Below are 115,343 nucleotides of genomic sequence, written 5' to 3' on the forward strand. Positions count from 1 at the left end.
ATACGCGCTAATCGATGCGTATCCCAGGCACGCATCTGAAAACCCGGCGCGATCAACTGCAAGGCTTCGCGATCCGCGTCCAATAATTCAACCGCCTTTTTCGGTAATATTCTACTCAGCGATGAAAAGGTACCATAAATATGATCGGAACTCATCTTCACCTTACCAAGCTGTTCCTCCAGCCACTTCCAATCATTGATTTCAAAGTTTAATTGCCCAATGCGATAAGCTAACCCATTAAGCTGGCTTTTAGTTTCTTCGTTCATATCTTGCTAGATCAGGCACTTACATAATAATTCAATCCCAATGCGGTACTGATAATCAGTAGCCCAAAAAATTCCCGCGTTTTTTCAATGTAGGGTTTCGTGGCCTGCATACTTTCCACGATGCTCTGCCGCTTATATTTGGTAAACCAATCCAGCACCCCATCCTTCACAAAAAAGAGAATAGAGGCGTAGGCGAGGTAAAATCCGATGGCCCCTAAATAGACTATATGGAAGTACCTATTCAATACGGCAAGTCCGCAGAGCACCGCTGCTAACACATAAATGGGAACCCATAACCAAGAGTCTTTGTCGTTTAAATTGAAATAAGCAAAGAGTAAGAACGACAAAAAGAAAATAATATTCAGTATCTGTAACCACCACATAATCAATAGTTTTAGTGCAGTATTTTCAATTTCATATCCCTAAATTCCACCCTCATTGGCGGACCAACGTGAATCTGAACACCGATGAAGCCTGCATCGCGGCGATTTTTACCGTCATTGTCAAGCACTTCACTCATCAAAACACCATTGATATAATGTTGCAAGCTATTTCCTTTTGCGACGATCCGACAGGTATTCCAATCGTTTGCTTTAATCGCTGCCCGAAGCTTCGCGTCTTCACCAAGGGTGCCTTTTACCATCAATCCTGTCCAGGCATTGTTCTTTACTTCACCACCATTAGCATCCGGGACTTCAACGACCTGTCCACGATAAGCGAGTGTGGTCCGTTTACGCTCTTCATAAAGTTGCCCGGTATAGTTATTTTTCCCATCTATATCGGCTTGATATCCCTTTAAGGCAAATGGCGTATCCTCAAGCTGTTCGCTCCGATAATTTATTCCACTATTACCGGCGTCCGAAATTTTATACTGCAAAGTCAAGTCGAAATCCGCGGGTTGCCCTCCCTTCCATATCAAGAAGGTATTCCGCTTCAAGGGTTCGTCAGTGGCCTTACGTTCACCTATTATTTTTCCGTCTTCTACCCGCCAATAGCTCGTATCACCTTCCCATCCCCTAAGTGTCTGACCATCAAACATAAGCACGTATTCGCCGTCTGCCGACGCCTGATGGCTATTGTTGCTTTCGCTGGTGGATTGACTGCAAGCGCCGAACGGCAGTATAAGCAGTAAACAAGCGATTAAGTCTCGCTCGAAGCGCTTCTTTATTATTTTTTCCATAATCTATTTAGATTTTCAGATCAATTATTGTGTTTCCGCTGCCCATACCACATCCGTCTGCTGCCATTGGCCGGACGAGGCAGAATGAAGGACGGCTTCGCAGACCTTTTGCGTTTCTAAGGCATCCCGAAAGCTTGGTGCACAAGCTTGTCCGCTCTCCAGACTATGCAGAAAGTCTGCTACCTGATGTACAAAAGAATGCTCATAGCCTATTGAAAGGCCGGGAACCCACCATTTATCCATATAAGGTTGATCGCCATCGGTAACGAGAATCGATCGCCATCCCCTTAGCTCCGACTCATCCCGGTGGTTAAAGTAATCCAATCGGTTCAAGTCATGCAGATCCCATTTTAATGAGCCGTGCTCCCCATTAATCTCAAAGGTGTACAATGCTTTATGACCACGGGCGTAGCGTGTCGACTCAAAAAGTCCAAGAGAGCCATTTTCAAAATGGCAATGAAAAATACAGGCATCATCAATTTTTACATCCTGCAGCCGTCCCGTCTCCTCATGCATTCGTTGTTTAACAAAAGTTTCCGTTACAGCCGATACATCCTTGATAGCACCATTTAACCACATCGCCGTATCGATGCAATGTGCCAATAAATCGCCTGTGACTCCTGAGCCGGCGGCGTTTGCATCCATACGCCAGAAAGCTTTTCCTCCCTGTGGAAGATGCTCATTAATCGTCCAATCTTGCAGAAAATTAGCGCGATAATGAAAAATACGACCTAATTTGCCGCTATCAACGATCTTTTTTGCCAGCGTAACAGCCGGTATTCTGCGGTAATTATACCACACGGTGTTTTTTACCCTTGCCTGTTCAATGGCCTTAACCATGGATGCTGCCTCTGGCAACGTTCGGGCCAATGGCTTTTCACATAAAATCATTTTCCCTGCTTTAGCCGCGGCAATTGCTATTTCGGCGTGCATATTATTGGGCGTACAGATATCAATCGCGTCAATATCATCGCGGGCTATTAACCTATTCCAATCCGTTTCGTAAGACTCATACCCCCATTGTTGGGCAAAAGCGGCTACTTTTTCTTTATTTCTTGCACAAACAGCTTTTAAAATTGGCCGGTAACTAAGTTCGGGGAAAAAATCGCCCACTCTCTTGTAGCCATTTGTATGCGTTCTTCCCATAAAACCGCATCCAACCAAACCTATTCTAATTTCTTTCGTCATGATCTTTCTATGTTTAGTAAACACCTTATTCAGCTGCGTACCAGCCATGTCGCTCCCTTACCTGAACCATAGCCCTTAAGATATCATCCCAAGTATCTTGTTTTTCCATAACCGTATTGGGAAACATGCAGCCATCCCAACAGATGTGGTTAAAAGCTTTTGTTAATTCACCATGACTATCTCTTAACCAAAACCCGGCATCCGTAGCGATATCAAGCTTTCCATTAGGATCACTCGCTAGGCAATGGCGTCCGGTCTTATCGTGCGAGCCGGATCCGAAAACGGTGCCATCGTTCTGCGCCACATGAAAATCAATTGTCCAGGGTCTTAACTGTTCAGTCAGTTCGCGTAAGCCCGCCTGAAAGGTTCCTCGATCGCTCCATTCAAAATCTGTCGGCAAGATGCGATCTTCCGGACTGTTATACCCTAGCAAGTATAAAAGTGTATGCGCCATATCTGCCTGAAAACCGATATTAGGCCTATTTACCTGTTCCAAGGTATCTAACATCACCCGCCAGCTATGCATCCCTCCCCAACATATTTCGCCCTCTGCCGCAAGCCTTTCTCCGAAACCTTCGGCAACATCACAAGCCTCGCGAAAGGTTTGTGCTATCAGTTTGCTATTTGCCACTGGATTTTTTAGCCACTCATTTACACTGGAAGCCGAATCAATGCGGATTACATTATTCGTCCTGATTCCTAATTTTCGCAGTTTTTCACCGAAACGGCAGGCCCTGCGTACCACATCCACGAAGCGCCTTCTCTCCTCCGCATATCCCATTGCTGCTCCGCCCGAAGGGTGCCAAACCGGCGCTACCAAGGTGCCGATTACCAGGTCGAGTGTCCCTACTTTATCCACCAATTGTTTGATTTCGTCATCAGAAGCGTCCATCCGAATATGCTCGTCGAAAAGCCCCAAATCTATACCGTCGAACTTAACACCATCCACCACCGCTGTTGCCGTCCGTTCCAGCAGCGTATCCAGCGAAATGATTGGTTCAGCTCCTTCACCTTTTCCAACAACACCGGGCCAGGTAGCATTATGTAGTTTGGGAAAATTGTTCTTCTTCATAATTTGATTGTTTTACAATGAATTTGGATTTTGCCTAAAAGTTGGTTTTATCTAAATCAGGATTAGCAGGACCGAAGTGTTTCAATAAGACCATCGGATCAACACGTGAATAATTGCTGATGGTAACACCATTTACTGCAGCCTTTTCCGATACGAAAAACTCATCATTAGTAAGCTGGTTGTACCGAATGAGCGCCGGAGTTTCAACCTCCCAAATACCTAGCTTTCCACGGCCTTGCATCATAATCAATCCGTAGGCGGCGCCATCATATATCGTCACCGTTTGGCCTGGCAGAATGGTCAGTTCCTTCGCGCTAAAGGCGTCAGACTTATAACATATCCATTTTTCCTCATAACCCATTTCTCTCATCTCCGCCATTGATTTTACCGGCACAGGACGCATGAAGCGATTTTTCATCATATGGGGATCTACGTTCAACTCCCAATCGATCACATCCAGCAATTCGTCAAAATCGCCGATACGCTCTTTGGGCGTACCATTCCATAATAGCTCTTCGGGTATAACGGCCTCGTTGACGAGCGATTGGTACATCGCAAAGACATCCGAAGCTTTCTGCGGCTCATAAGTACATAAACTGCCCGGTGCGTGAAGCAAACCGGGTGGGACGTCCCACCCCGTACCAGGCTCCAAGCGGAATGCTTGTGAAAAATTGGTAATCTTATTATCGCCTTTTGAAAAATTCATCAAACAAGTTTTTATTTGATCCTTCGTTGTACCGGGCGCGATTCCCATAAACGTATAAGGGAAGTCGCCCCCATGATTATTCAGCTGTGGCGGAAAATAATAGGCTTCCGGTTTGCCCTGTTGACCGATGAGTGCTGCTTTCTCATCATTATGATGGATATGATGTGGAAGTGGGCCCATATTGTCAAAAAATTTGGAATACATCGGCCAGCTTTTGTAAGCATCCCATAGACGTTGACCGATTAATTCGCCTTTGAGTAGTTCAACAGCATCACGGAGCAGGGCCTTTTGCACGGTAGAACCCTCTTCATACACAATAAAGCTTAAGCCCTCGTGCTCGCCTGTTAATGGGCCATTTTTAGCGGGTGTCGTGGATGAGAGCCAGCGTTCGTCAATACCCCCTCGTTCGCCACCCAATATGTAGTAATCGTCCGGATGTAATTTAATACGCCTACCGGGTACACAGAAAGATCGGGGCACCCAATTGGGTGCTAATCTTAATATCCCCCCTCCCTGTTCCATTGCTTTTTGAATAATATTCATCCTATCTTTATTTAAAAGTTTACAATTCGTCTGTATACGTTGAAAGCAGCTTTTCAATAGCCGCCTGTTGGCTGATCACGTCAAGCGTTAGCGTGTAACCACGCGATTCGCCCGGTTTCAATAAAATCAATTGCTGCTGCGCTCTCGCTTTATGTTGACCAATCGGCGGATGCGTACCCGGCTCCAAGCCGGTAACGTATTCGCCCCGCCCCCAATGCTGCCAGTTTGTTAGCCAAGGAAGCTGGCTTTTTTGAAAGGATAAGGAAACAGCCAAGCCGAGGTGCTCGTTATACACACCACATTGGCATTTCCCGTTCGGATCACTCTTGACGTCGATAAAGGCAGCCTCTTCCCCTTGTCCGTTATGGATCGACAAAGGCGCGCTACATTTTTTGAAAGCTTTACCTTCCTTAAAGAGTTTATTTTTTGCTCCCGTCTCTCGTGCTTCCCAGCTCCCATGCCATAACAGTCGGCTTCCTTCGTCCACTAAAGGCCAACCGAAATTGAAGTGATAGAGTAGCATATGAGGTACGGCCGTATTCCCGTAATTGGTAATACGATCATCGATATAGATTGCGGGCTTTCCCAACACAGCCCGGATCGTCCTTTTTAGCTCAAGATTAGGCCCTAGCGGGTGCCCTTGTCTGATGATTCCCGTCATAGACATCGTAGGTTCAGCATCACGCAGATCCGGTTGGATAACAGCGATTATTTCAGCAGGTGAATTACTGATTTGATCGTGTAAACCGCGTGCACCAAAATCATCCTGCTCGGGCCCACCTGTATGAGTAAGCCCACAGGTTACTAATAAACCACCTCCAAAAGTTCGCAGCCAATCGGTACCGCGATCTGCAAATGGTTGTGCCTTCATGACGCCTAACCGACTTAACCAGGATAGGCTATGCTGATTAAAGAAGGCCTCCGCGATGTCCATTGCCCGATCGATGACGACCTTAAACCGCAAGCCTGCGCCGGTATTAATCCAAGCAATACGGGTTCCCGCCCCAAGGCCATTATCCAACACCGAGGTTTCTATCCCACCCAGTTGACCGGGATTAGTGACTTTTTCTAACCAGTTACCTCTTTGCTTGTCATCCATCATTTAGCTTTCTTGGGTTTGAACAATTCACTTTCGGCATTTCCCCCCGACTTCAGGTAGGCCATCAGGTCTTTAAGTTCCGCTGGATTTAATACATTGATCGTACCCGGAGGCATCATGGAAACTTCTGCTATCTTGCTAGCCATCACACTTTTCTTAGGGATTTGCTTTAAGACCTGTGGTGCATAAGGGTTTTGCGAAACATAATAATTCTCTTCGTCCTCATTTTTAAGTCGGCCTAAAATAGAACTGCCATCTTTCAGCGTAAAGACCGTGGAGGCATACTGATCTGAAATAACCTTATTGGGTTCGATAACTGATTCCAAAATGTCCTTCATGGTAAAACGTGTACCCAGCTGCGTTAAGTCGGGCCCGATAGAACCACCCTCACCCCGTACCGTATGGCATGATTTACAACGAATCGCGGCAAATAGCGCTGCCCCTCTTTTAAAATCACGATCGCCTGAGTCTTTTTCGACAATCGGCAGGGCATCCTCCATCTTCCAATTTTTACCCGGACCCTTTGGTCCTTCCCCCTCAAAAGCCAAGGAAGTGCCGGTAGCACTCAAAAGCGAATCGCCGGATAATTTATTATAATGGACGTATTCACTTTTCCCAACCTTTTGTAAGGCCCGTTTTCGCGCTCTGTCCAAAAAGCCGATATAGCTATTGCCTCCTTTATATCCAAAGGCATCGTAAAACCATTTAAAGTATACCTCGCGCAGTTGCGTTGTCCACCCGCTTTCTGCCACACTCAATACGGTAGCAAAATAGATTTGCTGTGCAGGTGGCATTTTGGCCAACATATTGGCAATATCCAAGCCATATTGTGGGTTCCGCAAAATCAGGTCGGAAGACTGTGTAACGGTTTCTCGACCGGCCGTGTCATCTTTAGCCGTATATAACAAAGGAACGGTTTTCTCTACTACATCTTTGGCATCAAGGGCGACCAAGATCTTGCTTAATTGTTGATTTAACGCATTATTCCCCGAAGGATACAAACTTCCGATCTGCTGTATAATCACCTCCTTGTCCTGCCTTTTAGGAATACCTAAGCGCGCGATCGTCAGTTCATAAGCTCTAAGCAAATTTTGCTGCATGACCAATGGCAAACTGGCAATCTCAACCGTTGCCATTTTTTTCAGCATGCTGCTTTGTAATGCCGGCTCACCCGTTCGCGCCAAAGCGATCATCGCCTCTGTTAAGGTCGTTACATTTCTTTCACGCAGGGCTAAGTCTATCCAGCTTGCCACCGGTTGATGCTCAATGGCTATCCGGGCTGCATAACGTATAAAACGGTCTTTATATTTAAGATAGGGCCAAAGCTTAGCAGCCGTACCGGGAGCAGCGGCATGGTGATACTGCTCTAATTCTTTCCGAAGCTTGTGCAGATAGCTTGTCTGAGCCTGGTTTTCTTTTGTTTTATCGAGGTTTATTTTTTTGAAGTCCTTATAGTAGACCCGATAAAGATCTGATTCCAGTTTTCTTCCACCTGTTAAAAAATACAAGGCACCATCCGGGCCGATTTCACCGTCGGTCAAGGCGAGCGGTGAGCCGGAAATGAACTCCTCTGCTTTGGCTTGATAGCTTGCCCCTTTTGCCCCAAGCTGTATGCTATAAATCATACCAAAACTCCAATCAAAAGCCAGCAGGCTATTTCGGTACTTTTCAGGGAATCGGGCATTATAAGCGAACATCAGATTCGTTGGTGATCCTTGTCCGATATTTAACAGCGCCGGTAAGTTATCGGGATAGTACGCCGGCCACTTATCATTGCCCTTTCGCCAACCAAATTCAGCGCCACTGGTTACATGGCAAATTCGCGTCGGACGATACCAAGGCATTCCAAAGTCCCATTCCATATCCGAATCATAAGTAAAGAGCTCTCCCTCCCGATTAAAAGCAATATCAAAAGGATTTCGGAAACCGGAACTAATCAGTTCCCACTGCGAACCCACGGAATCTGTTTTGGCAATCCATCCACCCTTATCATAGCTATCCGCATCGTGCCCTTGAGGGTCTAAAATCATACGGAAGAGATTATCCCTTTGCCAAGTGGGTGGTAATTTGTAGTGATCCATTTGCGGGAGATCGGTAAAATTGCCAGCCACTACATAGATGGATGTACTATCAGGGCCTAAGACAACGCTGTGCGGTCCATGTTCACCCGCCCCTTCCAATGCGACCAATTGAGTAATTTTGTCAAACTGGTCGTTATTGTCTGTGTCCTGGAGGCGATATAAACCGCTACCCTTTGAAAACTCGTCATTTGCTTTATGATTCACCATAACATACAGGCTGTTATGTGCCCATAAAAGTCCCTGAGCGAAACCCATTCCGATCGTTTTATCAGTAGTATCCTTCCCGGATCCCTCCACTTTAGGAAAGTCAAGTTTTTGGATTACCGGTTTCACCGTTGAATCCGAACCGATAGGCGGTAATTCGATACGATAGAGAGAACCAAACTGATCGGATGTGATCATTCGTCCCTTCTGGTCGAATGTCATAGCCACCCAAGAGCCCAATTCATTGTCTGAAGGGCTATAAATATGTTCTGCCACAAAATCAGGTGGCAAAACGATTTTTTTTTACTTTAGGGTCTACTTCTATTATTTTTTCCGGTTCTTCGCGACAGCCAACAAAGATCAACGATATGATCAGTGCCAGCCATAACACGTTACGCTTATATGATTGCATATACGATTTCTTGAATTGTTTTAGAATAATACATTAAAGGCAGGGCTACTGCATTTAGCATCTAAAGGATGTTTATGTTTATTAATCGTTTTTATTGATTGTTCTTATTGATTGTTCTTTATGCTTGATCATAAAGAACCAAACAATCAAGGCTGTCCAGTTCTCGCTAAAAATTCCGTTCCCCGTACACCGTTCTGCGGAGCCGCTCCCGCTCTCAATTCCATCCCTTCGCTTTTTCGCAGAACGTTTTTTCCGATCCTTCTAACTGAATTTTCTTTACGCTCATCCTGGAAGGCCATCATTCCCTATTCGCCATCCCGGCATAATCGTTCAGAAATGCTTGAATGACCTTGAAGAATATCGTAGCAACGAGCAACAAAACATTAGTCCATCACTCATTTTAGCAAAAAGAAAAAAATCCATTTTGCGGTGCCTGATTAAACGATTACCATCCCGGATTCTGTTCAAATCCATTTAACCGAATTTCACGCTCGGGAATTGGGTATAAAAGCATATATTCCTGTATGTTATAGGAGGCCTTGCTTAAACGAGATAGTCGCTGCTTTTCTTCGATTCCGTGTTGCGTTATCACTTCGATCGCTTTAGCCGTTCGAAGTAATTGAAACCATCGATGATTTTCAAAAGCAACCTCTACCCTTTGTTCGTGCGCAATCGCGTCACGAAGTTCCGTCTGGCTTAAACCCGACAGTGGTTGTAAGCCGGCTCTTGTACGTACCTGATTTAGATAAGGGGAAGGATCTCCTCCCTGTTCGTTTATCGCTTCTGCCAGCATGAGTAACACGTAAGCGTAGCGGTATATAGGCCAATTTTCATTAGCGCGACCGTCTTCCAAGAAAGGTGGATGATAGTATTTTTTAATAAAGGGGATTTTGCCACCAAAAGCTACCGCTTCTTGAAATGACGCATTGGACGGATCGTCAAATAATTGAATAGAGGCATCTCTACGAATGTCGCCGTTTTCATAAGCGTTCCATATACTTGGCGTGGGGATGTTTGTTCCTCCCAGTTTCCCGGGAAAGCCGGTGAGCTGCATCTTCCCGTTGTTGGGGCCAAATATGAAAATAAAATTGCCTGCCTCAGTTTGTAATGCAGCATCGTATTGAATAGAGAAGACATCTTCCGCATTATTCTTTGTTGCAGGATTAAAATTATCCGCATAATTAGGTAACAAAGAATAGTTTAAGGTTGTTACTTGGGTTAAAGTGGACGCGGCCAGCTCATATTCTTTCCTCGTTAGGTAGATCTCCCCCAATAGGGTTAGCGCAGCGCCTTTTGTTGCGCGACCAATTTCTGCACCGCTATACGACTCGGGTAAACTTGCCACGGCTCCTTGCACATCGCTTATAATCTGCTCATAAACCTGTTCAATCGCTGCGCGTCCTTCTGAAAAGGCCTTTTCGGGTTCGGCAACTTCATGAATCAATAAAGGCACCTTGCCAAAAAGACGAACTAAGTAAAAATATTGTAGGGCCCTTAGAAACTTCGTTTCTCCAATATATCTATTTTTTAACGTTTCATCCGCAAAAGGCACGGCATCTACCCGATCCAATATAACGTTGGTTTGTTGAATATTATCGTATAAAATTCGCCAACACGTGTTGACATAATTATTGGTTGAAGTAATCATGAATTCATCAATCTCCTCGCGTTGCTGTGCCCCCCGATCTGTTTCGTCGAACTGATAGTTGGTATTATCTGCGCGCATTTCGGTCAGCGCCCAGAAATCACTTGTATATAAAGTCTGTAAGGATGCATATGCTCCATTTACAGCTCTTAAAATCTGTCCCTCCGTTTGATAATAATTCTGATCACTTGAAAATGAGTAAGGTTCTACGTCCAGTAGATTCTTACAGGATGCACTAAGCAATAGCAAACATCCTACTATATAGATTCTGATCTTCATGAGAATAATTTTCTTTTAATGTCTGTGTTTAAGCTTAAAAGGATAAATTCGCACCCAAGGTAAATATGCGTGGGACGGGATAATTGGAATAATCTATACCCGGTACCAAGGCCCCTGTATCATCCCGATTGTAATTCGTCCCTTCCGGATTACCGCTGTATCCGGTAAATAAGAAAGCGTTTTGAACCGTACCATAGAGGCGCACCTGCTGAATAAATTTATTTTCCCGATCCCATTGGGCAAAGTGTAGCCCAACGTAATGTTTCTTATCCAAGCATAATCGGTTTTTTCCACTGAATACGAATGCGTATCACGAAACATAACACGACCACGACCAGTTCCATTAGTGGTAGGCACCCGTCCGCTACCTGGCTGCTCCGGCGATCGCCATCGATCGGCAATTTCTTTTCTAACATTAAAGACACCATCGATATTGCCGGTGTAAAAGTTCGTTGCTCGCAGCATTTCAGCACCTACAGATCCTACTACTAATACCCGAAAATCAAACTGTTTGTATTTTAACGTGTTGGTAACACCCCATGTAAAGTCGGGATAGGGATTTCCAATGACGTCAAAATCTTCTACCGGCGTGATCTGCCCATCGCCATTCACATCCTTAAAGCGCATATTACCCGGTATGGCCCCCGGGAAAGACGGATATCGCTCCAAATCTGCTTCATTTTGATAGATTCCTTCTACCACATAACCAAATAGCATACCTACCGGACTGCCAATTTTTGTGATATTGGTCGGGTTGCCCTCGCTGCTGGTACCGGAATAAATCGGATCGCTGCTTCGGCCTAATGCAAGCACCTTATTACGATTGAAAGACACATTAATATTCGTGCTCCAACTGAAATGGTCTTTTGCAATGTTCACGGAATTAATGCCCAGCTCAAGACCTTGGTTCAGCACATCGCCTCTATTTTCCGTAACGGTACTGAAACCTGACGATTCAGGAATCTCAACATTTAACAATAGGTCTTGTGTATTGCGATGGTAATAATCTACACTGAAAGTCAAGCGATTATCGAATCCTACGAAATCGATACCCGTATTCAATTCCCGCATTTTTTCCCAGCCTAAATTTGGATTCCCTAAAGTATTCATCACACGTCCGCTCGCCAAAGTGCCATTAAATACATAATCATTCGTTCCGATATTACTCATATAGGAGTAATTTCCAATATTAAAGTTTCCTGTAAAACCGTATGATGCACGTACTTTAAGCTCATTCAACCAAGGCACATCTTTTAAGAAATTTTCATTCGAAATTCGCCATCCTAAGGCCAAAGAAGGGAAGATACCCCAGCGATTATTCGAACCAAAGCGTGATGAACCATCGCTCCGTACCGTTGCGGTTACCAAATACTTATCCAAATACGCATAATTTGCCCTGGCGAGATATGATATCAAAGACCAATCACTTTTATCCGTCCCACCGGTTATACGAGCAGCAGCGTTTAGGGTTTCGATATCATCATCGGGGAACTGATTTCCTGTAAAATCGGCCGATTGATTTTTCTGAGACTGAACGCTAAAACCAACAAGCGCAGTCAATGAATGTCCATTGTCGGTACTGAGGTCGTAATTCAAGGTATTTTCATTCAACCAGTTTAAGTATTTCGATTGTATATAGCGTCCGCTCGGTACCGAAGGAGGGGCGGCATTTTGGTTTCCTAAGATCGACGGGCGGAAATATTCGCTGTTTCCGTCCTCATAATCGACATTAAAGGTTGTTTTGAACCGCAAATTTTTTAATATGCTATACTCAGCATAGGTATTCATTAACACCTTAATTCGACTCGCTTTATTGGTGGTCTCATTCAGCACCATTACCGGATTGGGTACGCCGAAGGTTCCCGGGGATTGGATATAAGCATTATAACTGCCGTCCGGATTGTATACGGATGGAATGGGGCTTGCAATATCAAAACCTTCGTCGCGGCCCTGACCTCTCACGCCTCCCCGTGTATAGGTCAAAGAAGGCGACACATTCAATCCAACTTTAAACCGATCCGATAAATTAGCATCGACATTGGTACGAAGTGAAAACCGGTCGAACCCCGTATTCAGCATCACCCCTTCCTGATTAAAGTAGCCTGCCGAAATATAGGTTTTGATCTTCTCTGTACCGCCCGAAACGCTTAAGTTAAGGTCAGTCATGGGGGCCACACGCGTGACCTCATCAAACCAGTTTGTTCCCTTCCCAATTAATTCAGGATTTCGATAGATTTCGGGTACATCCTCTAATGTTGGTTCACGACCTTCTTCAAAGCGAATTTTATCCATAATCGCCTCCTTGCGCCATTGAGCGAACTCCTGTCCATTCATTAAATCCGGGCGTCCGGTTTGCGGTACTTCCTGAAGACCTGTACTTGCCGATAACTGGATATTCGGCTTTCCACTCGAACCCCGTTTTGTTGTAATAATGATGACACCATTCGCGCCTCGAGAACCATAAATGGCAGTTGCCGAAGCATCTTTTAGGACCGTCATCGATGCAATGTCTTGTGGATTCAGTGCACTCATTGGGTTAGACTGCTGTCCGGAAGACGAAGGGATTGGAAAACCGTCAATAACATATAAAGGCTCGCTACCGGCACCAATGGCACCAATTCCCCTTACTTGTATTCGGGGTCCTCCACCAGGTGTACCATTTGAGGTGCTTACATTAACACCGGAAACCTGCCCCGTAAGTGCTTGGTCCGGACTTGATATGGCTTGCCCACGCACATTTTCCATCGATATAGGAGCCACTGACCCGGTAACATCTCGACGTTGCTGGCTACCATAGCCAACAACAACCACTTCTTCCAGTCCTTCAAATGAGGCGTCCAGCACGACGTCGATTCGAGCCTCTTCTCCTACTTGCATCTCTTTCTCCTGAAAGCCAATAGCACGGAATACCAATGCTTGTCCGGGGTTGACTTTGATCTGATAAACGCCATCCGTGTTGGTTGATGTACCTTTTGTGGAACCTTTAATAAGCACCGATACACTTGGAATCGGCATCCCCGAGGAGTCTGTGACGGTACCCGAAACAGTATGCTCTTGCTGTTGCAATAACTGCTCCGGTTCGTTGTTAACAAGTCGCTTCTGAAGGACGATTAATTTATCTTTGATTTGAAAGCTACAGGGTTGGTCTTTGAAAATATAGTTCAAGGCCGTTTCAACACTGACATTCTGCAATGAGACATTAAGCGGCTTCATTAACTCGATATCATTTTTTCTGTAAAAGAACGTATAGCCTGTTTGCTGTTCAATATTGACCAGCAATTGCGCTACCGTAGCGTTTTTTTGATTTAGACTAACCTTTTGTGCCAAAATCGTTTCAGCAACTGTCGTTTGCAAACAGGCGGTGGTTAATACCGCTAGCCACATATTCATGAAAAAAAGATTTTTTAGGTATTCTAACCAGCGCCTATCTTTTAATAAAGTATCCTTCGCGCTGATGCACAGACTGCACAGATACAGTCTTTTGTCAAATTGATTAATTTGCATAATTTTGCAAGGTTTGTGGTTTATCTTGGTTAAAGAATATAGCTCATCACGCTATGCCTAATTGACTCAGATTTACCCTCATTGAGACCGATAGTGCTCGCAACACTATCGGTTTATTTATGTAAATCCGCTTTGTGATTTTATACACTAAAGCTCATACATGACCCCTCCTTTTTTTGAATTGAATAATTATATAATAATTAATTTTTTACCCTCCATTTTACATTTCACACCAACGGTTTCCAATACGCTGATCGCCTCGGTCAGACTTAATGATCGTGGAATTTTACCCACATAGGTTTCCGCAAACTCGGTTCGCCGGTAGATTACCTCGACACCGTACCAACGAGCGAACTGCTTTAATACGCTTTGAATGTCCGAATCATGAAAACTGAAGTAGCCGTTTTTCCATGAAACGATCTCGGAGGCATCGACACTTCTTATTTTTATTTTCGACATATGATGGCTAACCTTGGCTTGTTGATTAGGTTTTAATATAGCTACTGCATCTGTATGCATTTGCTTCACCTTAACAGAACCTTTAACAAGCGTGGTGCGCGCCCATTTTTCGTCGCGGTAAGCATCAACATTAAATTCAGTACCCAATACGTATACTTCTTGCTGCCTCGTTTCGACAATAAAAGGAACGGCCTTTCCTTCGGCAGGATCCACTGCAAAATAAGCTTCACCGTCTAGTTTAACACGCCGCTGACCCCATGAATGGAGTGAAAAACGAATTTCAGATGCCGCGTTTAACCACACCACACTACCGTCTGCCAATACCAATTTATAGTCTTTACCCACCGGTGTTTTAATAATGGTACTATATGCTTGCCCATCTCGTGCAGAAACTTTGCGATCACTAACACAGCGGATAACATTTTCCTCTGACTTATGTATAGTTACCCCTTCCACATTTAGCGACGTGCCGACAGGCACATCGTCTAGGTTAACAACATCTCCATTGGATAAACGCAGCATCGTTTTATCATCGCTCCAAGCTCTTTCTTTTTTGGGGATCGAACCTTCCTTTTTAACCAATTCCTTCCTTTGTGTATCAGGCCTATCAAGGTAAATTAAAGCTCCAATTACCGTAAGGCTAATGATAGACGCAGCGACATACATCCACCGCTTATTTAAGCTTCTCGGACCAACCTTGTTATCACTTAGGGAAGTTAAGTGCTTAATTTTGTCGAACAACTGTTTCCGATAGGCTTCTTCATTACCGGCAAATTTTGATTGAATAATAAGCTCCTCATCCTGCCCCTCATTATACCAGGCGGCGAACTCTTTTTTTTCTTCCTCACTGATCGTGTTACTTAACCACTTCGCAGCTAGTTCCTGATATCGTGCGCTATATTTCATTGTAAATAATTGGTCTTTATAAGGATGTCCTTTGTGGAAAGCAAATCCCTTACTTCGATTTAAAAAAAAATTAAAAATATTTTCGTACTGCTGAAATGAGCAGTATTGGTTATAGAAGGGTAAATATAAAATGGCTTAGTTTTGCCCGCAGAACGCGTATTGCTTTGCCCATATGAGCTTCCACAGTCTTCTCACTAATCTTTAATTCTTCCGCAATTTGTTTTTGAGAATAACCATGATCTCGACTTAATTTGAAGACAAGCCTACATTTCTCGGGTAAATCGCGCACATAAAGGTTTAATTGGCTAAACAATTCATTAAATTGCAGCCACTCTTGCGTTGAGTTATCAACAAAACTACTGGATACCAAGCTATTGATGTAATGCTGTTTGTTAAAGTATTTATCCAACATTTTGATGACGCGATATTTAACCGATACTGCTAAATAATTGCTCAGTGAAGTATGAATTTCCAATTCCTGTCGCCGATTCCAAAGATTCACAAAAATATCCTGTACGATTTCTTCCGCGTCTTCAAATCTTTCTACTTTGTTACTGGCGACCGTTAAAAGTTTTTTCCAATAACGATTATACACTTCAGTAAAAGCTTCTTGGTCATTGTTCGTTAAACGCGTTACCAAATCTATATCTGAAAGGTTCTTATAAATCGGCTTCATTATTGGTTAACTCGGTAGATAGCAAAACTAATAAAAACAGTAAGACCGCTATCCTGTACCGTCCTGATTTAAGCGTCTGCAAAACATTTATTTAAGTGATCAGCTTTCGGATATCAGCTTATTTCCCTAGCTCAAGGCCTTAGCGGCTATAAGCTATAGGCTTTAGGCTATAAGCGGTAAGCTTTAGACAGCATCTGCCTACTGACAAGTCGGTGAGTTTATGATCTATCGGTTTATTCATCGTTCATCACTTATAACTCATCACTACCTAACTAGTTCCCTACTTAAGTCATTCCAGTGATAGCCGTACTAGATACGTACTAAAGAAAAGCAATGGAACAGGGATGGAAATAAAAGGGATAACGGAGGACAGGTGGATGTAACGTGGATATAACGTGGACTTGAGGTGGACCTGAGGTGGATTTCTAGATTGTAATTTTAAAGGGAAAAGACGGTTTTTGATTGGTTGATTCGGTGTTGGAGATTCTTTACAAAGATACGGAAATTTTTGCTATTGCATAGAGAAGAAAAGCTCGAGTGTTGTATATAAAGGAAGGTTTTCTTTAGTCACTTTTTTCCGCAAAAAGTAACCAAAAACTCCTCGCTTGGAACTTTGCCACAAGCGGTAGTGCATCAACGTGCAAACCGCAAATTTCCTAGGCGATATTTCAGTAGAACGGAGGGCTTTTGCGGGCAGCTGGTAAGCCCTGTGCGTGGGAAGAATGGCCTTGGAGGATACCGAGGCAACGAGCAGCAAAGCATTTGCACGTCTGTTCATATTGCAATACCCAAGCGGATTGAGGAAGTGAAACGGCTCCAATACGCGCCGGTAATGCTTTGCAATCAGGTGCAAGGTAGCCTACACCGCCTTGATTTTGCTCAACTTTTATCAAGAAAAGTTGAATAAAAAAACCTTCCTTTTCCTTATATATCAAATTCATGACTACCGGCAGCCAACGTTCTTTTCTCTCCAGACGGTAGCGTCAATGTTCCATCGCTATTAGGGGGAATCGTCAGCCAAAGCTTTATATGTTTTCCTTTCCTTTCCCAGCGCGTTGTGATTTTACCATGAGGTCCTATATGCGAAGCTTCAAAACTTTCCAGTCCCTCGACAAAATGGGGTTCGATAAGAACATGTTTAAAGCCCGGCTTTTCAGGGTCTGGTTTAATGCCACCTAATCCTTTATATAACCATGCCCCAATTTCACCGAACATAATATGGTTAAGCGAGATATCGTGCGCCGATTGGATATTCCAGTTTTCATAAAGCGTAGTCGCACCATTTTTAATCCACCATCCCCACGAGGGATAATCTTCCTGAGCCGCAATTTTGTAAGCTATATCAGCATAACCATTTTCGCTTAAAGCATTTAGGATGGCTTTGGTTCCTAAAAGCCCGACATCCAAATGATAGTTATCTGCTGTAACACGCTCTGCAAGATTCTTTGCCACCTTTGCACGTAAATCATCAGGCACTATACCCCAAAAGAGCGGCATACTTAGTTCAGTTTGAACGCCCTGTCCGTAAATTCCCGTTTCCTTATTTAAATATTTTGCGTTAATAGCGTCCTTTATCTTTCCCGCCAATTGCTCATAATGTATCGCATCTTGTTCTTTTCCGAACAACTTGGCCGCTTTGGCTAAAATCATTGCATCCACATAGTAGTAGATTGAAGATGATAGTTCCACAGGGGATTTTGATTTTACCGGCACCCAGTCGCCCAGACCCCAAGTGGTGAGTCCACTAGGATATAGAGCATCGATATGATCGACATAACGTTTAATGGCAAAATAGGAATCTTTCAACAGTTTATTATCACCATAAAACAAGTAAACATTCCAGGGAATTAAGGCAATCGTGCTCGTCCAATCCGGACCATTGCCCCATTCATAGCCCCAGCCGCCTGTTGGAATAATGGAAGGCAAAACGCCGTTAGCTTGCTGTTCATCCCGGTGATCGGCCAACCATTTTTCATAAATTGTAATGGCATCAAAGCTATACAAGCCCGTCTCAATTGCGATGTGCGCATCACCCGTCCATCCATTTTTTTCTCGTTGTGGACAGTCGGTTGGATAGCCAAATAAATTTGATAGGTACGAACGATTGGTAGCCTCCCAGATTTTATTGATAACGGGATTAGAGGCATGAATAGTACCAACCTGAGGCACATCACTATGCATAAAATAAGCCGTTAAACTTTCTTCTTTCAGGATTATCGGACGGCTGGCCGTTACTTCCACGTATTGAAACCCTTTATAATTAAAGGCAGGCATGAAATGATCATGCTTTCCACTAAGGATGACTATGTCGGTCTGAAAAGGGTCTCTATGATCCGTAGGTCGGTAATGTTGATCAATATTGGAAATATCCACATGTCCGTTTTCATAAAGTCGCTCCCCATGCTTTAGGCGAACGACGGTCCCTTTCTCCCCTTGAATATGTAGTTCCGTAACGCCTGAAATATTTTTACCAAAATCAAAGACATACGTCGTATCATTCAATTTTTTAAAATCCTTAACCTTCAACTGCTTCACATTTCGAATAGGATGCATCGTCTGCGATACCACTTGCTGTGAGGGTGCAGCACGGTAAAAAACTTCTTTCCAAGTACTATCATTGAAATCAGCCTTGCTCCACCCCTCTTGCTTTAGGCGTGCATCATAATGCTCTGCTGTATAAATACTGTTGAACACCAAAGGACCGGTACTGGTTTTCCAAGTTTTATCACTGACAATTGTTTCAACTGAACCATCCTCATAAGTAATTCGCAAGTCCAAGCAAAAGGTCGGTCGTGCCCTCCATGGCGCTTTATCAAAAAACCAAACAGCCGTTGATTGATGGTTATACCAGCCATTTCCCAGCAAGACGCCTATCGCATTCCTATCCTGCTGGATTTGCTCCGTTACATCGTAGCTAACGTACAAATTCCGTCGATCGAAGCGTGTGTACGCCGGATCCAATCGATGGTTCCCAATTCGTTTGCCATTTAAATACAATTCATACAACCCGGCAGCTGCAACATAAGCACGCGCAGATTTTATCGGCTTTGATGGAGTAAACGTTTTTCGAAAGTAAGGTGCGGGTTTTACATGTATGTCCTGACCATCGGAAATCCAGCTCCCTTTCCAATTAGCCGTCTGCATGATGCCTGTTTCGAATGAGCTAACAGGACTTTCTAATACATTACCTTGGCGATCCCAGGCTCTCACTTTCCAAAAATATTTCGTAAAGGCTTTCAGTGCCGCCCCATCATAATGTGCGAGTGTTTGATCGCTGACAATCTTCCCCTTATGATATAGGTTCCCCTCACCTCGCTGCGTTGCAAGGGAATCGCTATTTACATATATTTCATAAGCCGATTGTTTGAAACCTTGCTTTGCAGTTTCAAATCTCCACGTAAATCGGGGATGCTCCTGATCGATACCAAGAGGCGACGGAAGATGTTCAACCTGCAAGTGAACGAGTCTAACCTCTTGTGCAGCTAAATTTCCATAAGCGAATAAAACGAGTAGAATGGCAAAAAAACGAACACCTATAACGGTAAAGGATTTACGGGAATGCATGATTTTATTATAAATTTGTTGTTTTTGATTTTTAAAGATTAGGTTTTGGGACGTCCGCATTTGGCGGGAGTTCTATAATTTTGAAATTGCGAAAGTGAGTTGCAGCACCTTCCGATTCGAGACAGAGATAGCCTTTTTTAGACGATGCATTGCGCACGCCATTTACAAAACGACCGTTAACAGAAAGTTTTACCGTTCCGTCTACACATATCACATCATAGGTGTTCCATTCTCCCTTTCCTTTACATCGGTTTTCTATGGATTTACTTCGCTCACCTCGCGGGTTATCCGGTATTGTTGTCGTTCCACCAGCACCGAAAAGCTCACCATGCACATAGGCTATCGGTGGTTTTCGTCCGTCCTGCAGGTGTTGATTGACCCAATCAAGCTCCAGCATTTGGACTTCAACCCCGGCTGGAAGACGAGTTTTTGCATCCGGCTTGGCATCACTCCATATAAAGACACCCGAGTTTCCTCCCGCCTCCATATGGCGCCACTCGACGTGCAGTATAAAATTTTCGTATATTTTTTCAGAACGCATGACGCCGATCGGCTTTCCTGTACATTTCAAAAGCTCACCATCCACCCGCCAAGTACCGGGGCCCGTGTTGACATTAAGCCATCTTAGGGTATGTTCCCCTCCTGCTTCCTTATTTATTATATTTTCCAAAGCAACAGCGTGGCCAAAGCTTATACTTTCCGATTGCGCATAAACTCGCAAATGATTCGAGCTGAGCACCAAAAGCAGCGGAAGCACAAATTTATATATCTTCATCGTTAAAATCATTTCAGCGAGCCCCCGATTAGACAAACTTCGTTTTTCCCGGTACGGCTATTCCCGGTCCTTCCCATTTTAGATCCCACGCGTATTCCTCGATGGCGGGCCCTAAACGGTGCTCCGATTGAATGGCTTGCTCCCAGGTGATCGTTTGTCCGCTATAAGCCACCATCCGGCCCCAAATAGCCAGCATGGTACTATTAGCCATCCACTCTCCATCGTTGATGACTATGCCTTTGCGTATGGCCGCGAACAATTCATCGTGCTGGGTTTGGTACATGTTATTCTTTTTATCGCGGTACTTCCAATTGTTTTTCCCTATAATTTCAACCGGACCGCCTATATTAACGACAGCCCGGCCGTCGCTTCCCAAGACCTCAACGCTATTTCTGTTGGACGTACCGGCCTGTTGTCTGGTAAAGTGAAAACCACGTGCACCATTTTCATACTCAAATTCAATGGCAAAATGGTCATAAATATTTCCGTAGATCTCGTCGGTCCGTACCTGTCGACCACCCGTACCGGTTGCTTTTACAGGCATCTTGTCACCCATTGCCCACGACATCATATCCAAACTATGAACGGCCTGTTCTACAATAAAATCACCGGAAAGCCAGTTATAATAATACCAGTTTCGCAATTGATAAGTCATTTCGGACCAATCCGGTTGTCGGGGAATCGACCATAACTCGCCTCCATTCCTAAAAGTTGACACCGTGTTTATCGAACCGATCTCGCCATCAAGCACTTTACCGAATACCGCTCTATTCGCCCAATCGTAACGAAAGCAAAAGCCAGAGACGAGGCATAAACGCTGCTCTTTTGCCTGCCTCACGGCATCAAGCACTTTACGCACACCAGGCGCATCAACAGCCACGGGCTTTTCGCAGAAAATATGCTTTCCTGCTTTTACTGCTGCGGCTAAATGATCAGGCCTAAATCCGGGAGGTGTAGCCAACAACACGACGTCCACATCGGCCTCCAATACCCTTTGATAAGCGTCGAACCCGATGAAACGGTGCTTCTTGTCCACCTTCACTCGTTTCTCATCTATTTGCGACAACGCGTTGAGCGCCTGTTCCAAACGATCTTCGAAGATATCGCCCATGGCAGTAATATACACATTCGGATCGGCCTGTAAAGCTTGAGCTGCAGCGCCTGTCCCCCTACCGCCACAACCGATCAATCCTACCTTCAACACAGATTCCTTCACCTGCCAAGCAGCGAATGAAGGTTGACGGTAAGCCAAAGTACCCGCTGCCACCAGCAAGCTTGATTTTCTCAAAAATGTTCTTCTATCCGTTTTTTGCGGTTTAAACTGGTTATACTTCATCATAATACGGTTTGTTTAGTTCACTAAAGTATAAAAAATAACCGCGTAAAAAAATCAGTATTGTTGAACACAACGATTCCATGGAAGCGTATACGTTTTAGCAAATAAAGGTTAAAACAAGAAGCGCAGCAACCTGTACCGTCCTGTAAAAAGACTAAGGGTCTCCACGAAAGAAACCCTTAATATATCTGAAAATAATAAATTAACGCTTAATAAGATGATTAATCTTACAAAATGATATGTTCAAGTTTCACATGAAACAGTTTAGTAACATTCGATATACACCGGACCCGCTAAGCCGGCAGGGATTGTTTTCCAGTTTGACGCGTCGAAAGGTTCATAGTCGATGTTGACGAATTGACTTCCATTATACTCCCGCCATTTCATTTTCCGTCGATCCATATAGCGGATTCGATTGGCCATTAAATTCGCTACTTCGATTTCAATGGTGTTTTTCCCTGGACGAACAAGATTTCCAAGTCTTAATTTATAAGGAAGGCTCCAAATCAATCCAGCATCTTTTCCATTAATTTTTATACGGGCACTTTCAAATAAGCTGTCCAACTTTAAAACATATTCCTTTGCAAAGCCTGCGGGTAATTCAAAAGTAGACATGTAAACGGCTTTTCCGGCAAAATTATTTGCTGCGCTATCTTGTAGATCTGTCCACCGCATCAGGCGATCCAGATTTCGTGCTTTTGGAATCGTTGGCCCCCCATCCTTAAAGGTTAATCGCCATTTTCCTTCTATAGCGATAGACGCAGTGGGCTTTTCCAGGTATTGCCAATCTACCAGTTCTTGGTGCTCTTTATGTAAACCTGCCAAAATCCAGGACTCACCGGGCTCCAACTGTACCCTCACTTTCAGTCGGTTATTTTTAGACATGATTGCTGCTCTTCCGGTTTTTTCCGAAAGGGGATCCAAAATATACCAAGAAGCACCTGCTCCATTAAATGTTACATATTCGTCCACCCGTTTTCCGGTTAAATTGACCAGGTAATAATAGTGATCTGTTCCAACTTTCCGCCGAACAAATCGCAGTCCTGTCTTCACCAAGGCTTCCCCGGGCAAACTTACTTCCCGGAGACCGTCACGCAAGATTTCTTTCACTAAAATTTTACCTTTACCAACCTTCGGTTGCCTCGACATCTTCTTTATATTTTCCAAGACCTGAGCAAGTTTCATTCTACGCCTTTCCAGATCGTGAGCACCGGGAACATCCTTCGGCAAGGATTGAAAAATAAGCGTAGCGCCATTTTCCGCCAAGTGAATAAGTCTTTCTAAGGTTTCTACGGGCATTTTGTCGGTTTTCGGTATCAATAAAGCACGATAAGGTAAGGACTCCTTACCTGTCACCCAATTTCCATCTTGAACCTGCAGCTTTTCAAGCAAATGATCGGATACAAAATCGAAAGAATAGCCTTCTTCCTGTAATTGCAAAGCCTGCTTATAGAATTCAGTAGGATGTAACCATTCATCGATATCGTGAACCTTCAAGGCCCTTAAAGCTCCCTTTGGCTGATGCCATATATCATAGATCGGCCAATAAATCAGTAATTCATTATCCGCTTTTCCTGATTGCAAGATCGATTGTACTCGGGTGATATACCGGTTCATCCCGTCTAAATGGCTCCATAAGCTATTAGCCGGCACAAAATTCACGGACGCATAAAAGAGCCATCCCGGCCAAGGCACCTCTCGCGGAGAATAAGTCGTACCGTGGTAAAACACATGATTAATCCCGGCCAAAAACACTTGGTCCACTTCCGGTTTACATTGCGCCCAGGACGTTTTAAAGTGTTCCGTCAGCCAGGTGAAGGTTTCACTCGATACCAGATTCTTACCGGTTACATGCGCAGCGGAAGAAGCGAATTTTAACATCATTGGATCGGGATCCACATTACGTATATCGGCGCTATCACGACGCAGCCCCGGTATCGGAAAATAACTCGAACCAAAGGTTTCTGCCTCCGGTATATCCACCGCCGCATATAAATCCAAGAGATTACCCGGCGAACCGTGCGCTTGGTTTTTTGTAATACCATGCTGTTCATGCGCCCAATGAGTCCAATGCTTGGTAAAATTATCTAAAAGCATCTCTGCCACCGTTTCGCGGTAATCAGATTTGATACGCGCGACCTGCTCAGTTGAATCCCGACTTAGCAAATCGCGTACATAATACCGTAGATCGTAACCTCGGTTAGCTCGGAAGGTTTTAAACAGTGCTTCCGTCCAGTCTGCTCCATACACCTCATAGCTATCGTTATAGAAAGCCCTTATTCCAATACGCTCTTTACCTAATGCCTGTGTGTACGGTTGAAGATAGCGATCCAGTGCCCCTTTCGAAAAGTGATCGAGCGTTAAACCTTCACCACCTGGCGCTGCACGTTTTACCTGCTGCTTGGTTTTTCCCAGAAACAAAGCATATAATTCCCACGTACCCTTATCGGCCATCCAATGGAGTGTACCGGAGCTATCCACTTTATCCGTCAATAAAAGCGTTTTATTATCGGGACCATATGCGGTTAAAGAGATTAAGGGAGCGTTGGGTTGTTTCGGATCTGAAGACCTAATCTTTTCTTGCAACGGTTGTTCCCCTTGTAATTTATACGTGCCTACTATTAGCTTGGTAGCCGCATCGGCTGTATCAACTTGCGGTCCGCCAAAAGGCCAACCGGTACCATTAGTTAAATCGACTCCCATCCCCAGGCTATCGGCCGTTTGCAAGGTAAACCGTAAGCGCTTCATCCACTCGTCCGAAAGGTGTTCTATGTATTGATCTTCATAACCTTTTGCTCCATATATGGGTGCAATTTCTACCCCGCCAAAACCGCGTTGTTGATATTCCTGAAGGAGGCTACGTAGGTTTGCACTATCTACCGCATTTCCCATCCACCACCAGCGCGTCCAAGGTTTCATCTCTTTAGTAACTTCCGGCCAAAGGGTATCGGGTTCGCGCTGGCATCCTGCTGTTAGCGCGAGACTTATAATGAATAGGTATTGAAGTTTTTTTAACATCTTTATTAGTGAACAAGGGAACCTGTTAGTTGGGAACCGGTCATACTCCATGCTCCCTATTAACTACTCCCTATTAACTACTGTCTACTCCAAATGAAACATCATTTTCAAAGGTTTACTCACGGGCGAATTATCTGCATTTGTTTCCATAATATCCGCCATATAGGCCCACCATTTTTTCACCAATGGATGATCTCCCAGATCCTGCGAAGAACTGCCATTTTGCCTTTGTACCGCAAACAAGGTATTCGTTTCTTCGTCCAAAAAAATAGAATAGTCGGCTACGCCTGTTTCTTTTAGCAGTGCGCTTATTTCCGGCCATATTTCATCATGCCTTTTTTTGTATTCCTCTTGGAATCCCGGCATTAATTTCATTTTAAAAGCGATTTTCATTTTGAGGTATTAGCTTATAGCTATTAGCAGTTAACACATCGCTAATGCCTTATGTCTAAAGGCTATTAGCTAATTTATACACTTCCGTTCCGGCCAGCAGAAAACAACCCAAGCCGTAATCCTCGAAGTCAGGTTTGCTGGTATAGGTAACCGGTTGGCCGTCCTTCGGCTCTTTTCCAGTGCCTTGTACATAACCCAAGAAACCGTTCTTATGTAAGGATTCCTTTGACAACGCTTTCCAAGCCTTGGTTACGATCGGCAAGTATACCTTTTTATCCACCAAGCCTTTGTTGATCGCCCAAGCCATCCCGTAGGTAAATAGCGCTGTTCCCGTCGCTTCCTTCCCTCCAAAGTGCGTAGGATCGTGTAAACTTACATTCCAAAAACCGTCTTTCCGTTGCAAAGGAGCCAATGCCGCTAGCATATTGGTCAAATCCGTTAAATATTCCTGATAATGCGCGTCGCTTTTTGGCAATTCGTCTAAGACCCGCACCAAAGCCGCTACTACCCAGCCATTACCACGTGCCCAGTAGCAATCCTCACCATTTGGTTCTTTGTAAGGCGGAACAAAATCCTTGTCGCGCCACCACAGTTTATCTTCGGGATTGTATAAACCATTTCCTCCCTCCTTATATTTGGTATGCGCGTACAGTGCGTACATTTTATCAAAATATTTCGGATCATTATAGGTTACACCCAACTTTACGAATATAGGCATAGCCATTTGTATGGCATCAATCCAATCCCAATCATCTACCTGATCGCTATTGACCATCGCATCGATGTTATCTTTAATCGCTTTGATCTGAATAGCTTGCTTATCTAAGCGATACAAGTCGATATACGTTTGACCGCAGCATTGGTTATCCGCATTGCGCGTAAACAAATCACGTGCAGGTGCCCATTGGTGTTTTTCTCCCCATTGCGTAGCGTAGTTGTGGTAACGCTTATCAGCATCAATTGTATACAATGCCATCAAGCCTTCGTAATACACCGCCCTGGTCCAGATATTCGCCGGGCGCTCTTTATTCGTAATGATTGTTTTTCCCGCGTCGGGCCATTTCTCCATAAAATAGTTATTAGCCAGCCGAAGCTGCTGTAATATTTCGTCTTTCTTTGGCAATTTTTGCCCATAACCAGGTAAGCCAACCACTAACAAGAAGCATAGTGTTGTTAGCGTTTTCCGTAAGTTTCTATTGCGTATTTTATTCATCGTTATTAGTTATTAGCAATTAGGTATTAGCTGACAGCTTTCAGCGATCAGCTATCCCAAATCAGCCTATTTTCGTTTAATAAATTTTTTCAAGCCCATTTTAGGTACTTTCTTTATCGCTTCTACAAGCAGCGCTGCATTCTTCTTTGCACCTTCCAAATCAGTGTGCGTATGGTCGTCGGGGAAATAGGCTCTCACCTGTTCCCGTCCTATTTGATCATAATAATCAGCAACCAAATCGTGCAGTGGAATAAATGTCGCCCCTTCGCGAGCGGCTACTTCTTTTGCCCATTTCGGATATCCATCCGTGTCACGCGCTATCTTATTTTCTTCCCATCTATCACGAGGAATAGGCGAACATACGATCACCCGAGCCCCCTTTGCTTTCGCTTCGCGAATAAATTTAGACAAATACCAACCGTATGTATAAACAACTTCTTGCTGCTTTGTAATGGGATTATATATCTCCTTTTGTTCCTCACCTATGCCTTTCAATGTTCCACGTGCTCTGGCCGTATCGTCCAAGGGGCTACCGTCATTATGCCCAAACTGCATCATAAGATAGTCGCCGGTTTGGATTCGGTTTAACACGTTATCCCATAAGCCTTTGGTTATATAAGTACGTGTACTCGTTCCTCCCAAAGCATGATTTTCGATGGAAAGACGCGTGGTGTCAAAATAAGAAGACAGTAGGCTCCCCCAGCCCCACTGACCATTGCTGCCATCACCTTTACCATTTTTGACGGTAGAATCGCCAATAATATATAAGGTTGGCTTTCTGTCAACCGGCTTCATTGCCAACAGTAGGAGCAACAGTATACTGACGAATGGTTTAATTTTTGATGAATGCATCGATTTATTTGGCTTAATATAATATCTTTTAAATATGGTGCAAAGGTTTGCTCTCGCCTGCCCAATGGCAGAAAAAATTTATTGATTATGCTATTGTTACTTTCTTCCGCAGAAAGTAACCAAAGACTCATCGCTTGGAACTTTGCTTCATCGGTAGTGCCTCCACGTGCTAACCGCAAATTTCCTAGGCGATACTTTAGTAGAATGGAGGGCCTTTACTTTTAACCAAATTTATTAAATATTAATCTATTGTTTAATATATGAATCGTATGGCTATATCACTTTTTATGCTACTATAATACATCAAATCAAGCAGGCCGGCAACCTGTAGCGTCCTGTTATGTTACTTTCTTCCGAAGACCACGACATAGCTTGAACCGAGTGAAACGAGCTCATGAACTTAGCGCAGCGTTCTCACGAACGCCTATTAGATAATTTAAATGGTGAGTAATACCATTGAAAATAAATACTTATAAATAATGCCGTTAAAAACGAACTAATGATGGAAAAAAGTAACCAAAACCGAAGAGCGAGCTAAGGCATTTTTTTAAATCCTTCCGCTTTCGCCTGCCACGAACCGTCTTTTGGAAATCCCGGAAGCTCGCCCTCGCTTCCATCCCATCCACCGGCCATCATGGCTATCGCTGCTAATACGCCTCCATTTCCAGGCAGATAAATACGTAATCTCCCATCTTGGTAGTTATGACCATTCCTAAGATATGTATTTGTTTGTATATCCATAAAGAGTGCATCAAGTGCTTTTTCGGGCAGGCCCAGGCGTGCTGCATTCATGGCAGTCATCGGGAAATCCCAGCCCCAAGTATCGGCCCACGACCAGGTCTTCCAAACCGTATCCAAGGTACTTTTCATCACGTTCTTATCTAGTTTGGGTGATTCAGGAACCATGCCTAAAGCGCCCAGCACGGCAGGATGATCCGTCCGCCATTTTGGGTTGGTATAAGAATCCGTTGCGCTCTCAGTTGCTAAGTAAACACCTCCTTGAACCGGCAGTGCTGCCAACTTCTGAATCACCTCATTCCATTTTTCATTGGGTTCCATGCCTGCCCGTTTGCGCCATTGTTGTGCAATGCGCAAGGCCCAATCCCAATAGGCAACCTCATAGGTTGGATTGAAAGTTTCAGCCGCTTTAAAAACCTCTTGTGCCGGAATTACGCCTTTACCTAAATTATAACGGGCTTTTACTTTATCGTAAGTCGGAAATGACGCCATAAAGTCGGCCGTTTCAAAAACCAGGTCTTTATATTTATCAATGACTTTGGGGTCTTCCTTATCCCGATAGGCCAGTTCCGCCAAATAAATAAAATGCGGCTGTTGCCAAATAAGAAACGCGGCCACGGAAGAAGGACTTTCATTGCCTTCGTTGTCTGACATTTTTTGCCATCTGGCACCCTCATATCCCTGACGTTTGGCAATTGCTCTTGCCTTCTCCACCGTATTAGCATAATAGCCGAGGCTTTTTTCCATCAGGTCTACACGACCCAAAGTGCAAAATGCACAGCATGCCACCAGTGCATCTCCGTATGTGGTTTACCGAACCAACTGTTGAATGTCAGACCCGTCTCTTGCGGTGGATAATGTCCCGCACACTGTACCTTCGTTAAGTACTGCGACAACACCACGCGTCGCTCAAGTTCTTTCGCCCGTGGATCTTTACTCCCGGCAAAATCAATAGCTGCCCCCCGGTTCCAGAAGTCGGCCCAAGCTTTTGTGCTGCTAGCCAAAGTCTCATCGTATAAAGACAGCTTTCCCTCCATCTTTTTTTGCGAAAAGGCAGCACTGAACTCCAACAGATCCGTGTTTCTTCCCGGTTGAAAAACAAAATAATGATCTTCTTTACCTTTGTTGAGCTTACCTTCGGTAAAAGTAAGGCTAGTTTCATAACGCGTTCCCTGGAGCTGATGACTAATATTGGCAAAATGTGTATCGCTTACTTCGATTTTAGTTTGGTGCAGCTCGGGGTGCTCCCAAAAGGTTCCCTCATCCAAAAACTCCGCTGTTGGGTAAGGATAGCGTATATAGATTGCCAAGCGCCCTTCCTTAATTAAAGGCGATTGCACTTTAACTGCCAGCTGATCCTGCTCTTGATGGCCGGCGGTATACACCTCAACCGGCTCGCCTTCCACTTGGAATGAACTATGAATTTCACCTGTCCATAAATTCAGTTCCTGGTGAATATGCGTTAAATCTTTTGCTTCTGCGCGTTGACCATTTTTTTGTACAATTCAAAACCAATATTTCCCAATTGAAGTCGATGCGCATTCTCACGAAACCAATCAGTGGCTTCTTTATTTCGTTGAGGTTCCTTCCATTGTACACTATATTTGGCATCTCTTCCTTCGTTGTTAAAGTCGTAGCTCTTCAATGTTTCTTCAAAGCGGAAGTTTTTTTCGTTTTTAAAGCTATCCCACGCCCATTCCGATTGCGTTCCCAAGGCCACTCCCTTTTCGTACAATAAAGGAAAAGTCTGCAAGCCTGTCACATCAACTGTAAATGCAAATTCTCCATTACCCACGGTTAAAGAGCTCAATGAATCAATAGACTCATTAACAACATTATGCCGGGTTACTACGGCTTTTCGATCAATAGAATCGTTCTTCTTCGTTTGCTTTTGATTACAGGAGAGTATTCCAATCAAACAGCAAGTTAATATCGATAAATAATGTCTTTTCTTGTATATCATATTTGTTATTGGTTATTTGTTACTAGTTATTCGTACTGACTACTTAACCATTAGGCTATTTAACTACTTACAAGGCAGTAAGCTTTAAGCGCACCTGCCTACGTTACTACATTGGCTAATTGACTAACCGAGCGTAGCGAGCTCATAAATACCTTTAAAGTGAACACGAATGAATAATTCCCTACTCAACAACTTCTAGTGTCATTCCCATCAAGCCTATTACTACATCATTGGCTATCGCTCGCAATTCAAGTGTCTTCAGTTCCTTCGTCGGATCGAGCGAGAAGTCCAATAGCGTGGCGGCGCCACCGTCGATTGCCCGCTTCGTAAATCCCTTGATTTCATCATAACTTCCTTCCCCTCCGCGTACGAACCGGCCGGTTTTCAAATGCAACCGATAGGGTTTTTCCTTCAGTAGGGAAAAAGCATAACCATCATCCTCATAATCCTGCTCGATCGGCCACCAATTATCGGGATTTCGGAGTTCCAGCTTTTCTTTGGTCCCGTCCGCGTAAACAATAGTCACTAGGCCATTGATGAACTGGCTCTGCATGGGGTTGGTGGTGCCGGCCATTAGCAAATAAACATGCGAGGCTTTGCCTGTTAGGGCAAGGGTCTTCTTTGTTGGGTAGTTGTCCCACTGCGAGGTAAACAGGATATCGTTTCCATCAACCGATAATTTTATTGGTACACCATTTGGCAAGCGTATATGACCCTGTGCCTTCGCTAACCGTTTGGTCCCTTGATCATCTAAAACAGGTTCAATCAAGGGATAGCACCAATTACCGATACCTTGCCAAGGTAGTTGTAAGGTCGGCGCACCCGGTCGTGGACTTAAGTAACGTTGCTTAAACAATTCTGTTATTTTTCCGTTGAACTCCTTACTTAAGTCCAGCATTTCATATTTTCCTGTCCGTATAGCTGCTTTCTCCAGAGACGCGCTGCGACGATAAGCATCTTCAACGCGTACATCCACAGGCATCCACCATTGCGCATTCCCTTGTCTAAGCTTTACAAAGAACAATGATTTCCCCACTCGCTTGAAGGAAAACTTCCGTTTCTCATTTGAGGAATCCACCAATACTCGTTGTGGATCGTACACCTCTTCAAGCCGTGCTTCACGGATATCCAAGTTCAGATCCTGCCCCAAAACGACACTATTTTGATAGCCCAGTTCGGCTATTTCTTTATCAGCCCACTCGATCTCAATGTTGTAGCTTGCAGTCTTGGGTATCGACACCTGAAGTGTCGGCTGCCCCAGTGCTTCCTCTATCCATGTGCAGTTAACGTCTTTTCCATTCACCCTTACCTGCTTTACTGCCGCTTTTTTAGTGCGCAACAGCAATTTCAAGTTCATACTCCTTTGGTATCTTGGCGTGATTTCATAGTGATCAAGCAATCCCGAGCGCTTAAAAGAAAAACTTATATTGGGAACATCTAAATCCGCTTCATTCCACGATTGTGGTAAACCGGGACGTATAGTAAGCGTATCAACTAATGCATCCGGTAAAATGCCGAATAGCCCCTCCGTTAATGTGCGCGCTGCGACGCCGATCGGATCGGCAAAATCACGGTATAACTCGCCTCTTTGCGCATCATAGAAAGACAATTGCTGAAAATTACCCGGACTGGCACCTAAGTACATGCTTTCTATAAGGTTGCTTTTCCACAATCGAAAGGCATCTTCCGCTTTGCCTCCCTGCCAGTACGCAAGAGCCGTTTGTAGGTTTTCAGCAAGTGCCACATTGTTGATCGACCAAGTGTACGGTTGCCAATTTGTTGTAGACAACGTGTAAAGTTGCTGCTCCGATAGGCCGGCCGCCCGTATGGGGATATGGGGAATATGCTCGTCAACATAAGTTAACGACTGATAGCGCTGAAAGGGTGTAGCCATGCGGGTATCCAGCGCATGATAGATTGTCCACAATCCTGGTTGCTCGTGCCTTAAGCCCTCACCTAAGAGATCCTTATATTCGGCATACCAGCCTTTATCTTTTAACCACAAATACTTGTTTACTGCGTCCTTAATTTTAGCAGCCTCCTGTTTATAAGGGCTTGGATCTTCACCAACGATTGCGGCGAGTCGCGCCGCCATCTCAAAACCCCGATAATTATAGGCCGAGGTGTGCGTTACGCCACCACCACTATACTGCAGGGCATCGCTTGCCCAAATGGCGCAATACGCGTCGTATAGCCCATCACCGTCCTGATCAAAATTCCGTTTCTCCCATGCCAGGTGCCTTTTGATGACAGGCCAGCTAGCTTTTATAAAGGCGGTATCACCTGTATATTGAAAATGGTTATATAATTGGTCAAAAAACACCAAGTTCATATCATAGTGATGCGGTTTGGTATTATCATTGGGATTTCTAGAGATATATCCACTGGAGAACACGGTTGTGCCCATCTCTTCAAGCTGTCTTGCCAAATGCCGCGAGGTATCCGGTACCACTGGCCCCTTCTCAGGCTCCAGTACCTGAGAACGAAGGTAAGCTGAAAAATGCAATTTAGCGCGATCATGCCAGCCCAGCGGATCAGCCACATAAGCCCCTCGCCAGGCATTTAAGCGCATGCGCCAAGCCACGGCGCCGTGTAAGTAGGTTGGAAACTCCCATATGGCGTCCGCCGCAATCGCCAATGCACCACCCAGCGTGTTGATATAAGGATCGGGGGTTTTAAGCTTTACGCGCTCCGTTAAGCCCTTCCGTTTTTCTTCAGCCTGTTGAAAAACTACTTCCAATGGCGCCTGACTTTTTTCCCGTTGGATTGCTATATAAACCGGGTGTTCGTCTTTTAGCAGATATTGAGCACCCAACACCGGACGATCAATGGATGAACTTTCCCATAATTCAGGCAACTCCGTCAGCTTATCTGCATTTAGCAGCTTCAGGGACGGTTGTCCGGAAAAAGCACCGAACAATTCCTGCGTTTGCTTTTTCTTATTTAAAAAGTTCAAATGGAATCCGCGATTGTTTAGGGTAAACGTATTCGCTTCGCAATTCTGGGGCAATAAATAAAAGCTCGATTCCGGGTCGGCACCTATGTCGCCGGCACGACTGAAATTTTGCCCACTAGCTCCTCCATAGATGGCCCAAAGTTTAATTGAATGTGCGATATTTCTTCCCTCTACGCGAAGAATCAAACCTTCATTCTCCGCTTGTGCCAAAACTTGCACCGTCAATCGTCCATCACCTAACAGTGTATCTTTAATCCAGTAAATCATTGTCCCCGGACGATACCGAGTTTCAATATGATCCGCATCAATCAGTCTTTTATAGTTCTTACCATCGGTCAGCACAAATTGTAAGTTACCGCCCATGCCCGGCAAGTATAAAGCAAATTCAGGCAAATCGCCCGCTTCCACGCGAAAAGCCGTATTCGTGCCATACAAGGCGCGATTAAATCGCCGCCTCCCTTGCACCAACACAAAGTCTTCGCCCTCGGGTTTGTAATGTACCACTCGTTCTATACCGTGCCATAAAGGCTTATGGTCATTTTCCTGCGCGTAGGATGGATCGCTCGATAATATCATACTTATCGATATGATCATGCTCAGAAAAAATGTTCTTTTTTTTATCATAACCAATTATTTACTTTCTTTCTCCGCGAAAGAAAGTAACAAAGAAAGCTCTCGGCTGAAAATGTTCTTTGAGCCTCTATGCCGTTACATAGCTTGTGCTACCCGAACCTTTTGAGGCCGATCTTTATTTATATGAAAGTTAATTCCTTCGACGATTCCCTATATTTTAACCAACAACAAAGTATCAAATAAAATTCAAACACTCATTCCATATGGCCATTCGGGCCTACACGCTAAACCTTTGAGCGGCTGAATGAAGATCGCTTTACGCTAAACGAATAACCAATAACGAATAACCAATAACTAATTAACTCCTTTTGGCGCCTCCATCACCCTTCCATTGATCTTCACATCCTCAAAGACAAGGTTCTTAACATGGTCGACCTTAAAGGGTTCTTTAATTCCTTTTAAATTGCAATTAATCATTCGCAGATTCGTTACCGGCGACTGCTGATAGGCTGCAACCATCAGCGCGTATTGCCCACCTTTTTCGACGTTCAGATTTTCTACCCAAATATTACGGATCGTAGGAATGTGATTCCCCGGTTTTTCATAAAACATATTGCACTTGACAGCGGCTTCTTTGAACGTGCCGACCTGTACATTTTTCATAAATACATTTTCAATGATCCCTCCACGGCTCGAGCTCGTCTTTATCCGCAAGACACGATCCAAGTTAGGACTATCCATTTCACAATTGATAGCATAAATGTTCTTAGCGCCTCCAGCAATCTCACTACCGATGACGACGCCACCATGCCCATCTTTCATCACACAATTCTCGATAATATGATTTTCTGCCGGGCGACCGATATTGCGGCCGTCTTCATCTCTTCCCGATTTAATGGCAATACAATCGTCGCCTGTATCGAAATAACAATCGCGTATCCATACATTTTTACAAGCTTCCGGATCGCAGCCATCGTTATTGGGCCCATGACTAATCACTTTTACCTTTTCAATCAGTACATTTTCGCACAATACGGGATTAAGGTTCCACATGGGTGAGTTAATCAACTTCACATCCGCAATCCATACATTTTTACACTGATAGGGCTGTATAAAATTAGGTCGTAAATAATGCCCATCACCAAAAATCCGCTTTTTGGGATCTACTTCCTCATGCATCATCTCATGCAAAGCATTCCGCGCAGGAGTTTGCTTACCGAGCTCTTCTCGCCAACCGTATTTTTTAGCACCACACCACCACCACCAATAATCGTTATTGGCATTCCCATCCAGTATACCATTTCCGGTAATGGCAATATTCTCCTCCCCATAAGCATAGATAAACGAGGCATAGTTCATACATTCCATCCCCTCCCAACGCGTGAAAACAATCGGATAATCCGAGCTATCCCGACTGAATATAATCGTGGCACTGTCCGCTAAGTGTAGATTTACATTACTTTTTAGGTATATTCCACCGGTGAGAAACTTTCCATAAGGAACAACGACCCTTCCTCCACCGCTTTTATGACAGGCTTCAATCGCTTTTTTGAAGGCTTCGGTATTTTTGGTTTGTCCGTCACCAACCGCACCAAAGTCCGTTATCAAAAAATCCCGTTCTAGGAAAACAGGCGCTTTAATCTGTCGCTTAAGCATTTCTATTTCCTGCTCCGGTTGCTTAGCGGAAGTCCATGCCTTCTCTTGCGCGTAACTATTAATTGACCAAGCTAACATAAAAATGAAAGATAAAAACCTGAATTGGAAAGATCGTTTTGATAAAAAAGAATACGTTTTGTTTAACTTGTTATACATGAATGAATCGTTTTTTGGCACTATCTCGATGTTGGTGTTAAAGCGTTAATATAAACTTCTATATTTAGGTATTGAGGGAAAGACGTATTAGTTTGTAGCGCATCGGTAGCGTCATTTGCATTGAGCCCTAAACGCTGCTCCCACACGTCAGGAATCCCGTCCTGATCGGTATCTTTCAATGCAGTGGCTTCGGGAAAAGATCCCAGCCCATCATTAGGTAAGGCTACATCAGATTCCGTATAAATATAGTTGCCCTGCTTTCCTTTTGAGCGCAACTCATTGATCATCGATAAATCGACTTCATCTCTGCTTGGCAAGGTAGCACCGGCATTATTCAATACATAATGATAAGCTTGTTCCGCGTTCATGCTCGGCGTTTTTGCCGGATAGGCGAAAGGCTGTTGTACAAAATTTGAATCCGCTAATCCTGGATATCCGATGGTGTCGAAGGGTACCAAGCTACCATCTAAAACGCCGTTCTTATTAGGATCGAAGTAATTTCCCGCGGCATGCAGATAAAAAGTTCCTGTACCACGTGAGAAAGGTGTGTTTTTTGGTGGCGTAAGTGGACCGGAAATAAAGTAATTATTGAGAATATTAACCTCAGAAATACCGGCCGATCCACCCATAATATAAGCATCCCCTGAAACGGTATGTCCCATTGGATTATCTAAATTTCCATAATTGTATACTACATTATTAACGAATTCATTATACCCTTTTACTTTAGGGTTGCGGGTTTTATTGCTGTGATAAAGGGTCTTTAGCATACTAATTTTTCCATTCACCGTTTGAATCAGACCGCCTGCCGAGTGATTATGCCGATGCAGGCCTTGTCCGATGATGGAATTCTGTATAGTTATGCTATCGGGTTCATTTCCTTTATTATCCCAGTTAATGGAGAAGACCTCATCCTGCCCCCAAGAAAACGATACATGATCAAAAATCATATTTTTACCATTAGCTACGCCTGAAGCATCATCATTGCGCGATGCACCTCCATTCACTCCCAGCCTAATTCTCATATAGCGGGTAATGGAATTGTTTGCTCCGGTAAAGGTGACTTTACGACCATAGAGTACAACGCCCTTACCGGGAGCCGTTTGTCCGGCAATAGTTGTATTCGCTGCGACACTTAAATTAGATTGCAAACGAATGATGCCACTTACCGCAAAAACGACAAATCGACCCGGCTGACTCACTGCATCACGAAATGACCCGGGGCCATTATCATTCAGATTAGTGACTATATAGACCGAAGGATTAGCGGCTCCACGAGCACCCTGTGCAAAGCGGCCAAAGCCCTCTGCTCCCGGGAAAGCAATAACTCGCCCATTTTCCATATAAGGATGGTTGTTGTCTGATTGTGGTAATTTAGAACAGGCCCCTAGCAATGCGGCCATTCCTAAAAAGCCGGCAAGCCAGCGATTTTTTTGTAAAAGAATAGTTTTCATCATAATTCAGGATTTTATTGGTTATACCTCACATTTAAAAATAAAAGCACTGGATGTTTGATACTTTCCGCCTTGCGAGGCGCCAAAAAGCCACGCCGGTTGATCATCCTCCAATAAAAGCATGGGTCGCTCTAAGCGGCCGTATCGCTTCAAGTGTGCGGGGGCTGGTGGTTCTTGTACATAATGACTCAATGGCTGAAAAGCTATTTGTGGTTCTGACCAATGCAATCCATCATCAGACTCCATAATCAGTCCTACTTCATGGTTAAAGACACCCATGTCGCGCGCAATCATTTTGAACTTGTCCCCTTCACGCCAAACAAAGGCATCCTCAAACTGGCGATTAGCTCCCTTTGCTGAAAAATCAATAACCGGATTATGGACATACTTCTCATACGGACCTTCCGGCTTATCGGCGAAGGCTACGCCATATTTTCTGTTTCCCCGGATCGGTCCCTTTGTTGTTTCATAGTCGTGGGTATTCCATGACTTGTAGTAGAGCCAATTTCTGCCATCTTTTCCTCTTACCCAAGCTGGGTTTGTGGTGCAATGATCATCCCATGCGCCCGCTGCACCCGGCAAGAGAATAGGCGCATCGGTGCGTGTCCATGGACCGTCGAGGGAAGAGGATGTGGCTAAACCAATGCGCTTTGTATTGGTTTTACCATTAGAGTTTCCCATATAAAAAAGATAATAAGTGTTACCTATTTTCTTTATCAGTGGGTTATGACAAGTCGTGGCGTCCCAAAACCCGGTGCCACGCGGGGCTAATACCGTTTCGAGTACCTCAAATGGCTTGTCAGGAGCGTCTGCTACCGCATGAGCGACTTCAGAGCCTTTGATCCATCCGCTCATTCCCAGATCTGCCTTCCATCGTGAGAAAAACACATGCGTTTTACCATCCGGAGCTTCAATTGGGCTATTGCACCATACATAGTAACCGGGCAATTCCAAAGCCCTACCAACTGGCTTCAACTTTTTGCAAAATCTGATATTGGGGCATCATCTTTGGTTCGCGCATGGAGCATTCTTCCCCCTTGCACCCACAGTGCCGCCAAAGAAAAGGATAAGGTGTGGATGAATTTCTTTCTATTGACTGTCATTAGTTCTTCGCTTTTCTATCTCAACTGCATATATACCTTCAAAGCCCTCAAAATTTGCCCGAAATATAATCCATTTCCCATCTGGTGAATAATGCACATTCGGTTCCAACTTATAATTATGATGTTTCATATTGACCAAGCGCTCCGCCTCAAAATGATCACCTTGAGGTTTAAAAAGATAAATATATTGTCCGTCCGGTGCTTTAGCTACCGACCCTGGATCGCCGCCATCGCCAGCAAAGGTTTTATCATCAACTGCGGAGGTGTAGTGAACAGACCATTCGTTTCGTTGCAATTGGTATTTTATCTCCTTTCCGGTTTTAAGATCCGTACCACTTACAAAAAATGTTTGACCGCGAGGCAATTGCAGATCGTACCATATGTAGTTGCCGTTCTTACTGAACCATTCATGGCCCGCAATTTCCATATCCATGCTACGTTTATGAATGAGTTTGGGCGTAGCTTTTGTTTTTACGTTAATGGTCCAGATCCGATCGACCTTATGCCAAGGGCCTTCGTGACAGAACATTAATAAGTTGGGATCTGTAGGAGAAAATTGTACATGATTTAACCAGGCGCTATCCGTAAATATCTTTTGCAGTTGTCTTGTTTTGATATCGATGGTAAATAATGTTCTCGGTAATCTTGCTTCATAAATGCGATTGAAATACTGGCTCTTTTCCGGATAGCGTTTTGAAATTTCTTTCTCTTCCTCCGTGGCATAGGCTCCGCCTAGTAGGGAAGCATCAGCATTGATCGTTGTAATCGAGGCCTTGAAATCTGCCGGAAATACAAAGATCAGTTCCTTTTTACCTGTTTTTACCGCTACGCTGAATACGCTATCCTGACATTGATAATATACTTTCCCGCTTTTTGCATGCACGATTTCCCCTTGGATTTTTCCGGATTCTTGCGTTAACCGGCGAACTTTCAAGTTTTCTAAATTAACTACATAAAGCTGCTTGTCTTTCACATTAAGGTTATAAATTTCTTGTGCCTTATTCTTTAGCTCTCCGGTATAACTTTCTTTCTGTCGCTCATTACTTCCGTAAAAAACCATCTCATTTCCTACAAAAGGATTGTTATGAAAATAGAAGCTCAAATTGATTCCCTGCCTCCGCACCAAACGCATCACCCGATGATGTGTTACGTTGTCGACCCATTCATCCGGCATTTCCTTTCCGCCGGTTTCCAATAATGGTTGCGCAGGTAGGATCGCTACCTGCAGCAGAGCAAAGAAAAACAATAAATGCTTTTTCATACCTTTTGAGTTCTAAGTAATAAGTTATACGTTATAAGTATCCCTTATGTTAACACATGTATGTAAGTCACAAGTGGCTCACATTAGCTAATTAATATACCCTGTCGAAGGACGATTTGTCACCTATAATCCACACACACAGGCCGTTGGTTAAACCAAACTTAAAGTTATACGCTATAAGTATCCCTTATGTTAACACATGTATGTAAGTCACAAGTGGCTCACATTAGCTAATTAATATACCTTGTCGAGTGACGATTTGTCACCTATAATTCGCCTACACCGGTCGTTGGATAAGCTGAGCTTAAAACCTACCACTTATGACTTACAACTCCCATTAATACCCTCCATTCTGCGTATACACCCCTGGCTTCGCATCCAATTCGGCTTGCGGAATGGGATAAAGTGTATAATTTAATTGAAAGGGATCAATACGTGACTGAACGTCCTCTTTTTCAATCCAGCTACTCATGACCGATTCCGCTAGACCACTTCGAATCAAGTCGTGCCACCTTGATCCTTCGGCAGCAAATTCTTTTCGTCTTTCCTCCATCAAACCGGCAAGGTCTACCTGACTCCTAGGCGCTAAACCCGCTCTTGCACGAACCCGATTGACCACCTGATCTACCTCCGCTTGTGATCCGGAAGCACCATGCAGTGTACATTCAGCCCTTAACATTAAGATGTCGGTAAAACGCCAAACAATGAAATTAATGGGCCAGTCTTCGCGATTATTCGGCACACGGGATAAATCAATATATTTTTTAAAGAATGATCTGGTTTCCGCCACCCCATTATAAACGTATCCTGTTTGAATAGAAAAGGCCTTTCGAACATCGCCTGACTCATACGAATTCAACAAATCATTCGATACCGGACGAATGGTCAAACCGCCCTGATTGGGATGTCCATTGGCATTAAACCATGTGTCAGGAGCTAACAGCCACGCAAAAGTGGCTCCTGCTACCGGATTTTGCCCTGTGATATACTGAACATCAAATACCACTTCGGCATTGTTTTCATTATCGTAAGAAAAAATGGAAGCATAGGCATTGTTACCCTCCAAAAATTGGTATTCACCCGAACCGATCACCTCATCCAATAAAGCAGCTGCCTCTTGCCAATTGTTAGTAGCTAAGCCAGACCCATTTACACCTAAATTAGGGCCCGAGCGGGTCATATATACCAAAGCTAAGAGCGTTTGCGCCGCCGCATTGGTGACGCGACCGCGATCAACTCCTGCATACTCACTTTTCGAGGGCAAAAGAGGAATTGCCGTTTGCAGATCCGCAATAATAAAGTCGTAAATTGCAGCAATATCACTTTGTGGAATGGTAGCTGCTTCACTTGCTGTAATAACGCGATCGACGATCGGGACCCGCCCAAACCAACGCAAGAGATCAAAATAGAAGAAGGCGCGCAAGAAGCGGGCTTCACCTTGTAAGCGACCTCTCAAATTTTCGTCGGTTACTATGTGCCCATTTTTATCTAGTTGTTCAAGTAAGACGTTCGCACGGTTAACACCATTGTAGTTGGTTAACCAAGCTTCCGCGATATACGGATTCGCTGCCAGATTGCGGTGAAATCCGTTGATGCCTTCCCAATCACGCACACCTCCATCTGATACAGCATATAAATTATCAGAACGTGTTTCCGATAAATTTAATTGTCGGTCCGGATAGCCGCGCAAAGCAGCATATATGGCATTTGCTCCCTGAATAAAATCATTGGGAATTGCATAGAAAGTTTCTGTCGTAGGATCAGAAATAGGTTGTTGATCGAGCTCCTTCTCACAACCTGTAAGAACCGCAAGGACCAATAGCACTAAAAAAATCTTGTTCATCACTTTATATCTTTAATAATGATCATCACTATGTATGTTGTCTGACGAGGACTTATCGTTAAAACGTTACGTTCAATCCGAAGATCAACGATTTCGGAATCGGTAGACCGCCATAATCACCCGCTTCCGGAAACTGCGTGCTACCACTTAAGTTCGTGTTCGTTGCTTCTGGGTTAAAACCACCTTTGTATTTATCATGACCAAAGAAATTCTCAGCCGTAACAAATATGCGCGCACCTTGGAAAGTTGTCTTCGGAATGATCCGTCCCAAATCGTAACCCAATGTGATATTCCGTACCCGAATGTAGTCGGAAGGATAGTACCAATCCGTATTTTTGATTCGGCCGAAAGTTCCGGTTGTCTTTCCTACTTCACCGGCCCCCGGGTCCTCCGGTGAGCGCCAGCGATCGCGCCAGCTGCCCAGCACATTATCCACAATACCGGTTCCGGTCCGGTTAACAGCCCGACCAAATAAAGAGTAGATACCACCGCCCCACTGGCCTTGTACGAGTACACTCAAATCGAAGCCCTTATATCGGAAGGTATTGGTAATACCCCATGTATATTTTGGATTAGGCTGACCTACAATAACACGGTCGTTCTCATTAATGATGCCATCACCGTTGGCATCAAAATATTTCGGATCACCCGCTGTTTGATTTCCATACAAAGCCGCTCCGTTGTCAATGTCGGCCTGCGATAGAATACCCTCTTGCCGAACCACATAAATGCTGTACATCGGGTCGCCCACGCGTAAAATACTATGTGAGATATCAAAAGAAGATGGGATCAGGATTTGCGACTGCCCGTTAGGTAATGAAGTCAGCTTATTGCTGTTATGACTCAAGTTAAAAGAAGTACTCCATTGAAATGCATCCGCCGTCCCTGTAATATTTTGGCTGTTGATTTCCAATTCCCATCCTCTGTTACGTACGCTTCCTGCATTATCCAGGGAAGACGCAAAGCCCGTGATTTGCGACACCGGCACGTTCAAGAGCAGTCCGGTACTCTTACGATCATAGTAATCGATTGTAGCGGTAATACGGTTATTAATGAACCCTAAATCAAGTCCGACATCAAATGTATTCGACTTTTCCCAAGTTAAATCGGGGTTCACGATACCATTAGGAGCTAATCCTGTAACCAGCTGCCCACCTAAAGAGTAGGCATAGTTTCCGAGGACCGACAGGCTACTATAGTCGCCAATGTTGTAGTTCCCCGACTTACCCCAGCTGGCACGCAATTTAAGATCACTCAATGTTCCCTTAATACTTTGCATAAAATCTTCCTGCGACACACGCCAGCCTATAGACGCAGAAGGGAACCAGCCCCATTTGGTATTTGCACCAAAGCGAGATGAACCATCTCGTCTAGCCGACACGCTCAGTAAGTACTTATCTTGATACGCGTATTGCAAACGTCCGAAATAGGAGAGTAAGACATTCTTGGTTTCCGTTGTATTACCCGTCACGCCCAATGCATAATTCAAGGTCGTAATGGTACTACTTCCATAGCCGTTTTGGGATGACATGGTTGCATTATCCAGTTTATCGGAGTTATAAGAAAAACCCAAAAGCGCAGAGATGCTGTGGTCATTGGCAATCGTCTTATTATAATTCAACGTATTTTCATTAACCAGTGTTTGTCTTCTGAAAGTACTATACGTTCCGGAAGTACGTTTGGTTAAATCCGATTGCCTATTCGGTAAACTACCGGTAATCGTAAAAGGAATATAACGCTTAAAGGTATTATCCACATGGTCTAAATTGAGGGTTGTTTTGAAGTTCAGTCCATCAACAATCTCGTATTGACCAAATAAAGACCCGACTGTACGGAAGCGTTTGGTCACGGCCAAGGTTTGCTCTAATTTACCTACCGGACTGTTGGCCGAAGTACTCCAGCGGTATTGAGGGTTGTCACCAACATTAGGATATAGGCCGGCACTTGCTTCCTGTACCGGTGTAAATGAAACTAACTGATGCAGGATATTATCTTTTCCTTCCACACCCGGATCGTTATTAATCGAATAGGTGGGGGTTAAATTAATACCAAAAGTCAGTTTTTCATTAGCTTTCACCTCTACATTGGCACGCGCCGCATAGGAGGTAAAGTCCTGCTCTTTCACCATCCCTTGTTGTCCGTTGTAATTACCCGAAACATAATATTTAACCGCGTCGGTACCGCCACTAGCAGAAAGTTGGTAATTTTGCACTAAACCTTTACGGAAAGTTTCATCTTGCCAATCAATAATATTTAGTCCTGGATAACCCGGCTGTACCCAACGATCATCAATCATGTACCGTGTATCGACCTGATCAGCTGCTATGCCCAGAATAGCACGTCTTTCTTCCGTTGTTTGATCGGCCGTTCTACCCGAGCCGGAGGTGACCCATTGGTAATTGATCATTTCAATAGCACGATCTATCCACTCCGGACCACTTAACATATCAAGCTTTTTACTGCGCTCATTATAGCCTACGTAGGTATTTAAATTAATGGACGGCTTTCCAGACTTTCCTTTTTTAGTCGTGATAATAACCACTCCATTGGCTGCGCGGGAACCGTATATAGCTGCCGATGACGCATCCTTTAGCACTTGGATGGATTCGATATCATTCGGGTTGATATTATCCAATGGATTGCCGGTAGAATAGCCACCATTTTGATTAGGCGTTGCTCCCGATAGCGGGAAGCCGTCCAGAACGTACAGCGGTTCATTTCCGGCGGAGATTGAACCAACACCACGTACCTGGACACTCAAACCTTGCCCGGGATTCCCGGTAGTTTGTTTGACACGGACACCGGCCATTTGTCCAACCAAGGCCTGATCAACTCGTGGAAGTGGTCTTTCCGTTAATTTTTCAGTATTCATGGTTGCTACTGACCCAGTGATATTACCCCGTTTTTGTTGGCCATATCCTACCACGACAACTTCATCCAAACCTTGGCTATCTTGATCCAAGGTAACATTTACAACAGGCCCCGCAACGGTTACCTCTTTTGGTTTGTGTCCCACAAAGGAGAAAATCAAGATTTCATTTTTTGCGGCTTGAATAGCAAAATTTCCATTTGCATCTGTGCTAGTTCCTGCCTTCTTCCCCTTTACAAGCACCGATACGCCCGGTAAGGCTTGACCGTCCTGCGCACTTATTACTTTTCCCTTTACAGTTTCCTGTGCCCATAAGTGCACGGGAAAACTAAACAATAGCAGACACATGAAAAACCAGCTGATCCCTCGCTGTATTACAAGTGAGTGTACTTGCTGTCTCCGTGTCTGGTTCCGTTCTGATTCTTGGTTCATTTTAAACATGGTTAAATTGTTGGTTTTACTTCGGAGACGATAAAAAACTCCTTCAGTAAGCCTGTTGGTTGTGTATCTGCGTTTGTTTTCGAGTGAATTATTTACTCATTGGTTAGCATAGAGACCTATACCGGCGATTCTAGCTAATACAATATTAAAGAGCTCAATAAATGGATGCATCCTGTAGTGTCCTGTTTGCCGATAGGCCGAAGATCAAAAACAGCGTTAGAAGCCTATAAACGCATTTTTTAACTATGAGTTAAACTACGCAATCGTTTCCGGAATTGATGGGTTGATAAATAGTTAAGTAGTTGAGACGTTAAGTAGTTGAGACGTTGAGTAGTTGAGTAGGGAAGTAGTTAATTAGCCGATTGGTAAATTAGCCAATGAAGCATGGGCGTGGAGCAGAGAAATTGTTGAGTGGTTGAGTAGTTAATTAGCCAATTGATGAATTAGCTAATGTGATGATGGGGCCTGCGGGGGAGTAAAGAAATCAGTGAATTGTTGAATAATTGAGTAGGGAAGTAGTTTAGTAGTGATGACTGCCGGTAGGCAGGAATTATGAAGTGATAAATTTGGACCAGGGGATAGAGAGTAGGAAATTCCATTTAACTAGTTCCCTACTCCCTATTAACTACTCTCTAATAAAGCGGATGTTGCTGTCCTTGTAATCCCGGGTTGTCATCAATCGTTGTGGCATTTAATGGTAAAATTTCCACTTTATTTTTCTCGAGGCCTCGGAACAATCCTGTTATCCAAGCCGAGGTGGCATCGGTTCTATTCGCGTTAAAGAGCGAAACATTACCATGCATTTCAAGCAAGGTATAGCCTTGAGTGTTTAATTCCTGCTGCTCAGACGCTGTTGGAGCTTGCGAATAACCGATAAAAGGAACTGCGACGACTGGATCGAGGAAAGATTTAGCTTGCTCTTTTTTATAAGCTCGATATTTGTCAACATCGGCATATGGCCCTTCACCTTTTGCCAATTGGATGAGTTTCTGCTTCGTTTCACTAAGTGTTTCGTATAAAATACCCCACCTAGCCAAGTCGGTCCTGCGCCAGCCTTCAAAGCCGAGTTCTAATTTCCGCTCCGAAATAACGGCTTTTTTGAAGTCCTCATAACCACTCGGTGTTGCCCCCATTTTAGCTCGATCATTGTTAAAAGCTCTTGACCGTACCTTTTCGTACATTTCAACGGCAAGGGCTGTTGGACCATGGTTCAGTTCGTTTTCAGCTTCGGCATACATCAACAAGACATCCGAGTAACGCAGTACCGGCCAATTGATATCCCGTTTATTAATAGCTGTTCCAATTTCCGCTTTCCATGTCACCCGAAATTTACCGATGGTCATACCGGCATAGTTGTTCATCTGCCGGGTATTATCGCTCGCGATGCTATAATTACAAATCGCTACGTCCCTTCTGACATCACCCTCACTAAAATCGAAATAGTAAGTTGGCAAAGCTCCCATGGCCGGTTGAGCCTTACCGAACATGCAGTTCGTATGGGCAAACATTCCGTTTGTATAACCAATAGAACCATCATTACTATTCGCGCCATACTGACCATATTCAAGCATTGTCTCAACATTATATTGTCCATTTACCAAATCGCGGAATACCGTCTCATAAGCAATTAAATTATTTTCGCCACGATCTACAATGGCCTTGCAGGCGTCTCGAGCAATCTCGTACAGCTGTGTAATGCGATTGACATCGTCGCGTTGTGCTATCTTAACAGAACCTGGAGAATACGAATTCAGGTCCCAGCGCAATGAATAACCGGCAGCATACAACGCTACCCGGGCAAGCACTCCATAAGCAGCATTTTTAGTAAAACGCTCCGGCGTGGCCACCATCCCCTCCCCTTTCCAAGGTAACAGTTCGATCGCTTTTTGAAGATCCTCAATACACCCATCCAAGATGGTGTCGCGACTTACTCTTGACGAATTGAAGGTTCCTGCATCCACAACCGGAATTTTGGGATACGGAACATCTCCGAAGAAACGGACCACATTAAGTAGATTCATCGCCCGGATGGCATACGATTCACCTAAGAGCATATCCAGTTTGCGCTTTTCCTGCTCATTGGCGGCCTCCATTTGTGGCAGATTTTTAATACATACATTTGCGTACTCGACACCGGCATACATCGCTGTATAAGTAGAAGTAGGAATGTTGGAAGTATTATATACATAATTCGCTACCTGATTTTTTGAATTGGTTTCTCCTTCGGTAGAGAAACATTCGTCGGTTCCCATACCGAATTGATAATATAATTCACGATTGAAGGTGCTGCTATAGGCACCCAATACCGCCATTTCGGCCCGGGAGACGTTATCAAAAATAGTTTCACTATCGAATTCTTTTTCGGACGGCATCTCCAGCCATTTCTTACAGGAGCTGCAAAGAACAATTCCCAACAAAAAAATAAGTTTTATATTCATTTTCATGATTGACAAGCTTTACGGTTAAAAGGTTAAGTTAGCGCCTACGACAATACTTTTTGTTCTTGGATAAGCCGAATTGTCTACGCCTCTGGTGAGAATAGACCCGGTAGCTGAAACTTCCGGATCATAGCCCGAATAACCGGTGAATGTATGGATATTATTCAAGGTGCAATAAATTCTTGCATTATTTATGAAGGCTTTCTGTAACCATGATTTAGGTAAAGTATATCCCAGTGTGATGTTATTGATGCGTAAGAAAGAACCATCTTCGAGGTAGTAATCCAAGGCATCAGTAATAGCAATATTATTCGGTGAATGCAGACTCCACATCGCTTTTTTATCATGCTGATTAGGATTTAGCTCCGCCAACCGACCCAAATCGCTTGTTTGCATACCAGTTGCCGGATCAATTAAAGTGAAGCGGTTATTCATGACAGACAGCGAGTTTTGATTGGGCAGATAAGGTCCTATGTAACGCTGGGAGTTCATATTAAAAACTTGGTTACCGTAACTGAAATTGAGGAATACACTTAAATCAAAACCCTTATAGGCAAAAGTATTATTGATACCGCCGAAATACTTGGGTTCAGGGGTTCCAATGACGGTGCGATCATTAGTGGACCAAACCGGGTTACCGTCGGCATCGGTCTCACCACTGAGCGCTACATACTTAACATCCCCTGGCTTTATGGATGAACGCGCCTTCCCTTTCAAAGAGGCCACACCGTCTTTTAAGGTATAACTGCCATCGCCATTTTGGATAAAATCATCGGTTGTATAAATACCATCGTATTGATAGCCATAAAACAGTCCGACCGTATTATTGAGCTCCGTCCAGAAATCGACACGAGAGCTCAAATTGGTGCGCATATAATCACGGTCGCCACCGAAGAGTGATAATACTTTCGATCGGTTAAAGGAGATATTTAAACTTGTTGTCCACTGAAAGTCGTTTGAACGAACATTCACTGTATTTAGCAGGAACTCAAAGCCTCTATTTCTGATGGAAGCCACATTTTGATTTTGGCTGGTATAACCCGTAGAAGTGGGTATAGCCACACTAATAAGCAAGTTCTTGGAGATGTTATTATAATAGTCGGCCGTTAGTGACACCCGATTCTTAAGAATAGAAAAGTCTAAGCCAATATTGGTGGTCTGTGTCTTCTCCCACTGCAAGAGTGGATTACCCAATTTATCTGTCGGTTTTAATCCATTAACCTCTACATTGTTAATGGCATAAGTGGTGGATTGATACAAAGTGGTATAAGTATTATTCCCGATATCACAATTTCCGGTTGTCCCATAACCTACCCTGAACTTCAGCTGGTCGAAGAAATCGATGTTCTCCATGAACTGCTCTCGATCAATGTTCCAAGCAGCGGACGCAGAAGGTAAAGTGCCCCACTGCCGACCGGGCATAAACTTCGATACACCGTCGCGTCGAATCGTGGCCGTTAATAGATAACGATCATCGTAGTTATACATCAAACGGGCAAAGCCGGAAACCAAGCCATAGCGTGATTTATCAGAAGAAGGACGGTCGATCCTTCCTGCCATACCGACGTCATTCAAGCCGAAATTATTTTCAGGAAATTCATAATACGTATTGTTTAACGACATCGACTCCTCATAAGTTGTCTCCTGTCCTAATACCGCATTGAAATTATGTTTATCATACGTTTTTTTCCAAGAAAGGGTATTGACGATCTGCCATATAAATTTCTCACTGTTGTTACGACTACCGTAGGGCCCTTTATTATTTTGTGCCGTTCGCGTACGACCATCATCCCAGTAATCACTGCGTGTTTGTGTCCATTGGTAGCTTCCAGCGGTACGAAACGTGAAATCCTTAAGAAAATCCACATTCAAGCCCATATTGACTCCCGCTAAACGGGCATATTTCGTTTGGGTAACCGCATCATTTGTAATAATCGGATTATAGATATCGTATTGGGAATCCTCTGCCTGCAGCTCTTCTGCTATATCACTTTGGATCAATTGTTCGTCCGTAAATCGGATACCACCCGTTGGAGGCTGCAAAACAGACATTTTGAGCATGCCGCCTAAAGAACCACCTCCCTCTGTTTTGGTGGCTTGCAAGTTTGTGTTGAAATCAAGACTAATCCCTTCGGCCAATCGCTGGTTGAATTTAGCACGGACACTATTTCTTTCATAACCCGTTTTTGCAAGAATTCCATCCTGCCCGGTGAAGTTATAACTGACCATAAACTTCGTTTTCTCAGAACCACCGTTAATATTAACGTTATGGTTCTGCAAAATAGCTTGATCCCCAAACACTAAATCCTGCCAATCGATGCCAGCCCGTGACCCATAGTCGCGTGCAATCCGATCGTAAGCTCCGGTATAGAAGTCGCTGCTCGACACATCACCACCAAACATGTTCGCCCACTGGCTTTCCTTTCCCGCAAGTGTCTGAAATTCATACTGATATTTCACATACTGTTCTGTGCTCAGTAGATCAAGCTTACTGCTCAGCTTTTCAAAACTGAAATATGTGTTATAATTTACCTCGGTTTTACCGGATTTACCTGACTTGGTAGTGATTAGAATTACACCATTAGCACCGCGTGCACCATAGATGGCGGTGGCTGACGCGTCCTTCAAGACTTCGATCGATTCGATGTCGTTGATATCAACATTACGTAATGCGTTTTCCATTTGAAAGCCATCCACAATATACAAGGGGTTGGTTCCTTGCGTTATGGAAGTCCCGCCGCGGACAGTGATATTAATATCAGCACCAGGTGCCCCACTTTGCGTCACTACATTAACCCCAGCAACCCTACCGGTAATCGCTTGTGCTGCGTTGGTTACCGGTATATTCCTGATTTCGCTCCCTTTGACCGTACCAACGGCGCCCGTTAAATCCCGTCTTCTCGCCGTTCCGTAACCAATGACGACCACTTCATCCAAACCTTGACTATCTTCTTCCAATGACACGGTTGATACTCCTTTTGCAGGGACTTCCTTACTGAGGTATCCCATAAAGGAAAAAACCAGCACGGCATCTTCACCGGCTTGTAAGACAAAATTTCCGTCCGCATCGGTAGTAGTTCCTTGCTTTGTGCCTTTGACAAAGACAGATACACCGGGCAGCGATGCGCCATCCTGACTACTAATTACTTTTCCACGAACAGGTTGTTGCGAAAAAGCGGAGGGCAACAGTGCATAAAACAAAAGAACAGTAAGTAAACAGTAAGTCCGCAAGGCATTGATGCGCCAAGGTAACTTTAATTGCCCTACATACATTTTAGTAATTTTTCGGTTCATAAGTTTAGTTTATTAGATTACATTAGTTGAATCGGGATATATCCGTTCAATAATTAATTCGCCTAACAAGTAATGCTAAAATCGAATGATATTGGTTAGTTTATGTCGATTAGGTATTTGTTAGCTGAGCGCAATATTAAAGAGTGAAGAAAGCCTCCGCGTCCTGTAGTGTCCTGCTTAAGGAAACCAAGAGCATCAAAAAAAGCTGCTGACATAACAATAAAGCCACTTTTTAACTGTAGGTTAAACTACGCAATCGTTTCCGGAATTGTTGAATAGTTAAGTTGTTAAATAGTTGAGTAGTTAAGTAGTATTGCCTTTAGGGGTGCCTCTGCTCACAACTGGCAATTCGCAACCCACAACTAAAAACCGGCAACTAATAACCAATAACTAATCCGTTAGTACATTTACCTTCGGCATCTCAAATTGTTTGTTTTCCCCATTCACTTTTGGAGTTCCGAAGTAAAAATAAACCTTTCTTTCGATGAGCTTTCCGGAGAGGTGATTCAGTTCGCTTTGCGGTCCCAGTCCTTTGGTATCAGTGGTCATATTCAACGCAAGTTTAGTACCAATAGGCGGTATCGCATCCAAAAAAGAGATATCCCCGACAGGTAGATCCGGATGTGGCTTTGCGCCGGTTAGTCCGTAAAAATCAAACAGGCGTACATATTGGTCTTCCGTTGGAAAAGACATATAGAACTTACCTTCTACGGTGTTCATTTCCATCCAAGTAACATCCGCGTAATAACCCTTAAATTCGGGATAGCGCCAAGGATAACTACCCGTTTGCGTATTATTATTCCGATTCTTCCAAACACCATACGTAGTGCCTTGCAGCCTGTTTTTCCATACACGGTAGGGACCTTTACCAAGCCACTTTACACCCAAAACAAAATTTTCGGGGTAAGAAAAGCTGATGCCGGCGAAAGGTTGATCACCACTTAACGCGTAAGCGTAGTCCATTTCGAGCCATCCCGATTTATCCATCTTCCATTTGATATACTTTAAATCACCGTTGCATGACGCTTCCACAACAGCAATATGACCTTCCCGGTAATGCTTTACTGATACGGCCTTTGCTTGTCCGCTCACTAAAACAGGCCCGTCTTTAAAAGAAAGTGCTTTACTATAAGCATTCGCTAAATGCGCCAATAGACCTGTATTTTTATGAATTGAGACCGTTATACCATTGGCCGTTAACTGTATCAGGCTATCCTTTTCCTGCATGTTAACTGTTCCGTCGATGGGCTCATCAAATTGATGAACCGCGAGTTGCTCATTAGGTTTGATTTTCCATACCCAACGACAGATCTCATTCCCTTGGGAGTCGAATGCCGTTAAAGCCAGGGCATCTTCGTTAGACCAATTTGCTGGTAAATCAATAGACAAATGACCGGTTGCTAAAGGTGCAATAGCGGGAAACCTGCCCTTTCCGCTTGATACAGAGGTAGAGCCTTCACCATTTTGTAAGAGTTTGTCAAAATTTAAGAGTTCCCATTTAAAAGTACACTGATTCAGGTTCGTAAAATGATAGCGATTTTCTACTGAAATACGCCCATCAAAATCAGGAGGAAGTTCCTTCCCGTCGATTTTAATAGGTGCATAAATTTCCCGGATCGCATTCACACTTCCCTCGTGCTCACGATGGGGACCTACTAAACCATCGGGCGCGTTGACGCCATTGACGTCAATCATATTTTGCTCATCTGTACGAACTAATCCCTCATCCACCAAAGCCCAAAGGAAACCGCCCGCGCCTCTTTTAGCCTTCCAATGCAGCTCCCATATGTCGGCGAGCCCGGCGGCTCCACCACCGTCATCTTGTGCATGTAGAAATTCAGTGGGCATATAGATATTCGTATCCGCTAAAATCTTCTGCGTACTGTAATAATCTTCATAATGATTACAATCGATCCCATTAAAATCATTGCCAGGACGATGATGCGCGTGAATTACCGGTCTTTTCGACAGGTCGTAATGCCCATATATGGTGTCTAGATCAAAATTATGTCCGCCTTCATTCCCATTGCTCCAAAAGATAATGGATGGATGATTTAGGTCGCGCAGAACCATTTCCTTTACCAATTTTGTTCCCACCGGTGTTGCATAAGCCTTTTGCCAGCCCGCTAATTCATCGATAACATAGAGTCCTAAAGAATCGCAGATATCCAAGAAAGACTGATCGGGCGGATAATGTGAGCAACGAACGGCGTTCATGTTCATATATTTCATCAGCTTCACATCCTCCAAGTCAATACGAGCATTTACTGATCGTCCCGTTTCGGGCCACCATACATGTCGGTTTACTCCTTTCATTTTGATCTTCGTCCCATTCAGGTAAATGCCGTTCTGCTTGCGTATTTCAATGGTACGAAAGCCAAATTGCTGCTGCGTTAAGTATACCAACTTCCCATTTTTATAGAGCTCAGTTCTCGCACGGTAACGGTTAGGGCTTTCGGCGGTCCACAAAGCAGGATTACTCACTTTGGTATTAAAAGACACGACGGAATCCCCTTCCCTGGCCAAAGCTTCCAGCATATCCACCGTTTTGCCTCGTTGATCAATAATACTCGCCTTCACTTTCATTTGTGCGGATATTCCTTCAAGGTGAGCTTGCATACGAAAAGAACCATCAGCCTTTGCGTCAATGGCTACATAGTCAATAAATGATGGCGGTACTATTTCCAGATACACCGGGCGAAAAATTCCGCCGAGAATCCAGTAATCGGCTAGTCGTTCGGCATTATTAACGGACGGATCCCCGGACATCTTACTAACTGTAACTTCCAATTGGTTTTCCTTTCCGTAGCGGAGCTTGTCACTTATATCATAACGAAAGCGATAAAAAGCGCCCTGATGGATCGGGCCGGCGGATTGGCCATTTATTTTTACCTCAGCATCGGTCATTACCCCTTCAAAGACAATAAATATTTTTTCCCCCTTCCATTGTTCATTAACCGGAAAAGTATGTCGATATACTCCTTTCTCGTCATGAAAGCGAAAGTTTTTGCCATAGGTAACATAATCCCTTCCATAATTATAATGCCCATACCCCTGTTGTTCCCAATGAGCCGGAACAGCAATTTTTCCCCATTTACCACTCTTCCGTCCGCCCGAGCACCAAAAGTCCCACTTCACCGTATGTTCATTATCTGTACCGGATAGATACTGAACCCGCTTTTCGACTTCTTGGGAAAAAGCGGTGTACAGACCAAAGGTCATGAAAATAAAGAGTAAGAAGGTTTTATGTGCGATAAGCATGCTCCGGCATTTATTTATAAGCATTGTTTATATACGTTAAAAATAAAAGAATGAGGTTAAAAGACTATCCTGACGCGTCCTGCCACCATCTATTTAATTACCTTAATACCTTTCGGCGCCTTTACGGTAGACTCAATCGTCCCGTTAGCTCGCTTACTATGCCGAATTTCAATCAGCCCGTACGGAGTAGGAAAAGTACCTTCTACCCATTGCAAGTCACCCAGATGAGGTTCGACTTTGATGACCTTACAGCCAGCTTCCAAAATCTTCACACCAAGTATATGTTCACTCATCCAAGCGGTAGGCCCGGATGCCCAACCATGGCAAAGGCTATGTCGAAACCCGGGATAGCAATAGGCACCGAAATCTCCGTGTATATCCTTTTTACCTGGTACCGGTACCTCGTCAATGCGCGTAGCATTTTTTGTCCAATCCAAATTAAAGTCTTCCCAAAAGGTAGTAGCGCCCATGTCCAACATGCCCCCCCAATATTGGCGAATGATATCCATGGCTTGCTGATATTGTCCGGCTTTTGCTTGTGCCTGTAACATATAATAGCCATAAAAGGTAGAGAAATCTTTAGCGCCGCCAACCGAAACTACTTCATTACAAGCTTTCTCCGGATCAATAAGCCCGGCTATAGCCATTAAGGAAGCAGCCTGCTTTAATTGATGATGATCTTTTACATATTTATTCATACGTGCAACACAGGCTTCTGCTTTCTTTGCAGCAATCGGTTGTTTTAAAATTTCACATAATTTGACAGCATCTTGCATCGCCCAGACGATGAGCGCTCTATACCCCGCCTCTACTCCTTCCTTATTGGGAGTAGACGGCCAATCTAAAAAGCGTTCCGCAGCTAGATTCTCTCTGCCTTCAGCATCAACTTTACTGTCAATTAAATCGATCAAGCCCAAAATATAGTTTTGATGTTTCCTTAGAAAATCAATATTCCCATTGTATTTATACCAATCGTGCTGAATAATCAGGTACCATAAAGAGTATGCACTCATGCCGTTCATCCATTGCGGCAAGGGATATTGTTGGCAAGCCAAATCCAGGGTTTTTGGCACCACGTCATTGTCACCGAACACTCGTGCAATGGTAGATACTTCCGGATGCATATCACCTAGCCATATCAAACGATCCCGTTTAATACCATCCCACAAATACTCTTGCATATTCAGATGCACAGTATAGGCTCCCGTTAGCCAAATTTTATTGAGCCGTTCATCGTTACTTTTAAATGATCCCAAATAAGGTATATCACGGTATCGCAAAATTGCCCTCGCTTCTTTAATATGGATGGTGGTATTCTTCTGCAATAGGTCAATACGAACAAAGCGGAACCCCGTATTGCCGAGTTCTATTAACCCATCCCGAGGTATTTCCATGATAATATCTCGCTTGGCATGGTCGTCAGTCGAATACCCAACTCCCCATTCATAATTTCGGGTTTGGCTATTGCACTCCCCTACCGATTCGCCAAAACGAATACGGACCAAAGATGGTTCGCGACGTGTAGAGCCTCCCAATACAAGCTGTATCCCCCCGTGTATTTCCTTTCCATAATCCAATAAGATGGAGGCGGTCTCATTTTGGTTACTCACCATTTCGCACATATTTTTTTTACCGAGTTCGGTCTGGCTATTCCCTATCTTTAAGAGTTCATTTTCATTTGTTACCAAACTGCCATCTCCAGCATATTTCCAAACAATCCGTTGGGGTGATATAAAAATCCGTGTCAATTCATCTTTTTGTATTTTTCCATCATATATTGATTCAAATACCGGGGGTAACTGTGCATATAATATGGAAGAGGCACAAGTCCATAGACATAGCTGGATTGTGAGAAGGAATGATTTCATACTTATTATGTTGGCTTTAATCGGTTTTTACTGTGTATATAATGACTTAAAGCAAACATACACATAAACGCTATGCAATCGCAACCTGCGCCGTCCTGACTTAGGGGGTTCCTTTTTAAAAAAGGAAAAATTAATTTGTCGCTTAATGGCAGCGACACCGCCAACTACTTTCTTTTCCGCAAAGAAAGTAGTCAAAGAGCCGACCGTAGCGAGTCCATGAACACCTTTGAAAATAATTAAGTAGTGAATAAACTCGCCGCTGCAAAATTTACAGGAATGTTAGTGCCTCCCACTGCATGACGTAAATTTTGGAGGCGGCATTGTCGAAAGCGAAAAGTATTTGCTTCTAACCAAACCTGCCATAGTTTACAGATCTTAAATCGTTTACAAAGTATTACACTGCTTGGCAGAATCTCTTCATTCTACTGAAATATCGCCTAGGAAATTTGCGGTTTGTAAGTTGATGCACTACCATTGTAGCAAACAATAACGAATAAAAGTGATTAAAAAAAACGTTCTTTTAATATAAACACCTTCTGCTGTATGTTAAAAGCGAATTTATTAAAGCGTGTGTACTCTATGTCTTGATACTTATGTCTCGATACTTATATCTTGATACTTATCGGCTTGAAAAAAATCGAAGATAACAATTGAACAATATCGAATTCTCATTACTTTAGCAAAAGTAAACGACAACCTTGCTATAATGGCATTATTAAACTTAAATTATGACTATGCGATTTATTTATTTATGGGCGTTTCTACTATTTGTAATTGTTTTTCGAGTAACTGCCCAGCCCAGCGAGCAATTTATTAAGGTGATAGTAGCACCCGATCATGAGAACTGGGAATACAAGCTAAATGAACCGGTGAAATTCACGGTTACCATTCTTCAAAATGGCAATCCATTAAAGAATATTCCTTTACGTTATGAGCTCGGCCCGGAAAAAATGCCAGCACTTAAGAAAGATTCGCTGTTGTTGACGTCCGCGTCCTATACCGTTAAAAGTGAAGGCATGAAGCAGCCAGGCTTTCTTCGCTTAACTGCCTATGCCTATGTAAATGGCAAAGCATATAAAGGCCTTGCCACCGCTGGATTTACACCGGAACAAATTGAACCAACAGCCCAACTGCCGAATGATTTTGTCGCATTCTGGAATCAAGCCAAGAAAGAACTGGCCGGAATTCCGCTAGATGCAAAGATGACGCTATTGCCCGAACGATGTACGGAAAAAGTGAACGTCTATCATGTCAACATGCAGAACTATGGTAATTCCAGGCTTTACGGTATTCTGTGCATCCCTAAAGCAACGGGCAAATACCCCGCTATTTTAAGAGTTCCGGGCGCCGGCGTTAGACCTTACAATGGCGACATTGCAACCGCCGAGAAGGGATTTATAACCCTAGAAATAGGCATTCATGGCATACCGGTAAACATGGACCCTGAACTTTATGCCAGTCTCCGTTTGGGTGGGTTGGGGAACTACTTTAATTATAACTTAGATAATCGGGACCGCTTTTACTATAAACGCGTATACTTAGGTTGCGTGCGAGCGAATGATTTCATTACTTCATTACCTCAGTTTGATGGTGAGCAACTGGCAGTGATTGGCGGCAGTCAGGGCGGAGCACTTGCGATTGTAACCGCTTCGTTAGATGCTCGTGTCAAATTTTTAGCTTCCTATTACCCCGCACTAAGTGATTTAACAGGATACCTAAAAGGCCGAGCCGGTGGCTGGCCACATTATCTCGATTCAGCGAGCCGGGAAGTTAATAATACGAAAGAAAAGCTACAAACAATGGGTTATTATGATGTTGTCAATTTTGCAAGACAACTTAAAGTGCCTGGTATTTATTCATGGGGGTTTAACGATGAAACCTGTCCGCCAACTTCTTTATATGCCGTGTATAACGTAATCCAGTCTCCAAAAGAACTCTATCTTGCTTTAGAAACCGGACATTGGACTTATAAAGAACAGAATGAGGCAGTAGGTGAATGGCTGGAAGAAAGGCTTATTAAATAGCGGAAATTTAGTAAATGAAGCCAACATAACGGTACAGGATGAAAATCAATTGAAATATATTTTTTTTTGTGTAACCGGAGTTTTATTTTTATAAACCGATAATCCTTGCCTTACAAGTCAAAAACGCAAAAATTGGAAAGAGATACACAGATATTGAAGTGTTGGAAGCAAGTGCTTTTTGAAAGCAATGTCAATGCCTTTGAAGCATTATTCCGCTTGACCAATGCCAATTTTATTAAATTCTGCCAACAGTATATTAGCGATCGGGAGACATCAGAGGAGATTGTTTCAGACGTTTTTGTAGATTTATGGCTTAATCGTAGTAAATTGGAGCATGTTAAAAAGCCCGAGGTCTATCTCCTAATTTGTGTAAAGAATAAAGCACTCAATCATTGGAAAAAAAAATCTTCCATGCAGTTAGTGTCACTAGACGAAGAAACAAACGAAATAATTGATGCCTATCGCCCCGACGAAGAACTGGAAAGGAAAGAACTTTTTATGCAGTTAGATCGGGCGATAGGCTCTTTACCCCATCAATGCCGCGTCATCTTTAAGCTCGTTAAGGAAGATGGAATGAAATGCGCTGAAGTGGCCGAAATTTTGAATATTTCGGTACGCACGGTACATGCACAAATCTACCGAGCCATGACCAAATTAAACACCGTCATGACCAAACACCAAGCGTCTGATGCTGCAATAATTATTAAGAACATTGCTTCAGCCATCGCGCTGTTTCTTTTTCTACAGAGCAGCTGTTTTTGAAAAAAAGGATTTATTTAGTCAACCTTTATTTAACGTATGTTCTTTTCCTTAGATGAAAAGAACCAAAATCAAGGCGGTGTAGGCTACCTTGCACCTGATTGCAAAGCATCCATTCCGCGTATTGGAGCCGTTTCACTTCCTCAATCCGCTTGGATACTGCGATATAAACAGACGTGCAAATGCTTTGCTGCTCGTTGCGTTGGTATCCTCCAAGGCCGTTTTTTCCATACACGGGGCCTTGTTGGCTGCCTGCAAAAGCCCTCCGTTCTGCTAAAATATCGCCTAGGAAATTTGCGGTTTGCAGGTTGAAGCACTACCATCGTAGCAAAGTTCCAAGCGATGAGTTTATTCACATATTGTTTATTTCATTAGGGGTTCATGAGCTCGCCTTGCTCGGTTTTGCGTCACTTTTTGCGGAAACCACGAAGTAGCATGAGTGCCTTTTAAAACAAACAATAACGAATAAAAGTGACTAAAGAAAAGGTTCCTTTTATTTCACCGCTTTCTTATCATTTACAATGATATTCTTCAATTGTAAACCTCTGATGAAGTCAAACACGACACCACTTTCATTCGGCGTTGAAACAGTTAAATTTTCAAACGTAAAATTGGAAAGCGTGTACTGTTTCGAAGATTTGATATGGAGGAAGCGATCACAAGCTACCTTACAGTTACGCATAGTCAAATGGCTCACGGAAGATTTGGGCTCCGGTTGCCCTTTCAAATCAAAAAACTGCGTCCATGCATCTATGGAAAGAAAGTTACGTGCAGTCCCGGTAATATCTTCTACCCATATATTTTTATGTTTTTGCGGTGTGTCGGGCCGCATCTTCAATCGAAGCACATAAGAGGTATTTTTCACAGTACAACGCCTCATAATGACGTTATCACTAAAAACCGATTCGCTACCCAATGTAAGAGACGGACAGTTTTCAATCGTATTGTCTTCTATGATGATATTGCGATTAGCCCCATTATTTGGGTCCTTATCGGCTGTCGGCCCTTTACCACCCTTTAAGCAAATACCATCATCATTTACTGATATATAGCAGTTTTTTATTAACACATTTTGGCATACATCCAAGTCAATGCCATCCGAGCTTGGTGCGCGAACCTCACTTCCATTATTTGAACCTGCAAGAATGCGCACACCCAAAATCTTTAGGTTTTCGCATTTGTAATAATGCGAGGTCCAGAAGGGCGAGTTAAGCAACTGAACGCCTGATACCTGTACATTTTTACTATTCGATATGTATAATAGCCGCGGGCGCTGTTCGTCCATATTAGTACATTTCGGATTCCACTCGCGGCGAAGCCAGAACGCCTGCCAATAACGTAATCCATTGCCGTTGATTATCCCTTTTCCTGAAATCGTAAATCCATCCAAACCATCGGCATTGATCAAGGCCGCAAAATATTTCAGCGACTGTCCTTCAATACGGGTAGTAAGCACTTTAAAATCAGCAATATTGTCACTGCATTTGAGCGTCGCATCTTCGTCTAGGTATAGATGTGTTTTAGGTTTGAAGAAGAGTGATCCCGTAAGGAAAACGCCTTTTGGAATAACAATAACACCACCACCATTTTCAGACGCCTTGTCAATAATTTTTTGGATACTTTCTGTTTGTACGAGGGTGCTATCGTTTTTTACACCATGGTCAGTAATGATATATTTTTCCCCGAGCGCATTCGCTTCGATCCTATTTGTATCTGAAAACCAAGCCGGAATAGGCGTTCCATCCGGAAAATTTTGCGCGAATAAATTCCCGGTATTTTTGAAACCAAGGAAATAGAAGAATAACATGAAAGCTAAAATGATCAGGTTTTTATCTTGCATTTTTTCTAATGATTATAATAAGGTTAGTGCCTAGCTGCCATTTGCATTTATTCCAAAAAAGGGTGTTCTTTTGTTAACTGCAACCTGTGCTGTCCTGATATATTTTAAAGAAATAACATTTTTTTATTTTCTTGTAGGTAATTTCTTCAAAAAATTTGTCCTCTCCATATACAGGTATAAACCGCATATGTCACAGGATCGATTCATAACATTGATAACAAAAGAATTCACCAATGAATTAACAGCATCAGAGGTGAGCGAATTAGCAGGCTTGCTCCAAGATCCTTTGCTTAAGGCGCGGTACGATTTGTTCAAAGCTTATCTATCTAATAATCAATCCGACCACTCATCGGACGAGCGTGTCTTTAACAAGATCCGGACAAAAATCGCACAGCAGGAAGCGTTCCCTATTTCTTCGCAAAAAAGTAAGAACAAACGGTATCTATGGAAAGTTGCTGCCGCCGTTTTTGTGCTTATTATAGCTTCTATTGCAATTATGACCTATCTCGTCGGAATTTCTACGCGGCAAATTGCCTACACTGAACGAGCAGCTAAGAAAAGTTTTACTTTACCCGACGGAAGTAAAGTAGTCTTAAATGCGGAAAGCAAGCTCATCTACCCCAAAACATTTAAGGATAAGCAACGACAGGTTACCTTGGTGGGAGAGGGATTTTTTGACATTGCTAAAGACCCCAAACATCCCTTTATTATCCATACCGAACAAATGGATATTAAGGTGCTGGGAACATCGTTTAACCTTAAATCTTATCCTGATGACCCGTTTAGCGAAACAACCTTATTGACAGGGGCTATAGAGGTAACGTTAAAGGATCGACCCGCTGACCGACTTACATTAATGCCTTCTGAAAAACTGATTGTCAGGAATCCGACTGCCAAAGATGAACTTCCGGAAAGCAAGTCGAGTGCCATAACCCAAATTACGCATTTACAAAAGATGGACAATACAGTAATAGAAACCTCATGGATATTCAATAAGCTTATTTTCGCAGAACAATCTTTTGTGGATGTATCCAAAATGCTCGAAAGAGCTTATGACGTAAAAATTGACTTCAAAAACCAACACCTGAAGCAACTAAAGTTCACTGGCCATTTTGAGCGGGAGTCGGTAACGGACATTTTAAATGCCCTACGTTTAGTTGAACCATTTTCTTACACCATGCAAGACAAAAAAATACTTATTTATTAAAACTACGAACAGCTAACCATTAACAAAACATTATGAAAACTGAATTAGGACCCGATTAAAAAGCAACGGGGACTCGCCATCCCCGCTACATTAAAGACGATTGTAATTAATGCAGACTGCTTTGACCGGGAGTCTGCTTTTGACCATCCTTAAGATTTTTAAAGTTATGAAATTTTTCAGACACCATCGAGGTGTTTCGGGGATTTATTGCCTCAAAAAGCCAATTCTTATTATGAAATTAACATTTGCATTGATTGTGTATTTCAACTTTCAAATGTTAGCAGCGGGATATTCCCAAACCAAGGTTACCTTAAATATCGGAAAGGCCGGTTTTAAGGAAATCATCTCGGAGATTGAGAAGAAAAGCAGCTATCGATTTGTATTCAGCGAAAGGAATATTCCTCTTAAACAATATGAGAATTATTCCGTGCAAGATAAAGATGTATTAACGGTTGTTAATGATCTCCTTAACAACACCCCGTTTACACTACAAATTTTACCCGATCAACTGCTAGCCATTGTTCCGAAAAATCCGATACGAGCCGATATTAAGATTACAGGTAAGGTTGTGGATGAAACCGGACAAGTACTAGCTGGTGCGACGGTAAAGGTAAAGGGTATCAACAGAGAGGTGTCAACGGATAACAATGGTGCCTTTGTAATTGAAGCGGCCAGCGATGCTGTTTTGGTAATTTCCTACTTAGGCTATAATACGATAGAGATGCCTGTTTGGGGAAAAACATCACTCACTATACAGCTTTCGTCAGCCGGACAGGATCTGAATGAGGTGGTGGTTGTAGGTTATGGCACGCAGCGAAAAGCCGACGTTACCGGATCAATAGCCTCCGTAAGCTCAACCGCCATTGCACGAGCTGCTACCCCCGACGCTGCCGGTGCCTTACAGGGCCAGGCGCCCGGTGCGGTAGTGGTAAAAAATGTAGGGAAACCAGGTTCGGGTTACAACATCACTATCCGGGGGATCAGTTCTTTTAGTGGCCCAAGTTCACCTTTGTTTGTGATCGACGGAATTCCTACTACTTCGGGATTAAATGATTTGAACCCGGCAGATATTGAAAAAATAGACATTTTAAAAGACGCATCGGCTACCGCTATTTATGGCTCCCGCGGTGCTAAAGGGGTCGTTATTGTAACCACCAAACGAGGGAAGGAAGGAAAAACCACTATCTCTTATGATGGTTATATGGGAATAAGAAAGCCGGTTAATTTGCCCCGCATGTTCAACGGTCCGGAATATGTAGAGCTCCGTACCCAACAGTTTCTAGCGACGGGGAGAGATACCTCACGCACGAATGCAGCGTTTTTCACACCTGAACAATGGGAAAATATAGACGCAGGAAGGTTTACAGATTGGCCTTCTCTCTTGCTAAAAAATGGTTTGCAAATGAATCATAATATATCTGCAAGCGGAGGAGATGAGAAAACCCAGTTTGCTTTTGGCGCCGGTATACTAAGCGAAGAAGGCAATGTGAGCCCCGAAGATTTTAAACGCTATTCCTTCCGCGGAAGTGTTGACAGACAGATCAATGAGAAGTGGAAAGCAGGCATGAGCTTCTATGCTGCACAGAACCTACAAAACCTAGGCAGTTATGAATCACTTCGTTCAGCGTATCGAATGCCACCTACTGTATCTCCTTACGACAACAATGGCAATAGGGTATTCCGTGTACTAGGAGGAGATGGGGTTATCAACCCTTTATTTGATCAAGAAAACGATATTCGTCAAAACCGATCCATTCGGGCATTTGGTCAACTTTATATTCAAGTAAAGCCTGTTGCCCACCTCACCTTAAAAACGACTTTTTCACCAAGCTTGGACATAGGCCGAGGAGGTTGGTATTTTGGTGCGCTATCCAAGGAGGGCGCAGGCAATGGAGGTTACGCGCAGGCAAGGGACTACGACACGAATGAACAAATAAACTGGCTTTGGGATAACCAAGCAACTTATGAGCGAGAGCTTAATGGAGGGCATAAATTGACCGTTACAGCCATACAGAGTATGCAGAAGGACCGCCTGGAAACCAGTGGAATCGATGTCTACAATTTACCTTATAATTCTTTGTGGTACAATGTAGGTTCGGCAACAAATACCGACTTCAACGGAACCTTCCGTGGACCTACCGTAAGTTCCGGCTATACAAAATATACTTTAGCTTCTGCACGGGCCCGTATTAATTATAGTTATAAAGATAAATATCTCTTAACCGCATCGGGTACATGGGATGGTTCTTCAAGATTTGCAGAAGGCAATCAATGGGGCTTTTTTCCTTCCACATCTTTTGCCTGGCGATTGTCGGAAGAGAGCTTTGTCAAAAAAATAAATGCCATTAATGACTTGAAATTACGATTAAGTTACGGTGCTTCCGGAAACGACCGAATAGACTCCTACACTACACAAGCAACACTTGGAGCATCCACTTATTTTTTCGGAAATTCCCTTATACAGGGCTATTCTCCTAATCGTTTAGCGAACAAAGCATTAACTTGGGAAACGACGAAAGAAATCAATTTAGGATTAGATTTTGCTTTGCTACAAAACCGCATTTATGGAACGATCGACCTATATAACCGAAAAATCGACAATATTCTATTAAACCGCAATCTGCCGGCACCTTCGGGATGGAACTTTGTTACAGACAACTTGGGCAAACTGAGAAACAAAGGAATTGAAATCGGATTGAGTACCGTTAATATTCAAACAGACAAATTTTCGTGGAAAACCGATTTCGTTTTCGATGCTAACAAAAATGAAATACTGGAAACAGCCAATGGTAAAAACGATGACATTGGAAACCGTTTGTTTATTGGGCAACCCGTTCAGGTAAATTTTGACTACGTTTTTGACGGTATTTGGCAAGAAAGTGAACGAAGCCTTGCCGCACAATATAATCAACTCCCCGGCCAGGTCCGCGTAAAAGACATAGACAATAATGGTGTCATCAATGCCAGCGATCGGCAGATTATTGGTAAGCGAGTCCCCAACTGGACAGGTTCGATTGCCAATACATTCCGCTACGGTAACGTGGACCTTTATGTGCTGGCTTATACCCGACAAGGCGAGCAGTTTAGTAGCTCGTTTGATGGTTCTTTTATGAATTACAATCAGATTTATAACCAGGTAAAAGTAGATTATTGGACACCAAGCAGTCCCTCTCAGGCCCATTTTCAACCTGGTAACCCAGGTCCTTTTGTAAATGCAGCCTATTATCAAAAGACAAATTTCGTCCGAATCAGCAACATTACTTTAGGTTATACTTTTCCAAGCGGCCTTATCGAAAAGCTTAAACTAAACCGCTTACGGGTTTACGCAACGGCTACGAATCCATTTTTGTTTACTAATTACAAAGGATATGATCCCGAGTGGGCCATTCAAAACACTTATGGGACCGCTGTAAGTACTGCTACCTATCTTTTTGGGGTAAATCTTTCCTTTTAAAATTGAATCAAATGAAGAAGAAACTTATCATTATAGTTGTCATAATCTTTGCGGGATTCACTTCCTGTAAAAAATTTCTGACCGAAGAAAATTTAAGCGGCATTACTGCAGAAAATTACTATACTAATGCGGCCGGCTACGAATCATTAATTAACTCCTGCTATGCTTCGCTTAGGGGTATCTATAGCCCTAACCCTAATTTATTTGAATGGGGAACCGACATCACCACAAGAGGCGAAATAGAACTGGTAAGTGGGCAGGCGAATGAGGTCCCCGCCATTCAGCTTAACGAATACCGCTCATTAACCGCTGACAATGTTCCCATCGACACTTTTTTCACAGTAGCCTACAGAGGAATACAACGTTGCAATACAGCGGTTAATCGAGCGGAGGGTATTCCTGATTTAGCAGAAAACATCAAAAATAGAAGACTTGCGGAAGTACGTTTTTTACGCGCTTATTTTTATTATTTACTGGTCGAAAATTTTGGAAATGTACCTATTGTGCAGGAAGAGATCAGTTCACCGGTTACGCATTTCGCTCCCAATTCTGAACAAGAGGTATATGATTTTATGATTGCCGAATTAAATGTCGCCTTACCTAATTTAGAGGCAAACCCCGCAAGCACAGAACCGGGAAGGGCAACGCAAGGGGCCGCCCGGCATTTGCTTGCATTGTTATATTTAACACGTGGATATAAATCCTTCGGTGAGGCGGCCGATTTTGAGCGTGCCGCCCAACTGGCAGAAGAATTGATTGGCAGTTCTTATTACGCACTACTTCCAACTTTTGCCGAAGTATTTCAACCTGGTAATGAACTGAATAGAGAAATCATTTTCGCTGTTCAGTATGGAGCACAGCCGGGATACAATGGTAACGGCCAAAACATCCTATTCGGCTGGCGATATTGGCGCGAGAAAGGTTTTGACGAGGTAACCGGATTAAGAGATTACAACAGGCGGATTTCGAATTTTATGCCTACCCAATTTTTGTACACCTTATACAATACCACCAAGGATTCTCGCTACGATGCCACCTTTTTAAGTCGGTTTTATGCAACCAAAACAGACGGGGCGATACAGGCCGGTGACCTTCGTTATTATTTCCCCTACCCCGACCAACCTTTTACAATAGCCGATTCCATTGCGCTCAAGGCGTCCAATCCGAATGTTGAAATCATTCGCCTTGATAAATGGAAGCAAGCTTTTAACAATGTAGGAGGATTAGAGAAGTTTCCTATGATCAATAAGTTTTATGATCCAAATGCCGGTCTTCCTTATAACAATGAATTTGCCTACGCAAGTACAAAAGACGTATTCTTATTTCGATTGGCTGAAACCTATTTACTAGCTGCCGAAGCCTATTTTAAGCTCGGCCAGCTCGACAAAGCAGCAGAGAAGCTGAATGCGATCCGTCAACGTGCAGCAAAGCCTGGGCAGAACATGAACATCAATGCTGCAGATGTAAGCATCGATTTTATTTTGGATGAAAAAGCACGTGAACAGGCCGGGGAGTACAAAAGGTGGTTGGATCTTAAACGAACACAACGCTTAGCTCGTGCATTCGAATATAATATTTTAACAAAAATGGCAAACCCGGGAGGCCTAGTAGATAAATACTATCTACGTCCTATTCCGCAATCCGTTATAGATCGCGATACGGAAGGTTACCCGCAGAACCCCGGTTACTAACGAAATGAATCCAAGGGAGATATGGCATGCTTGCTTGGATTCATTATATAACACCTAAAAACAAGATGTTAATCATAATTAGACGCTTGGCTCAATCCATATTAATAATAACATTTGTACTGAGCACATCCATCACCTCGGCACAAAGCAGAAAAGCCTATAATGCCATTCACTCCGGTATTCCTTGGATGGACAATCAAGGCAAAACCCTGAGTGCCCATGGGGCAAACATCGTAAGGGAAAACGGTAAATATTATCTTTTTGGAGAATACAAAACTGATTCTGCTAATGTATTTAATGGCTTTTCTTGTTATTCGTCTACCGACTTATGTAACTGGAAATTTGAAAGCATGGCTCTTCCCGTGCAGCCAGCAGGCAAGTTAGGACCAAACAGGGTGGGTGAACGACCTAAAGTCATGAAATGCCCAACAGGCGAATACATTATGTATATGCATGTGGATACATTGGGGTATAAGGATCAATTTGTGGGTTACGCCACTTCTCCAAAAATTACCGGCCCTTACACTTTTCAAGGAGCTTTGCTTTTCGAAGGTAATCCTATTAGGCAATGGGATATGGGTGCGTTTCAGGATCGGGATGGATCCGGCTACGTGCTGATACACGGTGGCGAAATTTATAAGCTAGCAAACGATTATAAAAGTGTAAAAGAAAAGGTAAACGAAACCATGACGTCCGGATTCGAATCACCAGTTATCTTCCGCAAAGATAGTCTGTACTATTTTTTAGGTTCTAACTTAACGAGCTGGGAAAGAAATGACAACTATTACTTCACCGCTAAATCGCTACAAGGACCTTGGATAAAAAGAGGTCTATTAGCACCGGTAGGTTCCCTCACATGGAACTCGCAATGCACCTTTGTATTACCAATTGAAGGAACAAAAGACACTACTTATATGTATATGGGTGATCGTTGGTCTTTCCCCAAACAAAATTCTGCTGCTACCTATGTCTGGCAGCCGCTGATTGTTAATGGCACCTCCCTATCTATTCCGGTATACTTGGAAGCTTGGAATGTCGATGTTTCAACCGGAATGGCATCGCCAACGTTGTTGGAAGGTACAACTATCGAAAGTGCTAATATGCACAGAATAAAGTATTCGGGCAATTGGCAACAAGACACCCTGTCTTCACGAAGTTCTGATGTAAAAGGAGCTTCTTTCTCCATACAGTTCCAAGGTACGCAGGTTGGTTTTTATGGGATGGCACGCTCCAATGGAGGCTATGCGCTTGTAGAACTTCAAAACAGCAATGGACAAACCGTGTTTTCTTCTATCGTTGATATGTACTGCAAGTACCCCATTTCAACGCTCAAATTTCTGAGTCCTCGTCTTTCAAAGGATGATTATACCTTGACAGTTACCGTAATGGGCGAACGCGGCAACTGGTCAGACAAGCGAAAACGTCTTTACGGAAGTACAGGATACATGGTTTCACTGAATAAAATTGTAATTGATCAAAATGACCACTAATTGTAGCAAAGGCTTCGCTTTTTAACATACAGATGAAGGTGTTTATATTAAAAGAACCTTTTTGTTTTTCTTTTTTCCGACAAAAAAGAAACTAAAACCGACCGTAGGGAGCTCATGAGCGCCAAAAATGAACGGAACGCGAATAAACTCGCCACTTGGATCTCCTGCTGCAATGGTAGTGCATCAACCTGCAAAACCGCAGGATATCCGATGTGGCATTTCAAGTAGAACGGGGGGTTCCTGCGAATAACCAAAAAGGTATCGAGTGTCGGAAAAACGGCCTTGGGTTTATTCGCCCTTGTTTATTTTAAAAGGTGCTCATGAACTCATCACTACGTTCTTCGGTTTGTTCAACTTTTTGCCAAGAAACCTTCCGTAGGGAAGCTTGAATGCCTTTAAAAGTTAACAAATGATTAAAAAGGTTCCTTTTTTAGATTTTAAAAGCGAGATTTCTGTCAGTTGGAGCAATTTTATTGAAAATTAATCAATGTTTAATGTAACATTACTAAATAATGAATTTGAAAAAAAGTTTTTGTTTACTCATTCTCGTATTAACGATTTCCACCTGTGCCATAGCGCAAGACGATCTGTTTCCGTTCGTTACCAAAACAGACAAAGTATCGATTCTATACGATAAACAGGCTCCTAAACTAGATTCAATTATCGCGAATCTGCTTGCCGAAGATATCGAAAGAGTCACATCTTGCAAACCGCAGGTGTTTACCGAACTTTCCCAAGTAAGTGGAAACGTTATTGCTATAGGCAGTATACAATCTGCGATGATAAGAACAGTACTGCATAAAGACAATGACTTTACAGAAAAACTCAAGGGCAAATGGGAAAGCTTTGGATTAAATATCATAAATAAACCGACCAAAAACATATCGAAAGCACTGGTAATTGCGGGAAGCGATCCGCGCGGTACGGCATTTGGTGTATTTACGATCTCCGAGAAAATTGGCGTCTCCCCTTGGTACTGGTGGGCAGATGCGCCTGTAAAAAAGAGCAAAGAATTGATATTAAAACAGGAAAGTTACATTTCGAAATCACCAGCTGTTAAATACCGAGGAATCTTTATTAATGACGAGGACTGGGGATTACAACCTTGGGCGGCAAAAACTTTTGAGCCTGAAACCGGTGATATTGGCCCTAAAACCTATGCTAAGGTATTCGAATTATTATTACGGTTAAAAGCAAACCTTATATGGCCTGCTATGCACCCGAGTACGAAAGCCTTCTTTCATTACCCAGGTAATCGAAAAACGGCCGAAGACTATCAAATCGTTATCGGTTCCTCTCATGCTGAACCGATGCTCCGCAATAATGTAGATGAGTGGGACACAAAGGCGATGGGACACTTTAACTACCTTACTAACAAGAAGAGAATCCTTCAATATTGGGAAGGACGAATACAAGAAAGTAAAGGGATTGATGCTATTTATACACTAGGTATGCGTGGTATTCACGACGGCCAAATGGAGGGTGTGAATGATTTGAAAGAGGCTGTCCCCTTGGTACAAAGTATCATCCATGAGGAAAGAACCTTGCTTTCCAAGTATATTAATAAGGATGTAACAGCCGTACCGCAAGTTCTTACTCCCTATAAAGAAGTACTGGAGATATATGACCATGGCTTAAAGGTGCCCAATGATGTAACTTTAGTATGGCCCGACGACAATTATGGCTATATTCATCGACTGAACAACGAACAGGAACGGAATCGTACAGGAGGTGCCGGCGTTTATTATCACGCCTCCTACTGGGGCCGTCCCCACGACTATCTATGGCTGCCATCAATGCATCCAGCCTTAATGGCTGAAGAAATGATCAAGGCATATGAAACGGGTGCCCGTACCTTATGGGTACTTAATGTAGGAGATATTAAACCGCAAGAATATAACATACAGCAATTTTTGGACATGGCATTAAACCCCGCTCCCTTTCAAGATGGCAAGTATACGCAACAACACTTATTGCACTGGACGCAAGGTATTTTCGGAGCGGAAAAAGCACCGTTAATTCAATCGATTCTTTGGAAGTACTATCAGCTAGCATTTGAGCGTCGTCCTGAGTTTATGGGATGGAGCCAGACGGAACCCAATACCGAGACTACATATACCGATTTTAATCATTTTTACTATGGAGATGAAGCGCAAAAGCGGATCGATCAGTACCAAGCATTGGAGTTAGCAGTTAGTGATTTGCGTAAACAGATATCCCCCCACGACGCCGATGCTTTTTTTCAACTGGTATATTATCCGGTGATTGGCGCCTCACAGATTAATAAAAAGTTCTTGTACCGCGACAAAAGTTATTTCTACTCCAAGCAAAATAGAATTAGCGCTCATGAATATGCCCGATTGGCAAAGAAGGCTTACGAACGAATCATAGCGGAAACAACAAATTACAACACAAAACTAGCCAAGGGGAAATGGAAACATATCATGTCTATGAAACCACGAGATTTGGCCGTATATCAAGAACCGGTTATAGCCCCTATTCATATCGATAGCGTCGACGTTTGGGATATAGCTCCTGAAGGTTTGGTGACAAAAGATTCTTCTTTATTAACGAATCAGCCTCGGTTATCTTTACCTCCCTTTGATGTGTTCAATAAGCAGCGGTATTTTGTTGATGTTTTCTTAAAAAAGAGCCAGCCTATGCAATGGAAAGCCTCCGTTTCGCACCCGTGGATTCGGTTATCAAAAATGAACGGACAGCTTTTTCCTGATTCGGGAAAAAGCCAAGTGCGTCTGTGGGTAGATATTGATTGGAAAAACATAAATAAAAAAGAAAGCGTACCCGGTAGCATTACGATCACGGGGGGCGGCAAGCAAATAGTGCTTTCATTATCAGCCAGTAATCCTGCCATACTACAGCTAGCTAACTATAAGGGCTTTGTTGAAAACAATGGTTTTGTTAGTATACACGCCAATCATTTTAATCGACAAAATAGTCAACAAGCAAAACAGTGGAAAGTGATCCCAGGCTTAGGGTATACGGAAAATGCCATCCAGGCCTTTCCCTTAACGGTGGAAGGAAATGTCACAACCGATCTCGATGCGATGAAGAAAAATGGTACGTTTGTCGCGTATGACTTTTACAATTTTACGGAGACCAATCCTTCCGTTACCATTTTTGCTTTACCTACACATCCCATCAACAATAACTATCAGGTCCGTTATGCCGTATCCATTGACGACGGCCCTTTAAAAATGGTCAATATCCGAACGGTCGGAAGAAGCGAGGAGTGGAAACAAAATGTCTTGCGAAACCGGGCCGAGCGAAAAATTGAGATGCCTTTTTTGAAAACCGGCAAACATCAGCTGAAAATTTTCTGTGTGGACCCAGGCGTTATTGTAGATGAAATCCGTATAGATTTAGGTGGCTTAAAGAAGGCTTACCGTACTCTTCCCGAAACATACATCAAAAAGTTATGAGCTTCCTGCCTAACAGAACATGACAGTGATAAGCTTTAAATCGCTTTTCTTTGAAGTGAGACCTATTGTTTCTTGTTGAATTGTTAACTAGTTGAGTTATTAATAGCAGCCCTGGCAGATGCAGTAATATAACATATATGGATTTGCTGTCGTGAAGGCACATAACGCAACGATTTGTTTGGAATGAAATAAATGAGTTATATTAAATAGTATGGAAAAATTCTTTGTCTATCTTCTATGTTTACTGCCTATTTTCGTTTGCGCCGGCAATGACACGGAAACCGAAGTTACCTTAGATAAGCGAAAAATAAAGACTCCTTTTGGCGTTGTTTCTGTTGAAAGTCCGAATTTTAATAGCTGTGAGCGACTGCCAATCACCGATTACGGCGCGCTACAGGACAATCAGACAGCTACTTCAAAAGCCATTACAACTGCTATTGAAAAAGCCCATAAGCTTGGAGGCGGTATTGTAGTTATACCTGCCGGCGAATGGCTAACCGGGAAAATTCACCTGAAAAGCAATGTAAATCTTCACTTGGATAAAGGTGCTCTTCTTTTATTCTCGGAAAATCCTGCTGATTATTTACCCGCTGTTCATAGCTCTTGGGAAGGTATGGAATGTTATAATTATTCACCACTCATTTATGCCTATGAATGTAAAAATATAGCCATTACCGGCCAAGGTGAGATCAAAGCTAAAATGGATGTATGGGAGACGTGGTTTACACGACCCAAACCACATATGGAGAGCATTAAACGACTATATAATTTAGCCTCCGCTTATACTCCTGTGGAGCAAAGACAAATGGTGAATGACACCGCACACCTACGCCCACAGTTCATCCAGTTTAATCGAAGTGAAAACGTTCTATTGGAAGGGATTTCCATCACCAATAGTCCTTTTTGGACCATCCACACCTATCTATCGAAAAATATAATAATTCGTAACCTAAATGTATATGCACATGGTCATAATAATGACGGTGTAGATCCAGAGATGAGTCAAAATGTATTGATAGAAAATTGCGTATTTGACCAGGGCGACGATGCGATTGCTATAAAATCCGGCAGGAATCCCGAAGGTTGGCGACTGAAGACCCCGTCAAAGAATATTATAATCCGCAATTGCACGGTAAAAAACGGGCATCAACTGATCGCCATTGGCAGTGAGCTTTCCGGAGGTATTGAAAATGTATTCGTGGACAGTTGCGTAGTGATGGACGGGGCAAAATTAAACCATCTGCTCTTTATAAAAACCAATGAACGCATGGGTGGCTATGTCCGTAACATCTATGCCTCCAATCTTCAGGCGGGACGAATAGAGCTCGGCATATTAGGAATTGAGACGGATGTTTTGTATCAATGGAGAAATTTAGTACCCACTGTTGAACGTCGACTAACACCAATAAAAGACGTTTATTTAAACAACGTAACAGCTAAAAATGTGCAATTTGTTTCCAGGATATTGGGTCAAAAGGAACTTCCCATAGAAAACATTGTTTTAAAAAACGTCGAGGGGAAAACAGTAGAAGAAAAAAAACATATTCATGAAAATGTGTTAAACTTTCAACAGCAATAGTAAACCTTTATCAGGCATCCATTGAGGTGAACTGAACGTTAATGGATGCCTTTTATGTTTACGATTTTATTTAACCATCTGCACCGCACTGTCGTTAATTTCAAAGGGGTGCTGTTGTAACAAGCGATAGATCTCTGCACCCGCCAAGAGTACGGGACCATAGCCATGGGCAGCAAAATTGCTGATCGGACGATAATAGTAAAAGGCCGGATCGAAGCCCATCCCCGTTCCGACACATGTACCCTCTATCTGTCCTTGTTCCGTTACTTTTGTATTCACTGCATTCCAAGCAAGCAAAACCATGGGGCCATAAGCTTTCGCATCCAACCAACCTTTATTAATTGCTCTCGCAATACAGTAAGCATAGATGGCTGTTGCGGATGTTTCAAGGTACGAGTCATTACGATCCAGCAACTGATGCCAAAAGCCGGTTTTATCCTGCCTTTCGGCAAGCCCTACAGCATGGCGGCGAAGCTTTTCGAGCACTTCTGCTCTACTGGAATAATCAGCTGGCAATACGTCCAACAGTTCTACCTTTGTCATCAAAGCCCAACCATTTGCTCGGGCCCAATGAAACTGCGGATGCGGATCCATATCCTGCACCCAGCCGTGCATATATAGCCCTTTTTCCGCATTAAACATACGCTCGGCAAATTGCTTATACTGTTTCAGTGCCTCGTCGAAATAACTTTTGTTTCCTGTTAATTTACCCATTTGTGCCAGCGCAGGTAGACTCATATACAAATCATCCAACCACAGTGTGTTCGGTAACGGTCGATTACGTGCCAAAGTCCCATCTTTCAATCGAAATTCCTTGTGTAAGATATAATTCAGGTAATGGTCTACCAAGGGACGTAGAAGAGCTGGCTTAGCTCCTGCGTCCAAAGCTTTTATCATAGCGGCAGCCATGGACCCCACATCATCTAAGGCATGCGGCTCCAGTACACTCCGAACAGGGGTCGTAGCATTTTTATGCTGACGAAGATATTTTTTATATTGCTCGGCAACAGCACCAATGAAATCAAGCCGCTTTATCGTATAATCTTTATACTTTTGATCGCCCGTTGCCAAAGCCACTTCCAACATACCGGTATAAGTCACCCCCCACTCATAACTGATTAGTCTGAAATCGCCAGGTTGAAAGATACTGTTGTCATTTGCCTGCCCTAGGTCGATTACCTTATTGGTAGACTTATCAACTAAAGCTGCGGGGGTTGTGGTATTTAAATATCGGTATATCCGATCCAAAGTGTTTTTCACCCCTTCCGGTTTTGTTTCACCATAAGGTATATCATAGCCGGGCTTAAGAAGATGCAAAGGCGCCGAGGCATCATTTCCGCCCTTACTGATATATTGTGCACTTAAGGATAAGGAAGACATACAGTAAAACAGGCTTAGTGCACCCGATAATATGCCTGTTCGAAAAGGTTTCAATTTGAAGTTCATTACTAATTGGTTATATCAAATTTAAGTTTCATTTAAATAAAGGCACAAGATAATCATTCCGACAAAGCTAACTGTCAGGGACTGTCCTGACGACGAAAACGTCCTACTTTAAAACGACGAAGCTGCCCTTAAGCAGCCTCGCCGAACCAACATGAACTAGAACAATATGTATGTAAAAAAGGGTTTCTTACCAGCCAGGGTTCTGCATCGCTTGTTTTTCTTCTGAAGTCAAAGAGGCGCCGTTACGTTGCACCGCATCCAGAAAGCTCTGCGGGATAGGGCGCAGCAAATGTTTCTCACGCACATTTGGAGCCGCCTCCGGATTGAATTGTTGATCACGTTCCACTAACGTTTTGGTACGTGATAGATCTTCCCACCGATGGAATTCGCCAAGCAACTCCCTTGAGCGTTCATTCAATATAAAATGGATGAAACATTGCGCCATGGAATTAGCTGAAGGAGGATACATTTCAGCAGCGGCTTGTGTTGTCCCTGGTGTAAAAGCAGCCTCCGTTACGATCATTTCGTTTTTTGTTGAACTTACCGTACCGGCGGGTACATTTTCAGCGCGATAGTAAACCGGCGTACGATTTTCACCTTCATTAAATCCTGCTCGCTGTCTCAATATATTGATATAGCGTAAAGCGGAACCGTAATCACCCTTCCTGCCATATGCTTCTGCTACTATTAAATAGGTTTCGCCAATACGGGCGATCATACCATCCCGTGTTCCAAACTGACTGGCGACAGTTGTTCTGAAAGGATCAATATATTTAGATAAAGAAAGATACTGGCTAATCGTCCAGTTAGATTTAACTTCTCCGTTATCAAGGTAGTAACGAACAAAAAGAGTAGGTGCAGATTTATTGATGGTTTCGGCAGTAAAACGGTTATCATTGCTGCTATTAGCGATGTAAACTACCGCGGTATCACCAAGATTAAATTTAGCCTGTCCTATCAGGTTAGAACTCGGCGCATTAGCTTCAGTCCATTTAGGTAGCGTATTTGCATTATTGGCAAGGTACGCGAATTTAAAACTCTTATAAAATCGAGAATCAATCTTTCTATTAAAAACGTCAAGCGCGTAATCAGTGGGTCTTAATCGTTGAAATTCCCGACCATTCGCAATATCCCTTACCATACCTGGTAGTGTTTGATAAATCGAAAGAAAGTAAAGGTGCGTTTGATTACCGTAGCGTCCGGCCAAGGCATCTTGGTTATCAAACTGCGCTGCCAAAATAATTTCCGAATTCGTTTCATTTACGTCATTCACTTTGGTATAGCGAAATAAATCAGCATAATCGGAGGCTAATTGATAGGGAGAGTTATTTATAACCTGCTCTCCGTAATAGATGGCACTATCTAAGTCGGTCTGTTTACTAAAAGATGCGTTCAATTCGCTGGCTCGATAGAGGTATGCCTTAGCCACGCAGTGTTGTGCGGCAGCCTTTGTAATACGACCAACTTGTGCGGCCGTGCTAGGCAATAAATCCACAGCTCGTCTAAAATCACTTATTATCTGCGCATAAACTTGCTCTGCGGGTGCCCGGACAAAATCGGTTTGCAAACTTTCGGATGGTTCCAGTTTTAACGGAACACCGCCAAACTGTTTTACCAGCTTAAAATAGTCGAATGCCCGCATAAAATAACATTCGCCCAAGCGCGTATTCTTCTGCTCTCCGTCCGGATAAACACCGGGTATGTTTTTAATGCCGGTGTTGGCGGTATTAATATTAGCGTACATATTATCCCACACGTTAGCGAATTCCCCGACAGTCGGATCCAATACACTTGAATAAGTATTGAAATGTACTTTGTCCAAGCCGCCGCCATTCGTAAATTCGTCAACACCATAGTTAGTGGTCGTATAAGCCCATTCATAATTAAAATGAAAGCGCAATCCATCATACATACCAACCACCAAGCTTTCTAAACCCTCCACGGTTTGATAATGTTGATTAGTCAGTGTGGCTACGACCTCTTCTTCTAAAAATTTGGAGCAAGAACTGGGTAAGATCGTGCTTGCCAACAGCAAGCCTATATATATTTTGTTATTAAGAGTCTTCATAATTAGGTCTACTTAGAAGGTAACATTAAGTCCAAGAACAAAACTTCTTGATGAAATTGATGAATTGATATCAGGATCTATAAAACCGTTCCTTGCATAGATATACGGATTAATCATTTGCGCGTATAACTTTAAGTTGCTCATATGAAGCGTTTTTAACACGTTGGGCGCAAAATTATAACCTAAAGAAACATTCCTTAGTTTAATGAAAGATCCATTCTGGTAGTTCATAGACGAATAATGAATCGGCTGCCCACCATTACCATAATCTGCTCGCGGATAAGCGTTTGTAGGATTTTCCGGTGTCCAGTAATCTACTTTTCGTGACGCGTAGCGCCCTTGCATATCCACCGCTCCTCCTTCGATCAAGAAGCCCCATCTCGCATAAAAGAAAAAGGACAATTCCCAATTTTTATAATTTAAGGTATTGGTTATACCGGCAGTCCAGCGCGGAAATCTGCTACCCAACACCTTCCGGTCATTATTGTTATCAATAATATAATCGCCATTTAAATCCGCCACGCGGATATCGCCGGCCTTATAAGTTGCACCGTTTTCATTAAATTTTGCCATTTCCGCGGCGTCGGCAGTTTGCCAAATGCCTATTTTCTCATAATCATAGTAAACAAATAAAGGTTGTCCGATAAAGAAACTAGATGCCGGAAGATCGGATTCGCCATCGAGCAATTCGACAATTTCATCCTTGTTAGTAGCTATATTAAAATCAGTTAACCATTTGAAATTAGGTCGATCAATATTCATGGAAGACAGCGTTAACTCAACACCACGATTTTTAGTTTTACCCACGTTGTAATACATGGTGGTAAATCCATTTACAGTTGGAATAGGACGATTCATTAATAGATCACTCGTTTTAGACATATAGAAATCCAATGAACCATTCAGCCGATTTTTGAATAAACCAAAGTCGACCGCCGCATTCCATTGCGTGGTGCGCTCCCATTTTAAATCGCGATTGGCCATGGTTCCGGGGTTAGCAGCTTTTGGGTCCGATGGAATGTATCCCATCTCTACCTGATTGCCAAATACAATGGGCATTTCAATTAACCCGCCCATCGTGGTATAGGGATCAATCGCGGAGTTTCCGGTAGTACCTACTCCTACGCGAAGCTTCAATTGATTGAGCCATGAGCTGTTTTCAATAAAGCTTTCCTGTTCCATTCTCCAGGCCAATGCCGCTGCGGGGAAAGATTGCCACTTATTACCAGGTGCTAAAACAGAAGCTCCGTCCCATCGGTTAGAGGCTGTTAAAATATACTTATCGGCAAAGGTATAATTAACCCGAGCCATATAGGACATTAAGGTGTTTTTGGAATAACCCGAGCCCCAACCTTGCAATTCACCTCGAGCGGTTGAAGATAAATTATACCACAATTGGCTGTTATAAGGCAAATCGATAGCAGTCATGTCTGAACTTTCGGATCGATTCGATGTCATACTATGCAACAACGTAATGTCCAGATTATGCTTTTCAGCAAAGGTTTTGTTGTAATACAAGAGATTATCCCATGTCCAGGCGATATTTTGCGTCTTATTAAGACGCGCATAATTAGTCGACGTAGAAGCACCACCTCCTCTAAGTATAGAGCGGGCATCTTGGAACTGGCCATTACGGAAATTTCTAAAATCAGGCCCATAGTTCATACGATATTTCAAACCATCGAATAATTTGAGTTCTGCATAAAAACTTCCCAGGGCACGCAAAGCCGTTCGTTCATTAATTACATATTCATGTTCCAAAATAGGATTTACAATATTGATGTCGCCGCCCGGCAGGTAAATGTAGTTGCCCTGGTTATCATAAGGCACCGCATAGGGTAGCATACCTTGTGCCGCACCATAGATGGCATTAGCAGCCCGACTCCCGGATCCGGTATAGCCGTAGTTTTGAACAGACCATGTGCCATTAATCGACGCTCCCAGTGTAAACCAATTTGTTGGACGGAGCTCCAAACCCACTCTTCCGCTATAGCGTTTATAATCTTGCCCCTTATTAGTCCCTTTCTGATTAAGATATCCACCCGTAAAATTAGCAGTCATCTTATCAGATCCCATGGACACTCCCAGGGTGTGATCAGTTGTAAATCCTGTCTGCGTGACATAATCGGTCCAATCTGTGGTAGGAACCTGGCTTGCATCATACATGGGTACTTCATCAACGCCCCACTTCGCCTTCTCCTCAGCGGTAGTAGGCCGCATTTGAGCAATCAGATTATCCTTATCTACCCACGTATACCCCTTTGCAATGCTTTCCCAGGCATAGGGGTCAACGCCCAATATTCTTTTGTCCTGTACAGGATTTGGATACGGGGTAGTATAACCCGTTGTAGCATTTGTGGTAGAAACCGAACGAAAAGCATTACGTCGATATTCTGCATACTCACCCGCATTGAACACGGTGTTCAGATCGTTAATGCGTTCAAATGTATTGATAACGTTATAATTAATTTGTGCGGTCCCTTGCTTTCCTCTTTTTGTTGTGATCATAATGACACCATTTGCCGCTCGGGAACCGTAAACGGCTGTTGCGGAAGCGTCCTTTAGCACATCGATCGTTTCAATATCATGCGGGTTAATGGCATCAATCCCACCGGCTGATAACGGGATGCCATCTACCACATATAAAGGATTGTTAGTAGCCAGCAAAGACCGATTACCACGTACCCGGATACTTCCCATTTCACCAGGGCGCGCATTGGCAGTTACATCGACGCCCGCAATTCGTCCTTGCATGGCCTGCAAGGGATTTTGGACAGGTAGCTGCTCAATCTGTTTACTGCCTATACTAGCAACAGCACCGGTCAAATTTTCACGCTTGACGACGTTGTAGCCTACCACGGCAACTTCCTCCAGTTGTTGTAAGTTGCTCGCCATCACGACTTGCATGGTCGAATTAACAATAGCTTGTTGAACTTCGTCGTAGCCTACATACCTAAATATAAGGGTTTGACCACGTTCGGCTGAAATAACAAAATTTCCTTTGTCATCTGTCTTTGATTGGGTGGTACCTCCCTTTAAAAAGACACTTACTCCCAGCAGGGGCTCTCCACTTGAAGCATCCTTTACCTGCCCGGATATCGGGGTGCTTTGCCGGGCAAAACTTCGAGCAGTAATAAGCATTAAGAAAATGCCAAGCAACAGGGTTAACAAAGCATTCGGTTGCAATAGGTTTTTCTTCATAAAATAATTGGTTTTGGTGTGTCTCAATAAATGTTAGCGAGACATTTACTAACGAAAGAACAATATTTGTTGAGTTGGCGCAACCTGCCCCATCCTGTGTTTTTTTAACGATTATACGTGTAAATGGATCAAGAAAAAAAAGGAAACGTTTTAGCAGAGGAGCGCTTAAACACATAAAAAATCTACGCAAACGATTCCGGAGTTCACGATATAAGAATGCATAACAGTACAGGATGGATTTAAGCTTGGAAAATCTTTCTTTTGAAAGATAACCAATGGCTTTATAATCCTAAGATCGTAGCGTTGACCTGATCATGAATAAAAACACCTTGTTATTAATACGTCACTTAATTTTATTGACCATTTTAGTATTCAGCAGTACCGACATCGCATTATCGCAAACGGTGAAAGCTACTAGAAAGGACGAGTTATCTAAGATTCGCTTAAAACGTATCGGAGAGTTTGAGCAACCGGTCATTGGTCCAAACCACCCTGATGTTTTATCCAGTAAAAATCGGGCAGGCTTTGAAACAGGACAAGTGGTAAAAATCGATGGTACTTATCATATGTTTATTAATGAGATGTTTGAACGGCCACATCGGGATATGCGAATTGCTTATTGGACAAGTGGGGACGCTATTCATTGGAAACGCCAATCTACACTCGTCGAAAGTATTCCCGGACGGAGCCCATCCAATCCGCGATCAGAAGTATGGGTCACCGCGGTTGAATTTAACGAAGATGAAAATGCCTGGAACATTTTTTATGTAGCTTATCGCGCAGGCGATAAAACCAAAGACGAGATCGAGGGAAATGACTATGCGGGCCGGATTTGGCGAGCCAAATCAGTTATACCCGGCCGCAAAGGTATTGCCGGCCCTTATGCCGATATGGGTATCGTGCTACAACCGGATGAAAACTCGCAACCGTGGGAAGGTCAGCAGGCCGTAGCGACCTTTAATCCCTATAAAGTGGGTGATCGATGGTATGCTTTTTACGACGGGCACAATCATGTACCCCAAGGACCGTGGCCTACCGGTATGGCAACGGCAACCAAGCTGAGTGGGCCTTGGACAAGAATGCCGGAAGGACATAATCCGATCCCTTTAACGGAGATTTTTAACGAAAATGCTCAGGTTACTGAGTTGAAAGACGGACGTTATTTAACCGTTTTTGACTCATTTGGTGATCAAGAAATCGGCTACAGCCTTTCAAAGGATGGGATACATTGGAATCATGAGACACGCATCAAAGTACAATCTCAAAAGAATCTTTGGGGAGACCCGGGGGATCATGCCATGCGTACACCACTTTGCGCCATTGAAGAAGAAGACGGTACTTTTACGGTTATTTATACAGCGCTGACGTCCAAGAATGGTAAAAAGTTCTACGCTGTGGGCAAGTGCACACTTGGATGGGAATAAGACAAAAATTATTGTGTCATTTTTAGTATAAACCAGGAAAGCTCGTGATGTTCAAACCATTTTTAAGTATATCCCGAAAAGTAATTCTGTTGCTCGTAATGGCAGCTGCTTTTTTCAGTTTTCGTATAGAAAAACCGATAAAGGAAAAAGAAAATGGAAGAATTCACTGGCCCGAACTTAAACAAGAAGTAAAGCCATGGACGCGATGGTGGTGGTTCGGCAATGCCGTTACGGAAAAGGACTTAACGGCTGCCCTTGAAGCCTATAAACAAGCAGGATTGGGTGGCGTGGAAATAACACCGATTTATGGTGTGCATGGAGCGGAAGACCAATTTATCAATTTTCTCTCACCCGCTTGGATGGACAAATTAAGCTACACTTTACAGGAAGCAAAAAGGCTGGGCTTAGGAGTCGATTTAGCCAACGCTTCCGGCTGGCCTTTCGGCGGTCCGTGGGTCGATGAAACAATCGCCTGTAAAAATATGGTTTCAAAAACATTTACTATTGAAGGCGGGCAAAAGGTAACGGAATCTATAAAATATGTACAGAAACCACTTGTACGTACTGCCGGTGATAAGAAGGTTGACATAAGGGAGCTAAAAGACCCCATCACCGCCAACAACAATCTACAAGCCTATGCTTTTGATCAGGTACGTTTTGAAAAAGAACTCCCACTCATTTCGGTAACTGCCAATAAAATAACTAGCCAAGGCTTTGATGAGGTTATTGATTTAACCGACAACGTGATAAATGGCAGGTTGGAGTGGACTGCTCCGAATGGCAAATGGCTAGTATGTGCTCTTTTTCAAGGCGACCATGGAAAAATGGTGGAACGTGCAGGACCAGGCGGCGAAGGCAACGTGATCGATCACTTTTCGGCAGAAGCACTTGAAAAATATCTGCTCCAATTTGACAAAGCCTTTAAAGGATATGATTTGAGTTACCTCCGTTATTTCTTTAATGATTCATATGAAGTAGACGATGCACAAGGACAGGCAAATTGGACACCCGACTTTTTTACAGCATTTAAAAAAATGCGAGGGTATGACCTCCGCCAACATATCCCGGCTTTGCTGGGAATTGACACCGAAGAGAAAAATAAAAGAATATTGTACGACTACCGACTTACTGTTAGTGATCTATTATTGGAAGTATACACCAAAAATTGGCAACGTTGGGCCGCTAAACAAGGAAAGGGGATCCGCAATCAAGCGCATGGCTCACCGGCTAATGTACTTGACTTATATGCAGCCAGTGACATTCCGGAAATTGAAGGTACAGATATCGTCAATCTCAAAAGTGCTCCGTCCGCAGGGCATGTGACAGGAAAGAACTTAATTTCTTCCGAATCGGCTACCTGGTTAAACGAGCATTTTGAATCGAACTTAGGAGATGTCAAAACAGCCATTGATAAATTGTGGCTTGCCGGTGTTAATCATGTATTTTATCATGGCACTGCCTATTCTCCTCAAGACGCTACATGGCCCGGATGGCTTTTTTACGCGGCCGTACATTTTACACCTAATAATAGCCTTTGGGATCATTTCGGTGCTTTTAATCAATATGTAGCAAGAGGACAGGCCTTCCTACAAGCCGGCAAACCCTCGAACGATATCTTACTTTATTTTGGTGTATCCGATCTTTGGTCTGAAACGGGCAAAAGTATGCTCCATCATTTTCATTCCAACCGCTTCTTTGATGAACTATCACTAAAAGCTTGCGGAACTTATTTAAGTGAGCACGGTTATAGTTGGGACGCCATTAGTGATAAGCAGTTATTGGATGTTGAGTACCAAAATACCGCTTTGCTTATTGGTGGCAATAGTTATAAAACCATTGTAGTGCCTGAAACACACCATATGCCTGTCGCGACTTTTAAAAAGCTAATGATGCTTGCGCAAAAGGGAGCAAGCATTGTGTTTCACAAAAACTTGCCAACTGACATACCAGGTTTCGCCAATTTGACTGAAGCTAGGCAACGAATGCAGTTACTAAAAGAAAAGCTCGCTTTCACAGGATATCAAGGCAGCCAAATAGCGAAATATGGAAAAGGCCAAATCGTCCTGAGCGAAGGGTTGGTTGACTTAAGCGGGCATACCGACGTTGTCCCGGAAAGGATATATGCCGTTGGACTTCAAAGCATCCGGAGGGTGAAAGAAGATGGTAACTATTATTATTTTATTCACAATCCATTGCAGTCGCTTTTTGAAGGTTGGATTACCTTAAATGCGGACTATCAGTCGGCTGCCTTATATAATTTGATGACAGGTATCGATGGTTACGCCAAGACACGTCGGCATGGGAATCAGGTAGAAATCTACCTTCAATTGAAACCAGCTGAATCGATCGTATTAGAAACTTTTAAAGGCAGCTACAAAGGCAACCATTACCCTTACTATGAAGTGAGTGGCGATGCGATTACACTCGCAAAAGACTGGCAAATAAACTTTATAAAAGGTGGTCCCACGCTTCCAAATAGCCTATACACAAAAGAATTGCAATCGTGGACAGATTATGGAGAAGCTTATACAAGCTTTTCAGGAACCGCAACCTATAAAACAAAAATCCCGGCACTTCCTACTAAAGCTGATGCCTGGCGCTTGGATCTTGGCGAGGTACACGAAAGTGCTGCCGTATACTTAAATGGTAGATATCTAACAACGTTGTTCAGCACACCCTACAGTTTAGAAATTCCAAGTGATCAACTGAAAGGCAATGATGAATTGGAGATAAAGGTATCGAATCTTATGGCTAACCGAATTGCTGATCTCGATAAAAGGAACGTTCAGTGGCGAATTTTCTACAATACAAATTTTAACGCACGGAAGAAAAAAAATATGGGCGAAGATGGAAAATTTACAGCGAAAAATTGGACACCAAAACCATCCGGCCTTATAGGCGAGATTACTTTAACTCCATTAACTCTTTCCGGTAATTGACATTTGTTATCAGTACTCAGTACGACCGGAACAGGCATGCTTTTCTATATTCTTTTAAATTTTTTTCTGCTAAAACGTATTAACAATTCACTATATAAGGGTTAGCATAAAGAAAATGCACACGTATAGCACAAAATATCTCAAAAACAAACAAAAACCTATCACAAAAAACAGAAAAACACCCAAATTAAGTACCACAGACACTATAGAAGCACCAATCCAAACCACAATCGCACCTTCTCTCAATAACCCCACATTAAAATAAGGTTAAAATTAGATAAATTTAGGTTAAAATCCGATTAAAAACAGCTAACTCAGAACGATAAATTTGAGCTGTACTTTTTAAAAAAAATAAAAAGATCAACCCAATTCAACAAAAACTAAACACCATGAGAAAAAAGATCTTTACCTTTTTGGTTTTTTGCTTTTTCTTGTCTACTACTCTTTATGCGCAGACGCTTCTGCGAGGAAGGGTGGTAGACAGCGAACAAAAGCCAATCCCGGGAGTTTCCATTACATTAGCAAATGGAACAGGAACATCAACAGGACCTAATGGGGAATTTTCCGTTACTTATGACGGTCCAACTGTTTTAAACGTAACCGCCATCGGGTACGAAAAAAAGAAAATAACCATTGAAAAACAAACCACATTAGAAATCGTATTAAATGCTGACGAGCAAACATTAAATGAGGTGGTGGTCACTGCACTTGGTATTACCAGAGAGCGGAAGTCTCTAGGATACGCAGTTCAGGAAGTAAAGTCAGAAGATTTGACGAAATCCGGACAGCTAAGCGTTACAGGTGCACTTTCGGGCAAAGTAGCAGGTGTGCAAGTGAATCAATTCGGCGGAACGGTTGGTGCTTCTTCACGCATTTCAGTCCGTGGAAATTCGTCATTAAACAGTGATCAGCAGCCACTTATAGTAGTGGATGGGGTACCAATTAATGGTGATAGCCAGCGCTCGGGCGATAACACCTATAAAGGGGTTGACTACGGTTCGGGGTTGAATGATATCAATCCAGAGGATATTGAATCGATTAATGTTTTAAAAGGTGGATCAGCGGCCCTTTATGGTATGCGCGCAGGAAATGGTGTTATTTTAATCACCACCAAATCAGGCAAAAATGCCAACCATGGCGTGAGCATATCCTATGATGGTAATTTTACCCTTGATCGCGCGTACACCTACCCTAAGCTCCAGAATTTATATGGACAAGGGCATGACGGTGACGAGTACCATTACGGTCTAGACGAAGACGGTTTGAGCTATCAAGATTATGCTGCTCAAAAAAGCTTTAGATATGTAGATGGCACCGGAAATGATGAAAACAGTGTCAATGATGGCTTCGACGAATCTTGGGGCCCTCGTTTGGATATAGGCTTAAAGTTACCCCAATTTGACAGCCCGGTAATTGATGGGGTGCGCCAAGCAACCGATTGGATTTCACACCCAAATAATGTGAGGGAATTTTTACGCACCGGCTATTCAATGAATCATAACGTATCATTACTTTCTCGTACGGATAAATCAAGTACGCGCGTATCAATGTCGTACAGAAATCAACAAGGTACTGTTCCAAATACAGACCAACGGAGGTACAGTTTACAATTGAATAATAACATGAATATTAGTGACAAGGTTTCCTACGACGTGATGGGTAATTATTCAAGAACCGAAAGTGATAATTTGCTAAACCAAGGTTACGAAGGAAATAACCCAATCAACGGGTTCATTTGGTCTGGCCGCCAGGTTAATATGGCGAGCTTAAAAGCTAACTGGGATCAGCGGGATGAGAAAGGCGATTATACCTATTATAACTGGAACCAAAGCTACCATATCAATCCCTTTTTTAATGTATATGAAAACACCAATAGCTTTCAACGGGATCGGTTCTTCGGAAAAACCTCCATGTATTATCAACCTTTTGAATTTTTAAAATTTGAAGGTAGAATGGGATTTGACTACTATGGGTCAAAAGCGTTGGAAAAGAATTACTACAACACCTCTTATCGGGAGGGCATGTTCAGAGACATCAAACAGGATAACACGGAGTTAAACCTGGATTTTATTGCATCTTTCAATAAACAACTAAACGATTTCAGCCTATTTGCCATGGCGGGAGTCAACTATCGAGATGCGAAATGGTCAAGAACAATGCAAGGCGCCGATGCGTTAACCGTATTGGGAGTCTATACTATTGCCAATAAAAAAGGAGACGCGATTACCGAAATGGATCATACACATATCCGATCGAATTCCGTGTATGGGTCTGCATCACTAGGCTGGAGAGAGCAATTGTACCTCGATGCTAGTTTGCGTAATGATTGGAGCTCAACCGTAAAAGACGACTTCTTTTATCCTTCACTTAGTTTAACTTGGCTGCCTACTACAAGCTTTCCTAGTCTAAGCGGAACAGTCCTGTCATTCTGGAAATTACGTGGCAGTTGGGCCGAAATTGGTGCAGGGACCTCAGCTTATCAGAATCAGCTGTATTACTATGCGCAAAACAATTCTTTTGACGGTGTAGCGCAAATGTATAAGAGTATGACTTATCCAAATAAGAACTTAAGACCTGAAAACACTATTACCTGGGAGGTAGGAACGGAATTAGGCTTTTTAAATAACCGCTTACACGCCGATTTCACTTACTACTACAAAAAAACCGTGGATCAGATTCTAAATGTGAATACGTCCAATGTAGTAGGCTTTAACCGCATGGTTTTAAATGCCGGTGAGATACAAAACAAAGGTGTTGAAATTATGGTGTATGGCGATATTATTAAAAAAGAGACCGGTTTAAATTGGCGAAGCACGGTTAATTTTGCTAAAAACCAAAGTAAGGTAATTGAGCTATATCCACAACTAGGCGTTAACGATTATCAGATTGGCTGGACTTGGGGGATTGCCACAATGGCTAGAGCCGGAGAGCCTTGGGGTATGTTGGTGGGTCCCGGATATGATCGTGTGGAGGATGGCCCCATGGCAGGTGCGATAAAAGTAACCTCTGATGGTTTGGTCAGAAGTAAAGCTAGTCAGAATTTGGGAAATATCAATCCTGATTTCCTGTTAAGCTGGCGTAATGATTTTACCATTAAAGACTTTTCTTTCGGGTTCATGTTAGATATGCGTAAGGGAGGGGATATTTGGTCGCAAACCATGGCGCATAGCTATGTAGCGGGAACTGCAGAAATTACCGCTGAAAATGGTGTGCGTGAAAGAGCCATTGTAGCTGGTGTAGATGTCATGCCTAACGAACGTTTTGCTATGCAAGCAGCGGACGGATCTTGGGTACAGAACACCATCGCTACGGATGCTCAAACATGGTATGAATCAGGGGGTATCGATCAAATGTATGTGTTCGACGGGTCTTTCTTGAAACTTCGTGAAGCTTCCATCACTTATACCGTTCCGCAAAAATACCTTCAGCGTTTTAAAGGCATTAAACGGGCGAATATTTCGCTTATCGGCTCTAATCTTGCCTTACTCTGGGTACATAAATCGAATACCATGCGTCTTGACCCTGAAACCGGAGGTGTGTCGAGCGATAGCCGCGGTGTAGGCTTTGAACAAGCGTCCGTACCTACATCCCGTAGTTTTGGATTGAAGTTAGGCGTTACATTTTAACAAAGAAAAATCATGAAAATTAGAAATAGATTGATGACAGTAGCTATCGTTGCAATAATGACGGCGATAAGTGGATGTTCCAGAACTTTTGACGAAGTCAACACCGATCCGGATGCACTACCGGATGTACCACCAACGAATATGCTCGCAAACGTTTTACGAAATTCCGGGGAACAGTTTGGCGGGGATATTGATGGCTATGGCACTTTTGCTGGCTATATTGTCAAAATACAGTATTTGGACTATTTCGGAGGGCTTGTCCCTACCAATAATGGTTATGGCAACCGATGGTATGCTTGCTATTATAACAATACACAATTAAAGGATCTGTTGGCTAAAACGGAAGAAGCTGCCGATGCGTACAAAAATATTCGCTTAGTTGCCCGTTTGTGGCAATGTTATATGTGGCAATATTTAACGGATGGTTGGCGGGACGTTCCTTATTCGGAAGCGCTTCAGGGGGCTGAAGAAGAAGGTAGTATATTAAAAGCGAAATATGACAAACAGGAGGATATTTATCCCGCAGTGATGGCTAGTTTAAAAGCCATTGCAGATGAAATGGCCACAGGTTTCGGTACTGATGAAGTTGGAGAAGGTGATTTTATCTACCAAGGTGACATGGAAAAATGGCAACGCTTTTGCAATTCTTTAAGACTTCGTATGGCTATCCATATTTCGGGTGTTGCCCCAGATTTAGCGAAGAGCACTATTGAAGAAATTTGCACGCAACCCGAGAAATATCCTGTAATCAATTCTAATGCGGCTAATTGCTATTTATACTGGCCTGGTGCAGCACCATATTATGAACCATGGTATGAAACTGGGTATACCGGGGATTCGCGTGTAAATAACTTTGGCATGGCCGATATTTTTATTGATCACCTAAAAGAAATGGAAGATCCACGGATTGCCAGCGTGGCCAATGTTGCTTCGGATGGGGAATATCGTGGCTATCAGAATGGTGCAAAGACTCCTCCTCCTGTATTAACCCGGATTTCATACATAGGCGACCGTTATATGAAGAATGCCGCGGGCTTTACACCTTTTTTCAAATCTTGTGAAAGTTATTATATTATGGCAGAGGCCGCTATGCTGGGTTATAATGTAGGCATTAGCGCACAAGAGGCATACGAAAACGCCGTACGGTTATCAATGGAAGATAACGGCATTAGCCAAGCAGCTACCGAAGCCTACCTTGCGGGGAAGGGCAAATGGGATAATACTAAAGAGCGCATCTGGTGGGATGAATGGGTTGCACTTTTCAAAGATAATTTCGAGGCTTGGGCGCTATATCGTAGAACAGGAATACCTTCGACGAACTATCCATCGCTAAACTCAATATACGGCGACGCGCACAATGACCAGCCCTTCCGCATTCCGTATCCAAACAATGAGTATCTCTTTAATCGAGAAAATCTAGACGTAGTATTAAGCAATGTCTCTGATTACGCTTGGGGCCAACAAATGTGGTGGGATACCCGAACAGGTGTTAAGTAATTACTAACTTCTTTGAGAAGTTACAAATATTCGGCCCTTTCTCTACAAGAGAAAGGGCCTTTTTTTCATCTAATGCTGAGTCCCTGCACTTGTTCTTTTTCAGTACTTCCCCATTGCGTGGGCTTTTTTGCCAATTGAAATTTCAAATTGCCGCCTTGCATGATCTCTTCGTATTTAATATAGTTCCTTCGGAGATCTCGTCCATTTAAACTAACCGAACGGATATAGGGATGGTCTTCGGGATCTTTATCACAAGTTACTATCCATTTTTTACCGTCAGGCAGCAACATTTCATACTTCTTATAAAAAGGGCTTGTCAACAGATAACTACCTGAGATCGGATCCACCGGGTAAAAGCCAAGCGAGGCAAAAACATACCAGGCCGACATCTGCCCGGCATCATCGTTCCCACTGAGTCCGCCCGGCCCGTCCGTATATTCTTCCTTTAAAAGCTGCCTTACACGTTCCTGTGTCTTCCACGGCGAACTTGTAAAATTATAGAGAAAGGGAATCTGGTGCCCCGGTTCATTGCCGTGCCAATAGCCTCCGCTTGAGAATAAACTATCTAAACTATTTTTCAATACGTCTCGTCCTCCCATCAATTTAGCGAGACCCGGGATATCCTGAGGCACATAAAATGTATATTGGTGCGGTGTTCCTTCCGTAATATAGGGTTCCCTCTTATTTGCATTGAATGGTTTGTACCATGTTCCATTAATATAGCGTCCGCGGACCATCCCCGTCTCTTTATCGAACACGTTTTCATAATTCTTTGCCCGTGCGAGCAGCCGCTTATAATCTGCAGTTTGTCCGATAGATTTTGCGAACATAGCCAATGCATAATCATCATAAGCATATTCCAGTGTTCGGCTCACCTGCTCTTTTTTATGGAAGGCAATTGGCACACTATCCTCCATTGGAATATAATTATATTGCAGGTAAGTTGCCAAAGCGCGTCTACCTTTACCCTCATGATAACTGACCGTATCAGGCACAATAAATGCATTTTTACGAAGGAGCGCATAAGCTTCATAAGGGTCGGTCCGTCCGATTCCTTTAAGAAAAGCTGAACTAATGACCGACGTGGCATGATCGCCGATCATGGCGGCAGTATAACTATTCCAGCAAGGAAAAATCGGCATCCATCCGCCCTGTGCGCCCTTGTTGATGAGGGAGCTCACAAAATTATTCACCAATTCCGGCTCTATAATTTCCAGTAAGGGTATCTGTGCACGATAGATATCCCACATTGAAAAGTCGTCATAATAATCAGCTGGTCCGGCCAGTGCATACCCGCTGCTTCCTGCAAACCGGGGATACTTGCCATCAACATCATTAAACAAGCGTGGATGTTGCATCGCGTGATACATGGCTGTATAAAAGATTCGCTTGCCTTGTAGGTCATTATCCTCTACCACAATTTTTCCCAAAGCTTGTTCCCACAAATCTGTTGTTTTTTGCCTAACCTCATCGAATGCCCAAAAGGGAATTTCCTCTTTTAGATTTTGTTCGGCGCCGGCTATATCAGTAAAGGAAGTACCTATTTTAAAGCAAATACTCTCTCCTTTTTTTAGAAAAAACCCCAGGTAAATACCACTCGTCTCGTCACTTCTACCCAGAACACTTTTTTGTATCTTACCCTGATGAAAACTCCCGCTAATTGATGGTACGCTCTCTGTTATTAGACACATATGACCATCGAATCCCGCATATTCACCCCATCCCTGATAAATACGATGAACCGGGTTCTTTCCAAGAACTTTTCCCTTTCCTCCAAAATGCAACTGCCCTTGATGTTGATCGCTATTTGCATTTATTAGCAAATAAACACTATCACTTTTCTGGGCAGTGACCCGTATTATACCACATCTTGCAGTAGCGGTTAATTCTACAAGCAATTGATAACGATCGAGTGTTACCTGATAATAAGCCGGGGTGCTTTGTTCATTGTTGTGTGAAAAGGAGCTCGATGCCTGTCGCAACGCCTTCTGTAAAGAGCCGCTAACAGGCATTACACTGAAACTACCATAGTCTTGCGTACAAGAACCGCTTAGCCAATGACTCGCTCGGAAACCATTGATTAACGAATCGCTATAATAGTAAGGAGCTACACATTTCTGTTCCGTCTTTCTTGTTTGAGCCGTCCATTGAGTCATAGCAAACGGTGTACTTACTGCCGGGATTGTATTGGCATATTGTTCGGAGCTAGCCTCACTATGCTTTTTTGCTGCGTCAGTGCCGCTAACCGCGGTTCCTGCCAAAGGTTGTACAAAATGAATCAATTGGGACTGTTGGGCAAAAACAGGACTATGGAAAAACAAAGCGACGAAAGTGCTATATACAATTAAAAATTCTTTCATATGAATGTTAAAGAAACTAGCTGCTAGCTGATAAGGCAAGATACCATTTATCAAGTAAATCACTAAACAAAATGATTGGCTTTTTTGATTAGGCGAGGTATGCCTATCATTTGGTGAAGGGCTACGATCAATGGACATTTTTTAGCCAAAAAATACAATTCTGCGCAAACTGTGGTAAAAAAAGGTCACCCAATAACTCAGATTTTCTTGAAAGCTAGGAAAGCTCTTAACAGCTATACACACACTTTCGCGTTAATTGACCAACTTTTTATTTATCAGCTATTTACAAAACAAAACCAATAATTTAGAGGCTATAATTAAAATTAAATGATCGCTGGCTTATGGAAACTTCCTTTACCAATTTGGACGGATTTGAATATCCAGCCTATAAAATAAAAAGATATATAAGTAATTTAGAACTTTTCACTTTGCTTTTAACGGATGGCAGCATTGTACATTACATTGCCCCGGATGAAAACCTATTCAAGAGTTGGTTGATCAGCAATAACATCCCGGATGTTAGAGAGCAGGAATATATAAGCGCGGGGATTTTGAGTTAACTTATTTTTGGCACTATATTCGATAGAAGTGCTAAAAATAACGCCATGAAAAAGATTTACTTCTTACTCACATTGTCTAGCATACTTTTATTTAGTTCCTGTTATACCACAAGAACCGCAGGCAGAAGTGGAAAAGTGCCTCCGGGCCAGGTCAAAAAAGCAACGGGGTCCAAGTCAGCAAAACCATATGCACCCGGCCAAAATTAGGCCAGGTGCAATGGCACAAAGCTAGAATAGGGACTTTTATTTACTATGTCCGTGACCGCCATGTCCCTTGTGCTGGCCGCCACCTTTTTTAATAAGATTGTTCCCTTTCCCCTTGCCCCCATTTCCGGCTTTCATGTATTTTGGGTGTCCTTTTACAACATAGTATTTAGGATTATTACTCCGTGCAATCACTCCTTGCGAATGATTCGATTTATATTTAACATATTTAACCTTATGGTTATTAAAATACATATAAGGTCGGGGCTGGTTCATCACTACCTTATATCCCGTGTATAGATCATATCCTCTATATCGTGGAGGTAGATTTAAACTGAAAACCCAGGATCCATTGCTTAGATAAATAAACTGTCTGGATGGCACGTAATAATAGCTCTCAATTTCCGGCAAGTAATAATAATCGACATAATCATATCCTACGGGGCCCCAGAGAGGCTGTGATCCTATATTGATGCTTACTTGCACCTGTGCTGCGGACTTTATTGGTATAAACCCTATTGTCACTAAAATGACAAGTAATAATAGCTTTTTCATTTTTATTTTTTTTAGTTGTCGGCTGCCTGCTCCGCGTTTATCAATTTTCTAAGTTGATAACACCCATGTTGGTATTTTGACCAAGTGAAACAGATACATTAGCAATCGTGCTATCAGGAAAGGCAAGAGTATCCTGCGGAACAATTTTCAGCGAATAAGTTCCCGCAGCTAAACCTCCGATTGTAAATGCGCCTGTTGATGGATCGGCAACGGTTCCCACGGTATCGGTACCTTGAATAGCAAGTACTTCGGGGTAACTTTCTATCGGTGATACGGAACCGGATATAAGTCCAGAGGTAGCCGCCGTCACTCCCCTAACAACAGGCTTTAGTAGATATTTTCCATTTCCGGTTTGCACAATGGACTTAGCCGCGTCGAAGTCTAATAAAAGTGTATAAGTCACTCCCGGCACCAAGACAGGGTTTTCTGTCAATTTTACTTTCCAACCGGAAGATTGGCCGCTTGGTGTTGTTAATGCATATTCCGTTCCATCTACAACTATCGTATTTCCGTCATCAAGCACCAACCTGATTTCAGTAATGTCGCCACTGGGCATTTCACCTGAAGCCACCAAAATATCAGGATTGGCGGTTCCGATTCTGTAATCGAGAATATTAAACAAACCCGTTTCAGCGGCAAAAGTATAGGATCGTTCGTCCGACTTTAATACAATTTCTTTGACATGTAAATTGATTGCATCAAAGTTACCTGGAGCATCTGTCATACGTACCTCTACCCTAGTTGTTCCGCCCCCGGCACTATCATCGTTTTTATCGCAGCCGGCAAAGGCTAAAAGTCCTATAATTGCTATTCCTAATGCTAAATAAACGTTTTTCGTTTTCATACGATCTGTTTTTTATGTTTCCTTCGGTGTGTGCGCTTGTTTCATCCGTTTAACATGCACACCCTATTGCTTAAACATGTTTCCCATAAATAGATGTTGATTCAAAATTGAGGAGACAAGATGAAAACAACATGAAATTTTAAATCTTTTTTATTTCGACATTTCATTTATTTTTCATACAAAGAACAGATCTTTGTTAATAGGACTCAGAAATGGGTTCTGAATTATCAAAATCATAAGCTCATGTTGAGGCACTATCACTTGCATACCGTATTTTTGTTCTTTTTAAACGCCTCTATTTGCCATGCATTTACAGTACCCACATTACCTGAAGTTACAAATTCGGTAAATGATGAGTACTCCATTGCATCTAATAGACAACAGGACGATAAAGGAAAGAATAAGAAACCGGAAAAAACTAAACAGCAAGTGGAGGTAAAGCAAGTACCAAAAGCGAAGAAACAAAACGCACCTGTTAAAGTAAAACCGAATATAAAAGTTAAACCAAAAGTGATTCGACCAAAAATTAAGAAGCATTAAATGATTAGCATCAGATGAAATTAGCTATTTCGATTGTATTCACTTGTTTAATTTTTTCGCACTTGCAAGCTAGGCAAATCAACGATAGTTTAGCAAGCGCAAGCTATACTTTTGCAGCACTTTATAACAGCAATATTAATTATTATGGGCAAGTTACGGATGAGAAGCTGCCTTATGTCTTACTAAATGCAACAGTTCGTTTACCCTTTGGATTATATTTTTCTGCCAGTTCATACAAATTTTTAAATTACGGATCCGGAATTTCCGGAACCGATCTAGGCATAGGTTACGATTACAATTTCAACGAAAAGATATCGAGCGGTTTAGCTTATACACGATCGTTTTATCCCACCAATTCCCCTTTGCTTCAAGCATCGCTCACGAATAACCTCAATGGCTCGTTAAGTTATCACTGGCCTTGGTTTAAGAGTGCCTTGGATGTCGATTATGCTTTTGGAGATGAACAAGACATTTTTTTAACGCTTTCCAACTCCAAGGACGCGAGTCTGGGCAACCTATTTGATGATAAAGATCTGATTAGCATAGAACCTTCTATAGAATTGGTAGCAGGAACGAGAAATTACTATGAGACCTATGTACGAGCTAAGAACCAACGTGGGCAGGATAAAGGAAATGGGAAGCCGCCAACAAACCCGGGAAATTCAGGAGGGGTGACCGAATATATTCCATCTAAATCCTTTTCCATGCTTACATACAACGCTAAACTGCCTTTAAGTTATAGTCGTAGTAGTTATTTAATAGAATTAAGCTATCAATTATCGCTTTTGGTCCCTTCAGATGAAGCAATAAAACGTGCACAATCTTTTTTTGGATTGGCCTTTTATTATCAATTTTAAAGCCGCACTATGAAAGTACTCATTGTAGAAGATGAAAAAACCTTAGCCTATGAGATGGCTGATTTCTTAAAGAAGGCCTTTTATATTTGCGATTTAGCTCATACCTATCAGGAAGGGGCTGAAAAGATCGCCTTGAATCAATATGATTTCATATTGATTGATTTAGGTTTACCGGACGGGGATGGACTGGATATTTTACGGAAAGCAAAAAAACATAATGAGGAGGCCGCTTATATAATATTGACAGCAAGAGGTAATTTGGACGATCGGATCATAGGATTGGATCTAGGTGCGGATGACTACCTTTCAAAACCTTTTTATCTTTTGGAATTACAATCGCGTATGCAGGCTATTGCACGAAGGAAATTCAAATTGCAGGACGAACTCATACGCTTAGGTGATTTCAGTATTGATTTACCGAAACGCTTGGTTCTATTTGATAGTAACCCGATTGACCTTTCCCGGAAAGAGTTTGATTTGCTAAGCTATTTGCTGTTGAATAAGAATAGGGTTTTAACGAGAATGCAATTAAGTGAGCACATTTGGGGTTCTTATGCTATAGATGATAATGACTCAAACTACATTGATGCTCATATCAAGAATATTAGAAAAAAACTCGGTCTATGGGCAAGTACCGAATGGCTTGAAACGGTACGCGGTGTCGGTTATCGAATCAGGGGATAATAAGTTTTATCACGATTTCTATCATGAAACTATCCACCAAGCTTTTATTGTTTATCAGTAGTTCAAAGTTGATTATCGTCATCATTTTTATTCTGCTGTTGCCTATGCTTGTGGAGCAAATTGCGTCTGAATATACAAACTACATCCTAGGTCAGCAAAAGACAAAAGTCTTAGCCGATCTGGAGCAGAATGGATTGCAGTACTATTTACAAGGCGATAAGGAATACGGAAGCTATACGATGTTAAAAGAAGAGTACATTGCCATCGAACCTGCGCCTGCCGACCTGCACATCGACAATATAAAAGAGTCTCAACGCATTGTAGAACATGACACGTTAAATTACCGTATCTTGAGCTATACTTTCCAAGATAAAGGACAAACCTACTTGTTAGAAATAGGGAAGACAGTAAACAGCATAACACAATACAACAAACCACTTCAGCGCTTCACGTTGTATACCTTGATTGTATTAATTGCTTTTACTTTAGTAATTGATTTAAGCTTCTTGCGTTTATTGATTCAGCCACTAAATAAAATTATAAAGACCCGGTTACTCAATCGTAAATTTCCATTTAAAGGCCAACAAATCTCAATAAAAACAAGTACTTATGACTTCAGATACTTAGATGAATCGTTGTTACTCTTAATGAAACAAGTAAACGAAGCCTTTGAAAAAGAAAAAGAATTTACAGCAAATGCTTCTCACGAACTGATGACTCCCATCAGCGTTCTCCAGAGCAAAATGGAAAATTTACTAACAGAAGAAGGGCTTGAAGAACCGTTCGCACAACACATCGTTGAAATGATGAAAACCTTAACTCGATTAAAAAAAATATCGAGTTCTTTATTGTTAATCTCAAGAATCGACAATGCGCAATTTGCGAGAAAAGACTTAGTCTATCCTTTGGAATTGGTTCGAGAAATCTTAGAGGAATTGGCAATAAAACTGGAAGAAAAGCAAATTGAAACCAAAGTAAACCTAACCATCAATCAAAATTTAGCAAACGTGAACAGAGATCTACTCTTCCATCTGTTTTATAATCTAATCAATAATGCCATCAAATTTAACCGAGCGCACGGCCGTATATATATCAGCGATCGTATTTTAATCCCCGGTTATGAAATCAGCATTCGAGATACAGGTGTTGGCATTCCGGAAGCACAAATTCCGTTTATTTTCGATCGATTCAAAAAGTCGACCGATGGCGAAAACAGCGGCTACGGGCTGGGGCTTACCATTGTAAAAAGTATTTGCAATTATCACCATATAGCCCTTAGTGTTGAATCCGATACTGATCAAGGAACTGTCTTTAAACTGCTGTTTCCTATTTAACACCCAAGACAACATGTTAATCTTTGTGCTAAGAGGCTACTTTTTTCACCGGGGCATAATATTTCAACTCAATGATGTCGTTCGGAAAAGGGAGGCTATTCCATGATTGATGGATAGCTAAAGCTGTACCGACCGCTGTTGCCTGTGCCATAGAAGCTGCGAATACCTCCACTTGCGGGAATGCTTCAGCAAGCAGATTCATGTAAATAACATTCTTTCCAAAACCGCCATCAACAAAGAGTCTTTTCACGGTAGATGCACCTATAGCCAATGTAGTTGATATCTTTTGAGCGTTCACCAAATCGATCATCAGCTGATGGTAAGCCTCTGTTTCGGTTCTAAACTTTCCTAAATCTCGTTTACCGAAAATAGCCAAGCTTTCTTGAGGACTCATCCCTGCCGATTGATCCGTCTGTTCTTGCAATTTATTGGCTAAATGCGTATCAAAAGCAATGTTTTTAAATTTGGCGGTAGACACGTTGAAATGGGCAGCAATTCGCTTGGTTTGCTGTTCATGTTCATATCCGGCAAATAAACGGGAAGCTTTAACCGGTTTTCCCTGGTAGTGGATATAGGATAAGCAATCAGCTTTTAAATCCTCACTTGTTAGCGGCTCTTCGTTAAAAGGGTTTAAACTGATACACCAAGTACCCGTAGAAAGGAGCACAAAAGGTTTAGTGAAACTTACTAAATAAGGAATTAGCGCGGCTGAGCTGTCGTGAAAGCCCGCACCAACAGCATAGTTATTACCCGGAAAGGAGGCCTGAAAGACTGAATCAGCAGGTACAATGGGCGCCAATTTGTCTAAAATTCCTTCCTGTTCTACCCATTCGTGGTATCCGCTCTTCTGAAAATCCCATAAATTGGTGTGACAACCAATACTTGTCATATCGCTGTAAACCTTACCCGATATTAGGAAACTCATATATTGGGGCAAATGCAGGGCTTTATATACTTGCTTAAAGATGCTCGGTTTTTCATGCTTTAATCGATACAATTGCATACCGGAGTTTAAGCTTCCCAATACCGGCGAAGCGGTCCGTAAGGCGAAATTCTCCTCGCCACCATATTGCTTGTAAAACTGATCTTTTAAGGTTTGGGGATAATCCTTTAAATAGTTATATAGCGGCGTTAAGGGTTTACCACTCTCATCAATATATACGAAGCTTGCCCCATAGGTTGAGAAATTGATAGCCTTAATCTCGAATTCATCCTTTCTGAATACTTCATGTAAGGAGTCAAAAACGGATAAGCGAAGACTGGCAAGATTTTCACAGGGATCGCCATCTTCGTCTACCGTTTCAGTAAAACGAGCGGAACGTTCGAATACAATCCTGTAATGTTCATCAAACAAAAATAATTTCTTATTAGTCTTTCCTACATCAAATATGGCAATAACCGGTATCTTCATCGTTGTTGGCTATACGTTTTAAGTTATACGCTTTAAGTTGTACGTTATAGGTTCTAAGTTTTACGCTTTAAGTCATAAGCTCGGAACGCCTCGAAACCTATCACTTAAAACTTATTACTTAGAACCTATAACTTATAACCCAGTGGCCACTGTCTTAGAGCCCCTTTCTCTGATCAGCTCTCCACGAACATTTAATGATCGATACAATTCTATGGGATTTAAAGCACCTCCTGCACGTAACCTCGCTTCTGCTACCAATGGTCTAACATCGGTGCGAAAAGCCGCTTGTAGTATCTCCTGGGCTTTGGCAACATCATTATCTTCTTGTGCAGCGGATAAAGCTTTTCTGTCCACCAAAAGCGCCTGTGCATAAGCCAACATGATTGCCTCAACAGATTGTAGTAAATCTTCCAGTGGATCCTTTACATTATGCGAGGCATCGATCATCCAGCCTAAGTCAGTTGCATGATTCATTTTTCGAGCATCCATACCTTCAATCAGCTCATTAAATATTAAAAACAATTGATAGGGTTTGATACTGCCGGCCGTTAAATCGTCATCACCATATTTAGAATCGTTGAAATGGAAGCCCCCAAGTTTACCCTCCATGAGTAACAAAGAAACAATCTGTTCAATGTTGGCATTCGGCAGATGATGTCCAAGATCAACTAAGGTATATGCTTTAGGCCCTAATTTACTGGCATATAATAACGACTGGCCCCAATCACCCACCGTTGTTGAATAAAAATTGGGTTCAAAAGCTTTATATTCAACAAAAATTTTCCAATCTGCCGGTAACGCCGCATACACTTCCTGAAGGCTCTCCAGGGTTCGTTGAAAAGCCTTTCTAAAATTCAGTTGACCAGGAAAGCAGGATCCATCAGACAACCAAACTGTGAGCGACTTTGACCCAAGTTCGATCCCATGCTGTATGACCTCGATATTGTGCTGGACTGCCTGCTTACGAACGGCAGCGTCTACATGCTGCATAGATCCAAACTTATAGCTAAAGGTTTGATCAGGCTGATCTTGAAAGGTATTTGAGTTCATCGCGTCGAAGCCAAGCCCATACTGTGCCGCTAAGGCCTTTATAGACTGATAATCTTTTGGCACATCCCAAGGGATATGCAAAGAAATGGCACCGCTCGATTGATTCAAGGCATGTAGTAATCCGACATCCTCGATTTTCTCCTCTAAACTTCTGGGTTCACCACCACCGGGAAAACGCCCAAAGCGTGTTCCCCCTGATCCAAGCGCCCAACTTGGAATGGCAATCTGAAAATCAATCAGTTTCTCTAAAACCTCATGGTAGTTATTTATATCTTCAACCAAACTTTCCAATTTGCGAACGTGTTTCGCTTTTGCTTGTTGGTTATATTCCTCGATTTTATACTTTTCTATATTCATAATCCTAATCAGTTAGCCACTACTAGCAGGTGAATTTACTAAATCCATTCAAGTTTTTCCATTAGCTAATTAACCGATTGGCTAATTAGCTAATATTCCAAATTTATCGCACAAATGCCATAGCCACACCGCCATCCACATTTAAAACATTGCCCGTTGATTTATTAAGTAATCCTCCTACAAACACAAAACAAGCGTTGGCAATATCCTCTGGCAGGATAATCTCATTAAGCAAGGTCCGTTTTGCATAATACGCAGGAAGTTCTTCCACTTTTATTCCATATGCTTTAGCACGCCCCTCTGCCCACGCACCTTCCCATATTTTACTATCTGAAATTACGGCATCCGGATTTACCACATTCACTCTAATTTTATCGCCACCAAGTTCAGCAGCGTTTAGTCTACTCAAATGTAGTTGTGCAGCTTTTGCAGAACCATATCCCGCATTATTCGGTCCGGACACCAATGCATTTTTACTAACGATGTTAATAACGTCTCCTCCGATTTCCTGTTTTCTTAAAATCGCTACACCTTGCTGCGTTACTTTAAACTGTCCTTTTACAAGCACGTCATAAAGTAAGTCCCAATCTTTGTCTGTATGATCTTGTAGCGGTTTAGATATAGATAGTCCGGCACAGTTAACCACAATATCTACCCCTCCAAAGGCTAAATTTGCTGCATCGTAAGCCGCTGCGATGTCGGCATCGTTGGTTACGTCTAGCTTCGCCGTGATATAAGCATCTTTTCCATAACGACCTTTAAAATCGTCGTCAGCTTTTTTTAGCCGCTCTCCATCATTATCATTGATAACGACCACCGCTCCCTCTTCCACAAATTTAACGGCAATCGCCTTTCCGATACCGCCTGCACTTCCCGTTATAAGGGCAATTTTACCAGAGAGAGCTTTCGGTTTTGGCATGCGCTGCAACTTCGCTTCCTCTAAGAGCCAGTACTCGATATTAAAAGCCTCTTGTCGAGGTAACGAGGTATACTCCGATATGGCCTCTGCACCCTTCATGACATAATGGCATTGATATAAAATTCCGCTGCCACTCTGGCTGTTTGTTTATCTTTTGAAAAAGAGAATAAACCGACTCCGGGGAACAGTATAATAACAGGGTTCTTATCACGTATGGCCGGGCTATTGGGATGCTTACAAGTCTCATAATAATCGGCATACATCGCGCGATAAGCTTCAAATGCAGGTTTAAGCTTCACTTTTAATTGCTCCACATCCGTTAAGTCTGCGTCAGCCGGCAGTTCTAAAACCAATGGACTTATCTTGGTGCGAAGAAAGTGATCAGGACAACTTGTACCCAGGGGTGCTAGTCGGTCTAAATCATTGGAGTTTATAAATTCAAGTACACGATCGTCGTCGGTAAAATGGCCCACCATAGGTCTTTCAGAAGAACAGAACCCCCTTAGTATGGGCGCAATAGCAGCGGCTTGTTTTTTACGAAGTTCTGCAGGAAGACTGCTTATTTTTTGGCCTCCAAAGATAGGCCCTTTTTTACCATAATGCTGCTCTAGATATTCGGCGCAGCTTTCAATAACCTCCAACGTATTGATATAGCTTTCGTACGCAGTATCTCCCCAAGTAAATAGACCGTGCGAACCTAACATAATCCCCCTGATTCCAGGGTTCTCATCCAGGCATTGTTTTAATTTCAAGCCAAGATCAAAACCGGGCCGCTGCCATTCAACCCAGCCAATCGTACCTTTAAATAACTCCTGAGTAATGCGTTTACCGTCTTTTGCTGCCGCAATGGCAATGGCTGCATCGGGGTGTAAATGGTCGATATGTTTGAATGGTAGAAAGCCATGTAATGGTGTATCGATAGAGGGCGCTTTAGACGCTAAATCGTAAATACTATGGTTGAAGAGTTCCACCATTTCATCCTCATGGTCAATCCCTCTGTAAACTTTTTTCAAATTGCGTAACCGCTCCACATAAAGCGCCGCCAATCCACTTCTTTTAAGTGTTCCCAAATCACCTCCTGAGCCTTTTACCCACATCACCTCCACTTCCTCTCCTGTTAACGGATCGTTTGCCATGGCTTTACATGAGGTGTTCCCTCCACCGTAATTTGTAAGGCGCAAATCGGCGCCTAAAAGATTAGAGCGATAAATTAACAAGCCTACCTCATCTCCCGCTAGTTTGGCGGCTTCTTGATCATCCCATAAATAGCTAACGTGCTTAATGATTTTCTTTTTTCTATTTCAGCCATGTTCTTATGTTTTTACTGCATTTTAAGGCCTAGCGGCCATTGTCACTTTATTACCAATATTAATTTGCCAATTTTAAACCCCATTTATTAACCCATCTCTTTAGCGAACCCCACAATCAATACCGACAGGATGATAACAAGTATTCCTGCCAAAATTGTTGCGTAGGTTTTCTTACTTACACCTTTCCACTCTTTTAATACTACGCCCCAAACATTTGCCAATAAGATAATAAAGGCCATATGCAAAATCCATGAGCTGGCGCCGTTACCCAGTTTACTTTCTCCCATCCCATAGAAGAAAAATTGAAGATACCAGGTGGTACCGGCCAATGCACATAGTACATAATTTCTTAACAGCGGTGTTTTTGCGTCTACATAATTCCCGAAACTTTTGTTGCGCACATTCAAGATAAGACACCAGATAAAGTTGGTGGTAAGCCCTCCCCAAAGCACGACAACATAGGTAACGTTATTTTGAAACAGGAATTCCCCTTCGCCTGGATGGGCTGCCTTCCATAGATCGTTGGCTACGATCGCCATGGGTTTTCCAGCTTCTAAACCGAAATTAAAGCAAGCGCTTAATACTCCTGAGATAATTGCAACAATCAAACCCAAGCTTAAATTGAATTCCTTATTTCCACTGGCATCACTATGCCCTCCTAGATCCCGTTCCTTTCTTACTCCTGCTAAACCGCATAGGTAAATACCGATAATACAAATCAGCAGGCCGCCCAATGTATATAAACCCCAAGCGTTTGCAAAGAACATACTGATCGTGTCTTTCCCTTCTTGAGGAACGAATTCATAGTAAATGGATGGCAACATGGATCCAATAACCATACTGAGCCCTAACATAATGCTACTACCCAAAGAAACGCCCAGGTACCGTACGCCTAAACCATAGGTTAGCCCCCCAATTCCCCACAGAAGACCAAAAAGATACGTGTAACCTAAAGTTGCTGTACTTGTCTGACTAATAATATGACCAAAATTTGGAATAGTAAGCCAGGCGGCCAAAGGTGGTACTATTAGCCAGGAAAACAAGCCTCCGACAATCCAAAAACTTTCCCAAGCCCAGCCATGTACCTTTTTATAAGGTATATAAAAACTGCTTGAAGCAAAACCACCGATAAAATGAAAAAATACACCTAATAATGCCTGCATATATACTAAGGTTCTTGTTGGTTATCATGTGGTGCAAGATAAAGCATCTATAGCAGGGAACTGTCATGCCCTGTTATGCCAAAAACACATTAAAATTCCATTAATTGTCGATTATATGACGGAAATGGCAAATTTTTATAGTAGGTTTGTAGTAGAAATTATGAGATTGCATTACCATACAAATTTTTAATGGCTCCATTAGAAAAAAGAACGATGGTGAATAATTCATTTATATTGTGACGCCCTTTTGAACAATACGGTTGCTACAAGCGGGGCTTCATTACTAAAAAGAACAAAATGAAAATCAGACAAGCCAATTTGCAAGATTTGGAACCACTTGCCGCTGTTTTTGCCGAATACCGAACAACTGCGGGCCAAGACTACAATCTAGCGGGTGGGAAGGAGTTTTTAAGAGATCGTTTAACGAAGAAAGATTGCATTATTTTCATCGCCATTATAGACGACAGCATTACGGGATTTACACTGCTGTTTCCATTCTTTACACCAGCAGGAATTAAGGAGATATGGTTGTTAAACGATATTTATATTGCTGATGAATATAGGCATCAGGGCGTTGCTCAGTCGCTGCTCAGCGAAGCTGTTTTCTTTAGCAAGAAAACCAATAAAAGCAAAGTATACCTAGCAACTAAGGTCGATAATGTAAACTCTCAGACCTTATTTGAAAAATTCGGATTTAGAAAGACGGATTATATCAACTACGAATTTATTACCGAGAATAGTCATTCTTAACTAGCAGGAAAGGTTATCGACAATAACAAGGAGGCTATACTATAATGTATTACCTCCTTGTATATTACTATTGAAAATCAGCCGGTGTAAGTGCCGGGTTTATAACTTGTTCAATTGCTACCATTTTTAGTGGTACCGGTATGTTGGGGCTTTTAATCGTACTAACGGCCGGCAATTTAATACCGCTGTAGTCTTTGTATTCATTTATTTCCGCCTCCCCTTCGCTGGCACTCTCTGACTTTAACTTCAAACCACTAACAACGCTATAATAGTTTACAGACTTTGATCCATCGGCCGTTGTAACTAACACTTTATAGGTCTCTTCGTCATTTACCTTTACCATACCATCCAAAGCAAGCTTCGTTCCATTTTTCATATAATTTAGTTCCGGAAAAATCTCCAACGCGTTCTTTAAGGATTTGAACATATCATCAGGCACAGCCTGTTGTTGCCCCTGATTAATCATCGTAGCCTTATCTTGCCGAATAATAAACTTCGACATGACCTGAGGACCCATTTTCATTGACTGTATCGCAATGGGTTTCGTTTGGTCAACCAATAACTCCGCCGTTATTTTCATACCTTGTATCTCTGCTTCTTGCACGCTTTTCAATGTTTTAACTTTCATAAGTCTATCTTTCCCTCCAATCGCTTCAAGATACTTATCAATCACTTTCTCTGCCGTTAAGCTAGCGTCTTGAATAGCGGCTTTCACCTCCGGTTCACCCGCATTTGTATAATATTTTACTTCACCAAATTGCTTTATTCGATCTTTAAAAGCATCCGTATTTCCAACAATGACAATATATGCGTGTTCAGGCTTTATGTATTTAGGGGCTAAGGTATTGAGCTGTTCAACGGTAACGGCATTTAGGTTTTTAAGATAATTCTTATAATAATCTTTAGGAAGATTTTGCAGCTCCGTATTGATGGCAAAGCGGGCAATGGTAGCGGGCTGTTCCAACGAACGGCCAAAACTACCACTTAATATAGCTTTGGAATCGGTTAATTCTTGTTCAGTAATGGTCTTTTTATCGATCCGTTTCAGTTCTTCCAAAAACTGGTATACAGCGCTGTCTGTCACTTCCGTCCGAACACTCGCCCCGGCGCTGAAATTTCCGACGATTTTGTCAGGCGATAAAGAAGAGTAGGCACCATACGTATAGCCTTTACGTTCTCTAAGGTTTAGAAACAAACGCCCCGCAGAACCTCCGCCTAAGATATTGTTCAACAATTGAGCAGGAATTGCATCAGCGTCGTTAGGTTTGAGCGCAAGCGGATAAGTTACGTTAACAACGGATTGTACACTCGAAGGGCGGTTGACTAAAATCACTTCATTTTTTTGCGGCGCAGCAGGTACGGGCCATTCCCGCTTCTTGACCTCTCCTTTTTGCCAGGCGCCAAAATATTGCTTAGTTAAACGCTCTGCTTCTTTTATTGTAATATCACCAACAATTGCCAAGTATCCAATATTCGGCTTAAAGTATGCATTGTAGTACTCTCTGATATCAGATAGCTGCACATTGGAAACTGTCTTTTCGGTTGCAAACTCTCCGTAGGGGTGGTCTTTACCATATAATACAACGTTGGAGACCTTTTCCGAAATTTCATCCGGGCTATCTTTTGAGCTGGCAATGCCGGAAATTGCCTGTTTCTTCAGCTTATCAAGTTCCGGCTGCGGAAATGACGGGTTCAATAGAATGTCTGCAAATAACGTTAACAGTTTATCTTGGTACTTGGTTAATGAGCTTGCATTAGCGGAGGTAGATCCGAAAGAAATTTTTCCGCCAATCATATCGATCTCCTCGTCGATCTGGTCTTTCGTCCGATTTTTTGTACCTCCCATCAGCATATCTCCTACCAAGCTGGTTAAACCAGCCTTCTCGCCTTCAAGCAAAGGTGAACGATCCAACACTAGCGAATAGGTAACACGGGGCAGTTTATGGTTTTCAACAACAAATACTTTTAATCCGTTAGGCAGTGTAAAAGTTTCAGCATCGCCAATATTAATTTGAGGAGCGGGACCAGGCTCAGGATATTTCGTACGATCAACTTGCGCTTGAGAAAGGCCGGTTGATAGAAAACATAGCAGTGTATATATATAAATTCTTTTCATCTGTAAATAATTATTCGTCAATTCTATTTTACTATTTCGCACTCATGAACCGCGAACCGGTTTTTATTCCATCGGTCAGATGGAGCTTACCATGCTTTAAATTTGATATTCCTGTGAGATGAAAATGAAATTTTAAACATGGACGATTCATAACTATTTTTTTGGAAGCTCGTGGCTATCGAGTCTTAATTTTTATTAGAAACAACCCATCTATTTGCTTTCTCCTTTTTTAGGTAGGTAATGTAACACGACTCTACCGTCTTTGTTCAGGTATTCTCTGGCTACGCGTTGTATATCCTCCTTGGTGACTTTATTATAATTGGCCAGCTCTTTATTGATTTCTTCTGCATCACCATAATACACCTTCGCTTCGGCCAGGCTTTCGGCGATACCGGCAACGGAAGCGTGACGGCTTACCACAGCGTTTTCTGTTTGCGCCCTTAATTTCGCAAAATCTTTATCGGTTATTCCGGTAGTTCTGAGTTTTTCAATCTGTGCATCAATCGCAACTTCTAATGAATCAGCGCTGACACCCATATTAGCAATCCCTAAAAATAGGAATAGGCCGCCATCTTCCAAATCTAAAGGCATAGCCATTATTTGTACCGCTTTCTGCTGCTTATCCACTACTTCTTTTGTAAGCAGCGAACTTTTTCCACCCGCTAAATAGGTAGACAACATGTTGAGTGCGTAACTATCAGGGCTATCCTTACGCGGAAGGTTGTATGCTTCCACCACTGCCGGCAATTGGATATTATCGTAGACGACATCACGGATTTCCTGATTTCGCTTGGGCTCTACGATTGATGGCCGCACAATTTCTTTTTCTCCCTTGGGTATTTCTGCAAAATATTTACGAACCCACTTTTCCGTTTGTTCGTAATCGATATCTCCGGCGATGGACAAAACGGCGTTGTTAGGTACATAGTAGGTTTTATAAAAGTCCATAAACTCCTGCAAGGAAGCAGCGTTCAAGTGATCCATGGAGCCGATGGGTGCCCATTGATACGGATGTTTGTGATAGGCTCGTTTTAAGACTTCAATCAGTATGGAACCATAAGGCTGATTATCCATTCGTTGGCGTTTTTCTTCTTTAACAACTTCTCTCTGCGTTTCCACTCCAACTGAGTCGATCTTTGCGTGTAACATTCGTTCACTTTCCATATACAAGGCAGTTTCCAAATAATTAGACGGAACGACTTCATGGTAATAGGTTTGGTCATTTGAGGTATAGGCATTTAGCGTCCCTCCTATGCCCTGTATCTTTTTCATAAATTCGCCTCTGCCAATATTTTCGCTTCCTTCAAATAGCAAATGCTCAAAGAAATGTGCAAATCCCGTACGATCGGGTTTTTCATTTTTTGAACCCACGTGATAAAGCACAGAAACGGCTGCAATAGGGGTGGTTTTATCCTGGTGCATAATAACATCTAATCCGTTGTCGAGCTTAAATTCTTTGAATTGGATTTTTTCTTGGGCATTCAGTAAACTGCTCGAGCCAAGTAGACCAATCAGCATACTGCCTATTACTAGCTTTTTTTTATTCATATGTGTTGATTGTTGTAATGCGTTGGAAGCATTTGGTTTGGTATTTTTGCATTTGATCTGTTTAAGCCTATATTGTTACACGAAATAACCTATTTTTACTTTCTCATACAAAAAAAATTGCGCCATAATCATTCTATCTCTGACCTACCAGCTTAACAAATGCCTTTATTCACGACCTCACTTCAACAGAAGAGGCAATCAGTTTATTTTGAACAAAAAAGCCGGGCTAAATAAATAGCCCAGCTCCTTAAGTCGGTATGATATTATGCTTTATTGTATTTGTTGCCCTTGTCCACTTTCACCCGCTTTTTGATCGTCGTTCTGTATACCTCGTTCTTTTCGCGGTTTAGCATTGTAATTCATTTTACCAAATTTCCAGCTGAATGTTATACCGAAGGAACGGAATGGTACGGCGAAATTCGATTCTTGCTTATAGCTAGCGGTTTGAATTTTTGATCTGAAATTCTTTTTCTCATTAAATGGATCGATAATATTCAACCCGATACTTGCCTGTTTTTTGAATATTTCTTTTTTCATACCAATACTCCACATATTAAATGCAGGGTTGTAACCTTGAAAAGTACGTCTCGGCGCATTCAATATAAGGAACGTTTCCGCAATAAGCCCTCCTTTTAAATTCACCGTACCACTTAGGAAAGCCTGGTACATCCAGTAAACATTACCTGCTTGCGAAGTTAAGTTGTCATCGATATTTTGAAGGTTAATATCATAAGTATACAAATTCAGGTTACCTCTTAACGTCAAAATCTTAATCGGATTGACAGAAGCAAACAGGTTGGTACCAAATGAATTATTCCGTCCGATATTTTCAAAACTCTGCAGTACGATTGGTTGCTCCTCCGTTCCAATATTGGTGTATATTGACTCTATAACGTCATTTGTACGCCTATAATAAAGCGATGCATTCAGAATCGTACTTTTGATCATGGTTGAATAACCCAATTCAACGTTGTGCGATAGCTCGGGATCCAATTCAGGATTTCCCTGCCGTTGATTCACCGGATCTGCTTCATTACGGAAGGGATTCAAGTAGAACAAGCTTGGCCTTTGGATACGCTGGTTGTAGCTTAGTTTAACATTAGACATCTGCCCCAGCTTTTTCGATAACACCACGCTGGGAAGCAGGTTGTGATAATTGTTTTCAAAGGCCGGAAAGTTTGCTACTGCATCACCGTCAAGCAGTGTATATTCATAACGCGCACCCGCTTTCAATTCATAATCTTTAGCAAAGGGAACACTCACCGTAAAATAACCGGCACCCACATTTTGTTTGTAACCGAAATCATAAGATCGTTGTGCATGATTGATATATGAACCATTCTGCAGCATGGTGTCGACCGTGACGTCGGAAGAGATATCTCGAAGGATCGCTTTTGCACCTACTTCCAGTACGACCTTCTTAAAAGGATGGGTATAGTCTACCTGAAAGGTGAGTTCATCATTTACACCATTATTATAGCCCATTTCATTGGGCCTAAAACCCTGCTGTCTATATAAGGTATTGTAATCAGTATTATTGTTGTTTTTAGAATATTGGCCGGCAAATGTCAATTCCTGCCCCTTTTTCTCAAATTTATGGGTGTAATCGGCACTCCAATCAAAGCCATGAAATTTAATCTGGTTTCTCGAATTACTTAAAATTTGGTTAATCCCACCGTAAATGGACGTCATATCTCCATCTGTTTCCATTCGAAACTGATTGTAATTGAAAGAGGATGTAATAATATTCTTATCATCTATGTCGTAATCAACACTTAAGCTACCTCTTCCTCCACCTCTTTTCGTGGTACTGGCGCTGTTTTGCGAAATCAATGGCTGATCTGTCAAAGATCGTTGATCAAAGGTTACATCCGTTGTAACGGGCCAACCCCACATAGCGCCCAAATTAGCGGTAACGCCCAGCTTGCCTTTTCGCACATTTACGTTTCCGTTGAAATTGTTTTGGCGCGTGCCAATACCTCCCGAAATGGAACCGTTCACACCCACAACGTCTTTCTTTTTAGTAATTATATTGATGATTCCCGAAGTGCCCTCGGCGTCGTATTTCGCTGAAGGACTCGTAATAACTTCAACGTTCTTAATCTGATCAGCCGGAATCATACGTAGCGCGTCCGCTACATTGTTCGTCATGGCCCCGGACGGTTTTCCATTAATAAAGATACGAACGTTTTGATCTCCCCGTAAGGACACGTTACCATCCATATCTACTGATAACAAAGGAACTTTCCGCAACACATCGGCGGCATTTCCACCAGCTACTGTAACATCTTGTTCTGCATTATAGACAAGTCTATCCACTTTATTTTCGACCACAGGCACCTGCCCCGTAATCTCAACCGCTTGCAATTCGGTTGCGGAAGGTTTTAATAACACATTGGCCACGTTTAAGGAAGTAAGCTGCTCTGTAATTTCTATCGGACTGATTGTTTTTGGACTGTATCCCATCGCACTGATAATCAACTTATATTTCCCTAGGGGTATTTTGTCTAGACTGAATGACCCTCCTTCGTTTGCAAGGGCCCCGGTGACGGACTGTGATGATGTACTTTTTAAAAGGGTTATCGTCGCAAAATCAATAGGTTTGTTCGTTAAGGAATCTATTACTTGCCCCTTTATCTTTCCCGGTCCACCCACTTGTTGCGCAAACACAACGCAAGCACTCAACTGCATCAAAATACATACAAATAACTGTTTGCTTATACTCATCTGATCTATTTTTTGAACATTAGTCGTTCGCGATTGACAAATGTTACAACAACAAGTATACAAATCACCCATAAAAAGGTAACTTATTAGTTACTTATAGTTTTATTTACATGCGTTAATCAGCACGACTTACCCGTAACCAATTAAGGGCTACTCACATATCTTAAAACAAACACATGCAAAGCCGTTTTTGAATTAAAAATAGGCTGTAAAGCCTCATCTTTCTTCAATATTGGCACGATATATGCTAAAAAGAGGACAGGTTTAGGTTGATTTGAAACTTAGGTTTCGGCCCCACTCCCCAAGTGGGGTTTTTTATTTTAAAAGAATTCCGGTTGTTCTTCGTTCTCTTTATATTTCTCATTTAACTACCTTGATTCTGCATCTCGATTTATTTTACCCCACGATATAAGCAACTACACATATTATCATATTCAAACATTGGTAAAATATTACACCCTATCAAAAACAGCTAATAATATCCTGCAGTGAATTAGGTTTCATTGCCTCAGAACGCCCTAAACACCGCTGACAAAGTGTCATTTTCGCGCCGTTATAATGCTTATAGTATCAAAAAAAAACAACTCATCAAAATCCGATTTACATCAAAATAACGCTAGATCACGAGTTCAAATAGACATACTAAACGTTTGACAATAAGTATATTAAAAATAAATCAGTCATCTTTTTGCGAATTTCATAATAATTAACGAATCGAAAATGAGCTAAAAAGAGATATCAGAATCCTTGTTTCCTTTCACACTAAAGTAGAGCCTGCACAAATAGCTATACATAACTCATTATGAGCAAATTAAAAAACGAATCAATTTATGATTATGAATTTCGCAATGCTTTCTTGAGCCTGAAAGCTCCGTCTTAAACAAAAAAACCGTAGTGTTTGGCGAAAGAAACGATCGCGATTCTATTACTAACTATTTTAGCAAGTCATATTGTAGAACTAACCCCTAATAAGGAGCGGCAAGAATTGATGCTGATCATCAAATATATTATAAAATTCAATCATCAAAAACGACTTTCAAAAAATAAAGCGACAGGTTTTATAGAAGATTCTTAAAAAATACTTTGTAAAAAAAATTAAACCTTTTTTCCAACATCTATTCCAATAGGATGTAAAATGAACAACATGAAAACAGCAAGATTTATTACTTTATGTGTGGTCCTCTTATCGATTTTTAGCTACTCAGAGGCATTAGCGCAACATGGGAGAGGGCATGGCCGAGGACATGGGCATGAGCGTTGGGATGATGATGACGACGATGATCGGCATCGGCACCACTACCGATACGACAGAGATTATTATAAAAAACGCCATAAACACTATAAGAAACAGGCAAGATATTACGAAAAGCACCGCCGTTATGATCACTATGGATATCCCAGGTGGGCCCGTGCGCATCGTTATCGAGCGAGACATCATGTTTATTTCAGGGATTATTGTACGTTCTACGACCCCTATCGTGGAGGCTATGTATATTGGTCAAGCAATCGTTGGATTTTCACACCAAATGTTCCGGCCTTCTTAGCGAATGTCGATCTTGGAAGAGCCCGCATACAGCTAATGGCAAATATACCCTTAGAAAGACATCCTGAATATTATTATGACGAATATGCGCGCGCTTATCCACGCAGCACAAACATACATATCAACCTTTCCTTACCTCCTTTTTAGGAGGTATTTATACCTGGAAAAGTCCTAGTCTTGTATAAGATTTAGGACTTTTTAACGGGATAATAATTGCAACAACGCTTCTTTAGAGAAAGATGTTTTAGTCAGGGTTATCGAATCGACCAGTTTAGTGAACAGTTCACTCTTACTTTGCTGTAATTGCAACACTTTTTCCTCTATTGTTTCCTTACAGATCAATCGCACTGCTATTACATTTTTTTTCTGTCCCATTCTGTAAATACGATCGATCGCTTGGTCTTCTACCGCCGGGTTCCACCAAGGATCAATTAAATACACATAATCCGCCTCTGTAAGATTCAATCCGACTCCGCCGACTTTTAAACTCATCAAAAATACCTTTACACGCCCATCCAGTTTAAATTGCTCAATCAGCCCCTCTCTGTCCTTTACCTTTGTACTTCCGGTCATCTTAAGGGTTTGCAATCCTTGTTTATGCAACTGATCTTCTACCAAATCCAACATATGCACGTATTGGGAAAACAATAAAATCTTATGCTGAACACTCCTCTGCCCGATCTCTTCTATCAGCCACTCAATTTTGGCGGCGTTCGGTACATTGCTATACTTATCTTTCAACAAAAGCGGCGAATTGCAAATCTGGCGTAGTCGCATCAAGCCCTTTAATACGACTGCACTTTTATTACTTAGCTCTTCCTCCGTTTGTGCCGATATATAAGATCGAAATTCCTTTTCATATACGTCGTATATCCTTCTTTGTTCTTCGCCCATTTCACAGTACATAACCATTTCTGTTTTCTCGGGCAAATCATCCATTACTTCTGCTTTTGTCCTTCGTAAAACAAAAGGTTTAATTTTATGTAAAAGCTCTTCCAGACGCCTATTTTCACCGAATTTATCAATAGGCGTAGAATAAACATCACGGAAATATCTTTTGTTACCTAGTAGGCCTGGACAAGCGAACGACAACTGCCCAAATAAATCAAAAGTATTGTTTTCCAAAGGTGTTCCCGTTACCGCTATCTTAATCTTTGCCTTCAATCGATTGGCCGCTCGGTATCGCTGAGATAGCGGATTTTTTATATGTTGGGACTCATCTAGAAATAGGTGATCGAATTCTATTTCCTGAAAACGATCCAGGTCACTTACCATGGTGCCGTAAGTAGTTAACACGACATCCCAAGAATCTATTGTATGGTTTTGATCCCGTTGTCCTCCATGCCAAAGAAAAATCCGCAATGAAGGTGCAAATTTTTCGAATTCCTGCAACCAATTAGTCAATAAAGTTGCCGGAACAACAATCAAATTCGTACCTGATTTTCCTTCCTCTTTCTTTAGTAGCAAAAAAGCGATAATCTGAATGGATTTTCCTAACCCCATATCATCCGCCAAACAACCGCCGAAGCCTAGCCGACTTAAACTATGAAGCCATTTTACACCATCCAATTGATAAGGCCTTAACTTGCCGATAAATCCCTCTGGAATCTTTAGCGACGGATCCTCTTCCTGATTGCTCCACTGTTTAAAAAGAAGCAACTCTTGCTTTACACCGGAGTCGAACATGTCGGTTTCGTAGGCACTTTGCAAAGCCTGAAAATTTATCTTGGCCGTTTTAAGTAAATCTCCCTCCCGTCTTCCCAAGCTAAAGAACTGTTCAAACTTGTGAAGCCACTCGGCAGGCAATATACCATAGGTTCCATCGTCTAAGAGTACGTAGTTTGATTTATTTCTAACCGCTTTTTCAAGGTCGCGCAGTCGAGCTACCTTTGAGCCGTAAGAAATCTTCACCCTTGTATTAAACCAATTAATACCGCTGGTAACTTCTATATTTATTGCAGCCTTATACGGACTTCGCTTGCTTATCGATAGCTTATCATAACCCATGACCGCTATTTTTTCGATTTGCCATTGCTCAAAAGCCTCTAAAAACCAATTTCCGTCGAAAAACCGATCTTGATGTAAATAAAAATACAGTAAATCGTCATCTAACTGTTCCGGAAAATAAGGGTGTTGTTTGAGGATAAAAGATAAGAACTGCAACTCCTGCTCATCGTTACGACGAATCAAAAATGAATTTCCATAATCGTCTTTCCCATAAACGGGTCGTTTCGAACGAATGGGAATTTCGACTGTCCCGTAGCGCATAACAGGTTCTATCACGATGTAATTTTCAGACTCTGACAAATAAATGATTCGCTCGGTAGCCTGTACCGGCGTTTCCATAGATGACTGATCGTACCCCTCTGTAAGAAATGCGTAGTTCACCTTTAAGGTATCGCTTACCTTATCCAACAATTCACTTTGCAAGAGATGATATTTCGATGCATGCACGATCAGATCAGTCCCTAGATTCTTAAAAAATCGGCATACTCTCCACACATTATGGTTCTTAAATGCATAAAAAGTTTTCCCTATGTGCAGAAAACAATCAAAGGCAAAGACGAGCTCTTGCATGCTGTACCACTGATCTGCTATCTGCAATAGCGGGCTTATTTGGTAGAGGCTATCTTTTTTCCGAATTCCAAGCGTAAATTGGTCAGCCCCTATTACTTGCAGGTTCACTCTACTAAAATTCTTTGCCTGAAATTGTTTTGAATTCCCTTGATAGTAAACGGGCATATCAAAGGGATTTTTCACTATTTCGTGTAAGGCCCGAATATCATCTTCGTTATACGGTTCCTTGGTTGGTTGGGGAAATCGACTGAGCGCTGCCAAAAAGCGAATATATTCCGGCCGCTTTTCATGCCACAATAACGTTGTTGCATCAATGGTATTAACCAAGGCCTTAACCTTCCCGTTAACGGCAAACGCTAATTCCCCAAGCTGAATTGTAAGGTGGCCATAATGTCTGTGGGGATAAATAAGAATCACTTTCCCCTCCAAATTTTGTTCACGGAACGCCGGTTTAACATCCGGTAAAAGCTTACCTTTAAGATACCGTACATTTTCATCCGTTATTTTCAATAAGCCTTGTATTTTTGGCGTAAGTATTAATTTATTCTCCACATAATGCATATGGAAATGCGAAGTGATGTCTGCTTCGTCTTCCAGACCATAATCTCGCGCAACTTGCCGTACTCTCACATGTCGTGAAATTCCGTCAAAAAAAATCGGATATCTGTGTTTTTTATTATTTCATAAAGAACCCGATTGCTATGTTGGCACATTCGAAGCGGTGTTTCTAAGCAAGTGCAGTGAAAATGGAGACGCTTTTCAATCCGATCTGTCCATACCCTTATCTGTGCAGTATGTAAGTTAGGGTGCGAATAATCAAAGACGCCTCTGTCGATGGATAGTTGTTTAACATGAACTGATGCATTCGGAACGAGTTGATCAGACGAGTGTTTGTACATCAAGATTTCTGACAATTGCTCATCCGCAAAACCTTCAATTGTATAAGAAGCCTCTTCTGAATCAATTATTTTATCTGTAAAGGTCATTTTATAACATTCTTATGA

71 protein-coding genes and 1 pseudogene (1 of these 72 running past the window's edge) are annotated in these 115,343 nt (G+C 42.5%); 20 read left to right on the plus strand and 52 right to left on the minus strand.

The features are described from left to right. The 36 genes from QT327_RS07865 to QT327_RS08040 all read right to left on the minus strand — a co-directional run. Window positions 1-266, minus strand: the 5' end (the start) of a protein-coding gene (locus tag QT327_RS07865) for an EboA domain-containing protein (RefSeq protein WP_130858157.1). 445 nt of this gene lie to the left of the window's left edge; 266 of the gene's 711 nt are visible here — the first part of the coding sequence; the start codon lies at window positions 264-266; its stop codon lies beyond the left edge, outside the window. Between the two features lie 11 nt (window positions 267-277). Continuing rightward, a complete protein-coding gene (locus QT327_RS07870; protein ID WP_013663763.1) occupies window positions 278-649 on the minus strand; it encodes a transmembrane 220 family protein in 372 nt (123 codons plus the stop codon). Window positions 650-660: 11 nt separating this feature from the next. Then, window positions 661-1,446 carry a 3-keto-disaccharide hydrolase gene (locus QT327_RS07875; RefSeq protein WP_130858158.1) on the minus strand — a complete coding sequence of 262 codons (786 nt, stop codon included), beginning with the start codon at window positions 1,444-1,446 and terminating at the stop codon, window positions 661-663. A 24-nt stretch (window positions 1,447-1,470) separates the two neighbouring features. Next, window positions 1,471-2,634: a Gfo/Idh/MocA family protein gene (locus tag QT327_RS07880; RefSeq protein ID WP_130858159.1), complete on the minus strand. Its 1,164-nt coding sequence runs from the start codon at window positions 2,632-2,634 to the stop codon at window positions 1,471-1,473. Between the two features lie 25 nt (window positions 2,635-2,659). After that, on the minus strand, window positions 2,660-3,706 hold the full coding sequence (locus tag QT327_RS07885) for a TIM barrel protein (RefSeq protein WP_130858160.1): 1,047 nt from the start codon (window positions 3,704-3,706) through the stop codon (window positions 2,660-2,662). Window positions 3,707-3,740: 34 nt separating this feature from the next. Then, window positions 3,741-4,955, minus strand: a complete 1,215-nt coding sequence (locus tag QT327_RS07890; RefSeq protein WP_130858161.1) for a cupin domain-containing protein — start codon at window positions 4,953-4,955, stop codon at window positions 3,741-3,743. A gap of 19 nt (window positions 4,956-4,974) precedes the next feature. Next, the gene (locus QT327_RS07895) at window positions 4,975-6,057 is read right to left on the minus strand and encodes an aldose 1-epimerase family protein (protein ID WP_289552558.1); all 1,083 of its coding nucleotides are present in this window, start codon (window positions 6,055-6,057) and stop codon (window positions 4,975-4,977) included. After that, on the minus strand, window positions 6,054-8,630 hold the full coding sequence (locus QT327_RS07900; RefSeq protein WP_289552559.1) for a c-type cytochrome: 2,577 nt from the start codon (window positions 8,628-8,630) through the stop codon (window positions 6,054-6,056). Before QT327_RS07900 ends, QT327_RS07895 begins: the two co-directional genes overlap by 4 nt. After that, entirely contained in the window at window positions 8,620-8,751 is a 132-nt protein-coding gene (locus QT327_RS07905; protein ID WP_289552561.1) for a hypothetical protein, read from the minus strand. The genes QT327_RS07900 and QT327_RS07905 overlap by 11 nt, the downstream gene beginning before the upstream one ends. 146 nt (window positions 8,752-8,897) lie before the next feature. Beyond that, a complete protein-coding gene (locus QT327_RS07910; RefSeq protein ID WP_165447069.1) occupies window positions 8,898-9,053 on the minus strand; it encodes a hypothetical protein in 156 nt (51 codons plus the stop codon). 143 nt (window positions 9,054-9,196) lie between these two features. After that, window positions 9,197-10,675, minus strand: a complete 1,479-nt coding sequence (locus tag QT327_RS07915; protein ID WP_130858163.1) for a RagB/SusD family nutrient uptake outer membrane protein — start codon at window positions 10,673-10,675, stop codon at window positions 9,197-9,199. A 93-nt stretch (window positions 10,676-10,768) separates the two neighbouring features. Next, complete coding sequence (locus QT327_RS07920; RefSeq protein WP_289552563.1) at window positions 10,769-14,179, minus strand: TonB-dependent receptor; 3,411 nt, start codon at window positions 14,177-14,179, stop codon at window positions 10,769-10,771. A gap of 189 nt (window positions 14,180-14,368) precedes the next feature. Continuing rightward, a complete protein-coding gene (locus tag QT327_RS07925) occupies window positions 14,369-15,544 on the minus strand; it encodes a FecR family protein (RefSeq protein WP_013663772.1) in 1,176 nt (391 codons plus the stop codon). Window positions 15,545-15,653: 109 nt separating this feature from the next. Continuing rightward, on the minus strand, window positions 15,654-16,220 hold the full coding sequence (locus QT327_RS07930; RefSeq protein WP_013663773.1) for an RNA polymerase sigma-70 factor: 567 nt from the start codon (window positions 16,218-16,220) through the stop codon (window positions 15,654-15,656). Between the two features lie 668 nt (window positions 16,221-16,888). Continuing rightward, window positions 16,889-17,161, minus strand: a complete 273-nt coding sequence (locus QT327_RS07935; RefSeq protein WP_130858166.1) for a hypothetical protein — start codon at window positions 17,159-17,161, stop codon at window positions 16,889-16,891. Continuing rightward, entirely contained in the window at window positions 17,145-19,784 is a 2,640-nt protein-coding gene (locus QT327_RS07940) for an alpha-L-rhamnosidase (RefSeq protein ID WP_242627389.1), read from the minus strand. Before QT327_RS07940 ends, QT327_RS07935 begins: the two co-directional genes overlap by 17 nt. Before the next feature lie 31 nt (window positions 19,785-19,815). Continuing rightward, window positions 19,816-20,559, minus strand: coding sequence for a 3-keto-disaccharide hydrolase (locus QT327_RS07945; RefSeq protein ID WP_289552564.1), 744 nt, complete (start codon window positions 20,557-20,559; stop codon window positions 19,816-19,818). 28 nt (window positions 20,560-20,587) lie between these two features. After that, on the minus strand, window positions 20,588-21,898 hold the full coding sequence (locus QT327_RS07950; protein WP_242627390.1) for a Gfo/Idh/MocA family protein: 1,311 nt from the start codon (window positions 21,896-21,898) through the stop codon (window positions 20,588-20,590). A 261-nt stretch (window positions 21,899-22,159) separates the two neighbouring features. After that, entirely contained in the window at window positions 22,160-24,913 is a 2,754-nt protein-coding gene (locus QT327_RS07955) for a glycosyl hydrolase (protein WP_130858168.1), read from the minus strand. Between the two features lie 84 nt (window positions 24,914-24,997). Continuing rightward, window positions 24,998-25,306 carry an L-rhamnose mutarotase gene (rhaM, locus tag QT327_RS07960; protein ID WP_130858169.1) on the minus strand — a complete coding sequence of 103 codons (309 nt, stop codon included), beginning with the start codon at window positions 25,304-25,306 and terminating at the stop codon, window positions 24,998-25,000. A gap of 55 nt (window positions 25,307-25,361) precedes the next feature. Beyond that, complete coding sequence (locus tag QT327_RS07965; RefSeq protein WP_130858170.1) at window positions 25,362-26,519, minus strand: glycoside hydrolase family 88/105 protein; 1,158 nt, start codon at window positions 26,517-26,519, stop codon at window positions 25,362-25,364. A gap of 66 nt (window positions 26,520-26,585) precedes the next feature. After that, window positions 26,586-27,371 (minus strand): rhamnogalacturonan acetylesterase, encoded by a 786-nt coding sequence (locus QT327_RS07970; RefSeq protein ID WP_013663780.1) that lies wholly within the window; start codon window positions 27,369-27,371, stop codon window positions 26,586-26,588. A 534-nt stretch (window positions 27,372-27,905) separates the two neighbouring features. Continuing rightward, window positions 27,906-28,856 (minus strand): hypothetical protein, encoded by a 951-nt coding sequence (locus QT327_RS07975; protein ID WP_289552566.1) that lies wholly within the window; start codon window positions 28,854-28,856, stop codon window positions 27,906-27,908. A 5-nt stretch (window positions 28,857-28,861) separates the two neighbouring features. Continuing rightward, entirely contained in the window at window positions 28,862-29,515 is a 654-nt protein-coding gene (locus QT327_RS07980; RefSeq protein WP_289552567.1) for a hypothetical protein, read from the minus strand. Between the two features lie 56 nt (window positions 29,516-29,571). Then, the gene (locus QT327_RS07985) at window positions 29,572-30,072 is read right to left on the minus strand and encodes a hypothetical protein (RefSeq protein WP_289552568.1); all 501 of its coding nucleotides are present in this window, start codon (window positions 30,070-30,072) and stop codon (window positions 29,572-29,574) included. Between the two features lie 181 nt (window positions 30,073-30,253). Then, entirely contained in the window at window positions 30,254-33,652 is a 3,399-nt protein-coding gene (locus QT327_RS07990) for a DUF4450 domain-containing protein (protein ID WP_130858172.1), read from the minus strand. A 303-nt stretch (window positions 33,653-33,955) separates the two neighbouring features. Continuing rightward, window positions 33,956-35,335 (minus strand): glycoside hydrolase family 28 protein, encoded by a 1,380-nt coding sequence (locus QT327_RS07995; RefSeq protein WP_242627391.1) that lies wholly within the window; start codon window positions 35,333-35,335, stop codon window positions 33,956-33,958. 98 nt (window positions 35,336-35,433) lie between these two features. After that, on the minus strand, window positions 35,434-36,870 hold the full coding sequence (locus tag QT327_RS08000) for a pectate lyase family protein (RefSeq protein WP_130858174.1): 1,437 nt from the start codon (window positions 36,868-36,870) through the stop codon (window positions 35,434-35,436). 18 nt (window positions 36,871-36,888) lie between these two features. Continuing rightward, on the minus strand, window positions 36,889-37,842 hold the full coding sequence (locus QT327_RS08005; RefSeq protein ID WP_289552569.1) for a glycoside hydrolase family protein: 954 nt from the start codon (window positions 37,840-37,842) through the stop codon (window positions 36,889-36,891). 114 nt (window positions 37,843-37,956) lie between these two features. Continuing rightward, window positions 37,957-39,231, minus strand: coding sequence for an oligogalacturonate lyase family protein (locus tag QT327_RS08010; protein WP_130858176.1), 1,275 nt, complete (start codon window positions 39,229-39,231; stop codon window positions 37,957-37,959). 337 nt (window positions 39,232-39,568) lie between these two features. After that, window positions 39,569-41,074, minus strand: coding sequence for a RagB/SusD family nutrient uptake outer membrane protein (locus QT327_RS08015; protein WP_130858177.1), 1,506 nt, complete (start codon window positions 41,072-41,074; stop codon window positions 39,569-39,571). Window positions 41,075-41,132: 58 nt separating this feature from the next. Beyond that, on the minus strand, window positions 41,133-44,375 hold the full coding sequence (locus tag QT327_RS08020) for a SusC/RagA family TonB-linked outer membrane protein (RefSeq protein WP_130858178.1): 3,243 nt from the start codon (window positions 44,373-44,375) through the stop codon (window positions 41,133-41,135). Window positions 44,376-45,016: 641 nt separating this feature from the next. Then, window positions 45,017-46,828, minus strand: a complete 1,812-nt coding sequence (locus tag QT327_RS08025; protein WP_289552571.1) for a RagB/SusD family nutrient uptake outer membrane protein — start codon at window positions 46,826-46,828, stop codon at window positions 45,017-45,019. 18 nt (window positions 46,829-46,846) lie between these two features. Beyond that, complete coding sequence (locus QT327_RS08030; RefSeq protein ID WP_289552572.1) at window positions 46,847-50,116, minus strand: SusC/RagA family TonB-linked outer membrane protein; 3,270 nt, start codon at window positions 50,114-50,116, stop codon at window positions 46,847-46,849. A gap of 390 nt (window positions 50,117-50,506) precedes the next feature. After that, on the minus strand, window positions 50,507-53,377 hold the full coding sequence (locus QT327_RS08035; protein WP_289552573.1) for a glycoside hydrolase family 2 protein: 2,871 nt from the start codon (window positions 53,375-53,377) through the stop codon (window positions 50,507-50,509). Between the two features lie 89 nt (window positions 53,378-53,466). Continuing rightward, window positions 53,467-55,245, minus strand: a complete 1,779-nt coding sequence (locus QT327_RS08040) for an alpha-L-rhamnosidase-related protein (protein WP_130858182.1) — start codon at window positions 55,243-55,245, stop codon at window positions 53,467-53,469. A 734-nt stretch (window positions 55,246-55,979) separates the two neighbouring features. Between QT327_RS08040 and QT327_RS08045 the strand changes: the two genes are divergently transcribed. The 3 genes from QT327_RS08045 (at window position 55,980) to QT327_RS08055 (ending at window position 58,340) form a co-directional block, all read left to right on the plus strand. Continuing rightward, the gene (locus tag QT327_RS08045; RefSeq protein ID WP_207303811.1) at window positions 55,980-57,269 is read left to right on the plus strand and encodes an acetylxylan esterase; all 1,290 of its coding nucleotides are present in this window, start codon (window positions 55,980-55,982) and stop codon (window positions 57,267-57,269) included. A 132-nt stretch (window positions 57,270-57,401) separates the two neighbouring features. After that, window positions 57,402-58,031 (plus strand): RNA polymerase sigma-70 factor, encoded by a 630-nt coding sequence (locus QT327_RS08050; RefSeq protein ID WP_165447070.1) that lies wholly within the window; start codon window positions 57,402-57,404, stop codon window positions 58,029-58,031. A 36-nt stretch (window positions 58,032-58,067) separates the two neighbouring features. Further along, entirely contained in the window at window positions 58,068-58,340 is a 273-nt protein-coding gene (locus tag QT327_RS08055; protein WP_130858185.1) for a hypothetical protein, read from the plus strand. Between the two features lie 181 nt (window positions 58,341-58,521). Here the strand turns inward: QT327_RS08055 and QT327_RS08060 are convergent, their stop codons facing one another. Continuing rightward, window positions 58,522-59,868 carry a rhamnogalacturonidase gene (locus QT327_RS08060; RefSeq protein ID WP_130858186.1) on the minus strand — a complete coding sequence of 449 codons (1,347 nt, stop codon included), beginning with the start codon at window positions 59,866-59,868 and terminating at the stop codon, window positions 58,522-58,524. Window positions 59,869-60,055: 187 nt separating this feature from the next. Between QT327_RS08060 and QT327_RS08065 the strand changes: the two genes are divergently transcribed. From QT327_RS08065 to QT327_RS08090, 6 genes are all read left to right on the plus strand, one after another. Further along, window positions 60,056-61,075 carry a FecR family protein gene (locus tag QT327_RS08065; protein WP_165447071.1) on the plus strand — a complete coding sequence of 340 codons (1,020 nt, stop codon included), beginning with the start codon at window positions 60,056-60,058 and terminating at the stop codon, window positions 61,073-61,075. A gap of 232 nt (window positions 61,076-61,307) precedes the next feature. Then, window positions 61,308-64,529, plus strand: coding sequence for a SusC/RagA family TonB-linked outer membrane protein (locus tag QT327_RS08070; RefSeq protein ID WP_242627392.1), 3,222 nt, complete (start codon window positions 61,308-61,310; stop codon window positions 64,527-64,529). 11 nt (window positions 64,530-64,540) lie between these two features. After that, on the plus strand, window positions 64,541-66,220 hold the full coding sequence (locus QT327_RS08075) for a RagB/SusD family nutrient uptake outer membrane protein (protein WP_289552575.1): 1,680 nt from the start codon (window positions 64,541-64,543) through the stop codon (window positions 66,218-66,220). A 65-nt stretch (window positions 66,221-66,285) separates the two neighbouring features. Further along, entirely contained in the window at window positions 66,286-67,710 is a 1,425-nt protein-coding gene (locus QT327_RS08080; RefSeq protein WP_130858190.1) for a family 43 glycosylhydrolase, read from the plus strand. A gap of 512 nt (window positions 67,711-68,222) precedes the next feature. Next, entirely contained in the window at window positions 68,223-71,150 is a 2,928-nt protein-coding gene (locus QT327_RS08085) for a glycosyl hydrolase 115 family protein (RefSeq protein ID WP_130858191.1), read from the plus strand. Between the two features lie 211 nt (window positions 71,151-71,361). Then, window positions 71,362-72,729 (plus strand): glycoside hydrolase family 28 protein, encoded by a 1,368-nt coding sequence (locus tag QT327_RS08090; protein ID WP_130858192.1) that lies wholly within the window; start codon window positions 71,362-71,364, stop codon window positions 72,727-72,729. Between the two features lie 66 nt (window positions 72,730-72,795). On the opposite strand, the gene QT327_RS08095 is transcribed toward QT327_RS08090, so the two are convergent. The 3 genes from QT327_RS08095 to QT327_RS08105 all read right to left on the minus strand — a co-directional run bounded on the left by QT327_RS08095 (window position 72,796) and on the right by QT327_RS08105 (window position 79,444). After that, window positions 72,796-74,175 carry a glycoside hydrolase family 88/105 protein gene (locus tag QT327_RS08095; RefSeq protein WP_149106276.1) on the minus strand — a complete coding sequence of 460 codons (1,380 nt, stop codon included), beginning with the start codon at window positions 74,173-74,175 and terminating at the stop codon, window positions 72,796-72,798. Between the two features lie 187 nt (window positions 74,176-74,362). Continuing rightward, window positions 74,363-76,243 carry a RagB/SusD family nutrient uptake outer membrane protein gene (locus QT327_RS08100; protein ID WP_130858194.1) on the minus strand — a complete coding sequence of 627 codons (1,881 nt, stop codon included), beginning with the start codon at window positions 76,241-76,243 and terminating at the stop codon, window positions 74,363-74,365. Between the two features lie 12 nt (window positions 76,244-76,255). Then, window positions 76,256-79,444, minus strand: a complete 3,189-nt coding sequence (locus tag QT327_RS08105; protein WP_130858195.1) for a SusC/RagA family TonB-linked outer membrane protein — start codon at window positions 79,442-79,444, stop codon at window positions 76,256-76,258. A 314-nt stretch (window positions 79,445-79,758) separates the two neighbouring features. On the opposite strand from QT327_RS08105, the gene QT327_RS08110 reads away from it, so the two are divergent. The 4 genes from QT327_RS08110 to QT327_RS08125 all read left to right on the plus strand — a co-directional run bounded on the left by QT327_RS08110 (window position 79,759) and on the right by QT327_RS08125 (window position 88,930). Further along, window positions 79,759-80,868, plus strand: coding sequence for a glycoside hydrolase family protein (locus QT327_RS08110; protein WP_130858196.1), 1,110 nt, complete (start codon window positions 79,759-79,761; stop codon window positions 80,866-80,868). A gap of 47 nt (window positions 80,869-80,915) precedes the next feature. Further along, window positions 80,916-83,807 carry a glycosyl hydrolase gene (locus QT327_RS08115; protein WP_289552577.1) on the plus strand — a complete coding sequence of 964 codons (2,892 nt, stop codon included), beginning with the start codon at window positions 80,916-80,918 and terminating at the stop codon, window positions 83,805-83,807. Between the two features lie 389 nt (window positions 83,808-84,196). Then, entirely contained in the window at window positions 84,197-87,433 is a 3,237-nt protein-coding gene (locus QT327_RS08120) for a SusC/RagA family TonB-linked outer membrane protein (RefSeq protein WP_130858198.1), read from the plus strand. 12 nt (window positions 87,434-87,445) lie between these two features. After that, the gene (locus tag QT327_RS08125; protein ID WP_289552578.1) at window positions 87,446-88,930 is read left to right on the plus strand and encodes a SusD/RagB family nutrient-binding outer membrane lipoprotein; all 1,485 of its coding nucleotides are present in this window, start codon (window positions 87,446-87,448) and stop codon (window positions 88,928-88,930) included. A 65-nt stretch (window positions 88,931-88,995) separates the two neighbouring features. Here the strand turns inward: QT327_RS08125 and QT327_RS08130 are convergent, their stop codons facing one another. Then, window positions 88,996-91,290: a GH92 family glycosyl hydrolase gene (locus QT327_RS08130; protein ID WP_130858200.1), complete on the minus strand. Its 2,295-nt coding sequence runs from the start codon at window positions 91,288-91,290 to the stop codon at window positions 88,996-88,998. A 341-nt stretch (window positions 91,291-91,631) separates the two neighbouring features. Here QT327_RS08130 and QT327_RS08135 point away from each other — a divergent pair, with 341 nt between their 5' ends. Beyond that, entirely contained in the window at window positions 91,632-91,850 is a 219-nt protein-coding gene (locus QT327_RS08135) for a hypothetical protein (RefSeq protein WP_013663815.1), read from the plus strand. A gap of 243 nt (window positions 91,851-92,093) precedes the next feature. Here QT327_RS08135 and QT327_RS08140 read toward each other — a convergent pair whose 3' ends face one another. Further along, window positions 92,094-92,609, minus strand: a complete 516-nt coding sequence (locus QT327_RS08140) for a hypothetical protein (RefSeq protein ID WP_207303810.1) — start codon at window positions 92,607-92,609, stop codon at window positions 92,094-92,096. Window positions 92,610-92,649: 40 nt separating this feature from the next. Beyond that, a complete protein-coding gene (locus QT327_RS08145; protein WP_013663820.1) occupies window positions 92,650-93,453 on the minus strand; it encodes a DUF4382 domain-containing protein in 804 nt (267 codons plus the stop codon). Between the two features lie 243 nt (window positions 93,454-93,696). Between QT327_RS08145 and QT327_RS08150 the strand changes: the two genes are divergently transcribed. The 4 genes from QT327_RS08150 to QT327_RS08165 are packed head-to-tail and all read left to right on the plus strand — an operon-like array spanning window position 93,697 to window position 96,868. Next, on the plus strand, window positions 93,697-93,993 hold the full coding sequence (locus QT327_RS08150; protein WP_013663821.1) for a hypothetical protein: 297 nt from the start codon (window positions 93,697-93,699) through the stop codon (window positions 93,991-93,993). Window positions 93,994-94,007: 14 nt separating this feature from the next. After that, entirely contained in the window at window positions 94,008-94,850 is an 843-nt protein-coding gene (locus tag QT327_RS08155; RefSeq protein WP_130858202.1) for a hypothetical protein, read from the plus strand. Between the two features lie 9 nt (window positions 94,851-94,859). Beyond that, window positions 94,860-95,534, plus strand: a complete 675-nt coding sequence (locus QT327_RS08160) for a response regulator transcription factor (protein ID WP_130858203.1) — start codon at window positions 94,860-94,862, stop codon at window positions 95,532-95,534. 23 nt (window positions 95,535-95,557) lie between these two features. Continuing rightward, a complete protein-coding gene (locus QT327_RS08165; RefSeq protein WP_130858204.1) occupies window positions 95,558-96,868 on the plus strand; it encodes a sensor histidine kinase in 1,311 nt (436 codons plus the stop codon). A 28-nt stretch (window positions 96,869-96,896) separates the two neighbouring features. Here QT327_RS08165 and QT327_RS08170 read toward each other — a convergent pair whose 3' ends face one another. The 4 genes and pseudogenes from QT327_RS08170 to rhaT form a co-directional block, all read right to left on the minus strand. Then, the gene (locus QT327_RS08170) at window positions 96,897-98,279 is read right to left on the minus strand and encodes an FGGY-family carbohydrate kinase (protein ID WP_130858205.1); all 1,383 of its coding nucleotides are present in this window, start codon (window positions 98,277-98,279) and stop codon (window positions 96,897-96,899) included. 132 nt (window positions 98,280-98,411) lie between these two features. Beyond that, window positions 98,412-99,686, minus strand: coding sequence for a sugar isomerase (locus QT327_RS08175; protein WP_130858206.1), 1,275 nt, complete (start codon window positions 99,684-99,686; stop codon window positions 98,412-98,414). 103 nt (window positions 99,687-99,789) lie between these two features. Then, window positions 99,790-101,891, minus strand: a pseudogene (locus QT327_RS08180) (bifunctional aldolase/short-chain dehydrogenase). A 110-nt stretch (window positions 101,892-102,001) separates the two neighbouring features. Next, window positions 102,002-103,078: an L-rhamnose/proton symporter RhaT gene (gene rhaT / locus QT327_RS08185; protein ID WP_013663828.1), complete on the minus strand. Its 1,077-nt coding sequence runs from the start codon at window positions 103,076-103,078 to the stop codon at window positions 102,002-102,004. Between the two features lie 297 nt (window positions 103,079-103,375). Between rhaT and QT327_RS08190 the strand changes: the two genes are divergently transcribed. Continuing rightward, window positions 103,376-103,828 (plus strand): GNAT family N-acetyltransferase, encoded by a 453-nt coding sequence (locus QT327_RS08190; RefSeq protein WP_013663829.1) that lies wholly within the window; start codon window positions 103,376-103,378, stop codon window positions 103,826-103,828. Between the two features lie 67 nt (window positions 103,829-103,895). Here the strand turns inward: QT327_RS08190 and QT327_RS08195 are convergent, their stop codons facing one another. The 3 genes from QT327_RS08195 to QT327_RS08205 all read right to left on the minus strand — a co-directional run bounded on the left by QT327_RS08195 (window position 103,896) and on the right by QT327_RS08205 (window position 110,219). Further along, window positions 103,896-105,944, minus strand: coding sequence for a M16 family metallopeptidase (locus QT327_RS08195; RefSeq protein WP_289552580.1), 2,049 nt, complete (start codon window positions 105,942-105,944; stop codon window positions 103,896-103,898). Window positions 105,945-106,154: 210 nt separating this feature from the next. After that, complete coding sequence (locus QT327_RS08200) at window positions 106,155-107,492, minus strand: M16 family metallopeptidase (protein ID WP_210421334.1); 1,338 nt, start codon at window positions 107,490-107,492, stop codon at window positions 106,155-106,157. A gap of 270 nt (window positions 107,493-107,762) precedes the next feature. After that, window positions 107,763-110,219: a TonB-dependent receptor domain-containing protein gene (locus QT327_RS08205; protein WP_242627393.1), complete on the minus strand. Its 2,457-nt coding sequence runs from the start codon at window positions 110,217-110,219 to the stop codon at window positions 107,763-107,765. A 1,144-nt stretch (window positions 110,220-111,363) separates the two neighbouring features. On the opposite strand from QT327_RS08205, the gene QT327_RS08210 reads away from it, so the two are divergent. Further along, the gene (locus QT327_RS08210) at window positions 111,364-111,909 is read left to right on the plus strand and encodes a hypothetical protein (RefSeq protein ID WP_149106280.1); all 546 of its coding nucleotides are present in this window, start codon (window positions 111,364-111,366) and stop codon (window positions 111,907-111,909) included. 51 nt (window positions 111,910-111,960) lie between these two features. Here QT327_RS08210 and QT327_RS08215 read toward each other — a convergent pair whose 3' ends face one another. Both QT327_RS08215 and QT327_RS08220 read right to left on the minus strand, forming a co-directional pair. Next, window positions 111,961-114,969: a DEAD/DEAH box helicase gene (locus tag QT327_RS08215; RefSeq protein WP_289552581.1), complete on the minus strand. Its 3,009-nt coding sequence runs from the start codon at window positions 114,967-114,969 to the stop codon at window positions 111,961-111,963. Then, entirely contained in the window at window positions 114,966-115,325 is a 360-nt protein-coding gene (locus QT327_RS08220) for a hypothetical protein (RefSeq protein WP_289552582.1), read from the minus strand. Before QT327_RS08220 ends, QT327_RS08215 begins: the two co-directional genes overlap by 4 nt. Window positions 115,326-115,343 lie beyond the last annotated feature (18 nt).

Origin of the sequence: Olivibacter sp. 47, assembly GCF_030372825.1 — a bacterium.
Taxonomy (GTDB): Bacteria; Bacteroidota; Bacteroidia; order Sphingobacteriales; family Sphingobacteriaceae; genus Olivibacter; species Olivibacter oleidegradans.

Coding starts and splice junctions, on each gene's coding strand:
- QT327_RS07870 (WP_013663763.1), bottom strand. CDS start 649: ATGTGGTGGTTACAGATACTGAATATTATTTTCTTTTTGTCGTTCTTA.
- QT327_RS07875 (WP_130858158.1), bottom strand. CDS start 1,446: ATGGAAAAAATAATAAAGAAGCGCTTCGAGCGAGACTTAATCGCTTGT.
- QT327_RS07880 (WP_130858159.1), bottom strand. CDS start 2,634: ATGACGAAAGAAATTAGAATAGGTTTGGTTGGATGCGGTTTTATGGGA.
- QT327_RS07885 (WP_130858160.1), bottom strand. CDS start 3,706: ATGAAGAAGAACAATTTTCCCAAACTACATAATGCTACCTGGCCCGGT.
- QT327_RS07890 (WP_130858161.1), bottom strand. CDS start 4,955: ATGAATATTATTCAAAAAGCAATGGAACAGGGAGGGGGGATATTAAGA.
- QT327_RS07895 (WP_289552558.1), bottom strand. CDS start 6,057: ATGATGGATGACAAGCAAAGAGGTAACTGGTTAGAAAAAGTCACTAAT.
- QT327_RS07905 (WP_289552561.1), bottom strand. CDS start 8,751: ATGCAATCATATAAGCGTAACGTGTTATGGCTGGCACTGATCATATCG.
- QT327_RS07910 (WP_165447069.1), bottom strand. CDS start 9,053: ATGATGGCCTTCCAGGATGAGCGTAAAGAAAATTCAGTTAGAAGGATC.
- QT327_RS07915 (WP_130858163.1), bottom strand. CDS start 10,675: ATGAAGATCAGAATCTATATAGTAGGATGTTTGCTATTGCTTAGTGCA.
- QT327_RS07920 (WP_289552563.1), bottom strand. CDS start 14,179: ATGCAAATTAATCAATTTGACAAAAGACTGTATCTGTGCAGTCTGTGC.
- QT327_RS07925 (WP_013663772.1), bottom strand. CDS start 15,544: ATGAAATATAGCGCACGATATCAGGAACTAGCTGCGAAGTGGTTAAGT.
- QT327_RS07930 (WP_013663773.1), bottom strand. CDS start 16,220: ATGAAGCCGATTTATAAGAACCTTTCAGATATAGATTTGGTAACGCGT.
- QT327_RS07935 (WP_130858166.1), bottom strand. CDS start 17,161: ATGAATTTGATATATAAGGAAAAGGAAGGTTTTTTTATTCAACTTTTC.
- QT327_RS07940 (WP_242627389.1), bottom strand. CDS start 19,784: ATGCATTCCCGTAAATCCTTTACCGTTATAGGTGTTCGTTTTTTTGCC.
- QT327_RS07945 (WP_289552564.1), bottom strand. CDS start 20,559: ATGAAGATATATAAATTTGTGCTTCCGCTGCTTTTGGTGCTCAGCTCG.
- QT327_RS07950 (WP_242627390.1), bottom strand. CDS start 21,898: ATGATGAAGTATAACCAGTTTAAACCGCAAAAAACGGATAGAAGAACA.
- QT327_RS07955 (WP_130858168.1), bottom strand. CDS start 24,913: ATGTTAAAAAAACTTCAATACCTATTCATTATAAGTCTCGCGCTAACA.
- rhaM (WP_130858169.1), bottom strand. CDS start 25,306: ATGAAAATCGCTTTTAAAATGAAATTAATGCCGGGATTCCAAGAGGAA.
- QT327_RS07965 (WP_130858170.1), bottom strand. CDS start 26,519: ATGAATAAAATACGCAATAGAAACTTACGGAAAACGCTAACAACACTA.
- QT327_RS07970 (WP_013663780.1), bottom strand. CDS start 27,371: ATGCATTCATCAAAAATTAAACCATTCGTCAGTATACTGTTGCTCCTA.
- QT327_RS07975 (WP_289552566.1), bottom strand. CDS start 28,856: ATGGAAAAAAGCCTCGGCTATTATGCTAATACGGTGGAGAAGGCAAGA.
- QT327_RS07985 (WP_289552568.1), bottom strand. CDS start 30,072: ATGATATACAAGAAAAGACATTATTTATCGATATTAACTTGCTGTTTG.
- QT327_RS07990 (WP_130858172.1), bottom strand. CDS start 33,652: ATGATAAAAAAAAGAACATTTTTTCTGAGCATGATCATATCGATAAGT.
- QT327_RS07995 (WP_242627391.1), bottom strand. CDS start 35,335: ATGTTAGCTTGGTCAATTAATAGTTACGCGCAAGAGAAGGCATGGACT.
- QT327_RS08000 (WP_130858174.1), bottom strand. CDS start 36,870: ATGATGAAAACTATTCTTTTACAAAAAAATCGCTGGCTTGCCGGCTTT.
- QT327_RS08010 (WP_130858176.1), bottom strand. CDS start 39,231: ATGAAAAAGCATTTATTGTTTTTCTTTGCTCTGCTGCAGGTAGCGATC.
- QT327_RS08015 (WP_130858177.1), bottom strand. CDS start 41,074: ATGAACAAGATTTTTTTAGTGCTATTGGTCCTTGCGGTTCTTACAGGT.
- QT327_RS08020 (WP_130858178.1), bottom strand. CDS start 44,375: ATGAACCAAGAATCAGAACGGAACCAGACACGGAGACAGCAAGTACAC.
- QT327_RS08025 (WP_289552571.1), bottom strand. CDS start 46,828: ATGAAAATGAATATAAAACTTATTTTTTTGTTGGGAATTGTTCTTTGC.
- QT327_RS08030 (WP_289552572.1), bottom strand. CDS start 50,116: ATGAACCGAAAAATTACTAAAATGTATGTAGGGCAATTAAAGTTACCT.
- QT327_RS08035 (WP_289552573.1), bottom strand. CDS start 53,377: ATGCTTATCGCACATAAAACCTTCTTACTCTTTATTTTCATGACCTTT.
- QT327_RS08040 (WP_130858182.1), bottom strand. CDS start 55,245: ATGAAATCATTCCTTCTCACAATCCAGCTATGTCTATGGACTTGTGCC.
- QT327_RS08045 (WP_207303811.1), top strand. CDS start 55,980: ATGCGATTTATTTATTTATGGGCGTTTCTACTATTTGTAATTGTTTTT.
- QT327_RS08055 (WP_130858185.1), top strand. CDS start 58,068: ATGTTCTTTTCCTTAGATGAAAAGAACCAAAATCAAGGCGGTGTAGGC.
- QT327_RS08060 (WP_130858186.1), bottom strand. CDS start 59,868: ATGCAAGATAAAAACCTGATCATTTTAGCTTTCATGTTATTCTTCTAT.
- QT327_RS08065 (WP_165447071.1), top strand. CDS start 60,056: ATGTCACAGGATCGATTCATAACATTGATAACAAAAGAATTCACCAAT.
- QT327_RS08070 (WP_242627392.1), top strand. CDS start 61,308: ATGAAATTAACATTTGCATTGATTGTGTATTTCAACTTTCAAATGTTA.
- QT327_RS08075 (WP_289552575.1), top strand. CDS start 64,541: ATGAAGAAGAAACTTATCATTATAGTTGTCATAATCTTTGCGGGATTC.
- QT327_RS08080 (WP_130858190.1), top strand. CDS start 66,286: ATGTTAATCATAATTAGACGCTTGGCTCAATCCATATTAATAATAACA.
- QT327_RS08085 (WP_130858191.1), top strand. CDS start 68,223: ATGAATTTGAAAAAAAGTTTTTGTTTACTCATTCTCGTATTAACGATT.
- QT327_RS08090 (WP_130858192.1), top strand. CDS start 71,362: ATGGAAAAATTCTTTGTCTATCTTCTATGTTTACTGCCTATTTTCGTT.
- QT327_RS08095 (WP_149106276.1), bottom strand. CDS start 74,175: ATGAACTTCAAATTGAAACCTTTTCGAACAGGCATATTATCGGGTGCA.
- QT327_RS08100 (WP_130858194.1), bottom strand. CDS start 76,243: ATGAAGACTCTTAATAACAAAATATATATAGGCTTGCTGTTGGCAAGC.
- QT327_RS08105 (WP_130858195.1), bottom strand. CDS start 79,444: ATGAAGAAAAACCTATTGCAACCGAATGCTTTGTTAACCCTGTTGCTT.
- QT327_RS08110 (WP_130858196.1), top strand. CDS start 79,759: ATGAATAAAAACACCTTGTTATTAATACGTCACTTAATTTTATTGACC.
- QT327_RS08115 (WP_289552577.1), top strand. CDS start 80,916: ATGTTCAAACCATTTTTAAGTATATCCCGAAAAGTAATTCTGTTGCTC.
- QT327_RS08120 (WP_130858198.1), top strand. CDS start 84,197: ATGAGAAAAAAGATCTTTACCTTTTTGGTTTTTTGCTTTTTCTTGTCT.
- QT327_RS08125 (WP_289552578.1), top strand. CDS start 87,446: ATGAAAATTAGAAATAGATTGATGACAGTAGCTATCGTTGCAATAATG.
- QT327_RS08130 (WP_130858200.1), bottom strand. CDS start 91,290: ATGAAAGAATTTTTAATTGTATATAGCACTTTCGTCGCTTTGTTTTTC.
- QT327_RS08135 (WP_013663815.1), top strand. CDS start 91,632: ATGGAAACTTCCTTTACCAATTTGGACGGATTTGAATATCCAGCCTAT.
- QT327_RS08140 (WP_207303810.1), bottom strand. CDS start 92,609: ATGAAAAAGCTATTATTACTTGTCATTTTAGTGACAATAGGGTTTATA.
- QT327_RS08145 (WP_013663820.1), bottom strand. CDS start 93,453: ATGAAAACGAAAAACGTTTATTTAGCATTAGGAATAGCAATTATAGGA.
- QT327_RS08150 (WP_013663821.1), top strand. CDS start 93,697: ATGTTGAGGCACTATCACTTGCATACCGTATTTTTGTTCTTTTTAAAC.
- QT327_RS08155 (WP_130858202.1), top strand. CDS start 94,008: ATGAAATTAGCTATTTCGATTGTATTCACTTGTTTAATTTTTTCGCAC.
- QT327_RS08160 (WP_130858203.1), top strand. CDS start 94,860: ATGAAAGTACTCATTGTAGAAGATGAAAAAACCTTAGCCTATGAGATG.
- QT327_RS08165 (WP_130858204.1), top strand. CDS start 95,558: ATGAAACTATCCACCAAGCTTTTATTGTTTATCAGTAGTTCAAAGTTG.
- QT327_RS08170 (WP_130858205.1), bottom strand. CDS start 98,279: ATGAAGATACCGGTTATTGCCATATTTGATGTAGGAAAGACTAATAAG.
- QT327_RS08175 (WP_130858206.1), bottom strand. CDS start 99,686: ATGAATATAGAAAAGTATAAAATCGAGGAATATAACCAACAAGCAAAA.
- rhaT (WP_013663828.1), bottom strand. CDS start 103,078: ATGCAGGCATTATTAGGTGTATTTTTTCATTTTATCGGTGGTTTTGCT.
- QT327_RS08190 (WP_013663829.1), top strand. CDS start 103,376: ATGAAAATCAGACAAGCCAATTTGCAAGATTTGGAACCACTTGCCGCT.
- QT327_RS08195 (WP_289552580.1), bottom strand. CDS start 105,944: ATGAAAAGAATTTATATATATACACTGCTATGTTTTCTATCAACCGGC.
- QT327_RS08200 (WP_210421334.1), bottom strand. CDS start 107,492: ATGAATAAAAAAAAGCTAGTAATAGGCAGTATGCTGATTGGTCTACTT.
- QT327_RS08205 (WP_242627393.1), bottom strand. CDS start 110,219: ATGAGTATAAGCAAACAGTTATTTGTATGTATTTTGATGCAGTTGAGT.
- QT327_RS08210 (WP_149106280.1), top strand. CDS start 111,364: ATGAAAACAGCAAGATTTATTACTTTATGTGTGGTCCTCTTATCGATT.
- QT327_RS08220 (WP_289552582.1), bottom strand. CDS start 115,325: ATGACCTTTACAGATAAAATAATTGATTCAGAAGAGGCTTCTTATACA.